General features: G+C 56.3%; 87 protein-coding genes, 2 tRNA genes and 3 rRNA genes (2 of these 92 only partly in view). 34 read left to right on the top strand and 58 right to left on the bottom strand.

Features of this window, described 5'->3' with window-relative positions:
* The 3 genes in view from recC to recD are tightly spaced (each overlapping or abutting the next) and all read left to right on the top strand, a layout consistent with a single transcriptional unit that may run on beyond the window.
* Positions 1–2,576 carry the 3' portion of an exodeoxyribonuclease V subunit gamma gene (recC, locus tag OR573_13540; GenBank protein ID XGA79507.1) on the top strand. 1,003 nt of this gene lie to the left of the window's left edge, so 2,576 of the gene's 3,579 nt are visible here — the last part of the coding sequence; its start codon lies off the left edge, out of view; it ends in the stop codon at positions 2,574–2,576.
* Positions 2,573–6,298, top strand: a complete 3,726-nt coding sequence (gene recB, locus OR573_13545) for an exodeoxyribonuclease V subunit beta (GenBank protein ID XGA79508.1) — start codon at positions 2,573–2,575, stop codon at positions 6,296–6,298. The genes recC and recB overlap by 4 nt, the downstream gene beginning before the upstream one ends.
* Positions 6,295–8,577 carry an exodeoxyribonuclease V subunit alpha gene (gene recD, locus OR573_13550; protein XGA79509.1) on the top strand — a complete coding sequence of 761 codons (2,283 nt, stop codon included), beginning with the start codon at positions 6,295–6,297 and terminating at the stop codon, positions 8,575–8,577. The genes recB and recD overlap by 4 nt, the downstream gene beginning before the upstream one ends.
* Before the next feature lie 30 nt (positions 8,578–8,607).
* On the opposite strand, the gene OR573_13555 is transcribed toward recD, so the two are convergent.
* Positions 8,608–9,531 (bottom strand): hypothetical protein, encoded by a 924-nt coding sequence (locus OR573_13555; GenBank protein ID XGA79510.1) that lies wholly within the window; start codon positions 9,529–9,531, stop codon positions 8,608–8,610.
* A gap of 266 nt (positions 9,532–9,797) precedes the next feature.
* On the opposite strand from OR573_13555, the gene OR573_13560 reads away from it, so the two are divergent.
* Genes OR573_13560 through OR573_13570 form a run of 3 tightly spaced genes read left to right on the top strand, consistent with a single transcriptional unit; the run spans position 9,798 to position 12,138 of the window.
* A complete protein-coding gene (locus OR573_13560) occupies positions 9,798–10,118 on the top strand; it encodes a hypothetical protein (protein ID XGA79511.1) in 321 nt (106 codons plus the stop codon).
* Positions 10,119–10,150: 32 nt separating this feature from the next.
* Entirely contained in the window at positions 10,151–10,486 is a 336-nt protein-coding gene (tnpB, locus tag OR573_13565; protein ID XGA79512.1) for an IS66 family insertion sequence element accessory protein TnpB, read from the top strand.
* A gap of 56 nt (positions 10,487–10,542) precedes the next feature.
* Entirely contained in the window at positions 10,543–12,138 is a 1,596-nt protein-coding gene (locus tag OR573_13570) for an IS66 family transposase (GenBank protein ID XGA79513.1), read from the top strand.
* Positions 12,139–12,944: 806 nt separating this feature from the next.
* On the opposite strand, the gene OR573_13575 is transcribed toward OR573_13570, so the two are convergent.
* The 9 genes from OR573_13575 to trpB all read right to left on the bottom strand — a co-directional run bounded on the left by OR573_13575 (position 12,945) and on the right by trpB (position 20,257).
* Complete coding sequence (locus tag OR573_13575) at positions 12,945–14,207, bottom strand: OmpA family protein (GenBank protein ID XGA79514.1); 1,263 nt, start codon at positions 14,205–14,207, stop codon at positions 12,945–12,947.
* Between the two features lie 291 nt (positions 14,208–14,498).
* Entirely contained in the window at positions 14,499–14,753 is a 255-nt protein-coding gene (locus OR573_13580; GenBank protein ID XGA79515.1) for a type II toxin-antitoxin system prevent-host-death family antitoxin, read from the bottom strand.
* A gap of 278 nt (positions 14,754–15,031) precedes the next feature.
* The gene (locus tag OR573_13585) at positions 15,032–15,367 is read right to left on the bottom strand and encodes a zinc ribbon domain-containing protein YjdM (protein ID XGA79516.1); all 336 of its coding nucleotides are present in this window, start codon (positions 15,365–15,367) and stop codon (positions 15,032–15,034) included.
* A 158-nt stretch (positions 15,368–15,525) separates the two neighbouring features.
* Positions 15,526–16,074: a hypothetical protein gene (locus tag OR573_13590; GenBank protein XGA79517.1), complete on the bottom strand. Its 549-nt coding sequence runs from the start codon at positions 16,072–16,074 to the stop codon at positions 15,526–15,528.
* Between the two features lie 206 nt (positions 16,075–16,280).
* Positions 16,281–16,544: a hypothetical protein gene (locus OR573_13595; protein XGA79518.1), complete on the bottom strand. Its 264-nt coding sequence runs from the start codon at positions 16,542–16,544 to the stop codon at positions 16,281–16,283.
* Positions 16,545–16,771: 227 nt separating this feature from the next.
* Positions 16,772–17,425, bottom strand: coding sequence for a hypothetical protein (locus tag OR573_13600; protein ID XGA79519.1), 654 nt, complete (start codon positions 17,423–17,425; stop codon positions 16,772–16,774).
* A gap of 70 nt (positions 17,426–17,495) precedes the next feature.
* Positions 17,496–18,062 (bottom strand): pyridoxamine 5'-phosphate oxidase family protein, encoded by a 567-nt coding sequence (locus OR573_13605; protein XGA79520.1) that lies wholly within the window; start codon positions 18,060–18,062, stop codon positions 17,496–17,498.
* Positions 18,063–18,149: 87 nt separating this feature from the next.
* A complete protein-coding gene (trpA, locus tag OR573_13610) occupies positions 18,150–18,986 on the bottom strand; it encodes a tryptophan synthase subunit alpha (protein ID XGA79521.1) in 837 nt (278 codons plus the stop codon).
* A 14-nt stretch (positions 18,987–19,000) separates the two neighbouring features.
* A complete protein-coding gene (gene trpB, locus OR573_13615; GenBank protein ID XGA79522.1) occupies positions 19,001–20,257 on the bottom strand; it encodes a tryptophan synthase subunit beta in 1,257 nt (418 codons plus the stop codon).
* Between the two features lie 133 nt (positions 20,258–20,390).
* On the opposite strand from trpB, the gene OR573_13620 reads away from it, so the two are divergent.
* The gene (locus tag OR573_13620; GenBank protein ID XGA79523.1) at positions 20,391–21,296 is read left to right on the top strand and encodes a LysR family transcriptional regulator; all 906 of its coding nucleotides are present in this window, start codon (positions 20,391–20,393) and stop codon (positions 21,294–21,296) included.
* A 17-nt stretch (positions 21,297–21,313) separates the two neighbouring features.
* On the opposite strand, the gene OR573_13625 is transcribed toward OR573_13620, so the two are convergent.
* Positions 21,314–21,634: a hypothetical protein gene (locus OR573_13625; GenBank protein XGA79524.1), complete on the bottom strand. Its 321-nt coding sequence runs from the start codon at positions 21,632–21,634 to the stop codon at positions 21,314–21,316.
* Between the two features lie 195 nt (positions 21,635–21,829).
* Here OR573_13625 and OR573_13630 point away from each other — a divergent pair, with 195 nt between their 5' ends.
* Positions 21,830–22,597, top strand: a complete 768-nt coding sequence (locus tag OR573_13630) for a class I SAM-dependent methyltransferase (GenBank protein ID XGA79525.1) — start codon at positions 21,830–21,832, stop codon at positions 22,595–22,597.
* A 172-nt stretch (positions 22,598–22,769) separates the two neighbouring features.
* Here OR573_13630 and OR573_13635 read toward each other — a convergent pair whose 3' ends face one another.
* Entirely contained in the window at positions 22,770–29,912 is a 7,143-nt protein-coding gene (locus tag OR573_13635) for an ExeM/NucH family extracellular endonuclease (GenBank protein XGA79526.1), read from the bottom strand.
* Positions 29,913–30,028: 116 nt separating this feature from the next.
* On the opposite strand from OR573_13635, the gene OR573_13640 reads away from it, so the two are divergent.
* Positions 30,029–31,135, top strand: a complete 1,107-nt coding sequence (locus OR573_13640) for an aminotransferase class I/II-fold pyridoxal phosphate-dependent enzyme (GenBank protein XGA79527.1) — start codon at positions 30,029–30,031, stop codon at positions 31,133–31,135.
* Positions 31,136–31,173: 38 nt separating this feature from the next.
* Here the strand turns inward: OR573_13640 and OR573_13645 are convergent, their stop codons facing one another.
* The 7 genes from OR573_13645 to OR573_13675 form a co-directional block, all read right to left on the bottom strand.
* Positions 31,174–33,849, bottom strand: a complete 2,676-nt coding sequence (locus OR573_13645) for an AAA family ATPase (protein XGA79528.1) — start codon at positions 33,847–33,849, stop codon at positions 31,174–31,176.
* Complete coding sequence (locus OR573_13650; protein XGA79529.1) at positions 33,840–34,985, bottom strand: DNA repair exonuclease; 1,146 nt, start codon at positions 34,983–34,985, stop codon at positions 33,840–33,842. Before OR573_13650 ends, OR573_13645 begins: the two co-directional genes overlap by 10 nt.
* Before the next feature lie 45 nt (positions 34,986–35,030).
* Positions 35,031–35,762, bottom strand: coding sequence for an oxygen-insensitive NADPH nitroreductase (gene nfsA / locus OR573_13655; GenBank protein ID XGA79530.1), 732 nt, complete (start codon positions 35,760–35,762; stop codon positions 35,031–35,033).
* A 96-nt stretch (positions 35,763–35,858) separates the two neighbouring features.
* Entirely contained in the window at positions 35,859–37,592 is a 1,734-nt protein-coding gene (locus OR573_13660; GenBank protein XGA79531.1) for a GGDEF domain-containing protein, read from the bottom strand.
* A gap of 233 nt (positions 37,593–37,825) precedes the next feature.
* Positions 37,826–38,263: a thioredoxin TrxC gene (gene trxC, locus OR573_13665; protein ID XGA79532.1), complete on the bottom strand. Its 438-nt coding sequence runs from the start codon at positions 38,261–38,263 to the stop codon at positions 37,826–37,828.
* 181 nt (positions 38,264–38,444) lie between these two features.
* Entirely contained in the window at positions 38,445–39,152 is a 708-nt protein-coding gene (locus tag OR573_13670) for an HAD-IB family hydrolase (GenBank protein ID XGA79533.1), read from the bottom strand.
* A gap of 103 nt (positions 39,153–39,255) precedes the next feature.
* On the bottom strand, positions 39,256–39,774 hold the full coding sequence (locus OR573_13675) for a glutathione peroxidase (protein ID XGA81751.1): 519 nt from the start codon (positions 39,772–39,774) through the stop codon (positions 39,256–39,258).
* A gap of 468 nt (positions 39,775–40,242) precedes the next feature.
* On the opposite strand from OR573_13675, the gene OR573_13680 reads away from it, so the two are divergent.
* The gene (locus OR573_13680; protein XGA79534.1) at positions 40,243–43,323 is read left to right on the top strand and encodes an EAL domain-containing protein; all 3,081 of its coding nucleotides are present in this window, start codon (positions 40,243–40,245) and stop codon (positions 43,321–43,323) included.
* Between the two features lie 33 nt (positions 43,324–43,356).
* Here OR573_13680 and OR573_13685 read toward each other — a convergent pair whose 3' ends face one another.
* The 5 genes from OR573_13685 to tyrS form a co-directional block, all read right to left on the bottom strand.
* On the bottom strand, positions 43,357–43,839 hold the full coding sequence (locus tag OR573_13685; protein XGA79535.1) for a response regulator: 483 nt from the start codon (positions 43,837–43,839) through the stop codon (positions 43,357–43,359).
* A gap of 314 nt (positions 43,840–44,153) precedes the next feature.
* Positions 44,154–44,269: ribosomal RNA gene (gene rrf, locus OR573_13690) — 5S ribosomal RNA — on the bottom strand.
* Positions 44,270–44,399: 130 nt separating this feature from the next.
* Positions 44,400–47,287: ribosomal RNA gene (locus OR573_13695) — 23S ribosomal RNA — on the bottom strand.
* Positions 47,288–47,623: 336 nt separating this feature from the next.
* Positions 47,624–49,156, bottom strand: a 16S ribosomal RNA gene (locus tag OR573_13700).
* Together the 16S, 23S and 5S rRNA genes form the textbook arrangement of a ribosomal RNA operon.
* Before the next feature lie 518 nt (positions 49,157–49,674).
* On the bottom strand, positions 49,675–50,874 hold the full coding sequence (tyrS, locus tag OR573_13705; protein XGA79536.1) for a tyrosine--tRNA ligase: 1,200 nt from the start codon (positions 50,872–50,874) through the stop codon (positions 49,675–49,677).
* Positions 50,875–51,071: 197 nt separating this feature from the next.
* Here tyrS and OR573_13710 point away from each other — a divergent pair, with 197 nt between their 5' ends.
* On the top strand, positions 51,072–52,226 hold the full coding sequence (locus OR573_13710) for an anhydro-N-acetylmuramic acid kinase (GenBank protein XGA79537.1): 1,155 nt from the start codon (positions 51,072–51,074) through the stop codon (positions 52,224–52,226).
* A 21-nt stretch (positions 52,227–52,247) separates the two neighbouring features.
* On the opposite strand, the gene OR573_13715 is transcribed toward OR573_13710, so the two are convergent.
* Positions 52,248–53,405, bottom strand: a complete 1,158-nt coding sequence (locus OR573_13715; GenBank protein ID XGA79538.1) for a PilT/PilU family type 4a pilus ATPase — start codon at positions 53,403–53,405, stop codon at positions 52,248–52,250.
* 53 nt (positions 53,406–53,458) lie between these two features.
* Positions 53,459–54,493, bottom strand: coding sequence for a type IV pilus twitching motility protein PilT (locus OR573_13720; protein ID XGA79539.1), 1,035 nt, complete (start codon positions 54,491–54,493; stop codon positions 53,459–53,461).
* 32 nt (positions 54,494–54,525) lie between these two features.
* Between OR573_13720 and OR573_13725 the strand changes: the two genes are divergently transcribed.
* The 6 genes from OR573_13725 to OR573_13750 are packed head-to-tail and all read left to right on the top strand — an operon-like array spanning position 54,526 to position 59,092.
* A complete protein-coding gene (locus OR573_13725) occupies positions 54,526–55,230 on the top strand; it encodes a YggS family pyridoxal phosphate-dependent enzyme (protein XGA79540.1) in 705 nt (234 codons plus the stop codon).
* Positions 55,231–55,283: 53 nt separating this feature from the next.
* Positions 55,284–56,108, top strand: a complete 825-nt coding sequence (gene proC / locus OR573_13730) for a pyrroline-5-carboxylate reductase (GenBank protein ID XGA79541.1) — start codon at positions 55,284–55,286, stop codon at positions 56,106–56,108.
* A 38-nt stretch (positions 56,109–56,146) separates the two neighbouring features.
* Positions 56,147–56,740, top strand: a complete 594-nt coding sequence (locus OR573_13735) for a YggT family protein (protein XGA79542.1) — start codon at positions 56,147–56,149, stop codon at positions 56,738–56,740.
* Positions 56,741–56,782: 42 nt separating this feature from the next.
* Entirely contained in the window at positions 56,783–57,976 is a 1,194-nt protein-coding gene (locus OR573_13740) for a homoserine O-acetyltransferase (protein ID XGA79543.1), read from the top strand.
* On the top strand, positions 57,976–58,572 hold the full coding sequence (gene metW / locus OR573_13745) for a methionine biosynthesis protein MetW (GenBank protein ID XGA81752.1): 597 nt from the start codon (positions 57,976–57,978) through the stop codon (positions 58,570–58,572). The genes OR573_13740 and metW overlap by 1 nt, the downstream gene beginning before the upstream one ends.
* A gap of 19 nt (positions 58,573–58,591) precedes the next feature.
* Complete coding sequence (locus OR573_13750; GenBank protein ID XGA79544.1) at positions 58,592–59,092, top strand: DUF4426 domain-containing protein; 501 nt, start codon at positions 58,592–58,594, stop codon at positions 59,090–59,092.
* A 4-nt stretch (positions 59,093–59,096) separates the two neighbouring features.
* Here OR573_13750 and sfsA read toward each other — a convergent pair whose 3' ends face one another.
* Both sfsA and OR573_13760 read right to left on the bottom strand, forming a co-directional pair.
* The gene (gene sfsA, locus OR573_13755; protein XGA79545.1) at positions 59,097–59,834 is read right to left on the bottom strand and encodes a DNA/RNA nuclease SfsA; all 738 of its coding nucleotides are present in this window, start codon (positions 59,832–59,834) and stop codon (positions 59,097–59,099) included.
* Complete coding sequence (locus tag OR573_13760) at positions 59,831–60,991, bottom strand: pyridoxal phosphate-dependent aminotransferase (protein ID XGA79546.1); 1,161 nt, start codon at positions 60,989–60,991, stop codon at positions 59,831–59,833. The genes sfsA and OR573_13760 overlap by 4 nt, the downstream gene beginning before the upstream one ends.
* A 267-nt stretch (positions 60,992–61,258) precedes the next feature.
* On the opposite strand from OR573_13760, the gene dksA reads away from it, so the two are divergent.
* The 11 genes from dksA to OR573_13815 all read left to right on the top strand — a co-directional run bounded on the left by dksA (position 61,259) and on the right by OR573_13815 (position 74,037).
* The gene (dksA, locus tag OR573_13765) at positions 61,259–61,696 is read left to right on the top strand and encodes an RNA polymerase-binding protein DksA (protein XGA79547.1); all 438 of its coding nucleotides are present in this window, start codon (positions 61,259–61,261) and stop codon (positions 61,694–61,696) included.
* Between the two features lie 87 nt (positions 61,697–61,783).
* The gene (gene gluQRS / locus OR573_13770; GenBank protein ID XGA81753.1) at positions 61,784–62,674 is read left to right on the top strand and encodes a tRNA glutamyl-Q(34) synthetase GluQRS; all 891 of its coding nucleotides are present in this window, start codon (positions 61,784–61,786) and stop codon (positions 62,672–62,674) included.
* Positions 62,675–62,694: 20 nt separating this feature from the next.
* Complete coding sequence (locus OR573_13775; GenBank protein XGA79548.1) at positions 62,695–62,871, top strand: hypothetical protein; 177 nt, start codon at positions 62,695–62,697, stop codon at positions 62,869–62,871.
* Between the two features lie 4 nt (positions 62,872–62,875).
* Positions 62,876–65,827 (top strand): ATP-binding protein, encoded by a 2,952-nt coding sequence (locus OR573_13780; protein XGA81754.1) that lies wholly within the window; start codon positions 62,876–62,878, stop codon positions 65,825–65,827.
* Complete coding sequence (locus OR573_13785) at positions 65,805–67,196, top strand: sigma-54 dependent transcriptional regulator (protein ID XGA79549.1); 1,392 nt, start codon at positions 65,805–65,807, stop codon at positions 67,194–67,196. Before OR573_13780 ends, OR573_13785 begins: the two co-directional genes overlap by 23 nt.
* A 1,138-nt stretch (positions 67,197–68,334) precedes the next feature.
* The gene (gene pcnB, locus OR573_13790) at positions 68,335–69,747 is read left to right on the top strand and encodes a polynucleotide adenylyltransferase PcnB (GenBank protein XGA79550.1); all 1,413 of its coding nucleotides are present in this window, start codon (positions 68,335–68,337) and stop codon (positions 69,745–69,747) included.
* Positions 69,748–69,766: 19 nt separating this feature from the next.
* On the top strand, positions 69,767–70,255 hold the full coding sequence (gene folK / locus OR573_13795; GenBank protein ID XGA79551.1) for a 2-amino-4-hydroxy-6-hydroxymethyldihydropteridine diphosphokinase: 489 nt from the start codon (positions 69,767–69,769) through the stop codon (positions 70,253–70,255).
* A gap of 167 nt (positions 70,256–70,422) precedes the next feature.
* A complete protein-coding gene (gene panB, locus OR573_13800; protein ID XGA79552.1) occupies positions 70,423–71,214 on the top strand; it encodes a 3-methyl-2-oxobutanoate hydroxymethyltransferase in 792 nt (263 codons plus the stop codon).
* Positions 71,215–71,341: 127 nt separating this feature from the next.
* On the top strand, positions 71,342–72,259 hold the full coding sequence (gene panC, locus OR573_13805) for a pantoate--beta-alanine ligase (protein XGA79553.1): 918 nt from the start codon (positions 71,342–71,344) through the stop codon (positions 72,257–72,259).
* A 14-nt stretch (positions 72,260–72,273) separates the two neighbouring features.
* Entirely contained in the window at positions 72,274–72,654 is a 381-nt protein-coding gene (locus OR573_13810; protein XGA79554.1) for an aspartate 1-decarboxylase, read from the top strand.
* Positions 72,655–72,858: 204 nt separating this feature from the next.
* Positions 72,859–74,037 (top strand): acetyl-CoA C-acetyltransferase, encoded by a 1,179-nt coding sequence (locus OR573_13815; protein ID XGA79555.1) that lies wholly within the window; start codon positions 72,859–72,861, stop codon positions 74,035–74,037.
* Positions 74,038–74,215: 178 nt separating this feature from the next.
* On the opposite strand, the gene tnpA is transcribed toward OR573_13815, so the two are convergent.
* The gene (tnpA, locus tag OR573_13820) at positions 74,216–74,644 is read right to left on the bottom strand and encodes an IS200/IS605 family transposase (protein XGA79556.1); all 429 of its coding nucleotides are present in this window, start codon (positions 74,642–74,644) and stop codon (positions 74,216–74,218) included.
* A gap of 55 nt (positions 74,645–74,699) precedes the next feature.
* On the opposite strand from tnpA, the gene OR573_13825 reads away from it, so the two are divergent.
* A complete protein-coding gene (locus OR573_13825) occupies positions 74,700–75,869 on the top strand; it encodes an RNA-guided endonuclease TnpB family protein (protein ID XGA79557.1) in 1,170 nt (389 codons plus the stop codon).
* A gap of 36 nt (positions 75,870–75,905) precedes the next feature.
* On the opposite strand, the gene OR573_13830 is transcribed toward OR573_13825, so the two are convergent.
* The 15 genes from OR573_13830 to rlmE form a co-directional block, all read right to left on the bottom strand.
* Positions 75,906–76,124 (bottom strand): DUF2970 domain-containing protein, encoded by a 219-nt coding sequence (locus OR573_13830; GenBank protein ID XGA79558.1) that lies wholly within the window; start codon positions 76,122–76,124, stop codon positions 75,906–75,908.
* Between the two features lie 155 nt (positions 76,125–76,279).
* Complete coding sequence (gene pnp / locus OR573_13835; GenBank protein XGA79559.1) at positions 76,280–78,448, bottom strand: polyribonucleotide nucleotidyltransferase; 2,169 nt, start codon at positions 78,446–78,448, stop codon at positions 76,280–76,282.
* 184 nt (positions 78,449–78,632) lie between these two features.
* Positions 78,633–78,902 (bottom strand): 30S ribosomal protein S15, encoded by a 270-nt coding sequence (rpsO, locus tag OR573_13840; GenBank protein XGA79560.1) that lies wholly within the window; start codon positions 78,900–78,902, stop codon positions 78,633–78,635.
* Positions 78,903–78,994: 92 nt separating this feature from the next.
* On the bottom strand, positions 78,995–79,912 hold the full coding sequence (truB, locus tag OR573_13845; GenBank protein XGA79561.1) for a tRNA pseudouridine(55) synthase TruB: 918 nt from the start codon (positions 79,910–79,912) through the stop codon (positions 78,995–78,997).
* The gene (gene rbfA / locus OR573_13850; protein ID XGA79562.1) at positions 79,912–80,325 is read right to left on the bottom strand and encodes a 30S ribosome-binding factor RbfA; all 414 of its coding nucleotides are present in this window, start codon (positions 80,323–80,325) and stop codon (positions 79,912–79,914) included. The genes truB and rbfA overlap by 1 nt, the downstream gene beginning before the upstream one ends.
* Positions 80,326–80,343: 18 nt before the next feature.
* The gene (infB, locus tag OR573_13855; GenBank protein ID XGA79563.1) at positions 80,344–82,911 is read right to left on the bottom strand and encodes a translation initiation factor IF-2; all 2,568 of its coding nucleotides are present in this window, start codon (positions 82,909–82,911) and stop codon (positions 80,344–80,346) included.
* A 27-nt stretch (positions 82,912–82,938) separates the two neighbouring features.
* Positions 82,939–84,453: a transcription termination factor NusA gene (gene nusA, locus OR573_13860; protein XGA79564.1), complete on the bottom strand. Its 1,515-nt coding sequence runs from the start codon at positions 84,451–84,453 to the stop codon at positions 82,939–82,941.
* A 69-nt stretch (positions 84,454–84,522) separates the two neighbouring features.
* Positions 84,523–84,984 carry a ribosome maturation factor RimP gene (gene rimP / locus OR573_13865; protein ID XGA79565.1) on the bottom strand — a complete coding sequence of 154 codons (462 nt, stop codon included), beginning with the start codon at positions 84,982–84,984 and terminating at the stop codon, positions 84,523–84,525.
* Between the two features lie 317 nt (positions 84,985–85,301).
* Positions 85,302–85,378 (bottom strand) — tRNA-Met (locus tag OR573_13870).
* Positions 85,379–85,494: 116 nt separating this feature from the next.
* A tRNA-Leu gene (locus OR573_13875) sits at positions 85,495–85,581 on the bottom strand.
* 30 nt (positions 85,582–85,611) lie between these two features.
* Positions 85,612–85,980: a preprotein translocase subunit SecG gene (gene secG, locus OR573_13880; GenBank protein XGA79566.1), complete on the bottom strand. Its 369-nt coding sequence runs from the start codon at positions 85,978–85,980 to the stop codon at positions 85,612–85,614.
* Between the two features lie 4 nt (positions 85,981–85,984).
* Positions 85,985–86,734, bottom strand: coding sequence for a triose-phosphate isomerase (tpiA, locus tag OR573_13885; GenBank protein ID XGA79567.1), 750 nt, complete (start codon positions 86,732–86,734; stop codon positions 85,985–85,987).
* A 75-nt stretch (positions 86,735–86,809) separates the two neighbouring features.
* Positions 86,810–87,610 (bottom strand): dihydropteroate synthase, encoded by an 801-nt coding sequence (gene folP / locus OR573_13890; GenBank protein XGA81755.1) that lies wholly within the window; start codon positions 87,608–87,610, stop codon positions 86,810–86,812.
* A gap of 273 nt (positions 87,611–87,883) precedes the next feature.
* Positions 87,884–89,920 (bottom strand): ATP-dependent zinc metalloprotease FtsH, encoded by a 2,037-nt coding sequence (gene ftsH / locus OR573_13895; GenBank protein ID XGA79568.1) that lies wholly within the window; start codon positions 89,918–89,920, stop codon positions 87,884–87,886.
* 251 nt (positions 89,921–90,171) lie between these two features.
* Positions 90,172–90,819 (bottom strand): 23S rRNA (uridine(2552)-2'-O)-methyltransferase RlmE, encoded by a 648-nt coding sequence (gene rlmE, locus OR573_13900; GenBank protein ID XGA79569.1) that lies wholly within the window; start codon positions 90,817–90,819, stop codon positions 90,172–90,174.
* Between the two features lie 99 nt (positions 90,820–90,918).
* Here rlmE and yhbY point away from each other — a divergent pair, with 99 nt between their 5' ends.
* Positions 90,919–91,257, top strand: coding sequence for a ribosome assembly RNA-binding protein YhbY (gene yhbY / locus OR573_13905; GenBank protein XGA79570.1), 339 nt, complete (start codon positions 90,919–90,921; stop codon positions 91,255–91,257).
* 98 nt (positions 91,258–91,355) lie between these two features.
* Here the strand turns inward: yhbY and greA are convergent, their stop codons facing one another.
* From greA to grpE, 7 genes are all read right to left on the bottom strand, one after another.
* Positions 91,356–91,832, bottom strand: a complete 477-nt coding sequence (gene greA, locus OR573_13910) for a transcription elongation factor GreA (GenBank protein ID XGA79571.1) — start codon at positions 91,830–91,832, stop codon at positions 91,356–91,358.
* The gene (gene carB, locus OR573_13915; protein ID XGA79572.1) at positions 91,829–95,059 is read right to left on the bottom strand and encodes a carbamoyl-phosphate synthase large subunit; all 3,231 of its coding nucleotides are present in this window, start codon (positions 95,057–95,059) and stop codon (positions 91,829–91,831) included. Before carB ends, greA begins: the two co-directional genes overlap by 4 nt.
* Before the next feature lie 68 nt (positions 95,060–95,127).
* Positions 95,128–96,273 (bottom strand): glutamine-hydrolyzing carbamoyl-phosphate synthase small subunit, encoded by a 1,146-nt coding sequence (gene carA / locus OR573_13920; protein ID XGA81756.1) that lies wholly within the window; start codon positions 96,271–96,273, stop codon positions 95,128–95,130.
* 315 nt (positions 96,274–96,588) lie between these two features.
* On the bottom strand, positions 96,589–97,404 hold the full coding sequence (gene dapB, locus OR573_13925; protein ID XGA79573.1) for a 4-hydroxy-tetrahydrodipicolinate reductase: 816 nt from the start codon (positions 97,402–97,404) through the stop codon (positions 96,589–96,591).
* Between the two features lie 106 nt (positions 97,405–97,510).
* The gene (dnaJ, locus tag OR573_13930) at positions 97,511–98,671 is read right to left on the bottom strand and encodes a molecular chaperone DnaJ (GenBank protein XGA79574.1); all 1,161 of its coding nucleotides are present in this window, start codon (positions 98,669–98,671) and stop codon (positions 97,511–97,513) included.
* A gap of 127 nt (positions 98,672–98,798) precedes the next feature.
* Positions 98,799–100,727 (bottom strand): molecular chaperone DnaK, encoded by a 1,929-nt coding sequence (gene dnaK, locus OR573_13935; GenBank protein ID XGA79575.1) that lies wholly within the window; start codon positions 100,725–100,727, stop codon positions 98,799–98,801.
* Between the two features lie 142 nt (positions 100,728–100,869).
* Positions 100,870–101,502 (bottom strand): nucleotide exchange factor GrpE, encoded by a 633-nt coding sequence (gene grpE / locus OR573_13940; protein XGA79576.1) that lies wholly within the window; start codon positions 101,500–101,502, stop codon positions 100,870–100,872.
* A gap of 222 nt (positions 101,503–101,724) precedes the next feature.
* Between grpE and recN the strand changes: the two genes are divergently transcribed.
* Complete coding sequence (gene recN, locus OR573_13945) at positions 101,725–103,398, top strand: DNA repair protein RecN (protein ID XGA79577.1); 1,674 nt, start codon at positions 101,725–101,727, stop codon at positions 103,396–103,398.
* Between the two features lie 117 nt (positions 103,399–103,515).
* Here recN and ilvN read toward each other — a convergent pair whose 3' ends face one another.
* The 5 genes from ilvN to rluD all read right to left on the bottom strand — a co-directional run bounded on the left by ilvN (position 103,516) and on the right by rluD (position 110,650).
* Positions 103,516–104,007 (bottom strand): acetolactate synthase small subunit, encoded by a 492-nt coding sequence (gene ilvN, locus OR573_13950; protein ID XGA79578.1) that lies wholly within the window; start codon positions 104,005–104,007, stop codon positions 103,516–103,518.
* Positions 104,007–105,731, bottom strand: coding sequence for an acetolactate synthase 3 large subunit (locus OR573_13955; protein ID XGA79579.1), 1,725 nt, complete (start codon positions 105,729–105,731; stop codon positions 104,007–104,009). The genes ilvN and OR573_13955 overlap by 1 nt, the downstream gene beginning before the upstream one ends.
* 474 nt (positions 105,732–106,205) lie before the next feature.
* On the bottom strand, positions 106,206–108,809 hold the full coding sequence (gene clpB, locus OR573_13960) for an ATP-dependent chaperone ClpB (protein ID XGA79580.1): 2,604 nt from the start codon (positions 108,807–108,809) through the stop codon (positions 106,206–106,208).
* A 116-nt stretch (positions 108,810–108,925) separates the two neighbouring features.
* Positions 108,926–109,681: a peptidoglycan editing factor PgeF gene (gene pgeF, locus OR573_13965; protein ID XGA79581.1), complete on the bottom strand. Its 756-nt coding sequence runs from the start codon at positions 109,679–109,681 to the stop codon at positions 108,926–108,928.
* A 9-nt stretch (positions 109,682–109,690) separates the two neighbouring features.
* On the bottom strand, positions 109,691–110,650 hold the full coding sequence (gene rluD, locus OR573_13970; GenBank protein XGA79582.1) for a 23S rRNA pseudouridine(1911/1915/1917) synthase RluD: 960 nt from the start codon (positions 110,648–110,650) through the stop codon (positions 109,691–109,693).
* A gap of 148 nt (positions 110,651–110,798) precedes the next feature.
* Here rluD and OR573_13975 point away from each other — a divergent pair, with 148 nt between their 5' ends.
* Positions 110,799–111,596: an outer membrane protein assembly factor BamD gene (locus tag OR573_13975; protein XGA79583.1), complete on the top strand. Its 798-nt coding sequence runs from the start codon at positions 110,799–110,801 to the stop codon at positions 111,594–111,596.
* Between the two features lie 126 nt (positions 111,597–111,722).
* Here OR573_13975 and OR573_13980 read toward each other — a convergent pair whose 3' ends face one another.
* Positions 111,723–113,357, bottom strand: coding sequence for an NAD+ synthase (locus OR573_13980; protein ID XGA79584.1), 1,635 nt, complete (start codon positions 113,355–113,357; stop codon positions 111,723–111,725).
* A gap of 113 nt (positions 113,358–113,470) precedes the next feature.
* On the opposite strand from OR573_13980, the gene OR573_13985 reads away from it, so the two are divergent.
* The gene (locus OR573_13985; protein ID XGA79585.1) at positions 113,471–113,776 is read left to right on the top strand and encodes a PP0621 family protein; all 306 of its coding nucleotides are present in this window, start codon (positions 113,471–113,473) and stop codon (positions 113,774–113,776) included.
* A 154-nt stretch (positions 113,777–113,930) separates the two neighbouring features.
* Positions 113,931–114,443 carry a GspH/FimT family protein gene (locus OR573_13990; protein ID XGA79586.1) on the top strand — a complete coding sequence of 171 codons (513 nt, stop codon included), beginning with the start codon at positions 113,931–113,933 and terminating at the stop codon, positions 114,441–114,443.
* A 15-nt stretch (positions 114,444–114,458) separates the two neighbouring features.
* On the opposite strand, the gene OR573_13995 is transcribed toward OR573_13990, so the two are convergent.
* A protein-coding gene (locus OR573_13995; protein XGA79587.1) for an ATP-binding protein crosses the window boundary here: on the bottom strand, positions 114,459–115,343 show its end. The gene runs 1,905 nt beyond the window's last position; only the last 885 of its 2,790 coding nucleotides appear in the window; the start codon falls outside the window, past its right edge; it ends in the stop codon at positions 114,459–114,461.

The raw sequence follows: 115,343 nt of genomic DNA on the forward strand, positions 1-115,343 counted from the left end.
TGCACCTGCACGCCCAACCGCTGCTGGCCGCCTGGGGCAAGCAGGGCCGCGATTACCTGCGCCTGCTCGATGAACACGATGATACCGGCGGCTATCAGCCCCTGTTTGAGCAGCAGGCGCTGCGCATTGATATGTTTGAACCCTTCAGCGAAGAACATGGCTGCCTGCTGACCCAGCTTCAGGACGATGTTCGCGAATTGCGCCCGGTGGTGGAAACCAAGGAGCAGTGGCCAACAGTACCGCTGGCAGATGATTCCATCGTTTTCCATATTGCCCACGGCCCCCAGCGCGAAGTCGAGATCCTGCATGACCAGCTGCTGGCCGCCTTCAGCGCCGACCCGGCGCTGCGGCCCAGAGACATTATCGTCATGGTGCCGGATATCGACCGCTACGCGCCGCATATCGACGCCGTCTTCGGCCAGCTGCCAAATGATGACCCGCGTTATATTCCCTACACCCTTTCCGACCAGGCCAGCCGCCACCGTCTGCCGTTGATGATAGCGCTGGAAAAACTCCTGCGCCTGCCAGAGCTGCGTCTCTCGGTTAGCGATGTGATGGATCTGCTTGACGTGCCCGCCCTGCGCCAGCGTTTCGGGCTAGAGGAACGCGATCTGCCGGTGCTGGAGCGCTGGATGGAAGGCGCTGGCATCCGCTGGGGGCTAAACGCCAGGCAACGCCAGACCCTGGCCTTGCCCGAAGGGCTTGAGCAGAACACCTGGGCCTTTGGCCTGCGCCGCCTGCTGCTTGGCTATAGCGTGGGCGATGGCAACGCCTGGCAGGGCATCGAGCCGTTTGATGATATCGGCGGGCTGGAAGCGAGCCTGGCCGGGCCGCTGGCCACCCTGCTGGAAAAACTCGAAGCTACCTGGGAGATTTTCTGCCAGCCCACCGATGCCGAGCATTGGGTCGCGCGGCTGCGCGAGCTGCTGGAGACCTTTTTTCTCACCGAGGATGCCCAGGAAAGCCTGATGCTGGGCAAGCTGGAAACCGGCCTGCAGCAGATATTCGACAGCAGCCAGGAAGCCCGGCTCGACGACGCCCTGCCGCTTTCCATGGTGCGCGAACACTGGCTTTCGCAGATTGACGAGCACAGCCTTTCCCAGCGCTTTCTGGCCGGGGCGGTCAACTTTGCCACCCTGATGCCGATGCGCGCCATTCCGTTCCAACGGGTGTGCCTGCTGGGCATGAACGATGGCGACTACCCACGCTCCCAGCCACCGCTGGATTTCGACCTGATGGGCAATGACTACCGCCCCGGCGACCGCTCCCGCCGGGAAGACGACCGCTACCTGTTTCTGGAAGCACTGCTCTCCGCCCGCCAGCAGCTCTACATCAGCTGGGTGGGCAAAAACCAGACCGACAACAGCAACATGCCGCCTTCGGTGCTGGTAGGCCAGCTGCGCGATCATCTCGACGCAGGCTGGCAGCCGGAAGAAGGCGCCAGCCTGGTTGATACCCTGACCACCACTCATCCGCTACAGCCCTTCAGCCGCGATTACTTCAACAACGCAGCCAGCCGACTGTTCACCTATGCCCATGAATGGCGAACCCTTCACCAACCGCGCCCGCTAAAGGCCAGCCAAGCCACACTGCCAGCGCCACAACACCTGCCCGAAAGCCTGACCCTGAGCCAGCTGGGGCGCTTTCTGCAGGAACCTGTGCGGACGTTTTTCAACACTCGCCTGGGGGTGTATTTCGAACAGGAGGCGATTGCCGAACTGGATGCCGAGCCCTTTACCCTGGATGGCCTGCAGAACTGGCAGCTGCAGGATCAGCTGATTGCCGCCCAGCGCCAGGCGGTTGATCAAGGCGAGCCGCGCATCGACGCCCTTCACGCCACCCTGGAACACTTTCAGGGCCAGGGCGTACTGGCTATCGGGGCCTTTGGCGAGCGCATGCGCGAGGCTCTGGCAGAGCCGATGGAAACTCTGTTCGACCACTATGCCCAAGCGCTGGAGGAATGGCCCATCGCCCTGGCAGAGACGCTGCCCGTCCGGCTGGAGGCCGCATGCGGCCTGACTCTTGAGGACCAATTGGGCGAGCTACGCGAAAATACACAAGGCCATCGTTGCCGCCTGTTGCTGCTCAGCAGCAGCCTGGTCAAGAACAAGCAATACCACTGGCATCATCTGTTGCGCCACTGGGTTGCCCATCTGGCGGGCAACCTGAAAGGCCCGATGACCACGCAACTGTTCTCCAAGGCAGGCAATGTCACCCTTGAACCGCTGGACGCCGACACCGCCCGCGCGCACCTGCAAACCCAGCTGGCGGCCTACACCCGCGGGCTGCAGACACCCCTGCCACTGGCCCCGAAGGCCGCTTTTGCCTGGCTGACCACCCTGCAGAAACCCAAGAACAACTCGCCGGATGATGCCTATTCCGCCGCCGAAAAAATCTACGAAGACGGCCGATACCACAGCGGCGAAGCCACCCAAAGCGCCTACCTGAGCCACCAATGGCCACATTTCGAGACGCTCTATCAGGCCAACACCGACCAAGGCGACCACTTCCTCGGGCTGATGGAAGCTCTCTACGCCCCGCTGATTCAGGCAGTAAAAAAAGGAGCGGATCAATGACCCAACCCACACCCCTCAACCCGCTCACGCTGCCACTCCACGGCAGCCGCCTGATTGAAGCCAGTGCGGGCACCGGCAAGACGTTTACCATTGCCTTGCTGTATGTGCGCCTGGTGCTGGGTGGCCAGCACAGCGAGGATGACACGGCCTTTGTGCGCCCACTGACGCCGCCGGAAATTCTGGTGATGACCTTCACCAACGCCGCCACTCAGGAGCTGCGCGAGCGGATTCGCCACCGTCTGGTGGAAGCGGCGGGCACCTTCCGTAACACCCCGGAACAGGTCAGCGATGACTCACTGCTGCTTGAGCTGCGCGACCAGTATGACCCGGCCGCCTGGCCTGCCTGCGCCCGGCGCCTGGAGCTGGCTGCCGAATGGATGGACGAAGCTGCCGTATCGACCATTCACAGCTGGTGCTACCGCATGCTGCGGGAACACGCCTTTGATAGCGGCAGCCTGTTCTCGCTGAACCTGGAAAACGACCAGCACGAACTGCAGCAGGAAGTGGTGCGCGATTACTGGCGTACTTTCTATTACCCGCTGGATGCCGATGCCCTGGGCAAAATCACCCGCTACTGGTCATCACCGGATGCGCTTCACGACGAAGTACGCAAACTGCTGCATGAAAGCGACGCACTGGGCAGCCAGCGCCCCGCACCTACCGATACCCTGAGCGCTGCCGAGGCCGAACGCAGCGCCACCCTGGCCACACTGAAAGCGCCCTGGCCTGCCTGGCTGGACGAAGTGGTGCCCGCCCTGGAAGACGCCGACAGTCGTAATGCCTTTAACCGCAAAAAGTTCAACACCAAAAGCCGCGCTAACTGGCTGGAGGCGCTGCGGGAGTGGTGTGAAAGCGACCTTGAGCGCCCAGCGCTGACGCCCGCCGCCTGGAAGCGCCTGACGCCAGACGGCATGGCCGAGATATGGAAAGACGGCACGCCACCCTGCCCCGCTGCCTGGGAGGCGCTAGGCGAGCTGCCCGCTGCTCTGGACGCCCTGCCCGACCCCCACAGCGACCTGCTGATTCATGCCGTTCAGTGGTGCAAGGTCCGCCTGGAGCGGGAGCAGGAACGGCGCGCTGAAATGGGCCCCAACGACCTTCTCACCCATCTTGACCGCGCCCTGCAAGGCCCCAATAAAGAGGCCCTGGCCGCACAGATTTTGCGCCAGTTCCCGGTGGCACTGGTTGACGAGTTCCAGGATACTGACCCGATCCAGTATCGTATCTTTAACGCCGTCTATCAGGTTGCCCATCCGCGCCGGGATGCCGCTATGCTGCTGATCGGCGACCCCAAGCAGGCGATCTACGCCTTTCGCGGGGCGGATATCTTCACCTATCTGCAGGCCCGGCAAGACACCGATGGGCGCCACGTCACTCTGGGCACCAACTTCCGCTCCAGCCACGCCATGGTCGAGGCCGTCAACCACTGCTTTGGCTACGCTGACCAGCACGCTGCCGGCGCCTTTTTGTTCCGCGCAGAGAGCGGTGATAACCCGCTGCCCTTTTTGCCGGTGGGCGCTAAAGGCCGCAAAGAACAGCTGATCCACAAGGGCCAGCCGCTTCCGGCCATGAGCCTGTGGTGCCTGGAAAGCGACGAGCCGCTTTCAAAGACCGCCTACCAGAGCGAGATGGCCGAGCACTGTGCCTCCCAGATGGTCGAGCTGCTGGCCGCCGCCCAGCAAGATCAGAGCGGCTTTCAAGACGATGATAGCCTCACCCCGCTCAAGCCCTCGGATATGGCGGTGCTGGTCAACGGCCTGCAGGAAGCACGCGCCATTCGTCAGGCATTGGCCAGCCGGGGTGTGAAAAGCGTCTATCTTTCCGACCACGATAAGGTGTTCAGCTCGCCGATTGCCTCCCAGCTGGAACGCTGGCTATTGGCCTGCGCCGAGCCACTGGCCAGCTCCCGCCAGGCACAGGCGCACCTGCGCGCTGCGCTTGCCAGCCCGGCGCTGGGGCTGGGTTTTGCCGCCCTGGACCACCTTCAGCATGACGAGCTGGCCTGGGAAGCCAGGGTCGAGCAGTTCAGCCACTACCACCGCCTATGGCAGCGCCAGGGCGTACTGCCGCTGGTGCGCCGTATCATGGTAGATTTTGATGTTCCTGCCCGACTGCTGGCCGAGTTCCAGGAAGGTGAGCGCTTACTGACAGACCTGCTTCACCTGGGCGAACTGCTCCAGAAGGCCAGCGCTGAACTGGATGGCGAACACGCCCTGATCCGCTTTTTGGCCGAAGCCATTGCCGACCCGGAGAGCCACGGCGACAGCCACAAGCTGCGCCTGGAAAGCGATGCCGATCTGGTGCAGGTGGTCACCATCCACAAATCCAAGGGGCTGGAGTACCCGCTGGTGTTCCTGCCCTTTATCGCCAACCATCGCCCGGTCAAAAAAGACGACCTGCCGCTGCGCTGGCACGATAGCCAGGGCCAGCTGCAGCTCAGCCTGAACGCCGATGACACCATCGTGGAAAAAGCCGACCGCGAAAGGCTTGGCGAAGATCTACGCAAGCTCTACGTGGCCCTCACCCGCGCCCGTCATGCCACCTGGCTGGGGGTCGCGGCACTGAAAGAGCTGGAAAACAGCGCCCTGGGCTACATGCTTAACGGGGGCCAATCCATCGACCCCGCTGCGCTAAGGCAGGCATTGGAGGCGCTAGCCGACGGCAGTGACCTCCGCGTTAGCGAGCCGCCGCTGCTCAGCCTGCAGCGCCTTGAGCCACCGGCACCCAGCGCCTCCCTTGGGCATGCCCGCACCCCGGCACGCCCGGCCAGGGAACACTGGTGGATTGCCAGCTACTCAGCACTGCGCCTGTCCGGCACCCTGAACGCCCCCACCGCCACCCAGCAGGAACCGGGCACCGCTCAGGAGGCCACCGCCCTTGAAGTGCTGGACGAACCCCAGGAGCTGTCTCAAGAACTTTCTCAAGAACTGTCTCAAGAACAATCTCAACCGGATACCTACCATCTGCATCGCTTTCCGCGCGGCCCCGGACCCGGCACCTTTCTCCACGGGCTGTTCGAATGGGCAGGCAAGCAAGGCTTTGCAGCTGTTGCCAACGACTTGGAATCCCTCAACGATATGCTCTGGCGACGGGTTCAGCTGCGCGGCTGGCAGGCATGGCAGGAGCCCCTGGCCGGGTGGTTTGCGGCCCTGCTGACCACGCCATTGCCGCTGGCCACCGCCGAGCTCACTCGCGTTACCCTGGCCGAACTTGCAAGCTATCAGGTTGAGTTGGAGTTCTGGCTGGCCGCCAAAGCGGTCAATACGCGTGAGCTGGATGCGCTGGTCAGCCAGCATCTGCTGCCCGGTATGGCCCGCCCGGCGCTGGATGCCGATACTCTGAATGGCATGCTCAAGGGCTTTATTGACCTGGCTTTTGAGCACCAGGGACGCTTTTATGTACTCGACTGGAAATCCAACTACCTGGGGCCGAATGACGCCGCCTACGCCCCGGACGCCTTACGCCACGCCCTGCTGGAAAAGCGCTACGATGTGCAGTCAGCGCTGTATCTGCTGGCCATGCACCGCCTGCTCAAGTCACGCCTGCCGGATTACGACCCGCGCCAGCATCTGGGTGGCTCGATGACCGTCTTTCTGCGCGGCAGCCGCAGCCCTGAACGCGGCGTTTATGGCGAGCCTGTCCCGGTCGAGCTGATTGAAGCGCTGGACCGCCTGTTCAGCCGTGAACCCAGCGCCCACACCCCCGAGGAGGCCAGCGCATGAACCGCCAAGACGATACTCATACCCTCGACCTGTTTGACGCTGACGCAGACAGCGGCACAGCGCCGCCTGCCGTTGTGGCTACGCCGCCGAGCCCTCACCCGGCGTTGAGTGATACCCAAGCGCTGCTTGAGTTGTGCGAACGCTGGGTGGCCCGAGGCTGGTTGCGCGACCTGGATCGCGCTCTAGTGCGCTTTCTGGCCAGCGAAGCCGCGGATGCCTCGCCCCTGTTGCTGCTGGCGGCGGCCCTGGCCAGCCATCAGTTGGGCCGCGGCCATGTGTGCCTGGACTTGAACGCCACCCTGAATGCCCCTGATTTTGCCCTCTCACTGCCGCCAGAAGGCGATGACCTGACCGACCCGCCACCGCTGCCCAGCGAGGTATTGGCCACCCTGACCCTGGCCGAATGGCAAGCCGCCCTGCACCACCCGCTGCTGGCCAGCCATGGCCCCGGCAATACACCGCTGGTGATAGTGAATACTCACACAGATCCTGCCAGCCAGCCGGATGCCGCCACCAAAACCCGCCTCTATCTGCGCCGCTACTGGCAGTATGAACAAAGCCTGCACCAGCAGATTGCTCAGCGCCTTAAAGGTGCCAGGCACCCCCAGGCCCTGGGTGACGCCGAGCAAACGGAGCTGCTTCCCCAGGCACTGAACATCCTGTTTGAACCCAGCGCGGCCCTGAACTGGCAGAAAACCGCCTGCGCCCTGGCCGCGCGCAGCCGATTCAGCATTATTACCGGCGGCCCCGGCACCGGCAAAACCACCACCGTAGTGCGCCTGCTGGCCCTGCTGCAGACCCTGCAGCTGGCCCAGGCGCCAGATCAGCCGCTGCGCATTCGCCTCGCCGCCCCCACCGGCAAGGCCGCTGCCCGCCTGAATGAATCCATTGCCGGGCAGGTCAACAGGCTGCCGTTGGAAGCCTTGCAAGCGCTACTCAGTAAGCAGCCACTTTCAGCAGCGCCCGGTAAGATACCTATTCCCACTGAGGTCACCACCCTTCATCGGCTGCTGGGGGCGCGCCCGGATACCCGCCATTTCCGCCATAGCGCCGCCAACCCGCTGACGCTGGATGTGCTGGTGATTGACGAAGCTTCCATGGTGGATATCGAGATGATGGCCGCTGTGCTGAATGCTCTGCCCACCAATGCCCAGTGTGTGCTGCTGGGGGATAAGGATCAGCTGGCCTCGGTGGAAGCGGGCTCGGTACTCGGCGACCTGTGCCGCCGCGCCGATGCCACCCACTACACCCCGGCAACCGCCCAGTGGCTGGAAAGCGCCACCGGCCAGCTGCTGCCCGATGCCTATATCGATGCTAACGGCCAGCCGCTGGATCAGGCGATTACCATGCTGCGGGTCAGCCACCGCTTTGATCAACACAGCGGCATTGGCCAGCTGGCCCAGGTCATCAACCAACCGCGCCACGCCCAGAGCGACCGCGACAAACAGCAAGCCGTGCAAGCGGTATTGCGCCACGGCTACGCGGATCTACACCAGCTGACGCTAACCACGGACACCACCTTGGATAAGCTGGTGATTGACGGCAGCCCCGCGGGGTTTATCAATAGCGGCAAGGGCAGAACCGACCACCAGGGCAAGCCCATCGCGCCGCCCACTGGCTACCGCCATTACCTGGAGGTGCTGCAACGCCAGCGCCCGCACGGGGAGTCCTTCGAGGAGAACCCAGGCGCCTTCAACGCCTGGGCCGCCCAGGTGCTCAACGCCTACAGCCATTTCCAGCTGCTCTGCTCGCTACGCAAAGGCCCCTGGGGCGTTGAAGGTTTGAACCTGCGCATCGCTAAAACCCTGCGCGGGGAAAAGCTGCTATCTGGCAGTGACTACACCCTGGAGAAGGGCTGGTATGAAGGCCGCCCGGTGCTGGTCACCCAGAACGACTACGGCCTGAAGCTGATGAACGGGGATATCGGCATCACCCTGGCAGTGCCTGACCCGCGCCCAAGTTCAGGCACACCGGGCAAAACCCTATTGCGGGTAGCATTCCCCACCGGCGACCCGGACACCCCAATCCGCTGGGTACTGCCCTCCCGCCTGCATGCGGTGGAAACCGTGTTCGCGATGACGGTACACAAATCCCAGGGCTCGGAATTCCACCACACCGCCCTGCTGCTACCGCCCACCCTCAACCCGATTCTCACCCGCGAACTGGTCTACACCGGCATCACCCGCGCCCGCGACTGGCTCAGCGTGGTGGAAACCAAGCCAGGGGTGCTGAATGAAGCGGTGACGAGGGAAGTGATCAGAGTGAGTGGGATGGGGTAATATGGAAAGCATCTCCTCTTATATCTTTTATCAAGTGCAAAGCCACTTGTGCACCAACGACGAAAATTTTGGATGGACAAGGTAACCAATAGAGGAATGAGGGTTTGAACGCCCATTCCTGACGTTAAGGTTGTAAATCGGATATATGTCCTTTATACCGCTGCTAACCATACCTAATCCAACCATTTCCTTGTAATCGTTACGTATCTTACTATCGTGAGATATATAATCATCCTCGGCGGAAAAATTGTACCAGCGCTTGATATTGGTCGGATACTTTAGCAACCCTTTGTTGGAGCTGCCCTTTAAGCGATCTTTTACATTTTCGTCGCCAAGTGGTGATCCCAAAGTAACAAAAAGATCAACTTTCTTTTCTGCGCCGTAAGTATGCCGATACTCGCCATAGTGCGATAATTTCCATAAGTTATCAAAACTGATCATTGTTCCTAAGCTATGAGACACCAGCAATATATCGTAATTCTCATCAAGGGCGGCACGGAGCACAGGGGTAAGTCTATTTCGCACATCACTACCGTAATAAGAATCTTCATTCCAATAATGGGCCATATCCGGCGCTACTGCCGTTATCAATGGCTCTGCTAGATGCAACTTACCCAAAACAGCCGAAAACGTGTCGGCCAAGGCCTCTTTGAGAAAACCAGCTTTTGACACTGACTTATAGGTGGTTTTATTAAATTGAGACTTAGAATAAGATTTCAGCTTTTCCAAAGCCTTGTGCCTGCTAGCGGGGTCTTCCTCAGGAACACCCAAGAAATCATTTGACAAATCTCCATAGTAAACGAAATCCTTAGCAACCTGATCAAACAGTGATCTGCCTGACGCCCCAAAATCTCTTTCTATGCCATGAGCAGTTGCGTCGTACCAGAGCTGCCTCAAAAAAGGTTCAGATGGTTTTTGAGCTCTTCCATGCACAAATATGATTTTCTTAGCCATTACACCCTCCCATCGCTAGCACAACATGGAATATGAATTAAACCAAACTACGGATACAATTTTCTTTTATCAGCAAAATTTCCGCATGAAGCTTAGGCTTTTTATAACTTTTATTTAGCCTTTGGTTATCAACTCTATATTTGGCTAATCACCTTGCTGAGTGCAGAATTGAGATACGTATTTTGTAAGCGCCCTTAAACCGGCATCTACCGCTCTCGCTTTTATCCCCTCACACTGATGCCATCAGATCTTTGTGAGGGGGTGTCATGACGCATCAAGAACGTGAGCAATATTGGCAGCAACAAGTCACCGAATGGCAAACCTCTGGCTTGTCCGGCATGGCGTTTTGCAAGCAACAAGCGCTAAAGTACCATCAGTTTTCTTACTGGCGTCAAAAGCTCTTGGCCAGCGCATCGTCAACAAAAGAGCCAGTCGCCGGTTTTGCCACCGTCGCATATCCCAATACCGGCACCGCAAAAGAAATAGACTCCACGGGGCTTACGGTATCACTGCCCGGCGGTATCACGGTCACGGGCTTGCACGCGGGCAACGTGGCGTTACTGGGCGATATCCTGAGGCAACTGTGAAGCGGCCGCGCTATTTACGCCCCGCGTGGGAAATGCCCGAGATCTACCTGTACCGCGCACCGGTCGATTTTCGCAAGCAAGCCAACGGCCTGGCGTTACTGGTGGAGCAAGAACTGGGACACAACCCCTTTAGCGGGGCGCTGTATGCCTTTACTAACCGGCAGCGAAATAAAATCAAGTGCCTGATGTGGGAAGACAATGGCTTCGTGCTCTACTACAAGGCGCTGGCCGAGGAGCGCTTCAAGTGGCCCGGCCCCTCGGATGACGTTATGGCGTTGACTGGCGAGCAGATCAACTGGCTGTTGGATGGCTACGATATCACCCTGATGCGCGGCCATAAAACACTGCATTACGACAGCGTCGGATAGGCCATAAAGCTCTTATTTTCAGTGCTTTAACACACCGAATCTGGTATCATTGGCCCATGAAAAAGCACCCCGAAGTCTCCTCCCAACTGCCTGATCTCAGTGGCCTCTCCGCCGCTGAGGTAGTGGCTCTTGTGGCGGGGCTTCAGCAACAGGTGACGGCTCAACAGACGGCGTTACAGCAACGTAATCTCTATATTCAATTGCTCGAAGAGAAGCTGCGCTTGCAGCGCATTCAGCAGTTCGCCGCGCGCAGTGAAAAGTCTGCGAACCAGGCTCATCTGTTCGATGAGACGGAGTTGGAAGCTGACATCGAGGCGCTACGCGATCAGTTACCCGACGATGTCGAAGAGCAAGACGCGCCGCGTCCCTCACGTCAACGTCGCCAACGTGGCTTCTCCGACACTCTGGTCCGTGAGCGTATTGAGCTTACGCTCAGCGAAGAAGAAAAAGTCGGGGCGACCAAGACCTTCTTCGCCAAGGTAAAAGAAGAGCTTCAGTTCATCCCCGCGCAGCTGAAAGTCCTCGAATACTGGCAGGAAAAAGCGGTGTTCCCGCTTGAGGGCAACGACCATCTCCTTACTGCGGAGCGTCCGGTTCATCCGCTAGGCAAGTGCACGGCGTCGACGTCACTGCTAGCGTACGTGATCACCTCCAAGTACGCAGACGGTTTGCCGCTGTACCGCTTGGAAGGCATGTTCAAGCGGTTAGGCCACGCTGTTAGCCGCACGCAGATGGCCAACTGGATCATCCGCCTGAATGACGTCTTCACGCCCTTGATCACGCTGATGCGCGAAGTGCAAAACAGCAGCGCGTATCTGCAAGCCGATGAAACGCGGCTGCAAGTGCTCAAGGAAGACGGCAAGACCGCTCAGTCAGATAAATGGATGTGGGTCACCCGAGGTGGCCCACCGGATCAACCGTCGGTGCTCTTTGCCTACGACCCGTCCCGCGGCGGCAGCGTGCCGGTGCGCCTACTCGACGACTTCTCAGGGATCCTGCAGGCCGATGGCTACGCCGGTTACGGCCAGGTATGCCGTGCCAACGGCATTACCCGCATTGGCTGTTGGGACCATGCGCGACGCAAGTTCGTGGAAGCGTCTAAGGCAGCCAAGGTCAACGCGAAAGGCAAGGGCGCCACGCCGGCCAAGGCCGAGGTAGGGCTTAGCCATATCAACAAACTCTACGCCATCGAACGGCAGATCAAGGATCTCAGCGAAGTGGAACGCTACCGTGTCCGCCAGGAGCTGAGCCTTCCGCGTCTTGAGGCCTTCAAGGCTTGGCTAGAGGCTAATGTTACCCGCGTCATGAAAGGCAGCCTGACGCGTCAGGCGATGGAATATACGCTGAACCAATGGGACTTCCTCATCGGCTATTGTGCGCGCGGCGACCTGCATATCAGTAATGTTCTGGCAGAAAACGCCATTCGCCCGTTTGCCGTTGGTCGAAGAGCCTGGCTGTTCGCGGATACCTCCCGCGGCGCTCACGCCAGTGCCACCTGTTATTCACTCATCGAAACGGCAAAAGCCAATGGCTTGGAGCCTGCTGCCTATATCCATTATGTGCTGGAGCACATCGCCACCGCTGATACGTTAGAGGCACTGGAAACGCTGCTGCCCTGGAACGTGAACTTGGCGCCCGCCGAAAAAAAGTGAAAGAACACGGCTAGGTCAAGTGTGTCGATTTAAGGGCGCTTACCGTATTTTCACGTCTCTCGAAATTTCAACACAACCGTTGCTGATGCACTTTTTGAAACAAAGAAAAGTAAAAATGCATGTAATAGATGGTTCACCATATTCAATGAACCGGATAAAGCTGCCAATAGTTTGTCTGCTGAGCTCAAATATCATGTGCTTTGCATCCTGAGATACCCTTGGCCCCGCACATCCCGTATATCAAAATGTGTATTAATTTATACTAGTAGTTAATTTGCGTTAATCAAGTTTTTTATATCAAGATCCGATGACGCAGCCAGTGGCTGGCTGCGCGGCAGCTACAGTGGCCTGTTGAAGCTTTTGACAAACTGGGTGATGGCTGCCCACAAGTGGCTTGGTTAGCACTACTATCACCAAAGCCAAGCCAGGCGTGCTGAATGCAGCTGTGATGGGAAAGGCGAAGTTAGGTTGATGTAGAGAACCGCGGGTCGCGTTAGCGCGACCGCTGGCCTGATTTGCTAGCAGAGATATCCTTGAGGCTTCCTCCGATGCTCTCGCCAAATATTCTCGACGATCAGCGTCCAGATCTGACTTGAACTCTTCGGATTCGTAAACCTCAAGCAGCGCTGCTCCTCGGGATCTAATTTAGTCTTGGCCATGCTACCCCCCTAGAAATTTCTTGGTGGCCTTGCGACTGGGGATGACAGTCTTGAGAAAAATTTCCCTATCATTCTCGACATACGGCACCAGCCAGGCGTAATCATCAACTCGAATCAGTTCTCAAATGGTCAGCGTAAGAGCCCTGTTCACAGAATCCTCTCCGCGTGCTGCCAACTGCCGCGCCAGTCTGTATCACCACAGTATGACCATTGGGCGTCAAACGCATCGCGATCCGCCGATGTAAACTCGATCCGCAGGTTGCCCCAATGCTTACTGCCACCTTTTTGCGTGTCACAGGTTCGGCCTGAGCTGTCTTTTATCCAAACCCCCTCGAAGACAGTGGCACTGGTGAATTCACCTTGAATCTGCCCGCCGCCCTTTTTGGTGTAGTCGCCGCTGATGCCGCCTTCTTCTCTGCGCAGCGTCGTCTGGCGATTATTGTCAGCGCGCCAGATTCCCAGAATCTCGATGCGCGCGGTATCTGTTCCCTGCTCGTCGGGCACTGCGCGGACACGAAGCTCAACCCTGCGATTTTTCTCCCGGCCTTCCGCTGTCCCGTTGCTGGCAACCGGATCATTCTCCCCATGAGCTTCGATGTGAATCTTGCCTTCAGGAATGCTAGCACTTCCAATCAAGTAGTCTGCCACCGACCGCGCGCGATTTTCCGACAGCACTTGGTTGGATTCGGCGCTGCCCACGGTATCGGTGTGGCCTGCCACCACGACCGACTGCAGCTGTTGTGAATCGACGTTGGCCATGGCGCTATCGATCGCCTCCGATGCCTGGGGCTTGAGTTGGTATTTGCCCGTGTTAAACAGCACTGCACTGTCGAGTGCAATATGCTGCAACGAACCGATAGCACCAACTGCGTCAATGTCCGCACCCGGGGTTTCACCTCCGCACTGCTCTCTCAGATCCACCAGCTTGACGTAGCGAAAACTCTCATCACCGTCGACATAGGGCGCGATATCGATCTCTGCCTTACCGCCCCCGATCCCCCCAATGCGTACCCAATCTTTATTGTTGTTGGAGATGGCCAGCGCCGTGGGTTCAATCGCTGGGCCAACCTCGAACACATACAAATCCGGGCCAGGGATATCGATCAGCCGGTTATCGGTGAACTTCAGCACCAGTTCACCGCTACAGCCCAGCGACAGATATCCCCGTTTGCCGTCTTCGCCATAGTCCGGCGTTCCCAACGCCTGCTCGCGCTCGCGGGCTTCCTCGATGGGCTGTTCGGTACCGGTATCGTAATGTACAACCTCGTCTGCGAAGGATATGTCACCCTGGGGAAATGTAACGCTGCCGCCATGGCCATCCGGATATGCCTTCGACTGCGCCGTGCTGGCCTGAGCTGTAAACAACGTCAACAGGCCGACCATTGCGACCCGATAAATAGGTATGCGCATGAACTTGTTTTCCGTGTGTAGATTCTGGCAGTAGCCCGACCTTTGCAGACAAACACTCCACTGCCGACATTCGATGGCTACAAAGCGGTTTACCCAGCGAGCCATCGTCTCAATGCTTCATTCAGTCAGTGTAGTTGGGCAATCGGGTGTTCTCGAGGATGCAGCCAATTGTTAGCGGCACTGCGGAAGGCAGAGCCTAATAAGCTTTCTTATGCGTTTAAGCGTTTGTTTTTCCTGTTTTTACAGTACAGGTAATCGCCCAAGAGTTCGTCAGCCCATTACAATAAGCGACTACTCATCAATCAAGTCTCTACGAGTTACTTTACCTGATTTGAATTGTTCAATTGAGCGATTCAAATGCTCTGCATTCGCCGGTGAGCGCAGTAAGTGCACGGTTTCCATCAGGCTGTTGTAGTAGTCTAGCGACATTACAACAGCATCTTCTGAATCACGGCGAGTAATCACCACTGTATCCGCGTCATCAACAACAGAATCTAATACCGCTTTCAAACTGTTTCTTGCTTGTGTAAAAGACACAATTCTCATAACCCCTCCATATGTACGCTGTACAGGGCAAGTGTCGCCTCAAATTATAACTGTACGAAATGAGGAACATCTCAGTTATGACAACTGATGCTTGCAGGATACGCGCCCTTGGGATGACGGGGCCGAGGCAACAATGCTTTGCTGCTCCCGCCCGCATCAACCCGGTTCTCTCTCACCCGCAAGCTGGCCTACACCGACATCACCCAAGCCAGGCGAGCTGAATGCAGCAGTGACAGGGGAAGTGATCAGGCTGAGCGGGGTGACAGGCCCCTGCCCATTCAGGCCTTTTTGACAAACTCGGCGGTGACCATCATGTCGCCCGCACCATCGACCTTGCAGTCGAGCTGGTGATCCTTGGCCTCTTTCATCCGCTTGATAACCGCCTTGGTGCCAATCTTGAGCACCATCGAGGTGCCTTTGACTTTTATGTCCTTGATCAGGGTGACCTTGTCGCCCTCGGCGAGCGGGGTGCCGTTGGCGTCTTTTACGTTGACGCTGTCGTCCTCTTCCACGTCAGTAGGGTTCCATTCGTGGCCGCATTCCGGGCAGATCATCAGGCTTTGATCCTGGTAGACAAAGTCAGACTGGCAGTTGGAGCAAGGTGGGCAGGACATAAATCAAGGTTTCCGTGAGTGAATAAACCAGCCATGATACTGGGCCTTGGCGTGCATGGCGAATGGCTGTAGCACCACTGCAGGTGAGAAAGACGGCGTATTTGCTCTGGATGAGCAAAATCGATATCCGTCAGCATCGCTAAATCACTGTCTATCGGCTAACGCGTGAACATAACATCCAGACGATCGGCAAAAAGGACGTCACGCATCCACTGTTGCAGTTGTTCGTGATCAGCTTGCATCAGTTGGGTTTCTACCCAGTCGGGCACCTCGCCAAACTTTAAGCCAAGCTGGGTGCGCAGCACATCGCGTGCTTCTGCCAGACGGCCTTTTTGAAGTCCATAACGCTCACCTTCCTGGCGGCCTTTTTGTATACCCACCTGCTCACCTTCCTGTCGCCCTTCCTGTCGCCCTTCCTGTCGCCCTTCCTGTCGCCCTTCCAAACGCTCTTTTTTGACCAGGTTCTCTAAATTCTCTGCCAACATGTCTTTATCCTCCATCAGGCTGTCAAGCTGTGCCAGGTTCACCTCGGTGCCTAGCCAGGCCAGGTGCCGTTTAAGCCAGCGGGTGATGATTTTATCAATACGCTGTTTATCCGGGTCGGCCTGTAGAATCGCCACCACCCGATCCACGGCGGCTAGTTGCTGGACAAACTCTGGGTGGCTGAAGAGTTCCTTGTAGCCGGTATCGTGGTGGTGGCTTGGCATGGCGATTCCCTGCTCCCTGCTGGGTAATGGGTATTAGCCTAGCATAGTGTTGAGAGACGACCAGTACTGGGGGATTTGGTTATGCAGGGACAATCCTTTTTTGACAGCTGGGGAACGTCTACAGCCATTCATCCGAGACCCGGCACCTAAAAAAGACAAAGGCGCCGTTGCAGGCGCCTTTGGTTATGCATTGTCTGGCAGGGCTTCTATTGGCCCAAATACTCCTTGACCTTTTCAATCAAGTCTTCCACTGATAAACCAAAATTTTCCAGCATGGAAAGGTCGAAACCATGCTCCTCAAGCAGCGAAGTTACGCTTTCGGCGTCCATTTCTGTCAACGCTGAAAGATTGATGCCGCTTTCGCTGATTTTTGAAATCAGGTCGTCTGTTCCGCCAAACGACTCTGCAGCTTCTGAGGCCTTTCCACCCAAGGCGTCTTTGGCCTTGTTAATCAGATCACCAAATCCCATAACCTTCCCCTTTTCTGAATATTAAAAGCTGATTGAACCAATAGCAGTGTGCCAGTCAGGCTGACGGAGTAAAAGAAGCCTCAGGCGCTGTACACCAAGAAAGTGTAAACATGGGCTTAATGATCCGCTCGTCAGATGCTTAAGGCCTTCTTTTCTGAGGGTTAGATGATCCTGAAACATTACTATGAACAATCATTTATAAAGCAGGATTGCTTGCCTATTACCTATCAGGAAGACGGCTCGGCACCGCTATAACTCACCAGATCATCGACCTTTAGAAGCCCAAGCTCAAGGCCGATGGTATAGAAGCTGGTAACGGAAAACGGGTGAATCTCGCGGGCGGTATGCGCCACAGTAATGCCGCCGCATAGCTGATGACAGGCAGCTTTGGTGACTTCCTGCAGCAGGGCGAAATCACGAAAGTAGCTTTTAAGTGGGGCCTTGCCCATGGCACTGCGCTGGTGGTTTTTCTCACTAATGGCGCGGTCCACCCGGGCCTCGAGGCGCTGCAGAGTATCAGGCTGGTGGTGGTTCAGAACCTCGGTGAGCTGGGAATAGCGAACTTCCAGAATCACGTTGTTTCTGTCGGCATTGGGCGCGTGGTAGTCCGCTATCACTTCATCCAGGCAGACAAGCCCGCGTGACGCGCTCAGCTCTGCAGCGACTAGCGGCGTAATGGCGGAGATACCCCGCTCTTCCAGCGGGTCACCCTGAATCACAATCAGCTTGGGCTTGTCGGTAGGCTTATTCTGCCAGTGCCTTCTCAGCCGCTGGGCAATGCTGGCGGCCACCGGTCGCGGGTCTCGGCTGTCAAAGCCGCCCATCCCTTCAATTACAACCGGGTGGTAGCGGCCGAGTGCCAAAAGGTGCTGCTGGTTCAATGCGATCAATCCTGTCGGTTGTCAGTGATGTCGGGCGGCGGCGCTGCTGTGCAGACGCTACTGGAGAATCTTACGGCACCAGCCATTGCCCTGCCCAGTCATCAGCGCGAGTGAACCGGGCTCGACGGTGATCTGGCCCCAGGTGCAGAGCGTCTATGGCCTGAATATCCAGGCGCAGCACGGCAAAGGCTGCCTGATCCGGGGTTTTGCTATAGGCCAGCGAATCGGCAATCGGCGTTCCCGGCGCTGAGTCGCTGCTGTAGGCAAGGCGCGAATGCTCAGGCAGTTGCTGCCATGTTTCGCTGACGTCGTCGCCGGTCAGCAGGGTGACGCTGGCGTCAATCCGCGTCTGAAGATGGGCCGAGGCATCCCAGACGTGCAGCGCTGCCAACGGCGAGGCGCGCAGCTCTTCCACCTTGGCGGAGTGCAGATCGGTATAAAGGGTCAACGTGGCTGCCGACTTGTCAGCACCGCGCAGTACCACGGTGCGGGCCTGCGGCACCCCTTGCGCGCTGACAGTGGCCAGTACAGGATGGCGTGCTGGGGCGTGACGGTCATGCACGCCCCGGATCAAACGCGCCCAGAGGTGTTCATAAAGCAGCGGTAGTGTTTCTGCCCAGGGGTGGGGGTTGTCCATGCAACAGTTCCTCGCTGAAAAATACTAGCTTAGCGCGCCACCCTATCACTTGATCAATCACTTTGCCCTTGAACAACCACTTCGCCCTTAATCAACCACTTCACACAGGATGCGGCAGGTGTGGAGACTGGCGGCCAGTTCGCGCACCAGGCCATGCACTTGGTCAACGGCGTCGTCCGGGCTGGCGGCGTGTTCAATACAATCCACCAGCGCCGAGCCGACCACAACGCCATCACTGTAGCGGCCAATAATGGCGGCCTGTTCGGCGGTGCGAATGCCAAAGCCAACCGCAATCGGGAGATCTGCCCTGGCGCGCAATTCACCCACCGCGTTTTCCAGCCGCTCAGGCGTGGGCGCATTACCACCGGTGACCCCCGCCACCGAGACATAGTAGATAAATCCGGAGGCATTCCCCAGCACCCTGGGCAGGCGCTTGGCATCGGTGGTGGGGGTGGCCAGGCGGATAAAATCAATGCCGTGGCGGGCAGCGGGCTGGCAGAGCTCTTCATCGTGTTCCGGCGGTAGATCGACCACGATCAGGCCATCAATACCCGCCTTGGCCGCATCGGCCAGGAAGCGCTCCACGCCGTAGCAGAAAATCGGGTTGTAGTATCCCATCAGCACAATCGGCGTGGTGGTGTTGGCTTCCCGGAAGCGGCGCACCATCTCCAGGGTCTTGGCTTGGGTCTGGCCGTTGTTCAGGGCTCGCAGGGCGGCTTTCTGGATGGCGGGACCATCGGCCATGGGGTCGCTGAATGGCATGCCCAGTTCGATGATATCCACCCCGGCCGCCGGCAGGCCGTGAATCAGGCGATGAGACGTCTCCGGATCCGGGTCGCCGGCGGTCAGGTAGCTGACCAGCGCCGGGCGATCCTGCTGCTTGAGGGCGGCAAAGCATTGCTCAAGGCGTGATATGGTTGGCATGGCAGACTCCTGATTCATGGGGAAGTGGGTTTCACACCAAATTTTTCGCCCAGGTGCTGGGCAACGCTCATCATGTCCTTGTCGCCGCGCCCGCTGAGGTTGATGACCATCAGGTGTTCACGGGGAAGCGTCGGTGCCCGCTTAGCCACCTCGGCCAGGGCGTGAGCGGTTTCCAGGGCAGGAATGATGCCTTCCTGACGGCAGCAGAGCTGGAAGGCTTCCAGCGCTTCATCATCGGTGGCCGAGACATAGTCGACCCGTTTCTGCTCGTGCAACCAGGCGTGTTCCGGGCCGATGCCGGGATAATCCAGCCCGGCAGAAATCGAGTGGGCGTCGGTAATCTGGCCGTCCTCGTTCTGCAGCAGATAGGTGCGGTTGCCGTGCAGTACGCCGGGGGTGCCGCCGTTCAGGCTGGCCGCATGCAGGCCGCTTTTCACCCCTTTGCCACCGGCTTCAACGCCAATCATCTGTACATCGGCATCGTCAATAAAGGGGTAGAAAAGCCCCAGGGCGTTGGAGCCACCACCCACGCAGGCAATCAGTGAATCCGGCAGGCGGCCATGTTTTTCCAGCATCTGGGTGCGGGTTTCGTGGCCAATCACTGCCTGGAAATCACGCACCATGGCCGGGTAAGGGTGCGGGCCCGCCACAGTGCCGATAATGTAGAAGGTGTCATCCACATTGGTGACCCAGTCGCGCAGGGCTTCGTTCATGGCATCCTTGAGGGTGCCGGTGCCGGAGGTGACTGGAATAATCTCCGCCCCTAACAGCTTCATGCGGAACACATTGGTCTGCTGGCGCTCGATATCCGTTTCGCCCATATAGATCACGCAGGGCAGGCCGAAGCGCGCCGCTACCGTGGCAGTGGCCACGCCGTGCATGCCCGCGCCGGTCTCGGCGATAATGCGCTTTTTACCCATCTGTTTGGCCAGCAGCACCTGGCCAATGCAGTTGTTGATCTTGTGGGCGCCGGTATGATTAAGCTCTTCACGCTTGAAATACACGCTGGCGCCGCCCAGGTGCTCGGTCAGCCGTTCGGCAAAATACAGCGGGTTGGGTCGGCCGATGTAGTCTCCCTGGAAGTAGGCCAGCTGACGCTGGAACTCAGGGTCGCTCTTGGCCGCGGTGTATTCCTCCTGCAGCTCCAGAATCAGCGGCATCAGGGTTTCAGCCACAAAGCGGCCACCAAAACTGCCAAACATACCGTTGATATCGGGCAGGCTGGTCGCCTTTGGAGCTGCTAAATGGGATAGATCGATAGGCTTATTCATCACAACCTCGGTGTCAGACATCAGCCTGCTGGGTCAGCGGGCTATGTGTTGAGTATGTGATGACATTAGCCCAGGCAGGCGCGGATAAAAATCGATAAGATATCACCAACTTGTGAGCTGGAGTCACACATTGATGAACCACACCCTCCCCCCGCTCGGCGCCCTGCGCGCTTTTGAAGCGACCGCCCGGCTGGGCAGCGTGACCGCCGCTGCCAACGAGCTGAGCGTGACCCACGGCGCCGTCAGCCGCCAGCTGAAAAGCCTCGATGAACATTTTGGTGTGGCGCTGTTGACCAAGGAAGGCCGTGGCCTGGTCTTGACGCCCCACGGGCAACGCTTGCAAAGCGGCGTGGGCGAGGCGTTTGCGCGACTGAGGGATAGTTGTGCAGCGCTCAAGGATGAGCTGCGTCAGGCGCCCTTCACCCTAGCCTGCCCCGGCAGCCTGCTGGCGCGCTGGCTGATCCCCCGGCTTGACCGCTTGCATGCGGCGCTGCCGGCGCTCAATTTACAGGTGGTGGTGAGTGACACTGAACAGCCTGACACCCACAGCGCCACCAGCGCCCACCTGGCCTTTTCCGAGCCGCCTTGGCCAGCGGAGGCAGCGGTGATCAAGCTGATGCCCGAGCAGATCTGCGCGGTGGTAAGCCCGGCGCTGGCCAGGCACTGCGACCCGCATCACCCAGCTACCCTGCTGGCCAATACCTTGCTGTATACCGCCTCACGCCCCCAGGCATGGCCGCAATGGGCCAGTGCCCAGGGGCTTGAACAGCCAGCGCTGGAAGAAGCCCTGCAAAAAGGCCAGGGCTTTGACCATCTGTTTTATCTGATTGAAGCGGCAGCGGCGGGTATGGGAGTAGCGATTGCGCCTACCCTGCTGGTTGAGGATGACTTGCGCAGTGGCCGCCTGGTTGCCCCCTGGGGAAGCATAGAGACAACCGCCCGGCTATGCCTGTGGCTGCCCCCAGCATGGCAGGGTGGTCATCAGCCGCACGGCACCCGGCTGGCCAACTGGCTAAAGCAGGAGCTGGGCAGCCAGTAGCAGCCGCCCAACCTGCATCATTCGCCGAAATCAATGCCCAGGCTCAAGCCTTTCAGGCTACCGAATGAGACCTTGAGTTCATCACCAAACAGCGGGTGACCTTCCACGGCCAACTCAAGGTTAGCAGAGGCGCCCCGATAGCGAACATTGGCGGATACCTCGGCAGACTGGCTGATCGGCGCTAGCCAGTCGTAGTCAAGATTATCCACCTCAACTGCCGTCATGCCGCGTTCATCCAGCTGCTCATCAAGCACCTTTTCAACCGCCATTCCGTAATAGGTAGTTAGGCCGAAATACCCCAGCCCCAGCAATACCAGCAGTGAAAACAACTTACCCATAACATTCCTCTGTTTTGAAAAGACTGTTTTGAAAAGACCGTTCAGCTTATGGTTAAACAGCGAGTGGCGATAATGCCTGCCCTCCTCAGGCGAAACAAGCAGACAAAGATGAACCTGTTTTAATCTGTCCAGTTCAGTATGGTTTATACGCTATACTTTACACCCTCTTTTTATTAACGATGCCAGGAAGCCGCTATGTCTGATGCCCCCAGGAACTCACCCGGACAGGAATGGAATGCCAATCAATACGCCGAAAATGCCAGTTTTGTTTCTGAACTGGGCGGGAAAGTCATGCAGCTACTGGCCCCTCAACCTGGCCAGCGTATTCTAGACCTTGGCTGTGGCGATGGTGCGCTGACGGAACGCATTGCACAAGCGGGCGCCAGCGTTCTGGGCGTAGATGCCTCAGCAGATATGGTGGCTGCCACCCAGCGCCGTGGGCTAACGGCGCAGGTTGTTGACGCTCATCAACTGCCCTTTGATCAGGCGTTTGATGCGGTCTTCAGTAATGCCGCCATTCATTGGATGCTCGACCCCCAGGCGGTACTGGCGGGTGTAAAACGCTCATTGAAACCGGGCGGGCGTTTTGTGGCGGAGTTCGGTGGCCATGGCAATGTGGCGGCAATCTGTACCGCCCTGATTGCCTCGCTGCAGTTTCGTGGCATTGGTGCGGATGACCGTCACCCCTGGTACTTCCCGACCACAAATGAGTATGAAAACCTGCTTGAAACAGCGGGCTTTCATGTCGATTCCATCGAGCTGATTCCGCGTCCTACCCCGCTGCCCACCGGCATTGGTGGCTGGCTTGAAACCTTTGCCAGCCCTTTTATGCACGGGCTTGAAGAAGATCTTAAACACTTGATCATCGATAACACCATCAATCTGCTGGCCCATAGCCTGCGCGATAGCCACGGTAACTGGACCGCCGACTATGTCAGGCTACGCGTCTCTGCTCATACCTGAGACCACAAAGCCCCGCCGAGGCGGTGCTATTGCGCTGTGGCACAAGAGAATGCGGTTGAAGAAAAAGTGGAAATTAGCGGCTTAGATCCGACCATAATCTTTAGCCGAACAAACAGAAAAGCGGACCCGGAGGTCCGCTTTTTTGCAGCATCAAACATTCGTGATGATCAGATCATGCGGCGTCCATGCTAAACGGAGTTGTATCCACGCCAGTCAGCACGGCATCCTCACGTATATCCAGGTTCTGGATACGGGTGTCCTCGCTGGCCGGTGTTTCCGCTTCGCTAAAGGGCGTCTCACTGAAGAACTCCCCCATGTACTCGGCGAAGGCATCCTGCTCAGTGCCCGTGTCGGCAAAGGTAAACAGACCATCGTCGAGGTCACTGTCGACCAAATCCACTCGATCAAGCACTGTGGTGTCATCAAACGGATAGCCATCGCCGCCATTGGCTAGAAAGCCCAAGGTAACGATTTTAAGCGTGTCAGTGGCGCTGCCCACTAGCGCACCTTCTGCTACCAGCACGTCCGCCACTTCTCCTTCATCATCCATGATAGCGGCGCTCTGGATGCGATTGCCCGCAGGCTTATCCCAGTCAAAGCTGTACTGAATGCCGCCCACCTGGGCAAACTGCCCTGCGGTTACCCCTGGCCCAGAGGCCGCTACCGCATGTTCCAATACCTCCACCAACGTCTCGCGGGTAATGGTCAGGATTGCCAGGTCATTGTTGAAACGCAGCGTTTGTGCCGCATCCAGCTGCGACACGCCACCCGCAGGCTTGCCGATAGTAGGGTCTGCTGCAGGCGCTTGAAAGCTCGGTTCGCTATCTTCGCCCTGCACCACCACCTGGCCGATCGGTTCACGAATGCCGCCACCGTTTTTCAGCGATACCATCACCTCTGCGTCTACCTGTTGTGCATACCACAGGTTAGCATCCGCGGTGAGATTCCCCAGATTGGTCTCTTCAGTGCGCACCGCACCACGTTCCCCCACCAGGTACGTATCGGTCAGGCCGAGGATATTGCCATCCTGGTCGGCAACAAAGTCGGATACGGCGTTGACCAGATCACGCGCTATGGCGCCATCGCTGCCCTCGGCAAAGGCGCTGTCAGTATCACCCCACAAGGCGGAGACCTGATCATCCGTAGCGGCATAGACGCCGGATGTGGCCGGATCCAGTGATTCCGTCAGCAGGTTGCCGTCGGCATCAAATTCCACCACCAGCTGGCCCACATAGCGCCAGCCGCCATCGGTGTTGATAATGGCAACATCGTTACCAGCCGCGTCCTGGGTCAGCACCGGATAGGTGCCATAGGGCTCAGGAGCGCCAGGGAACAGACCGCGATCCACGTCTTCGCTATCAGCCAGCAGGCTGTTGGAGCCACCCGCCATGATGATATCGACGCCTTCCAGCAGCGTGGCCAGCTCTTCCTCGAACTGGATCTGTTGCAGATGCGAGGCCAGCACAATCTTGTTGACACCCTGCTCGGTCAAATCATCAATGATCGGTTGAACGATATCAGCCAGTGCCTGCATGTCGTTGCTGCCACCGCCCAGCACTTGGGTATCCCCGGGCGAAGAAATACTTTCCAGAATTTGCGTGGTCAGGCCGATTACGCCCACTTTCTCACCACCCACTTCCTGGATCATCGCCGGTGCCAGCTTCGGCGGACGGGCCCCGTCTGCCACAGCCTGAGGGCCAGCACGAAACGCCTCACGGTCGAGAATCTCTTCGGTTGCCAGGCCTGACAGATTGCCATCTTCTGAAAAATCCAGATTGGCCGATAGGTACGGGAACTGTGAACCTACCCAGTCGATATCACTTAATGTGCCACCCTCGTTGACCGAGGGCGCGATCATATCCGCAATCAGACCCGCGCCCAGGTCAAACTCGTGGTTGCCCAGCGTTACAGCTGACACTCCCATCAGGTCGGCCAACAAGGTTTCCACGCGCCCTGACTCAGCGCCTATGCCCGACAATGAACCTGCATCCAGGCCGTAAATTGCTTCAGCTGCGGCCTGGAGGGCTGGCTGCAGGCTGCCGTCAGCCGCCGCGGTCAGGTAGGGTCCCGGTAATACAAGGTCTCCCGAGCTCACCGTCAGCGTATTGGCATACTGGTCTTCCAGATAATCCACGATGGCCACGAAGTTGGGAGCATTGAGCAGGTCACTGCCACCGCCTTCCATATCTGCAGCGTGCAGCAGCTGTAACTGGAAGTTCTCCTCAGGATCTGAGGATAGATCCAACCCAACCAGCACCGGGTCATGATCTGAGCTGCGGAAAGCATCGGCTGCATAGAGATTTTCATCCTGACGATCATTGGTGAAGTCGGTGTTGTAATCCAGTGCCGAGGCTTCGTCCGCATTGATATGCCAGGTGGTGGTGCCGGTAACCTGATCCTGCAGCGAATCACTGGCCAGGGCGTGATCCAGCGACCCCCAGAAGCCATCAAAGACATAGCTGTAGTCATCATTAACGCGGCTGTAACCGGCGTCTTCCAGGGTGGTGATGGGGTCTTCCATGGCATAGGCATTCAGGTCGCCAATAATCAGCACGTCGCTGTCACCGCTACCCGTCGGGTCGCTGGCCAGCCAGTCGCGCAGTTCCTCGGCCGCTTCCACACGGGTCGGGTTGTTGTTGCCCTGGCCGTCACCAATGGCATTCTCATCATTGACCACACTGCCTTTGGATTTGAAGTGGTTGACCACCGCCGAGAACACTTCACCAGTGGCATTGTCTTCAAAGGTCTGCAACAGCGGGGCACGGTTGGCCGATTCAAAGGCGCCATCGGTCTTGGTGGCAGCAGCCCCCACCGGCGTCACCGCTTCACTGTTGTAGATCATGCCAACGGCAATGGCATCGTCGCCAGGGCTGACGACATTACCTTCGGCGTCCTGAGGTACGCTATACGCCCAGTTGACGCCTTCGCCCGCCTCGGCATTTAAAGCATCCACCAGAGCGGCAATGGCACTGTTATCGCCATAACCGTTGTTTTCGATCTCCATCAAACCGACGACGTCCGCGCCGCTGGCGTTAATCGCTTCAACCAGTTTGGCTTCCTGACGGGCAAATTCCTCAGCATTGTCGGCACCGCGGGGGCTGTGCTCCGTGCCCGCCATGGTGACTGTCTTGTTGCCCTCTTCATCCAGCGTGGTGAAGTAATTGAGGACATTGAAAGAGGCCACGTTAATATCCGGGTTACCCAGGGCCTCAGCGTCGGGTGTGGCAGGGCGCTCTGGGCCGCTGAAATCCAGCCCCTCCACGTTCTGAACCTTCCATTCACCAAACGAGAAATCCAGTACCCCTTCCAACTCGTCCAGCTCATCGCCGCCGCGCAGCGGATTGTCGGCAGAAAGCTCTTCACCGTTGCGCCCGTAAATGACCGGGTCCGGGTTCTGAGTACTGTTGGCATCATCGATCTTGATGGTGCGCGATTCGGCATCGTCCAGCCAGGCAGTATAGCCTTCTGCATCCGGGCTATTGACCTCGGTGAACTGTTCCAGTCGCCCACCGGAAGACAGGGTAACTTCACCAAAGCGGCCCAGTTGATAGAGTTCGGTTACGGTCAGCGGCTCCCCGTCCAAGGCTTCTATGGCCACACGCATGCCTTCAAAGGCTTCCAGGCCATCTTTATCGGTAAACGGCATTTCGATGCGCTGGCTGGAAGGCAAAGCCAGCCCGCTTTCCAGCACTTCCAGGGAGTCACGGTCAGCGCTGAGCTGAGTTTTATTGAAGAACTCCGCCACTTCCCCGCTGATACGGATCTGCTGACCGGCTTCCAGGTTGGCGCTCAGCCAGTCGGCACTTTCACTGCCGGTATAGACAAAAATACCTTCGGACGTGTCAGCATCACCATCGTTATCAGCATCTTCTTCCTGCAGGAAGAACCCGTCCATGCCTGGAGCAACCATGGTCACCACCGCTTCTACGGTGACGCTTTCACCCACCAGCGGGCTGACGTCGCTAGCGCCCTGAATGGCAGAGATCAGGGTGATCTGTTCAGCCAGTTCAGGGGTGCTACCCGGCGTGGCGACGGCAGGCACATCGCCGCTATCACCGCCCAGTGCGCTGGAGCTTTCGGCATTGCTATCGTCTGCTGAGATAAAACGCCCAGCATCGACATCCCAGGCAGCGGCATCAAAGCCGTCGGTATCCGGGTAAGCCGCTGTATCCAGACGAATCCCGCCGTCCAATGGGTTGCCTTGCCACAGGGTGGCTGCATCACTGCCACCCCCTAGGCCGGAGGCGTCTTCAGCAAAGCCCACCTGAAGGGAATCAATCCCTTCAAGGTCGCTCCATGCGGCGCGGAACTCAGCCACCGCATCGGCATTGCCATCGACCATGACAATGGCGGATTCCCCTGGTGCCAGCTCACTCAGCCCCTGAATCTGCACCGCATTTTCCGGATCTGAACTGTCATCGTCGTAATAAAGCGATGTGCTGCTGACATCTACCGTCTCCGTGGAGCGGTTGGTAATCTCGAACCAGTCTTCGGTCACGTCCGGGCCGCTCTGGCCCGGCCAGATCTCAGTAATCTGGATCCTGCCTTCCGCACTGCCCGGCGTGGCAACGGCAGGCACATCGCCGCTATCACCGCCCAATGCGCTGGAGCTTTCGGCATTGCTATCGTCTGCTGAGATGAAACGCCCAGCGTCAACATCCCAGGCAGCGGCATCAAAGCCGTCGGTATCCGGGTAGGCCGCAGAAGCTACCTGATCGCCGTTGGTGCGTGGATCACCCAACCAGAGGGTTGCCGCGTCGCCACCGCCGCCCAGGCCAGAGGCATCTTCGGCATAACCGATCTTGAGGGAGTCGATGTTGTCCAGGTTGCTCCAGGCCGCACGGAATTCCGCCACCGAATCGGCATTGCCATCCACCATGACGACGGCAGTTTCACCCGGTGCCAACCCATCCAGGCCTTGAATCTGCACGGCATCTTCAGGGTCGGCGCTATCATCATCGTAGTACAGCGGGGTGGTGGTGAAATCGAGGGTTTCCAATGAGCGGTTGGTGATCTCGAACCAGTCTTCGGTCACATCCGGGCCGCTCTGGCCTGACCAGATCTCACTGATGACCAGACCGATATCACGATTCCCGGGCACATAGATCTCTTCCATGGTGCCGATCTGGAAATCCTGCGTGGCCACTGAAGGCAGCGCCGTGTTGTCGCCTGCCCAGTTGGCCGGGTTAGCAATGGCACTCAGCAGCTCGGCGGCTGTTCCATTGCCTGTGCCGACATAGGCAGCATTATCGTATTCTGCATCCACGCTTTCGCCTACGGCAACAGCAGTAACGCCTTCTTCTAGACCGGGGGGCAAACCGGAGTCGTTGGCGCTGGAAGCGCTTTCCTGCCATTCGTTGCTGTTGGTCTGCACGGCAAACAGGAAGGTGGGCGCTTCCGGCATGCCGGTAAAGGCAATCACCTGATCACCGCTGCCAGACAGATTGAAGCCGTTATTACCCACCGCTTCACCGTTGGACTCGCGGAACTGCTCTGCCTGCTCGGTGAAAGAGATGAGCGTACCTGGCGCTACGCCACCGGCCGGGGCCGTCCAGGTCACCGCCCCTTCGTTGGCACGGAAGCTGTCGCCAGCCCAACCGGAATCGGTAAAGGTAATCTCTGCGCCTGCGGCAATGCCCTTCAGTGTGACAAACTGGAACTCATCCGGGTTGTCCGTCTGCACCGCCGTAATGGCGATATCGCCCGGGCGTGGGCTGAAACCAGGCAAGGCATCAAATTCGATATCCACACCGATAAAACGCTGCTGCTCGGCAGGCAGATCCTTGGATTCCTGGCCATCACCCAGCCAGTCCACGGTGCCGCTGTCGTACAGTACGCCAGCGCTAAAGCCGCTTTCCGTGGCCTGCACATCAAACAGGGTTTCCGGTTTGGCCGTCAAGGCATCCGGGGCGGTATTGAGATCCGGCCCTTCCACTTGCCTGACGACATGAGCACCATCCCACTGATACAGGGCAAAGCCTTGCTCGTCGTCGTCGTTTTCAGGGCCTGCCAGCACCAGGTAGCTGCCATCGCCCGCAGGCTCGATGGCACGAATCACCCGGCCTTCCAGATCCAGACGCAGCGGCGTGCCAAACTCGGCATCGGTGGCGTCGCCAGCGACCAGTGCCGGGGCGTTATTGATCGGAATCACCTGGGCCAGGCCGTTATCCAGTGGTGCTCGCAGCCCCAACATCAGGGTGTCGCCGACAAAGGCGGCGCCTTCGACATTGATTCCCGTTGCCAGGCCTTTGGCGTTGGCGCCAAGGCCGTGATCATTATTGGCATCCCAGGCCTGCAGCTGCTCAGCCAGAGCAGTGAACTGGCCTTCCACTTCGATATTCAGGCTGTCGGCATCGTCTCCCGTAATGCGGGTCGCAAACAGCATGGAGCGTTGGGCGCTTTCATGGGAGCCCAGCCAATACTGAACGCCATCCAGGGTCGCTACCGCTTCCAGATCCGCTTCCTGAGTATCATTCAGACCTAGTGCATCGTTAAGGTTGACGCTGGCCTGCGGCTCGCCATCGGCGTCACGGTCATAAAGACGCAGCGTCTGATCTTCATCATCGGCGACCAGCATCAGCCGCTCGCCCACAGCAACCGCCGTTGATGCATCCGAGGTGCCCTGGTGATAACGCTCGCCTAGCCCCAATGGAGTTTCAGGCGCCGGCTCTTCGGGCTCCGATGGCTCCGATGGCTCCGATGGCTCCGATGGCTCTGATGGTTCTGATGGCTCTTCCGGTTCAGCATCGGTTTCAAGCAATTCTGTCAGGTAGTTTTCCAACGCCTGCTCGGGGGTATCGCTGCTCAGCAAGGTGCCCACCACCTGAGTGGGTGCCAATTCGCTCGCCTCTTCACTGGCGTTAATTGACTGGCTGACTGCGTCACGAGAAACGCCGTTTTCCAGCTGCTCCAGCCAGTAGCCAAAGCCTTCAGTATCGGGTTCACGAGCCAGCAGGCTGGAATAGGCATTGGTCAGCCAGGCTGCATCATCTAGCGTCATAACACCGGTTTGCGCTTCTTCTGATGCCTTCATGGCATCACCAATGGCATCAATGGACGTGCCCTGGCGCAGCACAGATACCCAGTATTGCAGGCCTTCGGCGTCTGCCGGGCGCTGTAGAATCTGGGTATACAAGGCTATTACTGGCTGTATATCCGCCTGAAACTCGTCGCTATTCAGCATCTGATCAGCCACATCTTCAAGCGATAGGCTTGCATCGGTCAGAACGCTATTCCAGTAGGCAAGGCCATCTGCATCCGGTTCGCGCAGCAGAAAATCCCGGTAGAGTGTCGTCAAGGCAGCTTCGAATGACATGAGGTGATCCTGTAATGAATAATGAACAAACAGAATTGCACAACGACATGTCGAGGCCGTGTCGCTATGTTGACACTTAAATGACTAAACTGACTTAATTTGTGGCGGAGGATAGAATGCCGACTTTTCCTGACCACCTTCAAGGTGATGGCCCGACCAACCCTTTCCCCGGTGTACGCGTGCTGGAACGTCGCCTGGGCCGCGAGATACCCCATCAGCTGGGTTCCAACGAAGGGCTGGATATGCCGCATCGCGCCGTGCGCGAGCACTTTGGCGATGCCATGGCGGCGCATGTTTACAGCTATGGCGACGGCGAGGCACTGGGCATTCGCTCGCGGCTTGCTGAGCAAAAGCAGATCCCTCTTGAGGCCATGCTGGTGGATGCAGGAGCCGATAGCCTGCTGGCGCTTTCTCTGCGCGCCTTAACTCAAGCCGGCGATAGCGTGATCAGCACCTCAGGCACCTACCCCACCTTTGCCTATTTTGCCCGTGGCCAGGGTTGCCGCCTGGTGGAAGTGCCCTATCAGCAAGGGCCGGGGCTTTTGGCGCCCGACCTTGAAGCCTTGGCTCAGGCCGCTCAACGCGAAAACGCGCGGCTGGTGTATCTCGCCAACCCGGATAACCCCAGCGGCCATGTTCACAGCGATGACGACGTGCTGGCTCTGCGCCAGGCACTGCCGGAGAACTGCTGGCTGTTGCTGGATGAGGCCTACCATGATTTCCGTGAAGATGCGGATGGAGACTTTGGCCGCCGCGTGCTGCCCGGCGTGGTGCGGGTACGCACCCTTTCCAAGGCCCACGGCCTGGCGGGCTTGCGGGTGGGCTACGCGATTGCCGAGCCGAACACCTTAGCGGTGATGATGAAGGTGCGCATTCACTACGCCGTATCGACCCTGACCCAGGCCGCCGCCGAGGTGGTGCTGGATCACCCGGACGAGGTGCTGGATCACGTCAACGCCGTGCGCCAGCGCCGCGACCAGCTGGCCGCACACCTGGCAGGGCTGGGCGCGGACGTGCTGCCAAGCGCCACCAATTTTGTTGGTCTTCGCCTGCCAAGTGCCGAGCTGGCAGCGCGCATACATCAACAGCTGCTGGAAGAAGGCAAGCTGATTGCCCGTCCGGCCGACCCGGCCCTTGGCCACGTGCTGCGCATTACCGCCGTCGAAGATGCCCTGGTGCCCGGCAGGCTGAACACGTTGGAACAGGCGCTCACCGCAGGCTGAACGTCTCTCTATCCGGGCACTGTCTATCTGCCACTTACCTATCCGCTGGATGCCATCTTCAGGGTAGGCAGGTCGCGGGGAGCCACGCCCAGGTCGTCCCAGTGCTGCGGGTGGCAGGTGAATAACAGGATCTGATGACGTTCAGCCGCATCAAACAGGATGCGCTTCATCTGCTCCAGGCGTTCACGATCACAATGCACCAAGGCATCATCCAGAATGATCAGGGTGGGCCGCCCGGCTTCGGCCAGCAGATCGGCATAGGCCAGGCGGCTGACTAGCCCCATCTGCTCCCGGGCGCCAAAGCTCAGGGCCTCCAGCTCGCCATGCTCCTCCGCTTGATTGTTGGGTGATTGCGGGCGGATCAGGGCTTGCGGCAGGAGGTTGTCGTCCACGCTGAGGGTGGCACCGGGGAAGATCAGCTGCAGGTAGTGGTTAAGGTGTTTCTGCAGCGGCGCCTGCAGTTTGCGGGTCACGGCCTGACGCTCGCGTTTCAGCAATGACAGTAAAAGATCCAGCGCCTTGGCTCTTTTTTCAAGCTGTAACCTGCGCCGCTGCTGGCTTTCAAGCTGCTGGCGAAGCGCGTCGCGCTGTTCTTCCAGCCCTTGCGCTCCCAGGGTTTCCAGACGGGTTTTCAGGCGTTCGATCTCACTGGCCCGTTCGCGGGCTTCGAATTCCATGGCATCCGCGCTGTCGCTAAAACGCTTGATGTCCTGGGCGAGCATCGCCGGGTTGGCTGCGTCGATATCCCGTTGGCGCGTGTTCATATCCGCCTGCAGCTGCTCAACCTCTGCCTTGAGTTCGATCAAACGCCGTCGGGCACTCTGCTCACGCTCTTGGCGATCCAGCGCTTGAATGGCTGCTTCAAGGCGCTGCCATTCGCGCTCGGCGTTGGTAAGCGCCTGTTGCGCCAGGGTCAACGTCTGCTGATGATGGCTACGCGCTTGCTCCGCTTCTTCAAGCTGGGCCTGGGCGGTTTCCAGCTGGCGGCTGGCCAGCTCTTCTGTTGGCAAGGCGGCATCGTCCTGATGCGCGGGCAAGGCTGCCAACGACGCTGCCAGAGCGCTGCGTTCCTGCTCGGCCAACTGGTGCTCACCCGCCAGGGTATCCACCCCATTGGGGGCAAGGTCGCCCAGGCGCAGGGCCGTTTGTTCGACTTTGTGCGCCAGCTCGCGAGCTTCGCTGGCTTGCTGCTCAGCGCTGGCCAGGTCGGTGACCTGGAGTTGCTGTAACAGGGCCTCGCGATCTGCTTCCAGGCTCTGCTGCTGGCGGAGCAGATCGGCTACATCAGTGCCGCCGGGCTGAATGGTCAGGGTGCCCACACCGGGAATGGCAACATGCGTTGCGCTCAGCAGCAGCTTCTCGCCCTCGCCTGCCACTGATGCCTGGTCAATCAACAGCTGTTGACCCGGCTCCAGCCGGTAGGCCAGGCGAGTGGCGAGCATTTCCTGCTTGGCTTTCAGCTGGCCCAGCTGCAGCTCAAGCTGCCTGAGTCGCTCAAGCGCATCGATATCCACCGCCTGGCGCTGATGCTGTGCGCTCAATTCCTGACGCTGCTGTTGCAGCTCGCGGGCTTTTGCGAGCGTCTCCGCCAGCCGCCTGACCTTGTCTTCAGCGCCTTTCAGCTGCTGTTGAAGACGTTGACGGTGGGCCTTGTGGCGAGCCGCCGTGAGTATCTGGCGGGCATCGTCATAACGCTGACTGGCTGCTTCCCGCTGATGCTCGATGGGGGCAGCTTGTTCCTTACATTGGGCTAGCTGCTGCTCAGCCTTTTGCTTGTCTTTCTGGCGTTCTTCAAGCTGGGTGGCCTGGGCCGCAAAATCTTCCAGCTGCTGATGGTTAAGCTGCTGTTGATACTGAAAATCATCCAGGGTCTTTTGCGCCTGAGCCTGCTGTTCGCGGAGCTTCTCAACCGCAGCCAGCTGGGTTTCAGCGGCCTTTGCCTTCTCGCGCTGGGCTTCCCAGGGGCGTTGGGCCTCTACCTCGCACTGCTTGGCCTGCAGCTGGCCCAGGTGATCGACTTGATCACGGTAGCGGGCAACCTGTGCTTCCTGCTCGGCAAGCTCATCGGCCAGGGTGTTGCAGGCTTCCCGGGTGTCACGCAGATCGCCAGTCGGCTTGCCTGTCTGGGTCAGCAGTTTGGCACGCTGCTGTTCAACCTGTTGGATCAGCTGATCGCCGCCACTGCTTACCACTTCCCCCAGGGCATCGCCCAGGTGCTGGCTCAGCGCCGATTGCAAATGCTCACCCGCATGGTTAGCCGGGTCGCGAATATGCTGCCCGGCGCCCTGCTCCACCCACAGTAAGCCGGGGATGCCCCGATGCTCGGCTTTACTGGCACCCCGCGCAGGTGTGGCATAACCCAGCAGTTGGGCCAGGTGTTCCTCGGCTTCATCACCGCTGTAGTGGGTGTCGCCGACCTTTAGATCACAGCGCTTGCGTTGCAGAAAGCGCTTGTCCAGTTTCCAGTGTTGGCCCTGCCAATCAAAGGCCAGGCTGACTTGCGGTGACGCCGACGAATCGCCCCAGGGCTGTAGGTCGCTCAAGGTGCCGGATTTGTGGCGTTCAAAAAACGCCGCCCGAATCGCCCGCACCAGGGTGCTTTTGCCGGATTCATTCGGGCCGGTAAACAGGTTGATGCCCGGCGTTAGCCCGTTGAGCACCAACCCCGTGCGGAACTGCTGAAATTCGCTGACTTCCAGAGAGATCAGTTGCATGAAGGGCTCTCCTGGCTGGCGCTGACAGGCGTCTGGTCAAGCAGCAATCCCGCCAGTATGGCCAGCGCTTCATTGGCCACCTCACTATCAGCGGCACTTTGCTGGCGCCTTTGTAGATCATCAATCACGCTGCCCACATAGCCATCAGCCTGCAGGGCGGCAATATCCTCAGCGGTGGGGGCCAGGGTCAGCTCGGCCTGATGGACCTGCAGGCTACGCTGGCGGCCCGCCGCCAACCCCAGCGCCTGCTCCAGTCGCTGGTAGCTGGCCAGATCCAGCTGGCCTTGCAGGGTCAGATCAAGCACGGATCGCGGCGCCAGCGCCTGCAGCTCGGTAATCAGTTCATCCACGTCAGAGGCGACCGACAGCGCCCGCTGCCATTGATACCAGCCGTGCTTGCCCACCTCCACCGGCGTTACCTTGGGCGCTATCCCCGGCGCCTCCAAGCTAACCAGTAACGCCTGCCCTGCTGCGTTGTTACGAAAACGGTCAGCCTCCGGGGTGCCGCTGTACCAGGTGCGGGCGTCAATCTGCTTACAACCGTGCCAGTCCCCCAGGGCCAGATAATCCAGCCGGGCACTGGTAGCGCGCTCAGCGGCAATCGGGTTGGGGGAATCAATACTTTCTGCCAACTGACCGGTCACGCTGCCATGCGCCAAGCCAAGGCGCAGGAAGTGTTCAGGCGTTTCGGCGCGGTCAAACCAGGCTGTCAGATCCTGATAAGTCTGGCGCTGGGTAAGCGGCGCAGGCAGGATCGCCGTGCTGATATCGGCCAGGATAAAAGGTTCTGGCGATGCCAACAGATGCACATTGGCGGGTATGGCACCAATGCGTGCTGCCCGCGTCCAGACGCTTTCGGCTAGCGCCGCATCGTGGTTGCCCGGCAGCATCAGCCATGGCCCCGAATAGGTGGACAGCGCTTGAAAAGTGCGGTGCAGGGAGCGCTCGCTCAGAGTCTGGGCGTCGAAGATATCGCCTGCTACCAGCACAGCATCGACCTGCTCATCGGCTGCCAGCGCGGCAAGCGCTTCAACGGCGGTAAAGCGCGCTTCTGCCAGCGCCAATCCATCGTCCTGTTCAAATCGCGCGTACTGGCGGCCAATCTGCCAGTCGGCGGTGTGGAGAAAGCGGGGCATGGCAGCCTCCTTGCTGAAAGTGGGAATGGCGAATAAAGCAGGCGCTTATTTCATCTCAAAGCCGTGTTTGACCAGAAAGTCACGCATATGCGGGCGCAGCTTGCTGTCAAACAGCGGCGCCAGGTTGGTTGACCAGCGCGCATCCTTGTTGCCGCCTTTGCGCGTCTGATAATAGTCCTGCATGGTGTTGTCAAACGCCTCTACTGCTTCTTGGTCCACGCTGTAGGTATCTTCCTTGAGAATTGCCGACACCGGCAGGCGCGGCTTGATATCCGGCTGATGGGCTGGATAGCCGAGGCACATGCCAAACACCGGATAGACATGCTCAGGCAGTTCCAGCAGTTCACTGATCGCCTGGGGGTTGTTGCGCACACCGCCGATATAGCAGAGACCCAGGCCTTCGGATTCAGCGGCAATCGCCATGTTCTGGGCCATCAGAGAGACATCGATGGTAGCCACCAACAGCTGTTCAGTCATGCCACGTACCACGCGCGCGCCTGCCGCTTCAGCCGCATCCGTCGGGCGCTTCATATCTGCGCAGAACACCAGGAAGGCACCGCTGCTGGCCACATAGCCCTGACCACCGGCCAGTTCGGCAATTTTTGCCCGATTGTCTGGGTTTTTAACGTGAATCACGCTATAGGCCTGAACATGATTGGAGGTCGCCGCTGCCTGCCCGGCCTCTACCAGGGTAGTGAGCAAGGCGGAGGAAACCGGCTGATCGGTAAACTTGCGAATGGAGCGGTGCGATTTAAGCAGTTCTATCGTCGGATTCATCGTCTCTCCTGGAAGGATCTGGATGGATGTTTTGCAGACTAACGTTTTATTCGCGGCTGCAAAAGAGCGCTCAAACGACAGAGTGTCTTGCAGATGCTAATCAGACCAGACCACGTAGCGGTCGCGGCCAGCACGTTTGGCCTGATAAAGCGCCGCGTCTGCGTATTGCAGTAGCTGAGCCGACGTTTGCGCGTGATCCGGGTAAACAGCAATGCCGCAGGAGAGGGTGATGCTGCCCAGCGTCTGCCCCTCAAAGTGAAAACTTTTTGCATGCAGCTCCGCAATCAGCCTTCTGGCGCGCTCACTGGCATCGCTAACGGCGATACCCGGCAGTAGGACAACAAACTCTTCACCACCCAAACGGCACACCGCATCGATACTGCGGAAGCTACTTTTCAGAAACTCGGCTATATCCACCAGCACAGCATCCCCCGCCGCGTGACCAAAGGTATCGTTAATGCGTTTGAAGTAGTCCAGATCCAGCATCAGTACCGCCAGCTGGGTACCCTGGCGCTCAGCTCGCTGCACTTCGTGATCAAGCAGACTATCCAGATGGCGACGGTTACTCAGGCCAGTGAGAGAATCCTGCAGAGATAACCCTTCGAGCTTGTGCACCAGGTGATCAAGCTCTGCGGTACGCAAGGCAACCTTATCTTCCAAGGTCTGATTGGCCAGCGCCAACTGCTGTTGAGTACGCCGATAATGCCATAGAGAGACCACCGCAATGGCCAGCGTAAAACCTAACGCGCCGTAGCTTAACGGCACCGAACGCCAGGCAACAAAGCTGTGAGCAACCAGCATATCGGCAAACAGCAGCGGAGCAAAAAAGGTGAAACTCAAGACCAGCAGGCGCTGCTCAATACCCAGCCGCCGAAAACGCATCAGCGCCAGCAGCAGCATTAACGGCAAGGTAAGCGCCAATAGCAGGTCAAATACGGGAAAGGTCAGCGACAGGCTGATAACACCGACGTAGACCAGCCCGATGGCACCCGCCAGATAAGCCAGGTGGAGTTTCCAGAGCCAGGAGACCCATCGGCGTGGCGCACCGTCCAGCCAGGCGCTCAGCAGCAAGCCCATCGCCACCGGCAACATGTAATAGCTGGCTGCCCGCAGGATGTCCCAACCCAGTGCGGCCTCTACCAGCAGCTGGCGAGCGGGCGTTTCAGCCAGCAGCATCAGGCCGGATGACGATGCGAATAGCGCCACAGCGCCGAAACCGCGTCGATCTGGCCCCATCAGGGCAAAAATAGCGGCCAGAATCGCCAATAACAGGCTGAAGGCTCCGACCGTCAGGTCCTTGGCTGAGTGTTTGATCACCTGCTTCAACACATCAATACGGTCGGTCAGGTGAACCTCGCCCCACAGGCCAATATCGGTATAGTAAGAAAACACTCGCACCGAGAGTTGCTGCCCGGCATAGCCTTCCGGCAACTCAACCATATGCCAGGGCCAACCCGCAAAATCGCCCTCGCCGTTTTCGTCAAATTCACCGTACTGGTAGATCAGTTCGTCATTCAGATAAAGCTGGCCGATCAGATCAATACTGGTGATATACAGAACAGGGTCACGCCATTCACCTTCAGGCAAGAGGGTGCGAAACCAGACGTGTTGCTGGCCATTGCGCTCCGCCGGGTTGGAGGGAAAGTCAATCGGCTGCCAGGCATCAGAGGTATCGTTAAGCCACTCTGGTTGACCTTGGGCATCACGCGGTGAGTCTCCCCAGCGATATTCCCAGCCGGTGAGCGGCTCTGGCGCCGCGCCGGCATGCAAGGCACCTGATATCACCAGCAGCAGGATGACTGTCGCAAGCTGCAGGGGACCAGAGCGCATGGCACCACCTCGTAGGCAGGTCAGAATGAATTGGAAGGTCTGTATTCAACAACAGACCCGTTTCGAAAGGTCTTTTTAATGTCTTGGTATTTTCTATGTTTGGTCAAGCGCCTGACTATATCAATAATAATATAGATAAATCTTAACAAAACTTGGCTGTTAATAGTATTGCCTGTTGTATTCCCGCTTCAATTCACGCCGTGTCGTTTCAGCACCATTTGATGGGATGGACTTTAACTTACGTGAGGTGCCAGCCACTGACGCAGCTGCGAGCCCTGCATGGCACCCGCCTGACGAGCCACTTCGCGGCCGTTTTTGAACACTATCAGGGTAGGAATACTGCGGATGCCAAAGCGCCCCGCCAGGGCGGATTGGGCTTCGGTATCAAGTTTGGCGAAGCGCATATTCGGCTCTAACGCCTGGGCTGTCTGGGCAAAAACAGGCGCCATCATTTTGCACGGGCCGCACCAAGAGGCCCAGAAATCAACCACCACAGGTAACTCGCTGCGCTCAACCACCGCGCTGAAATTGGCCTGGGTCAGGTTAATCGGCTCACCGTTAAACAGTGGCGCCTTGCATTTGCCGCATTTAGGGCCATCCGCTAACCGCGCTGCGTTGACGCGATTAATGGCATGGCAGTGTGCACAGCCCAAGGTAACAGTGTCTGACATGGCAACCTCCTTATATGTGCATACATGAACTGAATATAGGGGCACATAAGGAGGTAAACAACCCATAGGGTCAAGCGGAACCTGTGTGCAGCGACTGTTCAGGCAAGCCGATGTACAATAGTTTAAATTAGACCAACAGCATCGCTGCCAGCCCTAAATACAACCAGCGTTCAGACGCTGATCAGCCAGTCCGGCGACACCCGGTTGGCTGCTGCTCAGCGTGAGTCTTTTCACGCCAGTCCAGGCGCTGCCAGCCTTCCATAGCGGCAATTTCCGCCAATACAGAGTCAGGATTGACTACGACAGGCTTGTTGACGGCGTTTAGCAGTGGCACATCATTACGTGAATCCGAATAAAACGTGGTGTAAAGCTTGCCAAGGCCTTGTTGTTCCTTCCATTGATGAAAACGGGTGACCTTGCCACTCCGATAGGACAGAACTCCAGTGGTCGCGCCGGTGTAGCGCCCTTGTGCTAGCGCAGGCTCCACGGCAATCACATGAGGCACGCCCAATGCCGCAGCGATCGGGCCAACCAGGTGTTGAGAAGAAGCCGAAATGATGACCAGGGAATCCCCTGCCGCACGGTGCGCTTCAATCGTTTCCCGCGCTTGCGGAAAAATCGTCGGCATGACATGACGGCCAACAAAACCAGTGACGCAAGCATTGACCGCATCTACTTCACGCCCTCGCAAAGGGGCAAGCGTCATTTCCAGGTAGGTTTCAAGCTTAAGTTTGCCTGCATGATAGGCCTCCTGCATCGCTTGGGCCGCTGCCAGAAACTCTCCGGAATTGCTCACCCAGCCGAGGTCAATCATTTCCCAGTTCCACAGCTCGCTGCAGTCACCGTCCAGCAAGGTGTCATCCAGATCAAACAACGTTAGTCGTTGCATAGTGCCCTCCCGACTTGTTGAGACGAAAACGTTAAGGCAAACGCATGACAATGGTGTGAAACAAGATGAAAATTGGACAGAACATTTGTCGTTGATTACTACTTTATTGTAATGTTACCTCAATCGCACGGCGCATCGCGCCTGATTCCGGGCGTACGTTGGAGGGAAAGTGCGCCACCACCTCACCCTCTGACGAGACCAGATATTTGGTGAAATTCCAGCGTGGCGCTTCAGATTGACGTGCCAGTTCCGCAAACACAGGATGAGCGTTTTCGCCTCGCACATGCACAGGTGCCAGCATATCAAAGGTCACTCCAAAGTTGACGAAACAGACATCAGCGGCGCCTTCTTCGTCAATTTCCTGATTAAAGTCATTAGATGAGAAACCAACAACGGCCAACCCTTTGGGGCCGTAGCGCTGATGAAGCGCTTCCAGCCCTTCAAACTGGTCAGTGAAACCGCAGCGACTGGCGGTATTCACCATTAACACAGGACGGTCATCAATTAATACTTCAAGATTGACGGTCTCACTGGAATGCAAGCGGCGCATCTCATGTGCTTGCCAGTCAGCTGCCTGAACACTGCTGCTTGCGAACAGCAGTATCAACACCACCCCAAACACAGTAGACAAATGGCGATTTGATCGACCAATGCTTATCTGATGACCCGTAAGCAACCCCATTGGATAATCTCTCTCTATAGACAAACGGTGTAGAAACATTCAAGCTTAAAACATATACAGTATAAAAACTGAAATAACTACCTGTAAAAGATTTATATCATGTATTAGCTGGTTGCAAACAGCTTAATCGTATTAGTACTTTTTGTTACGTATTGATTATATCTTAATTGTCTTATTGACCTGCATATGGCGTAACATGCGGGCCCTATTTTTTTATTAGCAATAATTCAAGATAATCGAGAGCACCATCAATATCGTTTTTTGCAATAAAGTGATAACGGAAGCGTCTATCAGAAGGGCAGGAGAATTCAAGGGGCAAAAGAATGGAGGTCTGACAGACTCGCCCCATCATGTGCAGAACCGGCTGACCGGAACTGACCCGTACGACCATGTTATTAGGGGACTCCCGTGAAGCATACTGAACTGCCTGTCAATGAAATGAAACGCTTGGAAGAGCTATGGCGCTATAGCCTGCATGACAAACAAAACGATTCTGCCCTGGATGCCATTACACAATTGGTTGCCAGTTTTTTTAATGTGCCTATCGTGCTGGTGTCATTTGTCGATCAAGAGAGTCAATGGTTCAAAAGCCGTTTCGGTCTTTCCGAGACCCAGACGCCGCGCAATATTTCCTTCTGTGCCCATGCCATCCTTGAAGAGAAGTCGATTTTAGAAATCAAGGATACTCGTAAGGATTCGCGCTTTTGCGAAAATCCGCTCGTCACCGGGCCACCCTATGTCAGGTATTACGCCGGTGCGGCGCTGATAACCCCTGACGGTTTGAAACTGGGCACCTTGTGCATTATTGACTCGCAACCAAGAGATTTTTCTGCTGACAAACTTCAGGAACTCAACCTTTTTGCTCATCGCGTTATCGAGCACTTAGAAGTATTACGCTTACAACGTCTGCTCGATATTGTTGATAAATCAGATGTGGGCCTTTGGGAACTGGATGTTGGCTCTAACGCCAGCTGGTGGAGCGATACCTTGTTTCGTTTGTTCGATACTGATGAGGTACTTCGCGGCAAAAAGATCCCAAGGGAAAGCCGCTATGAATCTGAATCACAACAAAAACTTGAAAAAAAGCTTTCAACAGCCGTCGCCACCGGCCAGCCATTTTCAGTCCAGCTGAAGTTGAAGCGCCCGGATCATATGCCGCCTGCGTGGGTCAACGTCACCGCTACCGCTGTCGAAACCAATGGTCAGGTGACACACCTTGCGGGTACTGTTCGAAATATCACATCGTTGAAGGATAAAGAAGCTCGCCTGGCTCGCCATGCCAGACTTGAGCAGCTTATAAGCGAGCTACAGGAAGAGTTTATCCGTGACAACCAGACAAGCGATACCTTCAAACACGCACTGGAAAAACTGCTGGTTGCCACTGAAAGTGAAGCCGGTTTTATCGGTGAGGTTTGCTATCGTCAGGACAGCACTACACCTTATTTAAAAATGCATGCATTGACCGATATTTCATGGGACAAGGCCGAGTTTGAAAGCTTCAAGGCAACCGCTCCTCAGGGTATGGAGTTTACGCAGTTAAAGTCGCTGTTTGGTCGCGTCATTCTTGACAAGACAACCATTATTTCCAATGCGCCTGATAATGACTGGCGCCGCTCGGGCAACCTTCCTGAAGGCCACCCGAACCTCGATTGCTTTATTGGACTGCCAGTATTCGACGATTACGGCGATATCCTGGCCGTAGTCGGGCTAGCGAACCGTAAGCGGGGATACGATAAAGAATTTGCCCATGAGCTTGCCCCCTTGCAGCAAAGAATTGGACAGCTAATCACAACGCTCACCTTGCGCAATGAGCAACAGCGTTCTCGGGAGCGTCTGGAAATGGCCGCTCGGGTATTTGACTCCAGTCATAACGCCATCATGATTACCGATGCCGAGAATTGTATTCTCGACGTCAACCCTGTATTTGAGACGGAAACAGGTTACAGCCGCCAGGAAATATTGGGTAAGAACACAGCTTTCCTGACCGCGGAAGGGCATCTTCCAGCGCTCAATCAAAGCCTTTGTGATGCTCAGAACCATCACGATTATTGGGAAGGTGAAGTACTTAACAAGCGTAAAGATGGGGAGCTTTTACCTCAATACCTGTCGATTTCAATTGTCCGTAACACCTTAGGCGCTATCAGCCATCAAGTCGTTGTATTTACTGATTTACGGCGCATCAAGCAACACGATAAAGAGCTGTATCGCATCAGCCACTTCGACCCTTTGACACATCTGCCCAATCGCATGCACTTGATGCAGCTGATGCATGAAGCGATTCGTCAAAGTAACGACCACCAGGGGCTTGCGATTGCGGTGATTGACCTGGATCGCTTTAACAGCATCAATCAAGTGCTCGGCTCGGAGGCCGGTGATGCCCTTCTGATTGAAATAAGTGACAGACTCTCTGATCAGCTGAATAAAGGTGAAACCGTCGCACGTATGAGTGGCGATGAATTTGGTTTAATCCTCATCCATAGCCCGCACCTGCTCGACCGCCTGGATAGACTGTTGTCAGATATTGTCACCGTTCAGTCGTTGCCGACTGGGAACCTGCTAACGATCACGGGTAGCATGGGAGTAACCTTCTACCCGGATGATAACGCCGATCCAGACACCCTTCTGCGTCATGCCGATCAGGCCATGTACCGTGCCAAGGAGGAAGGCGGAAACCGCTATATTATCTTTAACACTGACCATGAACAGGAACTCAAGTCAGCCCAGCGACTACGTAAAGACATTGCTCATGGACTGCAACACGATGAATTTGTGCTTGAATTGCAACCTCAGGTAGATGCCAGAACCCTTGAACTGGTGGGCGTGGAAGCTCTGATTCGCTGGCACCACCCTGAAGGGCGGCGTATGCCCGATGATTTTCTGCCCTATATCGTCAACTCCATTCTTGAACATGATATCGATGAATGGGTCGTCATGCAGGCATTCAAGTTGCTTGATCTGTGGCGGTTAGAAGCGCCAGAGCTCACCCTCAGCATCAACCTGACCCCCCAGACACTGGCGAATAAAACCTTGATCGCCATGTTGGATAACGCCTTGCGCTACTATCCGGACGTGGACATGAACCGGTTGCATGTAGAGGTGCTTGAATCAGCGGCTATTGAAGAACTCAATATTGCCACTGATGTAATGAAAGCCTGCCAGGCGCGTGGCGTGCGGGTGGCACTGGATGACTTTGGGACGGGTTACTCATCATTAACGTACCTTAAAGGCTTGCCTGCTGATATTGTCAAGATTGACCGCAGTTTTGTCATCGACATGCTGGAAAACGCCGACGACCTGGCCATCGTCGAGAGTGTCATTTATCTGGCAAAGCGTTTTAATAAGACTGTTGTCGCAGAAGGCGTTGAAACAAAGGCACATATCGAAGCTCTGCATCGCCTTGGGTGCGATATTCTTCAAGGCTATGGCATTGCCAAACCCATGCCTGTTGAACAGTTCAATATCTGGCGGTGTCAGTGTCTGCAGCAGTAGTGCGCTGCATTTCTATCCTGTGTGGTTTTTCAGTTATTGCTGTTTGCGATTCACAAGGAATCGAGAAAGTGCTTCTGTCAGGGCCATAACCTGCATGGGTTTCGTCAACACGTCCTGCATACCAGCCTCAAGACAACGCTGATGATCATTTGCAGATGTACTTGCAGTAAAGCCTAGTATCGGCAAGCTGTAACCCTGTGCACGGAGACGTCGAGTAGTTTCAGGCCCATCCATGATGGGCATCTGCATATCCATCAATATCAGGTCTATATGTGCTGATGCCAGCTTGTCGATACCCTCTTGCCCATTGTTGGCCACAATGACTGTATAACCTAAACTAGTCAAAATCTTGCGTGCGATTACCTGATTGAGCACATCGTCCTCAACCACCATAATCGATGCACACGACACGCCCTCTGGGCGGTCAGCACCCTGTGCTGTGTAATGTTGAGCATGATTTTTGACAGGACCACTGATAGTACCTAGCAATCGACTGACAGTGGATTTGATCTGCATAAGCCCCTCATATTTTAAAAATGCATGACTGGCATGATTGATGACAGCTTTAGATAAGGGCTTATCCTAGGGTATTTACACAGTGCAGACTGAAAACAATTGCAACCCTGGCTATACACGCTCCGCACAGCAACACACTCTGGGCATGGTATGTTTTTACAAGTGAATCGTGAATCGTGAATCGTGAATCGTGAATCGTGAATCGTGAATCGTGAACAGAAAAGCAAAGCCTTCTGCCGGAGGGCAAGGTTTTTTTAACACACGCACAGCAAAACGCCCCATACACGGTGTGCATGGGGCGTTTCTATATAGGTGCCTGACGATGACCTACTCTCGCATGGGGAGACCCCACACTACCATCGGCGCTAAGCGGTTTCACTGCTGAGTTCGGCAAGGGATCAGGTGGTTCCCACTCGCTATGGTCGTCAGGCGTAACAGGTGATATAACAAGCTGATTCAACGGCGTTCAATGGCCGCTGCGTAATGTCGGTGATCGTCTCTGCGTATCCGGTGCGCTTTCGCGCGTCGTTATCACTGCAACCAGACCCCTTGGGTGTTATAGGGTCAAGCCTCACGGGCCATTAGTACACGTTAGCTCAACGCCTTGCAGCGCTTCCACACCGTGCCTATCAACCAGCTGGTCTCGCTGGGCCCTTCAGGAGGCTCTAGGCCTCAGGGATGTCTCATCTTGAAGGGGGCTTCCCGCTTAGATGCTTTCAGCGGTTATCCCGTCCGCACTTAGCTACCCGGCGATGCCACTGGCGTGACAACCGGAACACCAGAGGTGCGTCCACTCCGGTCCTCTCGTACTAGGAGCAGCCCTTCTCAAACATCCTACGCCCACGGCAGATAGGGACCGAACTGTCTCACGACGTTCTAAACCCAGCTCGCGTACCACTTTAAATGGCGAACAGCCATACCCTTGGGACCGACTTCAGCCCCAGGATGTGATGAGCCGACATCGAGGTGCCAAACACCGCCGTCGATGTGAACTCTTGGGCGGTATCAGCCTGTTATCCCCGGAGTACCTTTTATCCGTTGAGCGATGGCCCTTCCATACAGAACCACCGGATCACTAGAACCTGCTTTCGCACCTGCTCGACGTGTCTGTCTCGCAGTCAAGCACCCTTATGCTCTTGCACTCATTGCACGATGTCCGACCGTGCTGAGGGTACCTTCGTGCTCCTCCGTTACGCTTTGGGAGGAGACCGCCCCAGTCAAACTACCCACCACACACTGTCCTCGATCCGGATAACGGACCTGAGTGAGAACGCCAATGATGCCAGGCTGGTATTTCAAGGGTGGCTCCGCTCGAACTGGCGTCCGAGGTTCAAAGCCTCCCAGCTATCCTACACAGGCAACATCAGCGTCCAGTGTGAAGCTATAGTAAAGGTTCACGGGGTCTTTCCGTCTAGCCGCGGGTACACCGCATCTTCACGGCGATTTCAATTTCACTGAGTCTCGGGTGGAGACAGCGTGGCCATCATTACGCCATTCGTGCAGGTCGGAACTTACCCGACAAGGAATTTCGCTACCTTAGGACCGTTATAGTTACGGCCGCCGTTTACCGGGGCTTCGATCAAGAGCTTCTCCGAGGATAACACCATCACTTAACCTTCCGGCACCGGGCAGGCGTCACACCCTATACGTCGTCTTGCGACTTGGCAGAGTGCTGTGTTTTTACTAAACAGTTGCAGCCACCTGGTATCTTCGACCGGTTCGGGCTTGGAGAGCAAGTCTCGTCACCCTACGCCGGCGTGCCTTCTCCCGAAGTTACGGCACCATTTTGCCTAGTTCCTTCACCCGAGTTCTCTCAAGCGCCTTGGGATTCTCACCCTGACCACCTGTGTCGGTTTGGGGTACGGTCGCACATGATCTGAAGCTTAGAGGCTTTTCCTGGAAGCGTGGCATCAGTGACTTCCTGACCGTGGTCAGTTCGTTTCGCATCTCGGCTTTAAGCGCCCGGATTTACCTGAGCACTCGGCCTACTTGCTTTCACCAGGACAACCAACGCCTGGCTCACCTAGCCTTCTCCGTCCCCCCATCGCAATCATGTCCGGTACGGGAATATTGACCCGTTTCCCATCGACTACGCCTTTCGGCCTCGCCTTAGGGGCCGACTCACTCTGCTCCGATTAGCGTCGAACAGAAACCCTTGGTCTTCCGGCGAGGGCGTTTTTCACGCCCTTTATCGTTACTCATGTCAGCATTCGCACTCGTGATACCTCCAGCGAACTTCTCAATTCCCCTTCATTGGCTTACACGACGCTCCTCTACCGCTCATCCAGAGGATGAACCCGTAGCTTCGGTACCTGATTTAGCCCCGTTACATCTTCCGCGCAGGCCGACTCGACTAGTGAGCTATTACGCTTTCTTTAAAGGATGGCTGCTTCTAAGCCAACCTCCTAGCTGTCTGAGCCTTCCCACATCGTTTCCCACTTAATCAGGATTTCGGGACCTTAGCTGACGGTCTGGGTTGTTTCCCTTTTCACAACGGACGTTAGCACCCGCTGTGTGTCTCCCACGCGTCACTCACCGGTATTCGGAGTTTGCCTCGGGTTGGTAAGTCGGGATGACCCCCTAGCCGAAACAGTGCTCTACCCCCGGTGGTGCTACATGAGGCGCTACCTAAATAGCTTTCGAGGAGAACCAGCTATCTCCGAGCTTGATTAGCCTTTCACTCCGATCCACAAGTCATCCAAATCTTTTTCAACAGATCCTGGTTCGGGCCTCCAATTGATGTTACTCAATCTTCACCCTGCTCATGGATAGATCGCTCGGTTTCGGGTCTATATCCTGCGACTGCATCGCCCAGTTAAGACTCGCTTTCGCTACGGCTCCCCTAATCGGTTAACCTCGCCACAGAATATAAGTCGCTGACCCATTATACAAAAGGTACGCCGTCACGGAACAAGTCCGCTCCGACTGCTTGTACGCACACGGTTTCAGGGTCTATTTCACTCCCCTCTCCGGGGTTCTTTTCGCCTTTCCCTCACGGTACTGGTTCACTATCGGTCAGCCAGGAGTATTTAGCCTTGGAGGATGGTCCCCCCGTCTTCAGTCAAGGTTTCTCGTGCCCCGACCTACTCGATTTCACATGATCAGATTTTCGACTACGGGGCTATCACCCACTATGGCCGCGCTTCCCAGCGCATTCGCCTAATCAGTCACATGCTTAAGGGCTGGTCCCCGTTCGCTCGCCGCTACTAGGGGAATCTCGGTTGATTTCTTTTCCTCAGGGTACTTAGATGTTTCAGTTCCCCTGGTTCGCCTCTTACGCCTATGTATTCAGCGTAAGATACTCATCTTGTGATGAGTGGGTTTCCCCATTCAGAAATGCCCGGGTCACAGGTTGTTTGCCACCTCGCCGAGCCTTATCGCAGGCTTCCACGTCTTTCATCGCCTCTGGCTGCCTAGGCATCCACCGTGTGCGCTTCATTGCTTGACCCTATAACCCGAAGGAGTCTGGTCGCGCAATGATAACGATTGCCGGATACGCTTGAGACGTATCACACAACAATTTACTACGTACACCTTTTTTCAGGCAGGGTCTCACCACGTAAAACGTGATGAATCACTGACCTTTCAAAAGGTTTATCAGCTTGATATATCTTGTTAAAGAGCGACTGCTATGCGCAGTGATAAAAGAACCGATAAGGAAGACGTTTTCTTCCAAGCGCATCTGTTGCCAGAGGCGTGTGTTCGTTTATCACTGCGCAATGTCAGCGTTTATCTGATCAGGTAATTCATTGTGAGCGCTTACCGCGAGGGATGATGCATCGTTTAAGGAGGTGATCCAGCCGCAGGTTCCCCTACGGCTACCTTGTTACGACTTCACCCCAGTCATGAACCACACCGTGGTGATCGCCCTCTTGCGTTAGGCTAACCACTTCTGGTGCAGTCCACTCCCATGGTGTGACGGGCGGTGTGTACAAGGCCCGGGAACGTATTCACCGTGACATTCTGATTCACGATTACTAGCGATTCCGACTTCACGGAGTCGAGTTGCAGACTCCGATCCGGACTGAGACCGGCTTTAAGGGATTCGCTGACTCTCGCGAGTTCGCCGCCCTTTGTACCGGCCATTGTAGCACGTGTGTAGCCCTACTCGTAAGGGCCATGATGACTTGACGTCGTCCCCACCTTCCTCCGGTTTGTCACCGGCAGTCTCCTTAGAGTTCCCACCATTACGTGCTGGCAAATAAGGACAAGGGTTGCGCTCGTTACGGGACTTAACCCAACATTTCACAACACGAGCTGACGACAGCCATGCAGCACCTGTCTCTGCGTTCCCGAAGGCACCCAGTGATCTCTCACCAGTTCGCAGGATGTCAAGAGTAGGTAAGGTTCTTCGCGTTGCATCGAATTAAACCACATGCTCCACCGCTTGTGCGGGCCCCCGTCAATTCATTTGAGTTTTAACCTTGCGGCCGTACTCCCCAGGCGGTCGACTTATCGCGTTAACTTCGCCACAAAGTGCGCTAGGCACCCAACGGCTGGTCGACATCGTTTACGGCGTGGACTACCAGGGTATCTAATCCTGTTTGCTACCCACGCTTTCGCACCTCAGTGTCAGTGTCAGTCCAGAAGGCCGCCTTCGCCACTGGTATTCCTCCCGATCTCTACGCATTTCACCGCTACACCGGGAATTCTACCTTCCTCTCCTGCACTCTAGCCTGACAGTTCCGGATGCCGTTCCCAGGTTGAGCCCGGGGCTTTCACAACCGGCTTATCAAGCCACCTACGCGCGCTTTACGCCCAGTAATTCCGATTAACGCTTGCACCCTCCGTATTACCGCGGCTGCTGGCACGGAGTTAGCCGGTGCTTCTTCTGCGAGTGATGTCTTTCCTGGCGGGTATTAACCGCCAGGCGTTCTTCCTCGCTGAAAGTGCTTTACAACCCGAGGGCCTTCTTCACACACGCGGCATGGCTGGATCAGGCTTGCGCCCATTGTCCAATATTCCCCACTGCTGCCTCCCGTAGGAGTTCGGGCCGTGTCTCAGTCCCGATGTGGCTGATCATCCTCTCAGACCAGCTACGGATCGTCGCCTTGGTGAGCCATTACCTCACCAACCAGCTAATCCGGCATAGGCTCATCCGATAGCGGGAGCCAAAGCCCCCTTTCTCCCGTAGGACGTATGCGGTATTAGCCTGGGTTTCCCCAGGTTATCCCCCACTATCGGGTAAATTCCTATGCATTACTCACCCGTCCGCCGCTCGTCAGCGGGTAGCAAGCTACCCCTGTTACCGCTCGACTTGCATGTGTTAGGCCTGCCGCCAGCGTTCAATCTGAGCCATGATCAAACTCTTCAGTTTAAAATCATTGTGATGCTTACTTGTCACCCAAAGGTGACAAAAGCGCATCAAACTTGGCTCAAGGTTCAAACGAATTCATTCAACTATTGTTTAAAAACTTACGTTTAAAAACTGTCGTTCTCATGACCGCTTGCCTTGATAGTTGGTGATTTATCACCCTCATCGGCAAGCGCCCACATGAATTACCTGATCAAATTTTTAAAGAGCTGTTCGCGAGACGGTTATTAACCTTTGTCATTCGGTGACCTGAATGACTTGCCTCAGCGAGGAAGGCGTATTCTACGCATTCCTGTGTGTTTGTCAACTGCTGATTTCGATACCGTGTTGCGATCGATTTCAGCGAGGAAAGTTAACGCGGCAACTTCTCGCCGACGTTTTCTCTAACCCTCTGACAAACCGAAGGTTTTCACCTCCGAACTTACGAATAAGTACCGCTGGTAACGCTGTGCGTCCCCGGCAGCGGATGCGTACTTTACGGATTTACCGGCGGGGATGCAAGGGCTATTTGAAAAAATGTTTTAAGCAAGCGTCACACGGGCGTAACGCTTCTTACCGGCCTGAATAACATAGACCTGCCCCGTTGCCAACATCGTATCCTGGGCAACGACGTCGCCGTCGACTTTGACGCTGCCATTTTTCAGCATGTCTTTGGCCTGGGCACTGTTCTTGGTCAGGCCGGAGCGATTAAGTACGGCCGCAATAGGTGCTTGCTCGCCCCCTTCAAAATCCACTGCGACTTCAGGCAAGTCTTCTGGCAGCTCACCATCCGCCAACTGATTGCCCGCAGATTTGTGCGCGTTAGCCGCCGCCTCATCACCGTGATAACGGGCAATCAACTCACGTGCCAGTTCCATTTTGATATCACGCGGATTCGCACCCTGTTCAGCGCTCTGCTTGAGTGCGTCAATTTCTTCATTGGATTTTAGAGAGAGCAGCTCAAAATATCGCCACATCAAACTATCAGGCATCGACACCAGCTTGTTGAACATGGAGCCTGGCGCTTCATCAACTCCCACATAGTTACCCAGCGACTTTGACATTTTCTGCACGCCGTCCAGCCCTTCAAGCAGCGGCATGGTGATAACGACCTGCGGCTCCTGGCCAAAGTGCTTTTGTATTTCCCGCCCCATCAGCAGGTTGAATTTCTGATCGGTTCCGCCGAGCTCCACATCAGCTTCCAGGGCAACGGAATCGTAGCCCTGAACGAGCGGATAGAGAAATTCATGAATGGCAATTGACTGATTAGCCCGATAGCGCTTCTCAAAATCATCGCGTTCAAGCATACGCGCCACCGTACTCTGCGCAGCCAGCTCAATCATCTTGGCGGCACTTAGCTCACCAAACCACTCAGCATTGAAGCGCACTTCGGTTTTTTCGGGGTCAAGGATCTTGAAGACCTGTTCCTTGTAGGTTTCAGCATTAGCTTTTACGTCTGCTTCGGTTAGCGGCTTGCGCGTGACGTTCTTACCCGTGGGGTCACCAATACGCCCGGTGAAATCGCCGATCAAAAAAATAACCGTATGGCCAAGATCCTGAAACTGGCGCATCTTGGTCAGCAAAACACTGTGCCCCAGGTGCAGATCAGGCGCGGTGGGGTCGAATCCGGCTTTGATGCGCAACTTGCGACCCGAAGCGAGCTTTTGCTTCAGTTCATCTTCAACCAGAATTTCATGCGTACCGCGCGACAGTAACGCCAGCGCCTGATCCACCTCACTCATTGCCTCTTCTCTCCGTTAGACTCGAACCACCCAATACAGGGCGCTAGAATGATCAATAATGTGCGATGTTACCATGATCATTCTACGGGGTTGAGCTTTTGCAAAGGGATCACCCAGCAATTTACTGGCAACTGGCATTAACACCGTTTCGTAGCTCGTAACTCGTAGCCACTTGACTGAATCACAGAGATGCCTCCATGCACCTTTCATCACAGCAATCTTTACAGCAAGGCTTGCCGCAGCGCTATATTGGCTTAATGTCAGGCACCAGCCTTGACAGTATTGATGCCGCATTAATTGAAATCGCGCCCAATACCCTCCCCCGTCTAGTGGCTACCCATGCTCTTGCCATTCCTGCCGCGCTGCGCGAGCAGCTGTTAATGCTATGCCATAGTGACCGTGCCCTGTTTTCACAGCTGGCGTCTGCAGAGCAGGCTTTTAGTGAGCTGCAGGCCGCAGCGGTCAAAGGCTTATTAATGGATGCGCAGCTTGATGCTGACGCTATCTGTGCGATAGGCAGCCACGGCCAGACCATTGAACATGCGCCAGGCGGCCACCATGCCGGCCCGGCCTACACCCTGCAGCTGGATAACCCAAGCCTGCTGGCCGAACTGACGGGATGTACTGTCGTGGCAGATTTTCGTCGCCGCGATTTGGCCGCTGGCGGGCAGGCAGCCCCTCTGGCACCAGCGTTTCATCAGGCGTTATTTCAAGATGAGCGCCAGCCACACGGGGTATTGAATCTGGGCGGCTTTGCCAATATCACCTGGCTGCCTGCTGGAAATGGCACGCCGCTGGGGTTCGACACCGGCCCGGCCAATGTGCTTCTGGATGCCTGGTATCAGCGTCATCATATTGATGCGCTGTTTGACCGTGACGGCCAATGGGCAGGGGGCGGCGCCGTCGACCTATCGTTACTGGAACGCCTGTTGAGTGAGCCTTTCTTTCACCAGCCACCACCACGGAGCACCGGGCGTGAGCTGTTTCATTTACCCTGGCTGGAAGGCTACCTTAGCGGCCAAGAGGTGGCTCAGGACGTACAAGCCACCCTGGCAGAACTGACGGCCAGAAGCGTTGCCGAGGGCATTCAGCAACTTGCCCAGCATCAGCCGTTCAAGCTGATTATTGCAGGGGGCGGCGCGCGTAATAGTGATCTGTGCAAGCGTATTGCCGAGCGCCTTCCTCAGGCCACTCTGATGACGCCAGATAACTGGGGCTGGCCAGCAGACTGGATTGAGGCTGGGGCTTTTGCGTGGTTAGCCTACCGGCGTTTACATCAACTCCCAGGTAACCTGCCCAGCGTGACAGGCGCTGCAGGCACTCGGGTACTCGGCGGTATCTACGCGCCCTGAACTACCTCGCATCCACCTTATTCAGTAATCATCTTCATCGCGTAACGCCAAGCCACTGGGCACCCTGTTTTCCAACCCAGTGGCCGATGTGTCATCGGCGCCACCGAACTTCATCATCATGCGTAGATCATTGGCAGAATCAGCATGCGCCAGCGCAACATCGGCACTGACCTTACCCGCATTAAAAAGATCAAAAAGTGCCTGATCAAACGTCTGCATACCATCATCACGGGATTTCGACATGGCAGTCTTGATCTCGCCCACCTCACCTTTACTGATCAGATCGGCAATGCGTGGCGAACGCAGCATGATTTCCACAGCAGCCGAACGGCCAGCGGCTTTATTAGGCAGTAACTGCTGGGCCACCACCGCCTTCAGGTTGAGCGACAGATCCATCCAAATCTGCTCATGACGTTCGTGAGGGAAGAAATGAATGATCCGATCCAATGCCTGGTTGGCATTGTTGGCGTGCAGGGTCGCCAGACACAAATGGCCTGTCTCGGCGAACGTCAGCGCATGCTCCATGGTTTCGCGGGTGCGGATTTCACCAATCAGAATCACATCAGGCGCCTGACGCAAAGTATTCTTCAAGGCGACCTCGAAAGACTCGGTATCGATCCCGACTTCGCGCTGATTGATAATCGCCCGCTTGTGCGGATGAAGATACTCGATCGGATCTTCAACGCTGATGATATGACCGCCAAGCGTTTCATTACGCTGCTGGATCATTGAGGCCAGAGTGGTCGACTTGCCCGTACCGGTACCGCCCACCACCAGCACCAGGCCGCGTTTCTCCTGAGCCAGAGAGGCCAGCATCGCAGGCATTCCCAGCTGCTCAAGTTTAGGAATCTCATGGCTGATACGTCGCACCACCATCGCCAACTGATTGCGCTGCTGGAAGGCACTGACCCTGAATCGGCCTTTCCCCCCAATACTTAGCGCAAAATTGGCTTCATGCTCCTGCTGAAAACGCGCGCGCAGACCTTCAGGAAGAGTATGCATCACCAACTCACGAACCTGATGTTCATTCAGCCCCTGTTGGCCAAGCGGCATCAGGCCATCTGGTGTTTTCAGGCTGGGCGGCGCACCGACGGATACCAGCAAATCAGACGCCTGCTGTTCGACCATGATATCCAGTAGCTGATGCAGCCACTCTGTGGGGGTCACACTTTGGCTCATCACATCCTCCTCAATCCTGCCGTTGAACACTTGCTGATAGGCATCGCATACCCTTACAGGGAAAGTTCACCCTTGGCCCGCGACTGGGCATCTTCGCGGCTTACCAAGCCTTCTTTCACCAACTGTTTAAGCGAGGCATCCAGGGTTTGCATCCCCAAGCCACCGCTGGTTTGCATGGCCGAGTAGATTTGCGCAATCTTGTCTTCGCGAATGAGGTTACGAATAGCCGAGGTAGCGATCAGGATTTCATGAGCGGCCACCCGTCCGCCCCCTTCACGCTTTAGCAACGTCTGAGAGACCACCGCCTGCAGGGATTCCGAGAGCATTGAGCGCACCATGGATTTTTCCTCGCCGGGGAAGACATCAACAATACGATCAATCGTCTTCGCCGCCGAAGTGGTATGCAGGGTACCAAACACCAGATGACCGGTTTCAGCGGCCGTCAGCGCCAGGCGAATAGTTTCCAGGTCGCGCAGTTCACCCACCAGGATGACGTCTGGATCTTCCCGCAAGGCACTGCGCAAGGCATCAGCAAAGCTATGGGTGTCGCGGTGCACTTCACGCTGGTTGATCAGGCAACGCTTGCTGGTATGCACAAATTCCACCGGGTCTTCGATGGTCAGAATATGCTCGTAACGGTGGTTATTAACATAGTCAATCATCGCCGCCAGGGTGGTACTTTTGCCGGAACCTGTGGGGCCGGTCACCAGCACCAGCCCGCGTGGCAGCATCGCCAGGCGCTCAAACACCTCACCCAGCCCCAGGGCTTCCATTGACAATACTTCGCTTGGAATAGTGCGGAACACTGCTCCTGCCCCTCGGGCATGATTAAAGGCATTCACCCTGAAGCGCGCCACCCCCGGCACTTCGAAGGAAAAGTCGACTTCCAGGTGCTCTTCGTAGTCACGCCGCTGGCGATCGCCCATAATATCGTAGATCAGCGCGCGGACTTCCTTATTGTCCATGGCGGGCACATTGAGTCGGCGAATATCGCCGTCAACGCGTATCATGGGCGGAAGGCCTGACGACAGATGCAGGTCAGAGGCATTCTGCTTTGCCGAGAATGCCAGCAGTTCGGTAATATCCATCTTTCTTCCCAGCTGCGGTAAGGTAATCGAGTATGACAGACAATGCGCTTTCTGAGTCGCTCATCCGGGCACGTCATCGCCTGGAAAAGGCGCTCATCGACGCTGGACGCCCGACCACCGATGCAACACTGCTGGCGGTGAGCAAAACAAAACCTGCCAGCATGATTCGCCAGGCGTATGCGGCAGGTCAACAGGCGTTCGGAGAAAACTATCTGCAAGAAGCACTCGATAAGCAAGCTGAGCTCGCCGACCTGACTGACATTGAATGGCATTTTATCGGGCCGTTACAGTCGAATAAAACCCGTGCCGTAGCAGAAAGCTTTGATTGGGTGCATAGCGTTGACCGGTTGAAAATTGCCAAGCGCCTCAGTGAGCAGCGCCCCAATGACAGCGCGCCGCTCAACGTCTGCCTTCAGGTCAATATCAGCCAGGAAGAAACGAAATCTGGCGTATTACCGGAAGCATTGGGCGAATTGGCCGCTGAGGTCGCCCGTCTGCCCCGTCTTCAGCTGCGTGGTTTGATGGCCATTCCAGCGCCAGCCGATACGCTGGAGGCACAGCGCCAGCCGCTGGCGGCATTACGGGAAGCATTTGAACGCCTCAAAAGCGACCTGCCGGATGCGCCACTGGATACACTTTCGATGGGCATGAGTGATGACCTCGAAGCGGCCATTCTTGAAGGCGCGACTCAGGTGCGGCTGGGCACCGCTATTTTTGGTGCTCGCGACGCACGCTAAGGCCTAACCACCGCTGCTACCGCTGAAACACACATTTTACAACAGGATTTTTCATGGCGACCAACATCACTTTTATCGGCGCAGGTAACATGGCCAGCGCTATTATCGGCGGCCTGATCGACAGCGGCATTGCCCCTGACAGCATTACCGCTACGTCTCCCACTGAGGACATGCTGCGCCCTGTCAGTCAGCGTTTTGGAGTAAATACCCAGACGGATAACAATGCGGCCATTCACAATGCCGATGTGGTTGTGCTCGCCGTCAAGCCGCAAATCATGCGCGACGTGTGCGAGGCCATGCAGGAAACTGCCCTGCAGCAACGGCCGCTGATTATTTCCATCGCCGCGGGCCTTGATGCCGAAACCATCAATCAATGGCTGGGCGGTGGCCATGCGGTTGTGCGCTGCATGCCCAACACTCCTTCACTGGTGGGCTACGGCGCCAGCGGTCTGTTTGCCAATCAGGCGGTAACGTCTGAACAGCGCGACACGGCTGCCCAAATGATGGAAGCCGTCGGGATTGTCGAATGGGTTGAAGACGAAGCCCTGATAGATGCCGTGACAGCGGTTTCCGGCAGTGCTCCAGCCTATTTTTTCCTGATGTTTGAAGCCATGGAAGAAGCTGCCGTCAAACTGGGGCTGCCTGCTGACACAGCACGCCGTCTGGCCATTCAGACGGCGCTGGGTGCCGCCACCATGGCCCAACGCAGCGAAGACACGCCCGCCACCTTGAAACAGAATGTCATGTCGCCCGGCGGTACAACCGAACGCGCCATCCAGCACATGGAAGACGCCGAGCTGCGTAAAACGATTGCTGATGCCATGCAAGCCTGCGCCGACCGCGCCCAGGCCATGTCCAAAGAGCTTAGCGCCGGTTAATAACCACTTCACGACGATTTAAATAACGGAGATCTTCTATGGGCAATTCCTTGGGCAGCGCTGGCTTGATGTTGGTCAACTCACTGATCAACATCTACCTGTTTATCCTGATGCTGCGTTTTTTGCTGCAAGCCTCACAGGCGGATTATTACAATCCGATGAGTCAATCCGTGGTCAAGATCACCCAGCCTGTGGTGGGGCTGTTCCAGGGCTTTCTTGGCCCGGTGGCCGGGCGCTTTGACCTCGCCACCCTGGCCGCTGGCTTTACCCTTAAAGTCGTCAGCATGGTCGTCATCTTTATGCTGGTCGGCGTTGGCATTCCACCCATTGTCGGCCTGCTGATCGGCGGTGTCGCTGCTATTGCTAACGCCATTCTGAAGATTTATTTCTTTGCTCTGATCATCATGATCATTCTCAGCTGGGTGGCTCCCAATGCCAGCCATCCGGGAGCAATGCTGGTGATGCAACTGGTCGAGCCCATCATGGCGCCCGTGCGCAAGGTCATTCCGCCATTAGGCATGATCGACCTGTCTCCTATCGTGGTGTTTATTGCCATCAACCTGCTCGACGGCCTGGTGGTAGGGGCGCTGGTAAGAGCAGCAGGGATGTCCGGCGCTCTGGTCGGGCTGTGATTCATTCAACGATTTTTTTGAACGCCCGGGGTAACGTCTTTCATGCCTGAGTCGCACCGTCTTAATGACCCGCTTCCTGCGGACTCCGTGGGGATTATTACGCCGCAGGTAGCGCATTTTGATACGCCGCTTGCCCTGGCGTGTGGAAAAGTGCTGCCCGATTTTGACCTGGTTTATGAAACCTACGGCAGCCTGAATGCTGAACGCAGCAATGCTGTTCTGATTTGTCATGCGCTTTCTGGCCATCATCACGCGGCTGGGTATCACAACGATGAAGAACGCAAGCCCGGTTGGTGGGATTCCCACATCGGCCCTGGCAAGTCGATTGATACCAACCACTTTTTTGTCGTATCACTGAACAACCTGGGGGGCTGCCACGGCAGCACAGGGCCATTGAGCCACAATAGTGACACCGGCCGCCTGTGGGGGCCGGATTTTCCCTTGGTGACCGTCAGTGACTGGGTCAACAGCCAGGCGCGCCTGGCTGACCGTCTGGGAATTGAACGCTGGGCGGCAGCGGTGGGCGGCAGCCTGGGCGGTATGCAGGTGCTGCAGTGGAGTATGGCGTTTCCGGAACGCATCGCCAATGCGGTGGTGATTGCCGCAACGCCTCGGCTATCTGCCCAGAACATTGCCTTTAACGAGGTCGCCCGCCAAGCCATTCGTTCAGACCCAGACTTTCACGCTGGCTGGTACAGTGAGCATCAGACCCTCCCCAAGCGCGGGCTCAAACTGGCGCGCATGGTCGGTCATATCACCTATCTTTCTGAAGATGCCATGGGCAGCAAGTTTGGGCGTGACCTGCGCACCAATGATCTTAATTTTGGCTTCGATGTCGAATTTCAGGTGGAATCCTATCTGCGTTATCAAGGCGATACGTTCTCGACCACCTTTGATGCCAACACCTACCTGCTAATGACCAAGGCGCTCGACTACTTTGACCCGGCAGCGCGTTACGCCGGCAACCTGGCCGAGGCTCTGGCCCCCGCGCAATGCCCGTTTCTGGTGGTGAGCTTTACCAGCGACTGGCGCTTTCCGCCCTCCCGCTCGCGGGAGTTGGTAGATGCCCTGATTCAGGCGGGCAAACCCGTCAGCTATGCGAATATCGACTCACCCTATGGCCATGATGCTTTCCTGTTGCCGGATGATCGCTACCATGCGGTTTTTAGCGCTTTCATGCAGCGTGCGGCCAAAGAGACAGGGTTAATGCCAGCAAACGATGAGGTGACTCAGTGATGCGCGCCGATCTGGAAATCATTTACGACTGGGTTCCCGAGAATGCTCACGTCCTGGATCTGGCCTGTGGCGATGGCGCCCTGCTTGAGGCGCTGGCTCGGGATAAAGATGTCAGTGGTTACGGGCTGGAAATCGATCCGGACGGCATTACCCGCTGCATCAGCCGTGGCGTGAGCGTCATCGAGCATAACCTTGACGATGGGTTAAGCAGCTTCAGTGCTAACAGCTATGACCTGGTGATCATGACCCAGGCGCTACAGGCGCTGCGCCGCCCCGATAAAATGCTCGATGAAATGCTCCGCGTCGCTGAGGAAGGCATTATTACCTTCCCCAATTTCGCTTACTGGCGTCATCGGGTACACCTTGGCCTGCGTGGCTATATGCCGGTATCCAAGTCGTTGCCGCATGCCTGGTATGACACACCCAATATCCATCTGTCGACGTTCAACGATTTTGAACACCTGTGCCGCGATAAGGGTCTGATGATCGTTGACCGCGCCGTTGGCGTGGGTGACCACCGCGGCCATTGGACATCGCGTTTATGGCCTAACCTGTTTGGTGAAATTGCCATTTTTCGCGTTCGTCGCCGCTCTTGATCACGGGAGAATCACGACCATGCTAGAGACAACTTTCAAGCAAGCGTTATCACGAGTACAACTTCTCAAGCAGGCTGTACTGGGCAGCCTTGTGGTTAGCGGCCTGAGCCTGGGCGCCACCGCCGCTTGCGCACAACAATACACCCAGGTGGGTGATTATCAGATTCACTATAGCGCCATCAGCACTGATTTTCTCAGCCCGGAAGTCGCCCAGACGTATGGTATTCAGCGCAGCGTGGGGCTTGGGCTGGTCAATGTCAGCGTCCTGCAGGAACAGGAAGACGGCAGCATGGCACCCGTCAGTGCCAGCATTGAGGGTAGCGTGGGCGAGCTTTCCGGCAGCAGCAGTGAGGAATCATTGCGTTTCAAGACCATGCGTGAAAACGATACGATCAATCAGATATCAACCTTCACGCTACGCCATGACGAGCCCATGCGCTTTGTTCTTGATGTACGCTATGACCGCAATGCCGAGCCGGAAACGGTTAGCTTTGTAGAGCGGTTCTATATCGAACGCTGAAACACTATATCGAACGCTGAAACACCAACGCCCGCGCCAGCCTCACGGAGACGGGCGTTTCCCCGTCGCGTTCAAATTCAACGCCATAGGCAAGCACCTCTACGCCTTTGTTCACGGCAGTTTCAAGCGCCGCCGCATAGGCTGCATCAATATGCGCGGCAGCGGCGACATCCTCAATGGCTTCATGGGCAACGCAAAACAGCAGCACTGCCCGTTCACCGCTTTCCGCTAGCCTGGCCAGCGTATGCAGGTGTTTTAGCCCGCGTGTGCTGACAGCATCAGGAAAGTAGCCGTGGCCGTCGTTTTCCTTGAGGGTGACCTGCTTGACCTCTACCCAGGTGAGTCCACCATTGGCATCTGCGAGCATGAAATCAAGGCGCGCATCGTCCACCTTGACCTCACGGCGCAGGGTCACGAAACTCGCCAGTGGCGCGATCTTCTGCTGTGCAAGGGCTGCTTCCACAATCCTGTTGGTGCGCCCGGTGTGCACTGAGGCCAAGGCAGCACTGCCATCTGGCTGGGGTAACTCAATCAACTCCCAAGTCCAGCCAAGTTTGCGCGCCGGGTTGTCACTTGGCGATAACCACACTCTGGCGCCCGGCACATTGACCGCCTTCATTGAACCGGTATTCGGGCAGTGCGCCACCACCTCACGGCCGTCATCCAGCCTGACATCGGCCAGAAAACGCTTGTAGCGCCGCTGCAGGGTGCCTGCCACCAAGGGTGGATAATGCAGGCTCACAGACGGCTCACAAAGCGTGAAATTCGCTCAATGGCATCTTCCAGACGCGCCACGTCCGTGGTGAAGGCAATACGCACAAACTGCTCTCCGCCTTGCACGGCAAAATCAATACCCGGCGTGATGGCCACGTTTTCCTCTACCAGTAACTGCTCGCAGAACGTCTGGCTATCACGGCTATAGCGGGAAATATCCAGCCATAGATAAAACGCCCCTTGAGGCGGCATGTCCGGTGCCAGCCCCAGCTTGCTCAAGCCTGCCAGCAACACATCCCGGCGGTTTTTCAGGATCTGTCGACGGTCTTCAAGAATCTCGCGACACTCAGGCGTAAAGGCCGCCAGAGCAGCGTGTTGCGCGGGCGTCGATGCCGCCAGGAACACGTTCTGGGCAAGCCGCGTCAAAGGCTCAACCGCCCCTTCCGGCGCGACCAGCCAGCCCAGGCGCCAGCCGGTCATGCCAAAGTATTTAGAAAAACTGTTGACCACAAACGCATCATCGCTGAGCGACAGCGCCGAGAGCGGTGCATCATCGTAATTCAGCCCCTGGTAAATCTCATCAACCACCAGGTGGCCTTCCCGTTGGCGCACCGCGTGCTGTACGGCCTGCAGCGCCTTGGCACTCAGCGTGTGGCCTGTCGGGTTGGAAGGCGATGCCAGCATGGCCAGCCGGGTAGCTGGCCGCCAGTGAGCCGCTATCAGGCTGGCATCCAACTGCCAGCCCGTATCACGCCCAACAGGCACGGCATCCACCTCAGCCCCCGCCAAGGCCATGAAATGCCGGTTACAGGGGTAGTTAGGGTCGGCCATCAACACCCGGTCACCGGCCTCTACCAATAGCTGGCTAGCCAGCAGCAAGGCCCCTGAAGCACCGGGCGTGATCAGAATCCGTGACGGATCAACCTTCGCTTGAAAGTGCCGCTCATAGTGCTGTGCGATAGCCTCACGCAGGGCAGGCAGACCAGCGGCCGGCGTGTAGCGCGTCTGCCCCGCGGCTAGCGCCGCCTGCCCGGCAGCCATCACCGGTTCAGGTGAGGGAAAGTCAGGCTCACCCACTTCCAGGTGAATCACATCATGCCCGCTCGCTTCGCGTGCCTGGGCCATTTCCAGAAGGTGCATCACTCGAAAAGGGGCGACCTTGGCGACGCGCGAATTCCACACCATGCTGACTCCTTAATGTCTGCCTGCCATATTGCCGACTTTGTTTTCAATGACAATCCCCGTCAGACTCGACAACAGAGGCGGTCATGAAAGCGGTCACGAGACCAGTAAGCAGGCAGTTATGAGATAAACCATCGTATAAAAGTAGCTATTATGCTTGCAAAAAAAGAACATTTCAGCTAAACAAGCATCCTTTTGGCACGCGATCATTACCTCGCGGATGGTTGATAAGCCATCATTTTGGTAGTCATTTATGTAGGGGGCAGTCCCATGCCAGTAGCGGAAAAGAAAGCGGAAGCGTCCAAATCATTCACCCCGTATGAGACGCAAGCGGGTGAAGAGTATATGAACGAACAGCAGCTAGAGCACTTCCGTCAGCTTTTGCTCGACTGGAAGCAGGATTTAATGGAAGAAGTAGATCGCACAGTGCGTCACCTGCAGGAAGACGCCAACAACTATGCCGACCCCGCGGATCGCGCCACCCAGGAAGAGGGTTTCAGCCTGGAACTGCGTACCCGGGATCGCGAGCGCAAGCTGTTGAAGAAGATCAACGAGACGCTCGACAAGATTGATGAAGACGATTACGGCTTCTGTGAGGCCTGCGGTGTGGAAATCGGCATTCGCCGCCTCGAAGCACGCCCAACAGCCACCTTGTGCGTCGATTGCAAGACGCTGGCTGAACTCAAGGAAAAACAGCTCGGCGGTTAATCTCATCACCGCACGACTGGCGGGCACCTGCGCAAGGTGCCCGTTTTTGTTTGTCGAACTGTCATCAGCAAAGGCGAGGCTATGCTCATGCCTTCACACAGCGCCTACCGTGGCCGCTTTGCGCCCACTCCGTCCGGCCCCTTGCACCTGGGGTCACTGATCGCGGCACTGGGTAGCTATCTGGATGCTCGCGCTGCCCAAGGTGAGTGGCTGGTGCGCATTGAAGACATCGACCCACCCCGCTGCCCGCCCGGCGCCGCAGACACCATATTGCAACAGCTGGAAGCCTTTGGCCTGCACTGGGAGGGTGACGTATGCTGGCAACATCAACGGGGCGAGGCCTATGCACAGGCACTGGAAAAGCTGAAGGCCCAAGGGCTAGCCTACCCGTGCAGCTGCTCGCGCAAACAGTGGCGTGACCATGCCATTTACCCTGGCTGGTGCCGTAACGGCGTACAGGCTCCTGGACAGCCGGTTGCCTGGCGTCTGCGCAGCGACCTTGGCCAACGCCCGGTTAACTGGCAGGACCGCCTGTTTGGTACACAAACCCACGACCCGGCGGAATACGGTGATGTGGTGCTACAGCGCAAGGATGGCCTCTGGGCCTACCAGCTCGCCGTGGTGGTTGACGATGCCAATCAGGGCATCACTGATGTAGTCAGAGGTATCGACCTGCTGGACAACACGCCCTGGCAGCGCCAGCTGCAGGTGGCATTGGGCTACCCTCAACCACGCTACCTGCATCTGCCCCTGGTCGTGACCCAAGAGGGCCAGAAGCTCTCCAAGCAGAACCTGGCACCGGCGCTGGCTGACAACACCCACGCCATTCGTCAGCAGCTGTTCAAGGCGCTGCAGCTACTCGACCAGTCTCCCCCCGCCGAGCTGGCCAATGCCACTGTCAGCGAACAGCTGGCCTGGGCCATTGAGCACTGGCAGGTCGCAAAACTGAAGGCTGAGCCACACCGCTACGCCTGCTAGCCTTCGTTCAAGGAGTCGCCGTGTACGTTTATCGCATAGTGCTGTTTCTGGTGTTTGGCGGCTATCTGCTGTCGCCTCTGCTGATGAATGGCTGGGGCAACCCGGATATCGCCTGGTACCGCCCCTTTCTGATCTGGGGTAGCCTGATTGCCTTGACCATCTGGCTGGAACAGAAAAGGAAGCTGGATGAACGTTGAATCAATGACGCTGGATGCTTCTCTGCTGCTGTTTTTAGGCATCGGCTATCTGGCGCTGCTGTTTGTATGTGGCACGGCAGCCGAGCGCGGCTGGATCCCCGTGCGGCTGCTGCGCCATCCCATTGTTTACACCCTGGCACTCGGCGTTTACGCCAGCGCCTGGGCGTTTTATGGCAGCCTGGAACTGGCCGCCCATGCCGGGTTTGGCTATCTTGCCTACTATCTGGGTGCTGCAGGTGCCTTTCTGCTGGCCCCTGTACTGCTAGTGCCCATTCAGCGCATCACCCGCACCTATCAGCTTGCCTCACTGGCCGATCTGTTTGCTTTTCGCTTTCGTTCGCGCTGGGTGGGTACTCTGGTGACCCTGATCAGCCTGCTCGCCGTGCTGCCTTTGCTGGGGATACAGGTCAAAACCCTGGGTGATGGCATTGATATGCTCACCGGCAGCCACAAAGGCTCTGGCATTGCCTTGGTTTTCTGTCTTATGATTGCTGCTTTTGCGGTTTTTTTCGGCGCTCGCCATAGCGATCAGCATGCCCGCCACGACACGCTGCTGGCGACCATTGCCTTGGAATCGATTGTCAAACTGACGGCCATTCTGGTGTTGGGGGGCGTCGCTTTGTGGGGCGTTTTCGACGGGCCGCAGCATGTACAGCAATGGTTGGCCAACGAAGGTCAGGCGCTGCAGCAACAGACACCCAAACTTGAAGCGGCTCAATGGCGTACCTTCCTGCTGCTGTTTTTTGCCGCTGCCTTCCTGATGCCGCACCTTTTTCATATTACCTTTGCAGAAGGGCTATCACGCCAAACGCTGCTACAGGCCAGCTGGACACTCCCCTTGTTTCTGCTGTTGATGGCGCTCCCCGTGCCCGTGATCTGGTGGGCCGCCCAATCACGCGCCGAGATGCCCATTGAGCTTCCCGCCTATGCCATTTACATGGTCAGCGAACATAGCGGGGTGCTGGTGCTGGCCTTTATCGGCGGGCTTGCCGCCGCCAGCGGCACCATGATTATTATTGCCCTGGCACTTTCCGGCATGGTGCTCAATCATATTGTGCTGGTAGCACGTCCGCCGGAAGCGCGCACGGATCTTTATGGCTGGTTACGCTGGCTGCGTCGCGCCCTAATTATCGGCGTTATTATCAGCGGCTGGCTGTTCTATCAAAGCGTCAGCCACCAGCCGGATCTTTCTACCCTTGGGCTCGCCGCCTTTGTCGGCATGGCCCAGTGCCTGCCCGGCATGCTGGCCCTGCTGTATTGGCCGGGCGCCAATCGCAATGGCGTCATTACTGGCCTGGTGGCCGGGATGAGCATCTGGCTATGGGGGTTATGGCTACCTCTGTTTGTTGATCTTCCCCTGCCCAGCCTGCCGTTTACGCCGCTAACGCCTGCTGATGCGCCACTGTGGTACCAGATTACCCTGCTCTCCCTGTCGATTAATATTCTGCTGCTGATTTGCGTTTCGCTGTTCAGCCGCACCTCTGACGGCGAAAAATCTGCCGCTGAAGCCTGCTCCGTTGACGCCGTGATTCGCTCCAAGCGCATGCCGCTGGAAGCCGTCACGGTGGCCGATTTCACCCTGCACCTGGCTCAGGCCCTGGGCGACGAAGCGGCCAGCCGCGAGGTCAACCGCGCCCTTCAAGCGCTCAACCTTGATGCTCAGGAGCGCCGACCTTATGCATTGCGGCGCCTGCGCGACCGCATTCAGGCCAATCTTTCAGGCTTGATGGGGCCTTCTGTGGCGCGTGATATCGTCGACCGCTACCTGCCCTACCGCCATGATGACCTTCCAGCGACCGACGATATTCACTTCGTCGAAAGCCGCCTGGAAGCTTACCGCTCTCGGCTGACCGGTCTGGCCCGCGAACTCGATGGGCTACGTCGCCATCATCGCCAGACCCTGGCTTATCTGCCCGTGGGGTTATGCGTCTTTGGCGATGACGGTGAACTCTTGATGTGGAATAACGCCCTGACCGAGCTTTCCGGTATTAACGGCGACAGCATCATTGGCTCACGCCTGGACAGCCTTCCGCTGCCTTGGTCAACCCTGCTCGGCAAGGCGTTGCACAGCGAGGCGACGCCGCTTTACAAAGAGCCTGCTCACCTGCATGGTCAAGACTACTTCCTGACCTTGCACACGGCGCAATTAAGCGGCTATGACAGCCGTGGTGGCAGCGTGGTGCTGATTGAAGATCACAGCGAAATGAAACGCCTGGAAGATGAGCTGGTTCATGCCGCACGCCTGGCATCGATCGGCCAGCTAGCCGCAGGCGTGGCCCATGAAATCGGCAACCCGATTACCGGCATTTCATCGCTGGCACAGAATTTACGCTATGACACGGAGGATCCGGCCCTGCTGGAAACCGCCGACCATATCCAGCAGCTGACCCAAAGAGTCACTCGAATCGTCAATACCCTGGTCAGCTTTGCTCACGGTGGCCACCAGGCCTTGCCGCTGCCTTGCGAACCGGTCAACCTGTCAATGATCAGTGAGGATGCCCTGCATCTGATCCACCTGGCACGCAGCAGCGACGATGCCCGCTTTATCAATACCTGCCCAGAGGATATTGTAGTGTGCGGCGATGCTCAGCGGCTTACCCAGGTCATGGTCAATCTGCTGAGCAATGCTCGGGATGCCTGCCAGGCAGATGGCCAGATACAGATTAGCGCCGGCATCACCGAACAACGCGCCTGGTGGCAGGTGCGCGATAATGGCAGCGGTATTGACCCTGCCATCAGCGATCGTCTTTTTGAACCCTTCACGACGACCAAGCCGGCCGGCAAGGGAACCGGGCTGGGGCTGTCACTGGCTTACCAGATCATCAGTGAGCATCAAGGCAGGATTGATGTTGCATCGCCGCCGCCCGGACACACTTGCGGCACAGCCATTACCCTATGGCTGCCACTTTACCAACAGGATGATGTGAAGCCCCATGCCCAGGATTCTGATTGTTGAGGATGAAGCCATCATACGCAGCGCGCTCAAGCGCTTGCTGGAACGTAACGACTACGACGTCACTGAGGCAGGCAGCGTTGAAGAATGTCATGACCTGGAGCTGCTTGACTACAGCCTGATTATTAGCGATCTGCGCCTGCCGGGAGACCCTGGAACCGCGCTGATAGAGCGCGCCACGCCGGTACCAGTACTGATCATGACCAGCTATGCCAGTATGCGCTCGGCAATCGAATCGCTTAAACAGGGCGCGGTCGACTATATTGCCAAGCCGTTCGACCACGCTGAGCTGCTTGAAACCGTTTCCCGCATTCTGCATCAGCAATCAATTCGCCAAAGTCCGGCACCGGATATTACTGATGAGGGCGGCGGCCGCCAGACCATGGTGGGTAATTGCGATGCCATGCAGCAGGTCTACACCCGCATCCGCAAAACCGCCCCTGCCGATGTTAGCGTGCTGATTCAGGGCGAATCCGGTACCGGCAAGGAGCTGGTGGCCCGCGCCATTCACCAGCAAAGCAAACGGGCAAACGCAGCCCTTATCTGCGTCAACTGCGCGGCGATTCCTGAAACCCTGATTGAATCCGAGTTATTTGGTCATGAAAAAGGTGCCTTTACCGGCGCCAGCGCAGCGCGCACCGGCCTGGTGGAAGCGGCCGATGGCGGCACCCTGTTTCTGGATGAAATCGGTGAGTTGCCGCTAGATGCTCAGGCGCGTTTGCTGCGCGTTCTACAGGAAGGTGAAATTCGCAAAATCGGTTCAGTGGAAACCCGCCATGTCGATGTGCGCCTGATTGCGGCAACGCACCGCGACCTGCGTGCACTCTCGAAAAGTGGCGAATTCCGGCTTGACCTTTACTACCGGCTCAATGTCATGCAGATTGCCCTGCCGCCTCTGCGTGAGCGCGACGACGATATTCTGAAAATCGCCGACATCCTGCTCGACAAAGCTTGCCAGCGGCATGACCGCCAGGGTTTGCGGCTTTCCCGTGCGGCCCGCCAGGATTTACGCGACTACCCGTGGCCAGGCAATGTCCGCGAGCTTGAAAATGCCCTTGAACGCGGCGTTATTCTGGCTGAAGGCCATCTGATTCACCCTGATGACCTTGGCCTTGCCCCTTTCATCCCTCGCACAGCCGCCACATCGTCATCCCATCCGCCAGCGAGCTCTCCAGAAGAAGAAAGCAGCGACCCAAACACTGAAAATGACCTATCGCTTGAAGACTATTTCCAGCATTTTGTGCTTGAGCATCAGGATCAGATGAGTGAAACCGAACTGGCTCAAAAACTTGGCATCAGCCGCAAAAGCCTTTGGGAACGCCGCCAACGCTTAGGGATTCCACGCAAGAAGGCTCCGCGACGTCCTGACTGAGGCTGGGTGGCCAGGAAATATTGGCGCTTTTTATCTGGCTTTTTCAGCGTTGCCCAAAGACTCTATGACCAAGGTCTACTTCATCTCTATCAAGAAATACTATCGCCCCGATACGCTGCACCAAGGTGTTACCTCACCACACAACGCGCGCACAAAAATGGCTTCCAGCCAGTAACACTGCTTGCTCCAAATGCTAGCACTGCCAGCCCAAAAACCAATAAATACTTGTTTATATTAAAATTTAAATTCTTTGGCACAGCGAGTGCAACTAATATGGGTAAGAAAAACAAATTACCCAAATGAGTCGTGTGATTGTCGTCACCAACAAAAACAACGTCTGACAGCACACATGCTTGAGCCATAACAAAAACAATATCGGCCAAGCCTGCAAGCGCTACACCAACAAGAACAACAGGTAGACATTGCAATTTGCAGCGTTTGTATAGGCCATAACCAACAAGAACAAGAATGGATGTACAGAAGATCGCTGCGATAGACTCAAATTTAGACGCGATGTACGTTGTCTGAAATAACAATAACAAATCAGACCATACGTACGACCCGGCACCAACAAAAATAATACGCTGGGTGAAGAAGATCGCGGTTGGATTATTGTTTTGAATACGAGGCGGTTGGAACTAGCAAGATTGGAATTGGCTGTAGCATGGCCACCATCAACTGCGTTGCGTATTCAGGGCGATGTGCCATCACGAAAAAGAATAGCCGCAAGGACGCGGATGAAGGGCACGTAACAAGTGCTTATTGAAAAGGGGAAGGCCAGATGGCCTTCCCTTTCTGCATTTAATGGAACCTGAAAAAGCCTTGTACATTGGTATCCAATTTTCTGCATTTAGTCCTTCGCCTCACCGCTACCCCAGAATGTTTGTCGTCCCGCAGCTCTACGCCTTTTTAGCGCTCCTCAACCGGGCTTATGCTGAATATAACGCTTGGCCAGCCACGCTTATTGGCATTCATCGCTGCATGGCACTTTGCAAGCCAGAAGGCGTCGGCTACACTCAATGACTTTCTTACATAGCCTTACAGATGTTTGACAGCCGTGCATCGGTGTCGCTTTTTTGACCATCACTCATGATGGATGGCCAATCTAACCTGACCAGCCGCTGGCTGATTGACCTTGATGACCACACTGGCTGTCATTCACTCTGAAGGATTGACCTCTTCCCTGAACCACCCGGGAGTCCATTTGAAATCGCTGTACGACACCCAAGCGCCGCCACGCACCACCTCACAGGCGCATATCATTCCTCGCGATGAGCACCCTGTGTCTCGCCAACATATCAGCGAGGCAGCACTGAAAGTACTCTATCGCCTGGATGGTGCTGGTTTTGAGGCTTATCTGGTGGGCGGCTGCATTCGTGATGCCATGCTCGGCAAAATGCCCAAGGACTTTGATGTTGCCACCAATGCAACGCCAGAACAGGTGCGCGGGCTGTTTCGCAATTCGCGCCTGATCGGCCGCCGGTTCCGGATTGTCCACGTCCGCTTTGGACGTGAAGTCATCGAAGTCACTACCTTTCGCGGCAAGCCGCAGGACGAACACGGTCAGCATCTGGCTCAACAATCTGACGATGGTTTGCTGTTAAGAGACAACGTATGGGGCAACATCGAAGAAGACGCGCTGCGCCGTGATTTCACCGTTAATGCGCTGTATTACAGTATTGCTGACTTCAGCATTCATGATTTCGCCAATGGCATGCAGGATATTGAAGCCCGCACCCTGCGCCTGATTGGTGACCCGGCAACACGTTATCGAGAAGACCCGGTAAGGATGCTGAGAGCGGTCCGCTTTGCCGCCAAACTTGATTTCACTCTGGCAGATGACACCGAAGCGCCGATTTACGAACTGGCCCCGCTATTATTACAGATTCCTCCTGCGCGGCTGTTTGATGAAGTCCTCAAACTGTTTATGGCCGGGCACGGCCTGATGACCTTCCGCCTGCTAAGCCATTATGACCTTTTCGGCATGCTGTTTCCTGAATCCGAAGAAGCCATGGCCGATGCCGCCTGGGCAGAGCGCCTGATTGAGCAAGCACTGACCAACACTGACAAACGCATCGCTGAAGGTCGCCCGGTCACGCCCGCCTTCCTGCTGGCAGCTTTCCTCTGGGCACCGGTGGTACATCGCCAACAGCAGCTTGAAAGCGAGGGCATGCCGCCTATTCCTGCCTTGCAGACAGCCGCCCAGCAGGTGATTTCCCGTCAGCTGCAGCACACGTCCATTCCCAAGCGTTTTGGCATGCCCATGCGCGATATCTGGGAACTCCAGGCGCGCCTTTCGCAACGCGGTGGCAAGCGCGCTTTCCAGACCCGTGAGCATCCACGCTTTCGGGCCGCCTACGACCTGCTGCTATTGCGTGAACAGGCGGGGGAAATACCCAGCGGACTGGGTGACTGGTGGACAGCCTTTCAGGAAGGTGATGAACATCAACAGCGCAGGCTACTGCAAAAAGTCGGCAGCGACCCCGCCGACCAAGGCAGTGGGAACAAGAAAAAACGTAAACGGCGGCGCAAGCCTAAAACCGATGCCTGACAACGGCAGAGAGCATGAGATGCCCATTTTTTCGCGCGCCTACATCGGGCTAGGCAGCAACCTTGACCAGCCTGTCGAGCAGGTTCGTCGAGCGCTTGATGAGCTCAACCACCTGCCATTGACGCGCCTGGTGTCGGTTTCACCACTTTATTGCAGCTCCCCCATAGGCCCGCAGGATCAGGACGACTTTATCAATGCGGCGGCGGCGGTGGATACGCAACTCTCACCCCTGGCCCTGCTGGATCAACTGCAGGCACTGGAACAGCGCCACCGCCGTCAGCGTGAAAGACGCTGGGGGCCTCGCACTCTCGACCTTGATCTGCTGCTGTTTGATCAGCTTGACCTTGATCATCCGCGTTTGCGGCTGCCGCATCCTGAAATCCGCGCTCGCCGCTTCGTGCTTTGCCCTTTGCAGGACATTGCCTCTCAGCTGACGCTTTTCGAAAAGCCGCTGTCGCACTGGTTGAACGCTCTTCCGCAAAGCGACAGTGTTACGCTGCTGGACTGATCCAGGCCTGTTGGCAGTGGCACGATTCCAGCAGGTATATTGAAGCGCCCTCGACAGCCGTGACATATTCAGGTAACAATTGCCGGCTATGTCACCAAAATGCCTGTCAAGGCGTTAACCTATCCAGCGCATTGCGCTGGCTGAATGCAAAAATACGAGAGCACGCCATGAAAACCGTCACCCTGAGCACACTGCAAGCGTTCAAGAACGCTGGCGAAACGTTCAGCTGCCTGACCGCTTATGATGCTTCCTTCGCTCATGCTGCAAGCCAGGCCGGTATTGAAGTCCTGCTGGTCGGCGATTCACTGGGCATGGTACTACAAGGTCATCAGAGCACCCTTCCCGTGACGCTGGAAGATATCTGCTACCACACGCGCTGCGCGGCACGCGGTAAGGGTGCTAGCCTGCTTATGGTGGACCTGCCCTTCATGAGCAACTCAACAACAGAACGGCTACTGGAAGACTCTGCCGCCCTGATGCGCGCAGGAGCCGAACTGGTCAAAGTTGAGGGTGAGGCCTGGATGGCCGATGGCATACGCGAACTCACCCGGCGAGGCGTGCCTGTCTGCGCCCATCTTGGGCTGACACCGCAAACCGTCTACCAGCTAGGCGGCTATAAAGTACAAGGGCGGGAAACCGCGCAAGCCCAGCAGATCCTTGAAGACGCCCAGACCCTGGTTGATGCAGGGGCTTCCGTGATTCTTCTCGAGTGTGTTCCCGCCGCTCTGGGCCAAGCCATTACCGAGGCCCTTGATGTTCCCGTCATTGGCATCGGTGCGGGCGCCGGAACCGACGGCCAGATTCTTGTCATGCATGATATTCTGGGGGTAACCCACGGACGCACGCCGCGTTTCGTCAAGAACTTCATGGCCGAGGCAGGCAACATCCACGAGGCTTTCGAGCATTATCATCAAGCCGTCAAGCAGCGCACCTTCCCCGCCGCTGAACACTGTTTTTAATAGCGGTTTTTAATAACGGTTCTTAAAAACGCTTCTGTAATCGGTTATCCATCTATAGTCGGTTCGTCATGTTCCAACCTAGCGTTTATTATGGAGCATGATTGAGCTGCAATGCGACGGAGTTGATATGCGTACCTTGCGCGATATACCTGCGCTGCGTCATGCGTTGGCGGAATACCGTCAACGGGGTCAGCGCATTGCCCTGGCACCCACCATGGGCAACCTGCATGCAGGGCATCTGGCTCTGATCGAGAACGCACGTCAGCATGGTGATGTGGTCGTTTCCAGCCTGTTCGTTAACCCCATGCAATTTGGGCCAAATGAAGACCTTGATGCCTACCCGCGCACCTTTGAAGCCGACCAACAAGCGCTGGAAGCGGCTGGCTGCGATGTTCTTTTCGCCCCCTTGAGTGAAACGCTCTACCCTAACGGCACCGAGCAGCAGACCTGTGTGCATGTCCCCAGCGTCAGTGAGGGGCTTTGCGGCAGCTCGCGCCCCGGCCACTTCGACGGCGTATCCACTGTGGTTACTATGCTGTTCAACCTTGTTCAGCCGGATATCGCCCTGTTCGGCGAAAAGGACTACCAGCAGTTAGCGGTCATCCGCAAGATGGTGGCTGACCTGCATATGCCCATCGAGATCATCGGCGTGCCCATTGTGCGTGCCGACGACGGCCTGGCATTATCATCACGTAACGGTTACCTGAGCGCAGAAAACCGGGCAAAAGCACCCGCTCTGTATAAAACCCTGTGTGATATGCGTCAGGCACTTGAGGCGGGCGGGGTTGAATTCAGTGCCCATGACCACGATTATCGTCAACAGGTACTACAACAGGGGCGTCAGGCGCTGTATGATGCCGGCCTTGAGCTTGATTACCTCGAATTGCGTGATCGCACCCTGGGCCCTGTTGAACCAAACACCCGCCAGGCTATTCTGCTTGCAGCAGCCAGACTTGGCGATACACGGCTTATCGATAATCTTGACGTCTTGCTTCCTGCTCCAACAGACACTTCCGCTGCCGCTGATACGGCAACAGCGCGGTAACAGAGGAAATCCTCATGCATACCATCATGCTTAAAGCCAAGCTCCACATGGCACGCGTCACCCATGCTGTTTTGAACTACGAAGGCTCCTGTGCCATCGACGGTGACCTGCTCGATATGGCAGGCATCCGGGAAAACGAACAGATCCAGATCTACAACGTTGAAAACGGTGAGCGTTTCACCACTTACGCCATTCGCGGTGAAGAAGGCTCCCGCCTTATCTCTATCAATGGCGCTGCAGCGCATCTGGCAGGCCCTGGCCATCGCATCATTATCTGCAGCTACGCGCATTACAGCGAAGCCGAGCTGGATAATCATCAGCCTGCCCTGGTGTATCTGCAGGAAGGCAACCACGTTAGCCATACCAGTAATGCCATTCCGGTTCAGCTGGCCTGATAGAGCCTGAATCTTTTCAGGCGATGTTACTTTTTTAAACCTGCACTACCCAGTATCTTTCTGATTAGCGGGCCGTTTTTACGGCCCGTTTTTATTTGCTGCCAAAAGTGTATTGCCGCATTGCACAAGCTTCACCTATGCTAGGAACGCCTATTAACAAAAATGCCGATATGGCATCGTGACATGCTACCTAGGAGTTTTACTATGCAAGATGTGGTCATTGTTGCAGCTCGTCGTACCGCCGTTGGCGCCTTCGGTGGGTCGCTTGCCGGTATTCCTGCCAGCGACCTTGGTGCACTGGTCATCAAGGATATCCTCAGCACCACAGGTGTTGCGCCAGAACAGGTCGATGAAGTCTTGCTTGGCCAGGTACTGACAGCCGGTGTTGGCCAGAACCCGGCGCGCCAGGCTGCCATCAAGGGCGGCTTGCCTGATGCGGTTCCCGCCATGACGATCAACAAGGTCTGTGGTTCCGGCCTCAAGGCACTGCACCTGGCGACTCAGGCGATCCGCTGTAGTGATGCTAGCGTCATTCTGGCCGGTGGCCAGGAAAACATGTCAGCGTCTCCCCACGTACTGCCCAATTCCCGTAACGGCCAGCGCATGGGTGACTGGAAAGCGATTGACTCCATGGTTCATGATGGCCTGTGGGATGCGTTCAATAACTACCACATGGGCATTACCGCCGAAAATCTGGCAGAAAAATACAGTATCACCCGTGAAGCCATGGATGAGTTTGCTGCCGCTTCCCAACAGAAAGCCGCTCAAGCCATTCGTGATGGCAAATTCAAGGGCCAGATCGTGCCGGTGGAAATCCCCCAGCGCAAAGGCGACCCCATCGTTTTTGATACCGACGAGAACCCGCGTGAAGTCAGCGCGGAAAAACTCGGCGGCATGCGCCCGGCCTTCAAGAAAGATGGCACTGTTACTGCCGGTAACGCGTCGTCATTGAACGACGGCGCTGCGGTTGTCATGCTTTGCTCGGCTGAAAAAGCCAAAGAGCTGGGCCTTGAGCCGCTGGCGCGCATCGCGGCCTACTCTAATGCAGGCGTTGACCCAGCCATCATGGGTATCGGCCCAGCGCCGGCGACCCGCCGCTGCCTGGAAAAAGCCGGTTGGAGCATCGACGACCTTGACCTGGTAGAAGCCAACGAAGCCTTTGCTGCTCAGGCGCTGTCCGTCAACAAGGAACTTGGCTGGGATGTCAGCAAGGTCAACGTCAACGGCGGTGCCATTGCACTGGGCCACCCGATTGGCGCTTCAGGCTGCCGTATTTTCGTCAGCCTGCTGCATGAAATGATTGCCCGCGACGCCAAGAAGGGCCTTGCTACCCTGTGTATCGGTGGCGGCCAAGGCGTGGCACTGGCCATCGAACGTTCGTAACGACACTTTTTCTAGCGTTGTTTTAGACGTTTAAACGCCATGCCCCCGCTGCTACCAGCGGGGGCATTTTATTTGCTGGATAATATCTCCTGACATGCGCAGGCGAAGTCGTTAGCAAAATCCCGCGTAAACCCTCGCCCAATCGGGCGGGGATACAAGCGGGAACCGCGCAGCGGTTCTACTCAGGCGTGGCCTGACTCTGAACGTACTCGCGTAGAGTCTCAATAGTCGCTCCTCCGGCGCTACATGCGAAGTATGAGCGTGACCACACCGCCCCACTTTTACTCTGCCGTGGTATGTGCGTGTTGAGTATTCGTATACGGCGTGACGATACAGATTTCAGGTTGTTCACCAGCACACTAACTGCCAGCTTGAGTGGATAACTTACGAGCAAGTGGACGTGATCACCCTCACCATCCATTTCAACCAGATCACACTCCAGCTTCTCGCAGGCCGACTCAAACGCTTCACGCAGTTGCTCGATCATGTAACCGTCAAACAGCTTACGGCGGTACTTCGTGGTGAAGATCAGATGTACAACTAACTTCGTAACGCTGTGACGTTTTCTCAGGTAGTCGTTCAGTGGCGGATGATCTTGTACCCCCATTTGAAATTGCCTTCTTAGAGCCTATAATAGCTGTATTCTAGCTATGAGCACTGAAATGTTAAAGGCTACGAAAGTACGCATTTACCCGACACCTGAGCAGGCGGAGTTCCTTAACCGTCAGTTCGGCGCTACGCGGTTCGTGTACAACAAGGCACTGCATATCATCAGTTCACAGTATCGGCGGCATGGCTCGAAACTCCGCGCTAAGAAAGACCTCAAGCCACTGTTGGCGGTGGCGAAAAAGTCCCGCAAGTATCACTGGCTCAAGGATTTTGACTCGATTGCTTTGCAGCAAGCCTGTATCAACCTCGATAAAGCCTTTCAGAATTTTTTCGATCCGAAGCTCTCGGCGCGTTACCCGAAGTTCAAGCGCAAGCACGGGAAGCAGTCCAGTTACCACTGCATGAGCGTCAGTGCGGGTGAGAGCTGGATCAAAGTGCCGAAGATGAAGCCGATCAAAGCGCGTATCCATCGCGAGATCACAGGCGCTATTAAAAGCATCACCCTGTCACGCACTGTCACAGGGAAATACTACGCCTCGCTGTTGGTCGAGGACAGCATGGAAGCCCCCGCCCCATTGCACACCGTTGATACCGTGCTGGGCGTCGATATGGGGCTGACCCATCTTGCTATCGACTCGGAGGGGAATAAGACTGATAACCCTCGGTTCCTGAAACGCGCTCAGTCGAACCTGCGACGCAAACAGAAAGCCCTTTCGCGCTGCCAGAAGGGCAGCAAAGGCCGTGCGCAGGCACGGCTGAAATTGGCTAAGGCGCACGAGCGTCTAGCGAATACCCGTGCTAATTTCCAGCACAACCTGTCCCGACAACTTATTGACGAAAACCAAGCGGTGATAGTCGAGACACTAAAAGTAAAAAACCTGCTGAAGAATCGGAAGCTATCTAAGCACATCGCAGACGCAAGCTGGTTCAGCCTGATTCAGAAACTGGAATACAAGGCGAAAGAGCAGGGTAAATATCTGATCAAGATCAACCAGTGGTTCGCCAGCTCCAAAACCTGCTCCTGCTGCGGACACAAGGTAGAGTCCCTGCCGCTGTCGGTGCGCAACTGGAGGTGCCCAGCCTGTCATGCGGAAAGAGACCGCGACATAAACGCCGCAATTAATATCCGCCAGCAGGGTATTATCAAACTACGGGCCGAAGGACTGTCGGTTCCTGCCAATGGAGGCTTGCTTAAATCCGGCCACGCGCCGGTTGCAGCCTAAGAAGTTGGAAGCCTCGCCCGTCAGGGCGGGGAGCAGTCACCGTGAAGCAATATTAGCCACGAATACCAGGATCAGGATGAAAATGACCGCTAGAACCAGAGCGACGATAATATAAGGCGTCGCATTACTCTGGTTATTATCGCGCTCCAGATTACTGCGCTTTTGAACCCCGAACATGGCGGCCAGCACACTACCCACCACCTGGCGGAAACTCGGCTTGGCGGATGGGGTCGTCTTATTATCATTTTTCGACATTTTGAGCTCCTGCTGTTAACGATTGGCTAACGATATTAACGACTGTCTAAAGTCGTCCGCTACTCCAAGCGTTTTTTAAATACCCTTTTCAAAACGCCACCGCCCCCACAACGAGACGCTGCGGGGGCGGTGGTAACCTCTGAACAGCTATTTATTCAATCAGCCTGCTCAGTCGTTTCCGCTTCAGCATTAAAAGCAGCCTTTTCTTCTTCCGTGATTTCCTTGATGGTCAACTTGACGCGATTACGGTTGTCAATATCAAGCACCTTGACGATCACATCATCCCCTTCGTTCAGGAAGTCACGCACATTATTGACGCGTTCCGGCACAATCTGGGAAATATGCACCAGACCATCGGTACCCGGCATGATATTGACGAAGGCGCCAAAGTCAGCGATGCGCACCACTTTGCCCATGTACAGCTTGCCGATTTCCGCTTCAGCGGTAATGGCCAGCACGGTATCGATGGCTTTCTTGGCGGCCGCCTTGTCTTCAGCGTAAATACGCACGGTGCCGTCGTCATCCAGATCCACCGATGCGCCGGTGTCATCACAGATCTTGCGGATGGTCGCGCCACCTTTACCGATCACATCACGGATCTTGTCGGGAGAAATCTTGATAGTCGCCATGGAAGGCGCGTTATCCGACACGTCCGAACGGCTCTGGCCAATAATCGTATTCATCTGACCAAGAATATCCAGACGCGCCTTGTTGGCTTGTTGCAGAGCCACTTCCATGATTTCTTCGTTAATGCCTTCGATCTTGATGTCCATTTGCAGGGCGGTGACACCCTCTTCAGAACCGGCCACTTTGAAGTCCATATCACCCAGGTGATCTTCGTCACCGAGAATATCAGTCAGCACAGCAAAACCGTCATCATCCTTGACCAGACCCATGGCGATACCCGCTACTGGCGCTTTCAGCGGCACACCGGCATCCATCAATGCCAGAGAAGCGCCGCACACTGACGCCATCGAACTTGAGCCGTTGGATTCAGTAATCTCAGATACCACGCGAATGGTATAGGGGAAGGCATCTTCAGCAGGCAGCATGGCTTCCACACCACGCCGTGCCAGACGGCCGTGGCCAATCTCGCGGCGCTTGGGGCCACCCATAAAGCCAGCTTCGCCCACACAATAGGGAGGGAAGTTGTAGTGCAGCATAAAGCGGTCTTTACGCTCGCCTTCCAGCGACTCAATCAGCTGGGAGTCGCGCAAGGTGCCCAGAGTCGCAATCGCAATTGCCTGGGTTTCACCGCGGGTAAACACAGCGGAACCGTGGGTTTTGGGCAACACGCCAACGTCGATATCCAGCGGGCGTACCGTCTGGTTATCACGGCCATCAATGCGCGCTTCGCCCTTGATCACTCGTGAACGCACGATGCGCTTTTCGATACCAGCGAAGGCGCCTTTGACTTCATCCTTGCTGAACTTGCCGTCAGTTTCTTCACCTTCAGCGGCGACCAGCTGTGCAACTGCCTCGTCCTTCAGAGCTGACAAGGCATCCTGACGCTGCATTTTGTCGGTGATCCGGTAGGCGTCGCCAATCTTGGCTTCAAACGCTTCGGCAACTGCGGTTTTCAGCGCGACGTTTTCTTCAACCGGCTGCCATTCCCAGCGCGGCTTACCAGCTTCTGCTACCAGCTCGTTGATCGCCTGGATAGCCACCTGCATTTCCTGATGACCGTAAAGGACGGCACCCAGCATTTCATCTTCAAGCAGTTCCTTGGCTTCGGATTCCACCATCAGCACGGCTTTTTCAGTACCGGCCACTACCATATCCAGCTCTGAGGTAGTCAATTCTTCAACCGTGGGGTTGAGGAAATAACCTTTCTCCTCGTTAAAGCCCACTCGTGCAGCGCCAATCGGGCCATTGAAGGGCACACCAGCAATCGACAGCGCCGCCGAGGTACCGATCAGGGCTGCAATATCCGGGTCGTGGTTGCGATCCGTCGACAAGACAGTACAGATCACCTGCACTTCATTCATGAAGCCTTTGGGAAACAACGGGCGAATGGGGCGATCGATCAGACGGGAGGTCAGGGTTTCCTTCTCTGTTGGGCGCCCTTCACGCTTGAAGAAGCCACCGGGAATCTTGCCTACCGCATAGGTCTTTTCCTGGTAATGAACCGACAGCGGGAAGAAGGGTTGAGCCGGATTGGCTTCTCTCTTGGCGACCACCGTACACAGGACGACAGTATCATCCATGGTGACCATAACAGCGCCAGTAGCCTGGCGGGCAATACGCCCAGTTTCGAGCGTGACGGTGCTACGACCGTATTGAAACGTTTTCTTTACCGGATTCACGGCGACTTCCTTTAACATTAAATATCTACTTGTCTTTTCGCTTGGTCGTTTTGACTCGCCACTATTCTAGGCGCTGGCGCGCTTCAGGGCTACCACAAACAAAAAAACGGGCAGCTCTCAGGGAGAGCTGCCCGTTCCGGTCACGATAGCAAGGCAGGGGTTTGCATAAGGTGCAAACGCTGCTTTCTATCTGACGACCTGATTAGCGACGCAGGCCAAGGCGCTGAATCAGCGACTGGTAACGTTCGAAATCCTTACGCTTGAGGTAGTCCAGCAGCTTACGACGCTGGTTTACCATGCGAATCAGACCACGACGCGAGTGGTGATCCTGCTTATTGGTCTTGAAGTGATCCTGCAGGCCATTGATGTTGGTGCTCAACAGCGCTACCTGGACTTCAGGTGAGCCAGTGTCGTTCTCGCCACGACCATATTCATTAACAATCTGGGCTTTCTGTTCAGCCGTTAGTGCCATGTCTATCTCCAGTAAGCAATATGCCTAATGTGTGAATGGGTGAGACCACGCATATTTGCAGTCTCAGTCGTACTTTTCGTGTAAGCCTGAGCTCACACAGCGACGCTGCTTAACAGCCGCTTGGGCGCCACTTCATCATCGCCCTTCACCACCCCCAAGCCAATAAATACAGATGCATGATAAAGCCGCATCAAGGTATCCGGCGAAAAGGAGGAGGCATCCAACCGTGCAGACTGACCGTGACTTAAACACCAGTAAGCCTGCTCGTCGACAACCTTGGCTGGCAGATGTTCGACCAGAACATCCACCGGCATCAGCTCGCCTTCACGAGCGGCCTGGTCATCCAGTTGTTCGAGCGCGTCCAGCGTCCACATTCTGTCGGCGCCAAACGGACCGGTCTTTAGCCGCCGCAGCGCACTGATATGTGCGCCGCAACCTAACATAAGGCCGATATCTTCAGCCAGTGTGCGTATGTAAGTCCCTTTACTGCAGCTCACTTCCAGCTCAAAAGCATGATCATCTAACGATAGCAGGCGCGCATCATACACGTTTATACGCCTGGCTGCACGTTCCACGTGCTTGCCCTCGCGGGCGAGTTCGTAAAGCTTTTTGCCCTGGTGCTTAAGCGCTGAATACATCGGCGGCACCTGTTCGATCTCACCACGAAAGTGAGAAAGCACATTTTCGACCTGCTCAGCCGTAAAATCAGGCACCTCGCGACGTTCAATCACTGCGCCTTCGGCGTCACCGGTATCCGTAATAACACCCAACTCAACGCGGGTACGGTAAACCTTATCCGCTTCCAGCAGGTGCGCAGAGAACTTGGTGGCTTCACCCAGGCAGATGGGCAAAAGCCCTGTTGCCATGGGGTCCAGTGTGCCCGTATGACCCGCTTTCTGTGCTTCAAGCAACCGGCGTACCCGCTGCAGGGCATGATTGCTGGACATGCCTTTAGGCTTGTCCAGCAAGAGCACACCATTAACCGGCAAACCTCGACGGCGACGCGCCATTAACGCGCCTCCTCGTTATCTGCCTCACCTTCCGGCTGATCATCATCCTGACGGTCACGATCACTGGCCACGGCTTCATCGATCAAGGAGGACAGATGCTGACCACGCACCACGCTTTCATCAAAATGAAAGCGTAACTCAGGTACATGGCGCAGTTTGATCCGCTTGGCGATCTGACTTCTCAGAAAACCACCGGCACGTTTCAGCACCTGAAGGTTTTCCTTGATGCGCTCAGGGCTCTGCTCACCGAGCAAAGTGACATAGATATCAGCGTAGCCAAGATCACGGCTCACGGTCACACCACTGACCGTGACCATCCCCAAACGCGGGTCTTTGACTTCGCGCTGAATAAGTACCGCCAGCTCCTTCTGGAGCTGGTCGGCCACTCGGTCGGTACGCTTGAATTCGCGCATAGTAAACTCCCGGCGAACTTAGAGGCTGCGTTCGACTTTAACCTGGTCGAAGACCTCGATCTTGTCGCCCACTTGAACATCGTTGTAGTTTTTCACCCCGATGCCGCACTCTACGCCACTGCGTACTTCCTGCACGTCATCCTTATAGCGGCGCAGTGATTCAAGCTCACCTTCGTAAATGACGACGTTATCGCGCAATACACGAATACGCTTGTTACGGAATACGCTGCCTTCAACCACCATACAGCCTGCCACCGCACCGATTTTCGGCGCACGGAAGACATCACGAACTTCAGCCACACCGACGATTTCTTCTTTCCATTCGGGGGCCAGCATACCGCTCATCGCCTGCTTCACTTCATCGATCAGCTGGTAGATGACGCTGTAGTAACGCAGATCCAGACCTTCACGCTCGATGATTTCGCGAGCTGCCGCGTCAGCACGGACGTTAAAGCCAACCACGATCGCTTCAGAAGCCAGTGCCAGGTTGGCGTCCGTTCCGGTAATACCGCCAACACCAGAAGACACCACGGCAACCTTGACTTCTTCAGTGGAGAGCTCTTCCAGAGCGCCTTTAATCGCTTCCAGCGAGCCCTGCACATCGGCCTTCAGCACGATATTGACCTTGGCAACTTCGTCCTGGCCCATCTGGCTGAACATGTTCTCAAGTTTGGCTTTCTGCTGACGTGCCAGGCGAACTTCACGGTATTTGCCCTGACGGAAGTTGGCCACTTCACGGGCTTTCTTCTCATCGGCAACCGCCATGAACTCTTCACCGGCTTCCGGCGTGCCATCCAGGCCCTGAATTTCGACCGGCTGGGAGGGACCAGCGCTATCCACCTGCTGGCCCAACTCGTTGGTCAGCGCACGGACGCGGCCATAATGCAGGCCAGCAAGCACGATATCGCCTTTCTTCAGGGTGCCGTTCTGCACCAGTACGGTCGCTACCGGGCCACGACCTTTATCAAGGCGTGACTCAACCACAACCCCTTTACCCGGCGCGGAAGGCACTGCCGTCAGTTCAAGCACTTCAGAGACCAACTGGATTGCTTCCAGTAGTTCTTCGATACCGTCACCGGTCTTGGCAGACACGTGCACAAACTGGGTATCACCGCCCCATTCTTCCGAAATAACGCCATGCTGGGAAAGCTCGTTACGAATACGGTCAAAGTCAGCGCCTTCTTTATCGACCTTGTTGACCGCCACGACCATAGGCACTTCCGCTGCCTTGGAGTGTTCAATGGCCTCGACCGTCTGGGGCATGACACCATCATCAGCCGCTACCACCAGGATAACCACGTCAGTTGCCTTGGCACCGCGGGCACGCATGGCAGTAAATGCCGCGTGGCCCGGCGTATCCAGGAAGGTCACCCCACCGTGGTCATCTTCCACGTGATAGGCGCCGATATGCTGGGTGATACCGCCCGCTTCGCCCGTCGCCACCTTGGCGCGCCGGATATAGTCCAACAGCGATGTCTTACCATGGTCGACGTGACCCATGACGGTAACCACCGGTGAACGTGTGATTTCCTCACCTTCGTAGGAAATGCTATCCAGCACTTCCGTCTCAAGTGCGTCATCCTTGACCAGACGCGCCTTATGGCCCATTTCTTCCACTACGATCGCCGCTGTATCCTGATCAATCGTTTGGTTGATCGTTACGGCGGCACCCATGTTGAACATCGCCTTGATGACTTCATTGGCCTTGATCGACATCTTGTCGGCCAGTTCCGCCACACTGATAGACTCAGGGATGGACACTTCACGAACTATCGGCTGCGTCGGCTTCTGGAAAGCATGCTTACCATTACCGCTTTGGCCACCAGTGCTGCGGCGACCACCGCGACGCTCGGCACGCTTGGCTTTCTTGGCACCACCGCCGCGTTTGCGTTCTTCACGATCAGTACGATCATCTTCCTGGTCATGACGGCCTTTTTTCTTGGCCGCGGCTTTCTTGGGCGGTGCGGTACGGCGATCAGAGCGGCCTTCCTTGGGCGGTGCCGGCGGCATTTCTTCTGCGGCTGGCTCGCTGCTTTCCAGTTCAGGCACCGGAATTTCAAGATTGGTCGGCACGTCTGCCTGCTTGGCTTTTGCTGCTGCGGCCTGGGCTTCCTGCTCCTGACGCTTTTTACGTTCAGCTTCATCGGCCTGGCGCTTGGCTTCAGCGGCCTTGCGCTCTTCGGCATCACGCGCATCGCGTACCTTACGTTCTGCTTCCGCCTCAGCCATATCACCCACCAGCTGACGAGGGCCGCTGTGCTTGGGCTCCTGTGCTTTAGGCTTATCGTCTTCGGCACGCTTCACATAGGTTTTCTTCTTGCGAACCTGGACTTCAATGGTCTTGCCGCGATCACCTGTCTTGATCTTGCTACGCGTTTTACGCGTCAGGGTAATGCGGTTTTTGCTGGCATCATTGTCACCGCCATGGCTCTTTTTCAGGTGGCGCAACAGGGTCTGCTTGTCTTCTTCAGACACTGCATCACTTTCCGAGCTATGGGGCAGTCCGGCTTCTTTCATCTGTTCCAACAAACGAGGCGCTTCACGCCCCACTTTTACTGCAAAATCTTTTACTGTCATATCTGACATATTGACCCTCCTCAGCCCGTGTCCTGTTTACTGTGTGTTCGATTCGGATGCGGCATCGTCTTCGAACCAGGGCGCACGGGCAGTCATGATCAGTGCCGCTGCGCGCGCTTCGTCCAATTCCTCGATATCGACCAGATCATCGACAGACTGCTCTGCAAGGTCTTCCATGGTCACAATGCCACGGCTGGCCAGGATGAAGGCCAGGTGGCGTTCCATACCGTCCATTTCAAGCAGGTCATCTGCCGGTTGAGCGCCGTCAAGTGCTTCTTCCGAGGCAATCGCCATCGTCAGCAGCTCGTCTTTTGCCCTCGCGCGTAACGCTTCAACCAAGTCTTCATCGAATTCTTCGATTTCAAGCATTTCGTCAAGCGGCACGTAAGCAATTTCTTCCAGGGTGGTAAACCCCTCTTCTACCAGCAAGCGGGCGACATCTTCATCCACTTCCAGATGCTGGATAAAGGTATCTACCAGGCTGTCAATTTCCTGTTCGCGCTTTTCGTCGGCTTCGGCTTCGGTCATGACGTTGATTCGCCAGCCGGTCAGCTCAGATGCCAAACGCACGTTCTGGCCACTGCGACCAATCGCCTGGGCGAGATTGTCCGCCGCAACGGCAACATCCATGGCGTGGGCGTCTTCATCGACCAGAATGGAAGCGACATCCGCCGGCGCCATGGCGTTAATCACCAACTGGGCAGGATTGTCGTCCCACAGCACGATATCGACCCGCTCGTTCTGAAGCTCGGACGACACTGCCTGAACGCGCGAACCACGCATGCCCACACAGGCGCCTACCGGGTCTATACGGCGATCATTGGTTTTCACCGCAATCTTGGCACGTGAACCAGGATCACGAGCAGCACCCTTGATTTCAATCAGCTGCTCAGCAATTTCCGGCACTTCAATTTTGAATAGCTCAATGATCAGTTCAGGGCAAGTACGTGACAACAGGAGTTGCGCACCACGCGCTTCCGGATCAACCTGCACCAGCAGCGCCCTGACCCGCTCATTCATGCGGTAACGCTCACCGTGAATCATTTCATTGCGCGGCAAAAAGGCTTCAGCGTTATCACCCAGGTCGATAATCAGACCATCACGGGTAGTTTTCTTGACAATACCCGCCACCAGTTCGCCTTCGCGATCAGCGTATTGGCGCACGACTTCAGCCCGCTCGGCCTCGCGTACCTTCTGTACGATCACCTGCTTGGCCGTTTGCGCAGCAATGCGGCCAAATTCGGCGTTTTCGATCTGCTGCTCAACCACATCGCCAAGCTTCAGCGGCGGATCACGTTGCTCTGCAATGCTTTCCTTGATCTCGTAGTCCGGCGTTTCGAACTCGTCATCTTCAACGACTGTCCAGTAGCGGAACGTCAGGTAATCACCCGTGCGACGATCAATGTGAACACGAACGTTTGCTTCTTCCTTATCAAAACGCTTGCGTGACGCGCTAGCCAATGCGGCTTCAACCGCCTCAAAGATGACATCGCGGGGAACGCCCTTTTCATTGGAGATCGCGTCCACGACCATTAAAATTTCTTTACTCATGCGCTTGCCTCGCCAGAAAACCTATCCTTATATGCAAAAGTCCGGCACTCCGCCGGTCGCGTCACCCGATCAATCATCGAACTGAGGAACAATGGTCGCCTGATCAATACTTTCGATCGGAAAGCAGAATTCTTCTCCGTCCATATGCAACAGCACCTCATCCTCTTCTACACCGGCAATCAAGCCACTGAATTTGCGCCGACCATCAAAGGGTATACGCAGCTTGAGTGCCGCTTGATGGCCGATACAACGGGCAAAGTGGTCAAGGGTATAAAGAGGGCGCGCCATTCCCGGGGAGGAAACTTCCAGCCGGTATTCACCGGGGATAGGGTCTTCCACATCCAGCACAGCACTGACCTGGCGGCTGATATCGGCACAGTCGTCAACGCTGACGCCACTTTCGCGCTCAATGTAAATGACCAACCGCGAGTGCTTTCCCTGGGACAGGTGATCGACACCCCACAGTTCAAAACCCATCGCAGTAACAACAGGCTCGATTAGCGCATGAAGCGCAGCATGTTTTGTGGCCACAGACAAAGCTCCTATAGCCGTTGCATCAGGCACCTGGCCAGGAGTCGAAAGGAAAGCTAGGTGGCTGATTGGCGTTACCCGAAAACGTGCCTGGCGTGTAAACGCAGGGCATCCGTTAGTGAGATACTGATTCTTCGTGAACGTCGTATGATCAAACGCTCTGCTGATGATTCTACTACCAGCACGCCCGTTACCGACCATGCTGCTAACAAAAAGCCCCTTCACAGGAAGGGGCTTTTTTAAAGAAACCTGTAGTACCATCAAGTTATTTGCAACTGATAAGGTTATTTCTAAAACCATTGTCAGCACACTTGAAATGGTAGCGGGGACCGGATTTGAACCGATGACCTTCGGGTTATGAGCCCGACGAGCTACCAGACTGCTCCACCCCGCATCAATCTAGGTGAACGATAATAGACCTTTGAATCAGTTTCGTCAAGGCTTATTTCGTCTTGGTTGCTAATCCCGACCTGGAAAACTGACATCTTGAATAACTGTCAGTGAATCAGTTGGTGCCGAAGGCGGGACTTGAACCCGCACGACCATACGGTCACTACCCCCTCAAGATAGCGTGTCTACCAATTCCACCACTTCGGCAACAGGGGAGGCTTTTGAAGAAACGCCATTTTATTGGTCGTCGCTCTCCTCTAGCACTGGCGCAGTATTATCCACACTTCCCGAGGACTCGTCAAGCATCGGAGCCTCATTACGTTGCTGAATCAGTTGCGCATCAGGAATGCCCACTTCCGGCGCCTGACCGGCCTGAGTGGCAAAGTAAGCCAAGGTCAGCGAGGTCACAAAAAATCCTGCCGCCAGAATACCGGTAAACCGAGCCAGAAAATTGCCGCTACCGCGCGATCCGAAGACCGTCTGGGAGGCGCCACCGCCAAAGGAAGCGCCCGCCTCTGCCCCTTTACCTTGCTGCAGTAGAATGAGCACCACCAGGGCGATCGCAATCACCACATGAACCATCAAAATTATTACTTGAACTTGCATGAGTTTATCCTGCTGACTGACAAATAGCGTAGAAGTCGTCGACCTTGAGCGAAGCACCGCCCACCAGGCCGCCGTCGATGTCTGGCTGGGCCAATAACTCAGCCGCGTTGCCTGCGTTCATGCTGCCACCGTAAAGCAGACGCAGTTGCGCTGCCAGTTGCGTATCAAAGCCTGCCTGATACTCACGAATACCGGCCATCACCTCCTGAGCCTGCTCAGGAGAGGCGGTACGTCCTGTACCAATAGCCCAGACCGGCTCGTAGGCAATAACCATCTGCTGCCGCTGAGCAGGATCCAGGCGCGCCATAACATAGCCAACTTGGCGTAGCACAACCTGCATGGTATCACCGGCATCGCGCTCTTCGAGTGTTTCACCCACACATAGAACAGGTGTTAACCCCACACTGAGCGCTGCTTGGGTACGATCATAAACATGATCGTCAGTTTCCCGGTAAAGCTGGCGACGCTCAGAGTGCCCAATCAACACATAGCAAACGCCAAACTCCTTGAGCATCTGGCCGCTCACTTCCCCTGTATGGGCTCCGGAGTGAACGGGATTGAGCGTTTGTGCGCCCAACGCAAGCCGGGTACCCTCAAAGGCATGCCGGGCTGCATCCAGATAGGGAAAGGGCGGAATAATGGTAATATCCAGCGCTTCCGGTAAATCTGCCTGAGCAAAGCGCTCACCAAACTGGCGAATGAGCTCGGCAGAACCGTTCATTTTCCAGTTACCGGCAATTAAAGGCGTTCGCATGGGAAATCCTCACTGAAAGTGGTGCAAAATGGTATAGGAGCTACGCCAGCAAGACAACCGCTATTGCTGTCTCTGCTAATCCTGCTGGCGGCCGCAACCCTCCTGCATAACCGCCCAGGTCATGTTGACTGCATCTACATTGGGGGCCACATCATGTACGCGCAGGATTTTCGCACCGCGCTCAACGGCTAAAGCCGTCAGCGCCAGCCCCCCTGTCAGGCGCTCCTCGACCGGGCGCTCCAGTACCTTGCCAATCATGCTTTTACGTGACGTACCCACCAGCAGCGGGCGACCCAAAGCGCACAAACGCTCCATATGCTTAAGCAGGCGCAGATTATGCTCCACGGTCTTGCCAAAACCGAACCCCGGATCCAACAGCAATCTGTTTTTGCGCAAGCCTGCCGCTTCGCATATTTCCATGCGCTGCATAAGGTAATCCGCGACCTCATCTTCAATGGCACGCTCATAGCGGGGTGCTTGCTGCATGGTCTGGGGCTCTCCCTGGCGGTGCATCAAGCACACCGGCAAGGCACTGGCGGCAGCGGCAGACAAGGTACCCTCCAGCTCCAGAGCACGCACATCGTTAAGCATGCCCGCCCCCAGCGCGGTTACTTCACGCATAACGCTGGCACGGCTGGTATCCACCGACACCAGCGCATCCAGTTCGCGCACCAAGGCTTCTACCACAGGGGCAACACGGTCAAGCTCCTGTTGCTCTGCCACCGGCGAGGCGCCAGGGCGCGTTGACTCACCGCCAACATCAATAATCGCCGCACCTTCAGCCAGCATGCGTTCAGCGTGGCGCAAAGCCTCATCCAGTGAGGCATGCTGCCCACCATCCGAGAAAGAATCAGGAGTGACATTCAGGATCCCCATGACTCGTGGAAAGGAGAGATCCAGCAAATGACGACCACAACGCAACTGCTCACCGTCTGTGGGCACATTGATATCCACTGGAGAAAGGTTTGGAGTTGAAGTAGGCGCTGAAATTGATGAAGTATTTGAGTTCATGCAACCGCCTGGTCAAGTAAAAAAGTGGACAGGAACCATCTTGAAAGTATGAAAAGCCAAGAAGCATCGGCCGATACCTTTTCAAGACGAACAAAAAGGCGCCCCTGTTATGGGGCGCCTTTTTGTCTGGCGAGGAGATCAGGGCCCTGCAGAACCGCCTAGCGGGTCAGAAGGACGACGACGTGGTCCGTCTTCGTCTTCACTTTCATCCCCAATATCGTTGCCCTTGTCGTCTGCACCTCCATCGGTGCCATTGCCACTGCTACCGGATACCTCTTCCTTAGGCTTGTCAGAAGACTGCTTGTCGGTTACCGGCGAACCGCCACCGGATGAATCTCCTTCGTTCCAGTCTTCCGGAGGACGCGGCGTACGACCCTCCATAATATCCTTCAGCTGGGTGGCATCGATGGTCTCGTATTTCATCAAGGCATCTGCCATTGCATCAAGCTTATCGCGGTTGTCTTCAAGAATCTTTTGCGCTTGCTCGTAGCAACCATCAATAATCTTGCGGACTTCCTTATCCAGACGCGTCGTGGTTTCACCCGATTTCATCTTGGCGCCGCCCTGGCTTGAACCGAGGAACTGATGCGATTCATCTTCGTCGTAAAGAATCGGCCCCATTTCATCCGAAAGCCCCCACTTGGCCACCATGTTGTGGGCAAGCTCGGTTGCACGCTTGATATCGTTGGATGCCCCTGTGGTGACACCATTTGGCCCAAGCGTCATTTCTTCGGCAATGCGCCCCCCGAACAGCGAGCAAATCTGGCTGATGATCTGCTGGCGTGACAGGCTGTAGCGGTCTTCCTCCGGCAGGAACATGGTGACACCCAGCGCACGACCACGAGGAATGATGGTGACCTTGTAAACCGGATCATGCTCAGGCATCACCAGACCGATAATCGCATGACCTGATTCGTGATAAGCCGTATTCAGCTTCTCTTTACTGGTCATGACCATGGATTTGCGCTCTGCGCCCATCATGATCTTGTCTTTGGCCTGTTCAAGCTCATCCATACCGACCAGACGCTTGTTGCCACGTGCGGCAAACAAGGCTGCCTCGTTGACCAGGTTGGCCAGATCAGCGCCGGAAAAGCCAGGCGTACCACGGGCAATCAGCTGCGGTTTGACATCTTCTGCCAGCGGCACCTTACGCAGGTGAACGCCCAGGATGTGCTCGCGGCCACGGATATCCGGCAGGCCTACCGTGACCTGGCGGTCAAAGCGGCCCGGACGCATCAGCGCCGGGTCAAGCACGTCAGGGCGGTTAGTGGCGGCAATAACGATGATACCTTCGTTAGCCTCAAAACCATCCATTTCAACCAGCAACTGGTTGAGCGTCTGCTCGCGCTCGTCGTTACCGCCGCCCATGCCAGCACCACGCGAACGGCCTACCGCATCAATCTCGTCAATAAAGATAATACAGGGTGCCTGTTTCTTGGCCTGTTCGAACATGTCACGTACACGTGAGGCACCGACACCCACAAACATTTCAACGAAATCCGAACCAGAGATCGAGAAGAACGGCACCTTAGCTTCACCGGCAATCGACTTGGCCAACAGCGTTTTACCCGTACCTGGAGGCCCGACCATCAAGACACCGCGCGGGATGGTGCCACCCAGACGCTGGAACTTGGTCGGGTCGCGTAGGAAGTCGACCAGCTCTTCCACTTCTTCCTTGGCTTCATCACAGCCTGCCACATCAGCAAAAGTCGTCTTGATCTGATCTTGAGAGAGCAGCTTGGCCTTGGATTTACCAAAACTCATCGGCCCGCCTTTACCGCCACCGGCACCGCCCTGCATCTGGCGCATGAAGAACATGAAAATAGCCAGTATCAGCAGAATCGGGAAGCTGGCAATCAGTAGACGCGTCCAGATGCTTTGTTGGTCAGGCTCCTGGCCCACAACGGTTACGTCGTTGGCCAGGAGATCATCCATCAGTTTGGGGTCTTCCGCTGCCGGACGAATCGTCTGGAAGCTTGAACCGTCGCTACGCTCACCGTTGATGGTATAACCATCAATGGTGACGCTGCGCACCTGCTGATTTTGCACCTGCTGCACGAACTGTGAGTAGTTCATGGTCTGCGTCGTCGTTTCGGTGCTGAAGTTATTGAACACCGTCAGCAGTACTGCCGCGATGACCAACCAGAGAATCAGGTTCTTTGCCATATCGTTCAAGGGGCTACCCTCATTACAAGAATCTTTCGGTTAACACTCGTTACTGAGACAATACACCAGCAGCAAGCGTTCAACCATTGCCAAAGCAGATGTCGCTTTGGGCCATATGCATCAAACTTGATCAAAACCCGTCATTATGCAAGACATACTTTGACACAACTTAGACACGGAGTGCGACAAGGTTTCTATCAATCAAGCTGATAGCCTGCCGCTATCAATCATTACTCTCTTTTTACCCATCATGCAGAGTATTACTTTTTGAAACCTTCAGCCAGCAGATAAACTTCCCGGGAGCGCGCCCGAGAGGCGTCTGGCTTACGGGTGACCACGCGCTGAAAATCATTACGTAGTGCCTTAAGGTAGTCATCAAAACCTTCTCCCTGGAACACCTTGGCCAGAAAGCGCCCACCTGGGGACAGGGTATCACGCGCCAACTCCAGTGCCAGTTCGACAAGATACATTGCCTGAGGCTGATCAATCGCCGCCATACCACTCATATTGGGGGCCATATCCGACATCACAAGGTCAACAGGGCGATTCTGCAGGCGATCAAGAATCGCGTTAAGCACCTGCTCTTCGGTAAAGTCGCCCTGAATGAAGTCAACGCCTGCCAGCGCATCCATTTCCAGAATATCCGAGGCAATCACGACACCCTTGTCGCCAACGCGCTCAGCCGCTACCTGGCTCCAGCCACCGGGAGCCGCGCCCAGGTCAATTATCGTCATCCCCGGGCGGAACAGCTTGTCCTTGTCATCCATTGCCAACAGTTTATAGCTGGCACGGGAGCGGTATCCATCCTGCCAGCTCTGCTTGACGTAAGGGTCGTCAAAATGCTCTTTCATCCAGCTTGCGCTGGTCTTGCTTGACTGCTGTTTACGGTCTTTAGGCTTTTGCTGCATAGGAAATCTGATGGTGGAAGTCAGGATAGGTGCTTTCACCTTGCGGCATTTCACCGTAAGATGGAACGTTAAGCGCAAACTGGGATACCACACGATACCATGAGCTTGTCACAGGCACAAAAGAAAGCATTCCGCAGCATTGGCCATCACCTCAACCCGGTGGTGACCGTTTCTGAAAACGGCGTTTCAGAGAATTTGCTGGCGGAACTCGACCGCGCATTGCGCGACCATGAACTGATCAAGGTAAAGCTGGCCATTCCTGAACGTGAGGATCGCGCCGCCATACTTGAAAGTCTGCTGGCGGAACTACCCGGCAATGCCAAGGCTGAGCTGGTTCAGACCATAGGCAAGATGGCCCTGCTCTATCGCCGCAATCCGCAGGCCAACCCCAAGCTTTCCAATATCAGCCGTTTCGAAAATCACCACGGACGTTTTTAGGCACTTGACGGCAACAGCTAAATCTTGCCGCTAATAAGCCATCTATAAAAACATGCCCCACTGCCTGAATTGGCAGCGGGGCATTTTTCATGGCTCAATCAAAGGTACTCAACGCCTTCAATTTCATATTCAACGTCGCCGCCGGGCGTCTTGACCACGACAACATCACCCTCTTCCTTACCAATCAGGGCACGGGCGATGGGTGAGGTCACCGAAATTCGCCCGGATTTAATATCCGCTTCATCTTCACCCACGATGCGGTAGGTCACCTGCTCGTCAGTATCCAGGTTGAGTAACTCAACCGTGACGCCAAAAATCACCTTGCCGGTTTGCGGCAACTTGGTCACATCAATGACCTGAGCGCTGGAGAGCTTGCTCTCGATTTCCTGGATACGCCCTTCGATAAATCCCTGCTGCTCACGTGCCGCATGATATTCGGCGTTTTCCTTAAGGTCGCCGTGCTCACGCGCTTCCGCGATAGCGGCAATCACTTTAGGACGAGCTTCGCCCTTCAGGTGATTGAGTTCTTCACGAAGGCTTTGTTCTCCCGCAACCGTCATCGGGACCTTATTCATTGACTTGCTCCTGCGTGCAATTCCTGAAGGCGCCGCACCGTAATCTCCCGACCGTATTCAAGCGCCATACACACAGCATTAGCGCCCGCCAAGGTGGTGGCATAGGGCACCTTGCGTGATAGCGCAGTACGGCGAATGACCGAAGAGTCGTTAATCGCTTGGCGACCTTCGGTAGTATTAACGATGTAGGCGATTTCGTCGTTCTTGAGCAGATCGACGATATGCGGCCGGCCTTCATAGACCTTGTTGACATGCGTAACGGAAAGTCCGACGGCCTCTAGGGCGGCTGCCGTTCCCCGCGTTGCACATAATGTGAAACCTAATGTTAGCAGAGAACGAGCCACTTCGATAATCCCCTCCTTGTCCGGTTCGCGCACGGAAAGGAACGCCTTACGCTCGCCCTCAAGAGCAGGAATGGCTTCACCGGCGCCCAGTTGCGCCTTGAAAAAGGCTTCGGCAAAGGTATCGCCAGAGCCCATCACCTCACCGGTTGACTTCATTTCGGGGGATAGAATCGGGTCAACGCCCTGGAACTTGTTGAACGGGAAGACCGCTTCCTTGACGCTATAGAAGTGCGGAATGATTTCTTTCTCAAAACCCTGTTCTGCCAGGGTTGTACCGGCCATGCAGCGGGCGGCAATCTGCGCCAGCGAGGTGCCGATGCATTTGGAAACAAAGGGCACGGTACGCGAGGCACGGGGGTTGACCTCAATGACATAGATCTCGCCATCCTGCCAGGCCAGCTGGACATTCATCAGCCCCTTGACGCCCAGCTCCACGGCCATGCGCTTGACCTGATCACGCATTTCATCCTGCACATCAGCAGGCAGCGAGTAAGGCGGCAGCGAACAGGCGGAATCACCGGAGTGTACACCCGCCTGCTCAACGTGCTGCATGATACCGCCGATGACGACCTGCTTGCCGTCAGACACCGCATCAATATCCACCTCGACGGCAGCACTCAGGAAATGGTCGAGCAGGACAGGCGAGTCGTTGGATACCTTGACCGCATTGGTCATGTAATTCTCAAGCTCGGAGGCGTCATAGACGATCTCCATAGCGCGGCCGCCCAGCACATAGCTGGGGCGCACTACCAGCGGGTAGCCGATTTTCTCGGCCTTGGCAAAGGCATCTTCAAAGCTGCGCGCTGTAGCGTTGGGTGGCTGCTTGAGGCCGAGCTTGTCGATCATCACCTGGAAGCGCTCACGGTCTTCGGCGCGGTCGATGGCATCCGGTGTTGTGCCAATAATCGGCACACCTGCCGCCTCCAGCTCACGAGCCAGCTTCAGCGGCGTCTGGCCGCCAAACTGAACAATCACGCCGACCGGCTTTTCTTTATCGGCAATTTCCAGCACGTCTTCCAGAGTGACCGGCTCGAAGTAGAGACGATCAGAGGTGTCATAGTCGGTCGACACGGTTTCCGGGTTGCAGTTGACCATGATGGTTTCATAGCCGTCATCGCGCATGGCAAAGGCAGCATGCACACAGCAGTAGTCAAACTCGATACCCTGGCCGATACGGTTGGGGCCACCGCCCAGCACCATGATCTTCTGACGGTCTGACACTTCCGCTTCGCACTCCTCTTCATAGGTGGAGTACATATAGGCCGTATCCGAGGCAAACTCAGCCGCACAGGTGTCAACACGCTTGTAAACCGGACGAATGCCCGCCGCCTGGCGGTTTTTACGGAACTCTTTTTCCGACACCCCAAGCAACCTGGCCAGCCGCGCATCGCCAAAGCCCTTGCGCTTGAGCTGATACAGCTCACGGGCGGAAAAATCGGACAGGGAGCGTTTGGCAACAGCACTTTCCGTCAGCACCAGATCTTCCATCTGCACCAGGAACCAGGGGTCGATATTGGTCAGTGCAAACACCTCATCGACACTCATACCTGCGCGCATGGCGTCAGCGATGTAGAAAATACGCTCAGCACCGGCGGCCTGTAGCTCGCCCTGAATGATCGCCATGTTATCCGGCGTAAAATCGGTAATGATCGGATCCAGGCCATCGTTACCGGTTTCCAGGCCGCGCAGGGCTTTCTGGAGCGATTCCTGGAAGGTGCGGCCGATAGCCATCACCTCACCCACTGACTTCATCTGGGTCGTCAGGCGGTCATTGGCCTGGGGGAATTTTTCGAAGGTAAAGCGCGGAATCTTGGTGACGACGTAATCAATCGACGGCTCAAACGATGCCGGCGTGCGGCCACCGGTAATATCGTTCTGCAACTCATCCAGGGTGTAGCCGACCGCCAGCTTGGCGGCGATCTTGGCAATCGGGAAGCCGGTGGCCTTGGAAGCCAGTGCCGATGAACGCGAGACACGCGGGTTCATCTCGATCACCACCAGACGGCCGGTTTTCGGGTCCATACCGAACTGGACGTTGGAACCGCCGGTTTCTACTCCAATCTCACGCAACACCGCCAGGCTGGCGTCACGCATGATCTGGTATTCTTTATCGGTCAGCGTCTGCGCGGGAGCAACGGTAATCGAGTCACCGGTGTGGACACCCATGGGGTCAAAGTTTTCAATCGCACAGACGATGATGCAGTTATCGTTCCTGTCCCGCACCACTTCCATTTCGTACTCTTTCCACCCCAACAGCGATTCATCAATCAACAGCTCGTGGTTGTTGGAAAGTTCGAAACCGCGGGTACAGATTTCCTCGAATTCTTCTTTGTTGTACGCCACACCACCGCCGGAGCCGCCCATGGTGTAGGAAGGACGAATAATAGTCGGAAAGCCCAGCTCCGCCTGAATTTCCCAGGCCTCACTCATGGTATGCGCGACTTTTGCCTTCGGGCATTCCAGGCCGATACGCTTCATCGCCTGATCAAACAGATCGCGGTCTTCTGCCATGTTGATGGCATCAGCGTTGGCGCCAATCATCTCAACGCCATATTTTTCCAGCACGCCGTGTTTTTCCAGGTCAAGCGCGCAGTTCAACGCCGTCTGCCCGCCCATGGTCGGCAGGATAGCGTCCGGCTTTTCGGCTTCGATAATCTTCTCGACCGCCTGCCAGGTAATCGGCTCAATGTAGGTTGCATCGGCCATGGCCGGGTCGGTCATGATTGTCGCCGGGTTGGAGTTCACCAGCACGACGCGGTAGCCCTCTTCGCGCAGCGCTTTACACGCCTGGGCGCCGGAGTAGTCAAATTCACAGGCCTGGCCGATGACAATCGGGCCAGCGCCAATAATCAAGATGGTGTTAATGTCGGTACGCTTAGGCATATCGGTTCCCGCAAAAATGATGACGATGAATCAGATGCTTCCTGACCCTGAATAAGTGTGCTGGCCGGTTAGCGACGCGCCTGCATCATGGCAACAAAGCGGTCAAACAGCGGCGCCACATCGCGCGGGCCGGGGCTGGCTTCAGGGTGACCCTGGAAGCTGAAAGCTGGCCGGTCGGTACGCTCAATGCCCTGCAGAGTGCCATCAAACAGTGAACGATGGGTGGCGCGCAGGTTGGCAGGCAGGCTGGCTTCATCGGCGGCAAACCCATGATTCTGGCTGGTAATCATCACTTTTCCACTATCCAGATCCTGAACCGGGTGGTTGGCACCATGATGGCCGTGGCTCATCTTGATAGTTTTGGCGTCAGACGCCAATGCCAGCAGCTGGTGGCCCAGACAAATTCCAAAGACCGGTATCTCGGTTTCCAGCACCTCTTGAATGGCCTTGATGGCGTAATCACAGGGCTCGGGGTCACCCGGGCCATTGGCCAGGAAGATACCGTCCGGCTGCATGGCCAGTACCTCAGCAGCCGGCGTCTGCGCGGGCACTATGGTCAAGCGGCAGCCACGGGAAGCCAGCATGCGCAGGATGTTGCGCTTAACGCCGTAGTCGTAGGCGACCACATGGAAGGGGCGTTCGCTTTGCGTGGTGTCGGCGTAACCCTCACCCAGGGTCCACTCACCTTCGCTCCATTCATAGGGCGACTGGCAGGACACCACCTTGGCCAGATCCATCCCCTTTAGCCCAGGAAACGCCTTGGCAGCGGCTAGCGCCCGTTCTACCGCATCGTCACCCTCTGCGTCTGCGCCTGCCAGAATCGCGCCGTTCTGAGCGCCTTTATCGCGCAGGATGCGGGTTAATCGGCGAGTATCAATATCGGCAATGCCCAATACGTTCTGGCTGACCAGATAATCAGACAGGGTCTGCTCGGAGCGGAAGCTGCTGGCCAACAGCGGCAAATCACGAATCACCAGCCCCGCCGCCGCAATGGCGCCAGACTCAACGTCTTCGGCGTTAATGCCGGTGTTGCCGATATGGGGGTAGGTCAGGGTAACGATCTGGCGGGTATAGGAGGGGTCGGTAAGGATTTCCTGGTAGCCGGTCATGGCCGTATTGAACACCACCTCACCGCTGGTTTGTCCTTCGGCTCCGATCGCCGTTCCGTGGAATATGCTTCCATCTTCCAGGGCCAATATTGCGGGTTTGCTCAATGCGGGGTTATTCAAGACAAGTCCTCCCATGCTGGTAGGCGCCGCAAGGCGCAGGCTCGGCAATCTGATAATAATGGTGGCTGGGCAACCATCGGGTCGTAAAAAAGCGGGACGAAGCCGATTAAAAAACCGGTCTCATCCCGCTTGTTGTTCTTCGCTATGGTGCTGCATGCTGCTGGCATCGCTAAATGTGGCCAGCGCAACAAGCGCTGTATTCTAGGGTACTTGGGTAGCCACCCGGGCAAAATTTTGTGAATACTACAGGATTTATCGACCTTCGACTAGCCCTTATCACCGCAGAAACTTTAAAGGCGCTCAAGCATCAACAGCCAGCCCTAACACATCCTGCATATCATAGCGGCCGTTAGGCTGGGCAGCGACCCAGCGGGCAGCGCGCACGGCACCTTTGGCAAAGGTCATCCGGCTAGAGGCTTTGTGGGTAATTTCAATCCGCTCGCCTTCAGTGGCAAACATCACGGTGTGCTCACCGACGATATCGCCCGCGCGAATGGTTGCAAAACCAATCTCCTTATCGCTACGCGGCCCGCACTGCCCGACCCGTTCAAACACACCGTCCTCGTTCAGAGTTCGACCAAGGCTGGCTGCCACTACTTCTCCCATCTTTAGCGCCGTGCCAGAAGGGGCATCCACCTTATGGCGGTGGTGGGCCTCAATGACTTCAATATCATAGCCCTCATCGCCCAGCGCCTTGGCGGCGGTTTCCAGAAGCTTCAGCGTCAGGTTGACCCCCACGCTCATATTAGGCGCAAACACCATTGGCACACGCTCACGGTAGCTATCCAGCTCGGCAATCTGCTCATCACTCATGCCGGTGGTACCAATCACCATCCGCTTACCGTGCTCGGCACAGTACGCCAGGTTTGCCAGGGTGACCTCAGGTGCGGTGAAGTCGATCAGCACCTCGACGTCATCCGCCAATGCCGCCAGAGAATCCACGGCAGCAACCCCTTTCTTACCCACGCCAGCCAACTCACCGATATCAGCCCCGGCCAGCGAGCTTCCCGGCTCCACCACGCCGCCTGCCAAGGTCGCCTCTGGGTCCAGCTCCACGGCATTTACGAGTGTGCGGCCCATACGGCCAGCCACGCCAACAATGGCAATTCGGGTCATGGAAACTCCTGTTGTGTCCTTAAGGATGAAATAGAAAACAGTATACCAGAAAGCAAAACCCCCGATGACGCGAGTCACCGGGGGTTTATAACATCCGCCTGAAACCTTACGGCTTCATATCTTCAAAGAACTTCTTGACGCTGTCGAAGAAGCCGGTTTTCTTGGGCGAGTGGCTGTGGCTGTTGCTGCCATCAAAGCTTTCCTGCAACTGGCGTAGCAAGTCTTTCTGCTCGTCGTTGAGGTTGACCGGGGTTTCCAGTACCACCTTGCACAGCAGGTCACCGGGGGCACCACCGCGGACTGGCTTGACGCCTTTGCCACGCAGGCGGAAGAGTTTGCCGGTCTGGGTTTCCGGTGGAATCTTCAGCTTGACGCGGCCATCCAGAGTCGGCACTTCCAGCTCGCCACCCAGTGCTGCATCCACAAAGTTGATGGGTACATCACATTGCAGGTGTTTGCCATCACGCTGGAAAATGTGGTGCGGTTTGATCGATGCCTGGACATACAGATCACCCGGCGGGCCGCCGTTAATACCGGCTTCGCCTTCACCGTTCAGACGTATGCGGTCACCAGTATCCACACCTGCCGGAATCTTCACTGACAGAGTACGGGTCTCGCGCACACGGCCTTCACCGTTACATTTGTGGCAAGGCACTTTAATGTGCTGGCCACTGCCGTGACAGGTCGGGCATGTCTGCTGAACCGCGAAAAAGCCCTGCTGCATACGCACCTGGCCATGGCCATGGCAGGTAGGGCAGGTTTCCTTGCTAGAGCCGGGCTCGGCACCGCCACCGTCGCAGCGGTCGCAGTTGATATGCCGTGGCACCCGGATATCGACTGTAGTACCGGCTACAGCGCTTTCCAGGTCAAGCTCCAGATTGTAGCGCAAATCGGAGCCGCGCGCTGGAGCATTGGGGCCGCGCCGACGGCCACCGCCACCTCCGCCGAAAATATCGCCAAACACATCGCCGAAGATGTCGCTGAAATCACCAGCACCACCGCCGCCAAAGCCACCGCCGCCGCCAAAGCCGCCACCTTGGCCATCCACGCCGGCGTGGCCAAACTGGTCATAGGCCGCGCGCTTCTCGCTATCGGTAAGCACTTCGTAGGCTTCTGAGACTTCACGGAATTTCTCAGCCGACGTGTTATCGTCAGGGTTTCGATCGGGGTGATATTTCTGGGCCAGGCGGCGGTAGGCCTTTTTGATCTCTTTCTGATCGGCCCCTTTATCGACCCCCAGGACTTCGTAATAATCGCGCTTGGACATGGGTCCTACGCCTCCTGGTTAGCTATACATTCTGATTAGCTACGCATTCATTCAAACGTCATGACCGGAAACAGCAACGCGGGAGTTGCCTCCCGCGTCACCACTTTCCTGGACAGAAAGAGGGTGTTTACTGCTTTTTCTTATCGTCGTTGACTTCTTCGTATTCAGCGTCAACGACGTCTTCTTCCGGCTTGGCGTTTTCGGCGCCATCACCCTCTGCCTGCTGCGCGGCTTCAGCCTGCTCGGCGTACATCTTCTGCGCCAGCTGACCGGAGGCTTCCGTCAGTGTGTCCAGTTTCTTCTGGATATCGTCCTGATCGTCACCCTTAATGGCTTCTTCAAGCTCAGTAATGGCGGTCTCGATGGCCTGCTTCTCGTCATCAGTCGCCTTGTCGCCCGCTTCTGTCAGCGTCTTGCGTGTGGCATGAATCATGCCATCTGCCTGATTGCGCAGCTGCACCAGCTCTTCGAACTTTTTATCTTCGTCCGCATGAGCTTCCGCATCACGTACCATCTGTTCGATTTCATCATCGGTCAGACCGCTAGAGGCCTTGATGACAATCGACTGCTCTTTACCAGTGGCCTTATCTTTCGCCGATACGTTCAGGATACCGTTGGCATCCAGGTCGAAGGCGACTTCAATCTGCGGAACACCGCGCGGTGCCGGCGGAATATCAGCGAGGTCAAAACGGCCTAGCGATTTATTCTGCGACACTTGCTTGCGCTCACCCTGTACCGCGTGAATGGTGACCGCTGTCTGGTTATCATCCGCCGTGGAGAACGTTTGCGTCTTCTTGGTCGGGATGGTGGTATTTTTCTCAATCAGCGGTGTCATCACACCGCCCATGGTTTCGATACCCAGGGTCAGCGGGGTAACGTCGAGCAGCAGTACGTCTTTAACGTCACCGCCCAGAACACCACCTTGAATCGCCGCACCGACGGCCACGGCTTCATCCGGGTTGACGTCCTTGCGAGCGTCCTTACCGAAGAAGTCAGCCACTTTCTGTTGAACCTGCGGCATACGCGTCTGGCCACCGACCAGAATCACTTCATCCACATCACCCGCAGACAGGCCAGCGTCTTTCAGGGCCACCTTGCAGGGCTCCAGCGAACGCTGAACCAAGTCTTCCACCAGCGATTCCAGCTTGGCGCGAGTCACCTTGACGTTCAGGTGCTTGGGTCCGGTGTTATCTGCAGTGATGTACGGCAGATTGACATCGGTCTGCTGAGCGCTTGAAAGCTCGATCTTGGCTTTCTCGGCGGCTTCTTTCAGGCGCTGCATGGCCAGGTTGTCGCCGGAAAGGTCCATACCGCTGTCAGCTTTGAACTGGTCAACCAGATAGTTGATCAGCGCCAGATCGAAATCTTCACCGCCCAGGAAGGTGTCACCGTTGGTCGCCAACACTTCAAACTGGGTTTCGCCGTCAACGTCAGCGACTTCGATAATTGAGATATCGAAGGTACCGCCACCCAGGTCATAGACCGCGATGGTCTTGTCACCGCGTGACTTGTCCATGCCATAGGCCAGAGCAGCAGCCGTCGGCTCGTTGATGATGCGCTTGACTTCAAGACCGGCAATGCGTCCGGCGTCCTTGGTGGCCTGACGCTGGCTGTCATTGAAGTAGGCCGGTACGGTAATGACCGCTTCGGTCACTGTTTCACCGAGATAATCTTCGGCGGTTTTCTTCATTTTCTTGAGCACTTCCGCGCTGACCTGCGGGGGTGCCATCTTTTTGCCTTTTACGTCAACCCAGGCATCGCCGTTATCGGCTTCTGTAATCTTGTAAGGCACCATCTTGATGTCTTTCTGAACGACATCGTCCTTGAAACGACGGCCGATCAGACGCTTGATGGCGTACAGGGTGTTTTCCGGGTTGGTCACCGCCTGGCGCTTGGCGGCCTGACCGACCAGCGTTTCGCCGTCGTCAGTGTAGGCGATGATGGACGGCGTAGTGCGGCCGCCTTCTGCGTTTTCGATGACCTTGGCGCTATCGCCGTCGAGCACTGCCACACAAGAGTTGGTGGTGCCCAGGTCAATACCAATAATGCGTCCCATAGTAGAAACCTCGAATTCGTATTTGGAAACGGATGACAAAAATGTCGTCTGAGTAATAGCGGCTGCTAAATATTAGCCATACCGCGTGGTTGCTCTTCTATTTGGGGGCCACTGACAGCATTTCAAGGGCCCTTTCGCTTGGTTATCCCGCTTTTTGGCTTACCACCACCATTGCCGGGCGCACCAGACGGCCATTAAGGAGATACCCTTTCTGCATCACGTCCATTACGGTATTCGGCTCCAGATCAGGGTTAGGTACCATGGTCATGGCTTCATGCACCTGCGGATCAAAGGGTTCGCCGTGGGGTTCAATCACTTCAACGCCAAACTTGTTCAATACATCCAGCTGCATTTTCAGCGTCATGGAAACACCTTCACGGTGTACCTCTGAGGCTTCTTCCTGCATGTTTTCAAGCGCTTTCTCAAGGCTATCCACCACGGGCAGCAGTTCCTTGATAAATTTTTCCAGCGCAAACTTGCGTGCTTTCTCGGCTTCCTGCTCGGCACGCCGACGTACGTTCTGTGCTTCCGCAGCCGCGCGCAGGGCTTGATCCTTGGCCTCGGCCAGGCTCTGCTCAAGTTCTTCCACCTGAGCGGCCAGCACCTGGGCTTCCGGGTTATCGTCGGCTGTATCGATGGTGTCACCTTCATCGTCAATCAGGCTTTCAAGCTCACCCTCGGCCAGGCGCTCTTCGGCTTCCTGCTCCGGGGTTTCGGACTCTTGCTCGTGGCGAGCCAGTTCATCATCGAGTGGGGTTTGTGGTTCTTTGGCCATGGGATACTCCTGCAAAGCTTGTTCTTGAAACGAAACTGGGTCTTAAAATATGAAATGACTAATGGTTTGCAGGGTATATGGGGGCCATAGCGTTCATCTCAAGAGGAAAATGTGAAGAGATGGCATTGAAGTGCATCATCAGCTACTGTATATAACAACAATAATTGGATGCCTATCCAGTCATTCGTCATCGTTGATCTGCCCAAGCGCCGGGAGGAAAGCATGCTGACCCAGCTAGCGATACAGGACTTCGCCATCGTCGACCACCTTGAACTGGAACTTTGCGGTGGAATGACTGCCATTACCGGGGAAACCGGTGCGGGCAAATCGATTCTGCTCGGTGCCCTGGGGCTGTGCCTTGGTGAACGGGCAGACGCGGGCAGTGTTCGCCATGGCCGCGAACGCGCTGATCTTTCCGCGCGCTTTGATATCCATCATCTGCCTGCCGCCCAGGCTTGGCTTGCCGAGCGCGAGCTGAACGTCGATGAATGCTTGCTGCGCCGTGTGATTACCGCCAACGGTCGCTCCAAGGCATGGATTAACGGCCAACCGGCCACCATTGCCGATCTTAAATCGCTGGGTGAGCATCTGATCCAGATTCACGGCCAACATGCCCATCAGGCGCTATTGCGGGAAGAAACCCATTTGGCACTGCTGGATGATTACGCAGGCCTCAACGCTGATGTCAGCGCCTTGACCGAGACTTTCCGTGCCTGGCAGCGCACTCGGCGGCGGCTGAAGGAGTTGAGTGAAGCGGGCAGTGAGATTGAGGCCAAGCGCCAGCTGCTGCGCTATCAGGTGGAAGAACTCGACCAGCTAGGCCTGGAAGAAGACGAACTTCCCGAGCTGGAGGAAGAACAGCTACAGCTGGCCAATGCCGATGAGATCCTGCGCGAGACCGAATTTGCCACCGAGTGCTGCGCCAGTGACGAAGGTGGTGCTCTTAACCTGTTACATCAGGCTCACCAGCGTTTAAGTGCACTGCCGGGTAGCGATAAGGGCGCGCTGGCCAATACACTCAACCTGCTTGGCGAAGCACAGATCCAGATCGAAGAGGCCACCAGCGAGCTTTCACGCCTGGCCGGCCACACCGAGCTTGACCCTGCTCGGCTTTCTTATGTGGAGGATCGCCTGGGTGATATTCACCGCCTGGCGCGCAAGCACCACATCACCCCGGAAGAGCTGTATGCGTTTCACCAGCAGCTGGTAGCGTCCCTCAACCAGCTGGATACCAGTGACAATGACCTGGATGCCCTGAGTGAAAAAGCCAATGAGCTGCGCGAGCGCTATCGCCAGCAGGCCAGAGCGCTTAGCGAGGCGCGCCAGAAAGCCGCACTGAAGCTGGGCAAGGAAGTTCAACAGCAGCTCGCTTTTCTGGCCATGGGCAAGGCCCACTTTGAAGTGGCACTGCAGGCGCGGGAAACGCCCGCACCTGAAGGGCTGGATCGGGTGCAGTTTCTGATCAGCGCCAACCCTGGTCAACCGGCGCGCCCCTTGGCCAAGGTGGCCTCAGGAGGTGAGCTTTCTCGGGTCAGCCTGGCGATTCAGGTGGTGGCGGCCAGCCATTCGACTATTCCCAGCCTGATATTTGATGAGGTGGATGTGGGCGTTTCCGGCGCTACCGCAGAAATTGTCGGCCAGCTATTGCGCAAACTGGGTAAGAACGGCCAGGTGATGACCGTGACCCACTTGCCTCAAGTAGCGGCCCAGGCACACCAGCATCTGCATATTGAAAAGCGCGCCAAACGCAATACTACCCTGACCAATATGGCCCTGCTGGACGAAAGCGGCCGCGTCAGCGAGCTGGCGCGCATGCTGGGGGGCGTTAACCTGTCTGAGCAAACCCTGGCTCATGCACGGGAAATGCTCAACGCCAGCCAGAATCCGCCCCACTGAAGCGTTTTCCCCTATCGACACTCAAGCGATAAAAAACGCCCGCACCGTTCAAAACGGGCGGGCGTTTTTAGTACTTGGGGCTTGGCTTAGCCAGCCTCACCTATCCATAACGAGTGCCTAGAGCGACAGCACCTTGTCACCACGGGCAATCCCGGAAACCCCGGTACGCGCCACTTCCAGAATACCGATCGGCGCCATAGCCTGCAGAAAGGCATCCAGCTTGACGGCATCACCGGTAATCTGAACGGTGTAGAGGTTAGGGGTGACATCCACCACCTGGGCGCGGAAGATATCTGCCGTGCGCTTGACCTCATCGCGAGCGGCACCGATGGCCTTGACCTTGACCAGCATCAGCTCGCGCTCGATGTGGTTCCCTTCCGTCAGGTCAACCAGCTTCACCACATCAATCAGCTTGTTAAGGTGCTTGGTGATCTGCTCAATCACCCTGTCATCACCAATTGTGGTTACCGTCAGGCGCGATAGCGAGGGATCTTCCGTCGGGGCAACGTTAAGCGTTTCAATGTTGAAGTTACGCTGAGAAAACAGACCGACCACACGCGATAGAGCACCCGGTTCGTTCTCCATCAGAATCGAGATGATATGACGCATTAGGTACGCTCCGTTTTAGACAGCAACATGTCACGCATGGAACCCAGCGGAACCTGCATCGGATAGACGTGCTCATGGGGGTCGACCTTGACATCCAGGAACACCAGTTCGTGCTTGTCGGCAAAGGTACGTTCCAGTGCCGCATCCAGCTCATCAAGGGTGTTGACGGTTATGGCAGTAAAGCCATAGGCCTCAATCAGCAGGTGGAAGTCAGGCAGCGATTCCATGTAGGAATTGGCGTGACGGGACTTGTAGTTCAGATCCTGCCACTGGCGCACCATGCCCAGAGATGCGTTGTTGAGGTTAACAATTTTCACCCCGATGCCGTACTGCTTACAGGTCGACAGTTCCTGCATCATCATCTGGAAACTGCCTTCCCCGGTCACACATACCACGTCATCGTCCGGATAGTTCTGCTTGATGCCCATGGCCGCTGGAAAACCGAAGCCCATGGTACCCAGGCCACCTGAGGTAATCAGACGGTTAGGCTTCTCGAACTTGTAATACTGGGCAGCAAACATCTGGTGCTGGCCGACGTCCGTGGTCACAAAGGCTTCACCGCGGGTCACCCGGCACAGCGCTTCAACCACTTCCTGCGGTTTGAGCACTTCGCCCGATTTGGAGGGCTCATAAAGCTTGCCTTCACGCTCGGCGCGCCAGCCGTTGATCTGCTGCCACCAGGCACTGACCGCTTCCGGATTAGTAATTTCCTTACCCTGCACCAGGCTGATCATCTCATTGATCACGCTTGATGCCGGGCCAACGATAGGCACATCAGCGCGAATGGTCTTGGACACCGAACTGGGGTCCACATCCACATGAATGATCTTGGCCGTTGGGCAGAACTTGGACGTATTATTAGTCACACGGTCATCAAAGCGTGCGCCGATGGCAATGATCAGGTCAGCGTGGTGCATGGCCATGTTGGATTCATAGGAACCATGCATTCCCAGCCAGCCCAGGCACTGATCGTCACCCTGTGGATAGGCACCAATCCCCATCAGCGTAGTGGTAATCGGGTAGCCCAACTGCTTGACCAGATTGGTCAAACCTTCGCTGGCCTTGCCCGTGACCACGCCGCCGCCCGTGTAGAATACCGGGCGCTTGGCCTTGAGTATCATGTCGACGGCTTTCTTGATCTGGCCGGTATGGCCACGAGTCACCGGGTTATAAGAGCGCATCTTGACCTTTTTCGGGTAGACGTACTCATAGCGCTCGGTGGGAGCGGTCATATCCTTGGGGATATCGACAACAACCGGCCCTGGACGGCCCGTGGCGGCCAGATGGAAGGCCTTTTTCAGTACTTCGGGAATTTCCGAAGGGTGCCGGATCGAGAAGCTATGCTTCACGATCGGGCGCGTAACGCCGATGATATCGGTTTCCTGGAAAGCGTCATCACCTATCAGGTGGCTCATGACCTGGCCACACAGCACTACCATAGGAATCGAATCCATGTAGGCGGTGGCAATACCGGTCACGGCATTGGTGGCACCAGGGCCTGAGGTCACCAGCACTACGCCGGGTTTTCCTGCCGCACGCGCATAGCCATCAGCGGCATGGGTTGCCGCCTGCTCATGACGTACCAGAATGTGTTTGACTTTATCCTGACGGAACAGCGCATCATAGATATGCAGCGCTGCCCCTCCGGGATACCCATAGATATATTCAACGCCCTCATCCTGCAAGAAGCGGGCGATCATGTCTGCGCCGGAAAGCAATTCCACTGTGTATCTCCCCTGGAGGTCTCGAGTGCCATCAACAGGCCCATGCCTGCCGTGTCGAGTGCGGCGGTATGCCGCTGCCGGTTACGCCGGCACCTGATGCCAAACCCTGGCAATAAGACCCGGTTAGGGTCTGCACTCTCATCGCAGCAGGTCGCTGCGTCGGGGCATTGGCCAGGTTGAGCGGTTAGCTCAAACCCGGAAGTCCTTCGGCGGGTAAAGGCTAAAGCCTACCCTTCACGCGGGGATTGGGGGTTACCCGTTGATTCCGCGTCCGCAAATCAGGAACCCACAAGATTCTATCAGCGCATCCAAGCTGTCAACCTATTAACCTGACTCTTTGCTGACTCTGCGACAAAAGAACCCCTTTGTTATAACTGTTTCACAATCACGCTCCCAACAAAAACCCCGCTGGGCAATCGCCGGGCGGGGTTAGCGTTATTTACGTTCAGGGTAACGCCCTGTGCAAAGCACCGTTTACTCGGCGTTAAACACCAGCGCTCCCTCTTCAGCCGTGACGCGAATCACACTGCCCGGGGCAAACTTGCCAGCCAGCAATGATTGCGCCAGCGGGTTCTCAATCCGGCTCTGGATCGCCCGTTTGAGCGGCCGCGCCCCAAACACTGGGTCAAAGCCAACCACGGCAAGCTGTGCCAGCGCTTCATCGCTGAGTTCCAGACGCAAATCGTGCTCGGCCAGACGCGCCTGCAGACGTTCAAGCTGGATCCCGGCAATTGCCTGAATCTGCGACTGACCCAAGGCATGGAAGACCACCACTTCGTCAATGCGGTTGATCAACTCCGGGCGGAAATGGTTGCCGACCACTTCCATCACCGCGTTTTTCATTGCTTCGTAGTCACTGTCCTTGTCAGCCGTCACATCACCACCCATGCGCTGAATGATGTCCGAGCCCATATTGGACGTCATGACGATCACGGTATTGCGGAAATCCACTGTCCGCCCCTGGCCATCGGTCAGACGACCATCTTCCAGCACCTGCAACAGGATGTTGAACACATCCGGGTGGGCTTTCTCGACCTCATCCAGCAGCAATACCGAATAGGGCTTGCGGCGCACGGCTTCCGTCAGGTAACCGCCTTCCTCATAGCCTACATAGCCCGGCGGGGCACCAATCAGGCGAGCCACGGAGTGCTTTTCCATAAACTCGGACATATCGATACGTACCATGGCCTCTTCGGTGTCAAACAGGAAGTTGGCCAAGGATTTGCAAAGCTCTGTCTTACCCACACCGGTTGGGCCGAGGAACAGGAAGGAACCGTTGGGCCGGTTCGGGTCAGACAGCCCCGCCCGGGAACGGCGCACCGCGTTGGCTACGGCCTCTACGGCTTCATCCTGGCCGATGACGCGCTCATGCAATGCTTCTTCCATACGCAGCAGTTTATCGCGTTCGCCTTCCAGCATCTTGTTGACCGGAATGCCTGTCCAGCGCGAGACCACTTCGGCAATTTCTTCCTCGGTGACGTTGGAACGCAGCAGCTGATGACTGGCGGTATCCGCCGCTTCACCTTCATTGCTTTCGGCAATCTTTTTCTCCAGTTCCGGAATCTTGCCGTACTGGATTTCCGACATCCGACCCAGATCGCCCTGACGGCGCGCCTGCTCAAGGTCAATACGTGCCTGCTCAAGCTCGGCCTTGAATTGGGCAGCGCCCTGAATACTGGCTTTTTCCGCCTTCCAGATTTCATCCAGATCGGCGTATTCACGCTCCAGCTCGTGGATGTGCTGATCCAGCGCTTCAAGGCGCTTTTTCGAGGCATCGTCGGTTTCTTTCTTGAGCGCCTCACGCTCCATCTTGAGCTGAATCAGACGACGGTCAAGGCGGTCCATTTCTTCCGGCTTGGAATCCAGCTCCATACGAATCCGCGAAGCCGCTTCATCAATCAGGTCGATGGCCTTATCCGGCAGTTGGCGGTCGGTGATATAACGCGTCGACAGCTTGGCAGCGGCAATGATCGCCGAATCGGTGATATCGACGCCGTGGTGCACTTCGTAACGTTCTTTCAGGCCACGCAGAATCGCCACGGTATCTTCTTCGCTGGGCTCGTCAACCATCACCTTCTGGAAGCGGCGTTCCAGGGCAGCGTCTTTTTCAATGTATTTACGATACTCATCCAGCGTCGTTGCACCCACACAGTGCAGCTCGCCCCGCGCAAGAGCTGGTTTGAGCATGTTACCCGCATCCATGGCACCTTCGGCCTTACCGGCACCCACCATGGTATGCAGCTCATCAATAAACAGGATGACGCGCCCTTCTTCCTGGGAAAGCTCCTTGAGCACCGCCTTCAGCCGCTCCTCAAATTCCCCGCGGAACTTGGCACCGGCCAGCAGTGAGCCCATATCCAGCGAGAGCACGCGCTTGTCTTTAAGACCTTCCGGCACCTCGCCGTTAACAATCCGCTGAGCGAGCCCTTCGACAATCGCCGTCTTGCCCACGCCCGGCTCACCAATCAGCACAGGGTTATTCTTGGTGCGCCGCTGCAACACCTGCACGGTGCGACGAATTTCATCATCGCGGCCGATCACAGGGTCGAGCTTGCCGTCCAGCGCATGCTGGGTCAGATCCAGCGTGTACTTGTTCAGGGCTTCGCGCTGGTCTTCAGCGTTAGGGTCGTCAACCGAATCACCGCCGCGGAGCTGGTCGATGGCGGTAGTCAGGCTTTTACGCGCCAGCCCGGCATCTTTCAGCAGTTTGGTCAGCGCCTGATTCATTTCCAGTGCCGCCAGCAGCACCAGTTCAGAGGCAATAAACTGATCGCCCCGCTGCTGGGCTTCACGGTCGGTGAGGTTAAACAGCTTGAGCAGCTCACGCGACGGTTGAACCTCGCCATCAAACTGGCTGACCTTGGGCAGATCATCAAGCTGGTGAGTAAGGCCGTCGCGCAGGCGGGCAGCATCGCCACCGGCTTTCTGTACTAGCGCCTTCAGGCCGGTGTCACGATTGTCCAACATGGTGAACAACAGATGCACAGGCTCCAGCTGATTATGCCCACGCCCTACCGCCAATGACTGTGCATCAGCAATGGCATTTTGTAACTTTGCAGTAAATTTATCGAATCGCATTACATTCCTCCCGGGATGGCGATGCCTTAGGACGCATCGCTTGACCCTTTTATCTTGACTTGAGAGAGGAAATGGTGCTTGGTAGGGGTGTTTTCAAGTCGCCATGACAATATTTGTTAACGCAGCCAGATGACACTGGCCATGCGACCGGTGCGCCCTTCATCGCGACGGTGGGAGTAAAAGCGTGATTCACAGGCCGTACAGAAGTGCCCGCCACTAAAGTTACTCACCCCGAGCGCCTCCAATCGCAACCGCGCCAGCTTGTAAAGATCCGCCATGCGGTGGCCCATACGGTAGGGGCTGTGATCAAAGGCCTCTTCTGCTTCGGGTTGAACGGCCACAAAGGCATCGTAGACTTCAGGCCCCACTTCGAACTGGGCCGTGGAAATCGCTGGCCCCAGCCAGACAAGAAGCTCTTCAGCAGGCGTATTCATCGCCGCCACTGTCGCCTCCAACACGCCACCGGCCAGCCCTCGCCATCCGGCATGGGCGATGGCAACCCGGGTGCCCGCACGGTCACAGAACATCACCGGCAGGCAGTCAGCGGTGAGCACCACACAGGCATACTCCTGCGTGGTCGCAAGTGCCGCATCTGCTTCCGGCGGTGGCGCCTGAAACGCCTGCTGAACCCGTGCTCCGTGGGTTTGATTCAGCCACAGCAAGGGGCGCTCGTCACCAACTTCCTTTTGAAGCAGACGATGGCAAAGCGCCACATGATCCGGGTTGTCTCCCACGTGGTCGGCAGGGTTGAACGCCGCAAACTCGCCCTGACTTGGCCCCGCCTCACGGGTGGTCACAAAGGCGCCCACGTTGGCAGGCGCCGGCCAGTCCGGAGTGATCAGGGATGGGCGCAGGTCAATGGCATCACTCATGCAGGCTCCTTAACGCATCGTGGCGTGATCTTCACGCAGGTAGTCCAGCAGCATCAGTAAATCATCCGGCAGCGCTGCGCGAAAGCTCATGGTGTCACCCGTGCTCGGGTGGATAAAGCTCAGCTTGCGCGCATGCAGCGCCTGGCGGGGAAATTCGCGCAAAATGTCTTTCAGCGCGTCGGCAGCACCAGGGGGTAGCTTGGGGCGACCGCCATAAAGCGGATCACCGATCAAAGGGTAGCGAGCATGGGCCATATGCACACGAATCTGATGGGTGCGCCCGGTTTCCAGCTGGCAGCGCACATGGGTATGCGCACGGAAACGCTCTACCACACGGTAATGGGTTACCGCTGGCTTGCCGGAGGCAGTCACCGCCTGGCGCTTGCGATCCTTGGGGTGCCGACCAATGGGGGCATCCACGGTGGCGCCGGAAACCGGCGTGCCAATCACCACCGCATCATATTGGCGCGACACCGTTCGCGCCTGCAGTTGCTGAACAAGATTAGCCTGGGCCGGCAGGTTCTTGGCCACCATCATCAGGCCGGTGGTATCTTTATCCAGACGGTGAACAATCCCGGCGCGCGGCACCTGGCCAAGCGTCGGCTCATGATGCAGCAGCGCATTCAACAAGGTGCCATCCGGATTGCCCGCCGCTGGATGCACGACCATACCGGCAGGCTTGTTAAGCACCATGACGTCTTCATCTTCAAAGACAATTTCAAGCGGAATATCCTGCGCCTCAAAGCGCCCTTCTTCCTCAAGCACGGCACTCAGGCTTAACACTTCTTCACCATGCAGACGGGTTTTAGGCTTTACCTTATGGCCATCAACGGTTAATTCTCCCGCATTGATCCATGCTTTCAAGCGCTCGCGCGAATAATCACTGAACAGCTCAGCGGCCGCTTGGTCTAAACGGCTGCCAGCAAGCGAGGCTGGCACCTGCAAGGAGGCTTCAACAGTGCGGGACATAACGGTTCCTTTCTTGTCACCTGCTGCGCATTGCGCTTTACGCCTGCGTTTTCTGCCAAGGTGATTTATAGTGGGGCAACGAAAATCTATTCTACCATGGCCGCTAGCGCTTTTTAGTGTCAACGGCCTGATTGTCACGAGGATAACCATGCGCGTTTTTTCTGCCGCTACCCGATTCGCAGCGCTCGCTCTTAGTCTTGCCTTCCTGGCAGGCTGTGCCAGCAACGACACTGCAGAAGAAGGTAAATACGATGCGCTCGCGGAACGTGAGCTGTACGAAAGCGCCCGGGATGCACTGGATCGCAATATACTGCCTACCGCGATTGAGCGCCTGGAAGCGCTGGATACCCGCTTCCCGTTTGGCGCCCACGCCGAACAGGCCCAGATCGAGTTGATCTACGCCTATTACGAAAATGGCAACTGGGAAGAAGCCCGCGCGGCCGCCAGTCGCTTTATCCGCCTGCACCCGGATCACCCTGAAGTGGATTACGCCTATTACATTCGCGGGCTGTCTGCCTGGCAGGCCGGACGTTTCAGCCTGGAGCGCCTGCGGCTGATTGATATTTCCAAGCGCGATGTGGGCGCCACCCGGGATGCCTACAACGATTTCCGCGAACTGATCCAACGTTTCCCTAATAGCGAATACGCCGCCGATGCCCAGCAGCGAATCGTCTATCTTCGCGAACTGCTTGCCCGCCACGAACTGCATGTAGCTGACTATTATCTGCGCCGTGGTGCCTATGTGGCCGCCGTTGAACGTGGCCGCTGGGTGGTTGAAAACTACCCGGCCTCCAATGCCTCTGAAGACGCCCTCGCCGCCATGATTGAAGGCTACATGGGCCTGGGCATGGACGACCGCGCCAAGGAAGTGCTCGACGTTTTGCGCGCCAATAACCCGGATCATACCCAGCTTGACGACAGCCGCTTCTCACCCAAGCATCTGTGATGTCACCCGTTGGTGATCACCCCGGTTGATGTCAGAAGCAGTGACATCCAGCCATCAAATAAAAAGCGCCCTGTAGGGCGCTTTTTTGGTTTTCGCTATCTGTATGTTTTTCGCTATCTGTAAGGTTTATTCGCCCGGCTGCCAGCCGTTGACGATGGGGTAGCGACGGTCGCGCCCAAAGCCTCTTGGGGTTACCCTGACGCCAACCGGTGCCTGACGGCGCTTGTACTCGCAGCGGTCCACCAGTTTGACCACCTTGTAGACATCGTCTCGCTCGAAGCCGGCGGCGATGATCGCTTCGGCACTCATATCGCCTTCGATATAGCGCATCAGAATGGCATCCAGGGTGTCGTAATCCGGCAGGGAGTCGCTGTCCTGCTGATCTGGCGCCAACTCAGCGCTGGGTGGGCGTTCGATCACCCGTTCTGGCACGGCCAAAGATTCGCTGTTGCGCCAGCGTGCCAGGCGGTAGACCCAGGTTTTATAGACATCCTTGAGCGCGTTATACCCCCCCACCATGTCGCCGTAGAGAGTGGCGTAACCCACGGCCATTTCACTCTTGTTGCCGGTGGTCAGGACCATCAGGCCTTTCTTGTTGGAAATCGCCATCAGCAGCACGCCCCGGCAGCGCGATTGCAGGTTTTCCTCGGTGGTATCCCGCTCAGTGCCCTCAAAGCTTTCGGCCAGGGTGCTCATAAAGGCTTCCACCATGGGCTCGATCGGCATGACCTCATAATGCACACCCAATAACTCGGCCTGTTCGGCGGCATCCTGGCGGGAGATGTCCGCCGTGTAGTGATAAGGCATCATGACCGCCTGAACCCGCTGCGGGCCAAGGGCATCCACGGCAATAGCCAGCGTCAGGGCAGAGTCAATGCCGCCCGATAGCCCGATCACCACGCCCTTGAAACCGCTCTTGTTGACATAGTCACGCACCCCGGTCACCAGCGCACAGTAAAGGCTTTCTTCTGCTGTTGAGTCTTCTTCTATCTCGCCGGGTTGCGGCACCCATTGATCGGCGCTTTGCTGAAGAAACTGCACGGGCATCAGGCCAGCCTGCCAATAAGGTGCCAGCACCTTGAGCTGACCACTGGCATCAACACAGCCAGAGCCGCCGTCAAACACCAGCTCATCCTGGCCACCAATGGTGTTAACGTAAACAATCGGCCGTTGCGCCTCGGCTGCACGCTGCTCCAACAAGCGCAGCCGTTCGCCAGGTTTGTCCTGATGGTAAGGAGAAGCATTCAGGGTGATCAGCACCTCAGCACCCGCCGCACAGGCCGCTTTGACCGGCGTGCCTTCCCATAAGTCCTCACAGATCAGAAGCCCAAGCCTAGCCCCCTTGTGCTCGTAGACCAAGGCTTGCTGGCCCGGGGCAAAATAACGCTGCTCATCAAAGACCTGATAGTTGGGCAGTGCCTGCTTGGCATATTCAGCTTCCCACTGACCGTTATACAGAATGCCTGCCAGATTGTAGCAAACCCCTTCACGTACGCCGGGGTAACCAATAATCACCAGAACATCGCGAGACACTTTTTCGGCCATCACTGCCCGTGCCTCGCGCAGACGCGTTTCCATTGAAGGTCGCAGTAGCAGATCCTCCGGTGGATAGCCGGACAAAAACAGCTCGGGGAAGACCACGATATCAGCGCCATGTTCTATACGCGCCTCGCGCACGGCTTCAATTGCACGCGCCGCATTACCGGGAATATCGCCTACCAGGGGGTCAAGTTGGGCCATGACCAGCGTTAAGTCTTGCATGGGCGTTTAAATCTCTTGAGAATCGTTAAATCACAGGGGCGCTTATATTGCCTATTGTCACGCAAGCACCACCTTGTGGCAAAGGTAGCGCTAACATTGAGGAGCCACATAGGATGAATCTCTTGATCATTCGCTTGATTATTTTCGCCGTACTGTTTTTTGCCGGCCTAAAACTTTACGGTATGTACCGACAGTGGAAGCTTGACCGGGAAGCGCTGGAACATAAGCCTGAACGTCAAGATGGTGGCCAGATGGTGCGCTGTAAATGGTGCGATGTACACGTGCCGGAAGATGAAGCACTACGCGACCAGCAGCATTGGTTTTGCTCCAGCGCTCACCGCGACCGCTTTCTGCAAGAGCAACGCGACCTGAACGCATCAACGCCACCCAAGGACTCATCAGAAGATGACAAGCACTGACACCTGGAAGCGCTGCTCATTTAATGGAAATTCACTTACTTAAGAGATATCTTACAAAAAATGCCGACATCGGCTGATAGCGTAATGACGCCTGCCTTCTAATGTGAAATAAAGCATTGCAAAGGTGCATGCGCTATTTGCCGAGGGTCGCAATATGCAGCCCATTTCACGAGGTTTCACGCTGCTGGAAATGTTGGTTGTGGCCGCCCTGTTCAGCTTGCTGACACTGTTAAGCCTGCCAAGCTTCATGGCTTTTGGTGAACGTAATGCGCGAACTGCGGCGGTTAATCACCTGCACAGTACCCTAGCTTATGCTCGCCAACTGGCCATCAACGAACAGACCTATGTTAGCGTCTGCGCTACTAATCAGGCACGCGACACCTGCCTGAACGATTGGCACGGCGATTTACTGGTGATGATTGGCGATAGGTATCATGCTGTTCAGCAAGAGGATATCGTACGAATTGTACCTGCCTTACCTTCCATCGCGATCAGTTATACCCGAGAAAAGCAGCGCAAAGCAGTGAAGTTTAACCCTCTGGGGTTCAGCAAAGGCTATAACGGGCGTTTTCATATCTGCCCTGATGGCGCTAAAACCGGCAGCACCTTGGTGATCAGTTTTCTCGGACGGTTGCGCCTCGATGACAAACCGCATAAGTGTTTGTAGAGCGACAGGCAAAGGTTAAATAAGCTTTTTGATGCCTTTAAAGTCACCACGTAAGGCCAGATAGTGAATTTCTTCAATACCTGAGGGTTGCCCATTGCCCTCGGCAGCAAACGACTGACACCATTCCACAATGTCGGTAACTGCTCCCAACTCTATCCAGAGAGTCAGTTTTTCACGCTCTTCAGCTGAAATCTCGGCCTTTTGATTAACTGCTGTAATAGGCGCGACCTCACTCTGCTGACCTGGCTCCTGTATATTGAGCTCGCACACGCGGGCAATTTCACGACGTAGGTTAATCAGGTTTACCGGCTTGGTCACATAGGCAGAAAAATGTAATGCATCATCCTCAAGCTCAGGGGACTTCAATCCTTCCTTGAGAAGGTTCCAGGTGGCTGACACCAATATAACCGGCGTTGCTTCAGCGTAGGCCTTTATCTGGCGAAGCACCTCTCCTCCCAACTCATTACCTAACCAGTAATCAGTAATCACCACATCAGGTTGCTTAACACCGGCCTCGAGAACAGCAGCTACTTCACTGGCACTGCTAAACGTACGTACCTCAAAGCCCAGGGTTTCAAGTTCCAGCGCCATCATATCGCGGATTGGCTCAGCATCTTCAATCATCCAGGCAATCAAACCACTGGCATCCACTTCGGGCAGAATATGGGCGGGCGAACTAATAACACCAACAGAAGTATCCTCTTCATTACCAATAACAACTGGGAGAGACAGTTCAGCCCGTGTACCTTGATCTTTTTCACTGACAATATTCAAGCTGCCATGCATACGTTCAGCCAATTCTTTAGCGATGGAAAGCCCTAGCCCTACGCCACTTTTATCGCCCTGCTCACGAGAGAAAGGTTCAAACATGATTTTCTGCATGTGGCTATCGATACCACA

This window comes from Halomonas sp. CH40, from assembly GCA_041875495.1.
In the GTDB taxonomy this organism is placed as follows: Bacteria; Pseudomonadota; Gammaproteobacteria; order Pseudomonadales; family Halomonadaceae; genus Vreelandella.

Coding starts and splice junctions, on each gene's coding strand:
- recB (XGA79508.1), top strand. CDS start 2,573: ATGACCCAACCCACACCCCTCAACCCGCTCACGCTGCCACTCCACGGC.
- recD (XGA79509.1), top strand. CDS start 6,295: ATGAACCGCCAAGACGATACTCATACCCTCGACCTGTTTGACGCTGAC.
- OR573_13555 (XGA79510.1), bottom strand. CDS start 9,531: ATGGCTAAGAAAATCATATTTGTGCATGGAAGAGCTCAAAAACCATCT.
- OR573_13560 (XGA79511.1), top strand. CDS start 9,798: ATGACGCATCAAGAACGTGAGCAATATTGGCAGCAACAAGTCACCGAA.
- tnpB (XGA79512.1), top strand. CDS start 10,151: ATGCCCGAGATCTACCTGTACCGCGCACCGGTCGATTTTCGCAAGCAA.
- OR573_13570 (XGA79513.1), top strand. CDS start 10,543: ATGAAAAAGCACCCCGAAGTCTCCTCCCAACTGCCTGATCTCAGTGGC.
- OR573_13575 (XGA79514.1), bottom strand. CDS start 14,207: ATGCGCATACCTATTTATCGGGTCGCAATGGTCGGCCTGTTGACGTTG.
- OR573_13580 (XGA79515.1), bottom strand. CDS start 14,753: ATGAGAATTGTGTCTTTTACACAAGCAAGAAACAGTTTGAAAGCGGTA.
- OR573_13585 (XGA79516.1), bottom strand. CDS start 15,367: ATGTCCTGCCCACCTTGCTCCAACTGCCAGTCTGACTTTGTCTACCAG.
- OR573_13590 (XGA79517.1), bottom strand. CDS start 16,074: ATGCCAAGCCACCACCACGATACCGGCTACAAGGAACTCTTCAGCCAC.
- OR573_13595 (XGA79518.1), bottom strand. CDS start 16,544: ATGGGATTTGGTGATCTGATTAACAAGGCCAAAGACGCCTTGGGTGGA.
- OR573_13605 (XGA79520.1), bottom strand. CDS start 18,062: ATGGACAACCCCCACCCCTGGGCAGAAACACTACCGCTGCTTTATGAA.
- trpA (XGA79521.1), bottom strand. CDS start 18,986: ATGCCAACCATATCACGCCTTGAGCAATGCTTTGCCGCCCTCAAGCAG.
- trpB (XGA79522.1), bottom strand. CDS start 20,257: ATGAATAAGCCTATCGATCTATCCCATTTAGCAGCTCCAAAGGCGACC.
- OR573_13620 (XGA79523.1), top strand. CDS start 20,391: ATGAACCACACCCTCCCCCCGCTCGGCGCCCTGCGCGCTTTTGAAGCG.
- OR573_13625 (XGA79524.1), bottom strand. CDS start 21,634: ATGGGTAAGTTGTTTTCACTGCTGGTATTGCTGGGGCTGGGGTATTTC.
- OR573_13630 (XGA79525.1), top strand. CDS start 21,830: ATGTCTGATGCCCCCAGGAACTCACCCGGACAGGAATGGAATGCCAAT.
- OR573_13635 (XGA79526.1), bottom strand. CDS start 29,912: ATGTCATTCGAAGCTGCCTTGACGACACTCTACCGGGATTTTCTGCTG.
- OR573_13640 (XGA79527.1), top strand. CDS start 30,029: ATGCCGACTTTTCCTGACCACCTTCAAGGTGATGGCCCGACCAACCCT.
- OR573_13645 (XGA79528.1), bottom strand. CDS start 33,849: ATGCAACTGATCTCTCTGGAAGTCAGCGAATTTCAGCAGTTCCGCACG.
- OR573_13650 (XGA79529.1), bottom strand. CDS start 34,985: ATGCCCCGCTTTCTCCACACCGCCGACTGGCAGATTGGCCGCCAGTAC.
- nfsA (XGA79530.1), bottom strand. CDS start 35,762: ATGAATCCGACGATAGAACTGCTTAAATCGCACCGCTCCATTCGCAAG.
- OR573_13660 (XGA79531.1), bottom strand. CDS start 37,592: ATGCGCTCTGGTCCCCTGCAGCTTGCGACAGTCATCCTGCTGCTGGTG.
- trxC (XGA79532.1), bottom strand. CDS start 38,263: ATGTCAGACACTGTTACCTTGGGCTGTGCACACTGCCATGCCATTAAT.
- OR573_13670 (XGA79533.1), bottom strand. CDS start 39,152: ATGCAACGACTAACGTTGTTTGATCTGGATGACACCTTGCTGGACGGT.
- OR573_13685 (XGA79535.1), bottom strand. CDS start 43,839: ATGCAGATCAAATCCACTGTCAGTCGATTGCTAGGTACTATCAGTGGT.
- tyrS (XGA79536.1), bottom strand. CDS start 50,874: ATGAGTGAGGTGGATCAGGCGCTGGCGTTACTGTCGCGCGGTACGCAT.
- OR573_13710 (XGA79537.1), top strand. CDS start 51,072: ATGCACCTTTCATCACAGCAATCTTTACAGCAAGGCTTGCCGCAGCGC.
- OR573_13715 (XGA79538.1), bottom strand. CDS start 53,405: ATGAGCCAAAGTGTGACCCCCACAGAGTGGCTGCATCAGCTACTGGAT.
- OR573_13720 (XGA79539.1), bottom strand. CDS start 54,493: ATGGATATTACCGAACTGCTGGCATTCTCGGCAAAGCAGAATGCCTCT.
- OR573_13725 (XGA79540.1), top strand. CDS start 54,526: ATGACAGACAATGCGCTTTCTGAGTCGCTCATCCGGGCACGTCATCGC.
- proC (XGA79541.1), top strand. CDS start 55,284: ATGGCGACCAACATCACTTTTATCGGCGCAGGTAACATGGCCAGCGCT.
- OR573_13735 (XGA79542.1), top strand. CDS start 56,147: ATGGGCAATTCCTTGGGCAGCGCTGGCTTGATGTTGGTCAACTCACTG.
- OR573_13740 (XGA79543.1), top strand. CDS start 56,783: ATGCCTGAGTCGCACCGTCTTAATGACCCGCTTCCTGCGGACTCCGTG.
- metW (XGA81752.1), top strand. CDS start 57,976: ATGCGCGCCGATCTGGAAATCATTTACGACTGGGTTCCCGAGAATGCT.
- OR573_13750 (XGA79544.1), top strand. CDS start 58,592: ATGCTAGAGACAACTTTCAAGCAAGCGTTATCACGAGTACAACTTCTC.
- OR573_13760 (XGA79546.1), bottom strand. CDS start 60,991: ATGGTGTGGAATTCGCGCGTCGCCAAGGTCGCCCCTTTTCGAGTGATG.
- dksA (XGA79547.1), top strand. CDS start 61,259: ATGCCAGTAGCGGAAAAGAAAGCGGAAGCGTCCAAATCATTCACCCCG.
- gluQRS (XGA81753.1), top strand. CDS start 61,784: ATGCCTTCACACAGCGCCTACCGTGGCCGCTTTGCGCCCACTCCGTCC.
- OR573_13780 (XGA81754.1), top strand. CDS start 62,876: ATGACGCTGGATGCTTCTCTGCTGCTGTTTTTAGGCATCGGCTATCTG.
- OR573_13785 (XGA79549.1), top strand. CDS start 65,805: ATGCCCAGGATTCTGATTGTTGAGGATGAAGCCATCATACGCAGCGCG.
- pcnB (XGA79550.1), top strand. CDS start 68,335: ATGACCACACTGGCTGTCATTCACTCTGAAGGATTGACCTCTTCCCTG.
- folK (XGA79551.1), top strand. CDS start 69,767: ATGCCCATTTTTTCGCGCGCCTACATCGGGCTAGGCAGCAACCTTGAC.
- panB (XGA79552.1), top strand. CDS start 70,423: ATGAAAACCGTCACCCTGAGCACACTGCAAGCGTTCAAGAACGCTGGC.
- panC (XGA79553.1), top strand. CDS start 71,342: ATGCGTACCTTGCGCGATATACCTGCGCTGCGTCATGCGTTGGCGGAA.
- OR573_13810 (XGA79554.1), top strand. CDS start 72,274: ATGCATACCATCATGCTTAAAGCCAAGCTCCACATGGCACGCGTCACC.
- OR573_13815 (XGA79555.1), top strand. CDS start 72,859: ATGCAAGATGTGGTCATTGTTGCAGCTCGTCGTACCGCCGTTGGCGCC.
- tnpA (XGA79556.1), bottom strand. CDS start 74,644: ATGGGGGTACAAGATCATCCGCCACTGAACGACTACCTGAGAAAACGT.
- OR573_13825 (XGA79557.1), top strand. CDS start 74,700: ATGTTAAAGGCTACGAAAGTACGCATTTACCCGACACCTGAGCAGGCG.
- OR573_13830 (XGA79558.1), bottom strand. CDS start 76,124: ATGTCGAAAAATGATAATAAGACGACCCCATCCGCCAAGCCGAGTTTC.
- pnp (XGA79559.1), bottom strand. CDS start 78,448: ATGTTAAAGGAAGTCGCCGTGAATCCGGTAAAGAAAACGTTTCAATAC.
- rpsO (XGA79560.1), bottom strand. CDS start 78,902: ATGGCACTAACGGCTGAACAGAAAGCCCAGATTGTTAATGAATATGGT.
- truB (XGA79561.1), bottom strand. CDS start 79,912: ATGGCGCGTCGCCGTCGAGGTTTGCCGGTTAATGGTGTGCTCTTGCTG.
- rbfA (XGA79562.1), bottom strand. CDS start 80,325: ATGCGCGAATTCAAGCGTACCGACCGAGTGGCCGACCAGCTCCAGAAG.
- infB (XGA79563.1), bottom strand. CDS start 82,911: ATGTCAGATATGACAGTAAAAGATTTTGCAGTAAAAGTGGGGCGTGAA.
- nusA (XGA79564.1), bottom strand. CDS start 84,453: ATGAGTAAAGAAATTTTAATGGTCGTGGACGCGATCTCCAATGAAAAG.
- secG (XGA79566.1), bottom strand. CDS start 85,980: ATGCAAGTTCAAGTAATAATTTTGATGGTTCATGTGGTGATTGCGATC.
- tpiA (XGA79567.1), bottom strand. CDS start 86,734: ATGCGAACGCCTTTAATTGCCGGTAACTGGAAAATGAACGGTTCTGCC.
- folP (XGA81755.1), bottom strand. CDS start 87,610: ATGGGGATCCTGAATGTCACTCCTGATTCTTTCTCGGATGGTGGGCAG.
- rlmE (XGA79569.1), bottom strand. CDS start 90,819: ATGCAGCAAAAGCCTAAAGACCGTAAACAGCAGTCAAGCAAGACCAGC.
- yhbY (XGA79570.1), top strand. CDS start 90,919: ATGAGCTTGTCACAGGCACAAAAGAAAGCATTCCGCAGCATTGGCCAT.
- greA (XGA79571.1), bottom strand. CDS start 91,832: ATGAATAAGGTCCCGATGACGGTTGCGGGAGAACAAAGCCTTCGTGAA.
- carB (XGA79572.1), bottom strand. CDS start 95,059: ATGCCTAAGCGTACCGACATTAACACCATCTTGATTATTGGCGCTGGC.
- dapB (XGA79573.1), bottom strand. CDS start 97,404: ATGACCCGAATTGCCATTGTTGGCGTGGCTGGCCGTATGGGCCGCACA.
- dnaJ (XGA79574.1), bottom strand. CDS start 98,671: ATGTCCAAGCGCGATTATTACGAAGTCCTGGGGGTCGATAAAGGGGCC.
- dnaK (XGA79575.1), bottom strand. CDS start 100,727: ATGGGACGCATTATTGGTATTGACCTGGGCACCACCAACTCTTGTGTG.
- grpE (XGA79576.1), bottom strand. CDS start 101,502: ATGGCCAAAGAACCACAAACCCCACTCGATGATGAACTGGCTCGCCAC.
- recN (XGA79577.1), top strand. CDS start 101,725: ATGCTGACCCAGCTAGCGATACAGGACTTCGCCATCGTCGACCACCTT.
- ilvN (XGA79578.1), bottom strand. CDS start 104,007: ATGCGTCATATCATCTCGATTCTGATGGAGAACGAACCGGGTGCTCTA.
- clpB (XGA79580.1), bottom strand. CDS start 108,809: ATGCGATTCGATAAATTTACTGCAAAGTTACAAAATGCCATTGCTGAT.
- pgeF (XGA79581.1), bottom strand. CDS start 109,681: ATGAGTGATGCCATTGACCTGCGCCCATCCCTGATCACTCCGGACTGG.
- rluD (XGA79582.1), bottom strand. CDS start 110,650: ATGTCCCGCACTGTTGAAGCCTCCTTGCAGGTGCCAGCCTCGCTTGCT.
- OR573_13975 (XGA79583.1), top strand. CDS start 110,799: ATGCGCGTTTTTTCTGCCGCTACCCGATTCGCAGCGCTCGCTCTTAGT.
- OR573_13980 (XGA79584.1), bottom strand. CDS start 113,357: ATGCAAGACTTAACGCTGGTCATGGCCCAACTTGACCCCCTGGTAGGC.
- OR573_13985 (XGA79585.1), top strand. CDS start 113,471: ATGAATCTCTTGATCATTCGCTTGATTATTTTCGCCGTACTGTTTTTT.
- OR573_13990 (XGA79586.1), top strand. CDS start 113,931: ATGCAGCCCATTTCACGAGGTTTCACGCTGCTGGAAATGTTGGTTGTG.